The sequence below is a fragment of the Streptomyces sp. NPDC048196 genome, assembly GCF_040652715.1.
GTDB classification, from domain to species: domain Bacteria; phylum Actinomycetota; class Actinomycetes; order Streptomycetales; family Streptomycetaceae; genus Streptomyces; species Streptomyces siderophoricus.
Genome location: NZ_JBEZMM010000015.1, coordinates 1 through 113,181, shown reverse-complemented (window position 1 = coordinate 113,181; position 113,181 = coordinate 1). Strand labels below are relative to the sequence as shown.

101 protein-coding genes and 3 pseudogenes (1 of these 104 only partly in view) are annotated in these 113,181 nt (G+C 71.5%); 56 read left to right on the top strand and 48 right to left on the bottom strand.

Annotated elements, in window-relative coordinates:
• Both AB0E02_RS17865 and hutH read left to right on the top strand, forming a co-directional pair.
• On the top strand, window positions 1-203 hold the end of the coding sequence (locus AB0E02_RS17865; protein WP_362140367.1) for a diguanylate cyclase. The gene continues 904 nt to the left of window position 1, outside the view; 203 of the gene's 1,107 nt are visible here — the last part of the coding sequence; its start codon lies off the left edge, out of view; it ends in the stop codon at window positions 201-203.
• A gap of 110 nt (window positions 204-313) precedes the next feature.
• A complete protein-coding gene (gene hutH / locus AB0E02_RS17860; RefSeq protein ID WP_362140282.1) occupies window positions 314-1,858 on the top strand; it encodes a histidine ammonia-lyase in 1,545 nt (514 codons plus the stop codon).
• Between the two features lie 63 nt (window positions 1,859-1,921).
• Here the strand turns inward: hutH and AB0E02_RS17855 are convergent, their stop codons facing one another.
• On the bottom strand, window positions 1,922-2,272 hold the full coding sequence (locus AB0E02_RS17855) for a hypothetical protein (protein WP_362140278.1): 351 nt from the start codon (window positions 2,270-2,272) through the stop codon (window positions 1,922-1,924).
• A gap of 124 nt (window positions 2,273-2,396) precedes the next feature.
• Here AB0E02_RS17855 and AB0E02_RS17850 point away from each other — a divergent pair, with 124 nt between their 5' ends.
• From AB0E02_RS17850 to AB0E02_RS17840, 3 genes are all read left to right on the top strand, one after another.
• Window positions 2,397-2,735: a hypothetical protein gene (locus AB0E02_RS17850; protein WP_362140276.1), complete on the top strand. Its 339-nt coding sequence runs from the start codon at window positions 2,397-2,399 to the stop codon at window positions 2,733-2,735.
• A gap of 358 nt (window positions 2,736-3,093) precedes the next feature.
• Window positions 3,094-4,362, top strand: coding sequence for an Ig-like domain-containing protein (locus tag AB0E02_RS17845; protein ID WP_362140273.1), 1,269 nt, complete (start codon window positions 3,094-3,096; stop codon window positions 4,360-4,362).
• A gap of 140 nt (window positions 4,363-4,502) precedes the next feature.
• Window positions 4,503-5,843: a DUF2786 domain-containing protein gene (locus AB0E02_RS17840; protein ID WP_362140271.1), complete on the top strand. Its 1,341-nt coding sequence runs from the start codon at window positions 4,503-4,505 to the stop codon at window positions 5,841-5,843.
• 121 nt (window positions 5,844-5,964) lie between these two features.
• Here AB0E02_RS17840 and AB0E02_RS17835 read toward each other — a convergent pair whose 3' ends face one another.
• Window positions 5,965-6,873: a phosphorothioated DNA-binding restriction endonuclease gene (locus AB0E02_RS17835; protein WP_362140269.1), complete on the bottom strand. Its 909-nt coding sequence runs from the start codon at window positions 6,871-6,873 to the stop codon at window positions 5,965-5,967.
• A 77-nt stretch (window positions 6,874-6,950) separates the two neighbouring features.
• Entirely contained in the window at window positions 6,951-7,688 is a 738-nt protein-coding gene (locus AB0E02_RS17830; protein ID WP_362140364.1) for an SDR family oxidoreductase, read from the bottom strand.
• A 304-nt stretch (window positions 7,689-7,992) separates the two neighbouring features.
• On the opposite strand from AB0E02_RS17830, the gene AB0E02_RS17825 reads away from it, so the two are divergent.
• The 3 genes from AB0E02_RS17825 to AB0E02_RS17815 all read left to right on the top strand — a co-directional run bounded on the left by AB0E02_RS17825 (window position 7,993) and on the right by AB0E02_RS17815 (window position 11,436).
• Window positions 7,993-8,799 (top strand): helix-turn-helix transcriptional regulator, encoded by an 807-nt coding sequence (locus AB0E02_RS17825; protein WP_362140266.1) that lies wholly within the window; start codon window positions 7,993-7,995, stop codon window positions 8,797-8,799.
• Between the two features lie 1,135 nt (window positions 8,800-9,934).
• Window positions 9,935-10,732 (top strand): DUF4145 domain-containing protein, encoded by a 798-nt coding sequence (locus AB0E02_RS17820; RefSeq protein WP_362140263.1) that lies wholly within the window; start codon window positions 9,935-9,937, stop codon window positions 10,730-10,732.
• A 314-nt stretch (window positions 10,733-11,046) separates the two neighbouring features.
• Window positions 11,047-11,436, top strand: coding sequence for a hypothetical protein (locus AB0E02_RS17815; protein ID WP_362140261.1), 390 nt, complete (start codon window positions 11,047-11,049; stop codon window positions 11,434-11,436).
• A gap of 7 nt (window positions 11,437-11,443) precedes the next feature.
• Here AB0E02_RS17815 and AB0E02_RS17810 read toward each other — a convergent pair whose 3' ends face one another.
• Window positions 11,444-14,746 carry a type ISP restriction/modification enzyme gene (locus AB0E02_RS17810; RefSeq protein ID WP_362140258.1) on the bottom strand — a complete coding sequence of 1,101 codons (3,303 nt, stop codon included), beginning with the start codon at window positions 14,744-14,746 and terminating at the stop codon, window positions 11,444-11,446.
• 1,991 nt (window positions 14,747-16,737) lie between these two features.
• On the opposite strand from AB0E02_RS17810, the pseudogene AB0E02_RS17805 reads away from it, so the two are divergent.
• Together AB0E02_RS17805 and AB0E02_RS17800 are read left to right on the top strand one after the other, a co-directional pair.
• Window positions 16,738-17,477: pseudogene (locus tag AB0E02_RS17805) on the top strand (helix-turn-helix transcriptional regulator).
• Between the two features lie 3 nt (window positions 17,478-17,480).
• Window positions 17,481-17,951, top strand: coding sequence for an NUDIX domain-containing protein (locus tag AB0E02_RS17800; protein ID WP_362140361.1), 471 nt, complete (start codon window positions 17,481-17,483; stop codon window positions 17,949-17,951).
• Between the two features lie 9 nt (window positions 17,952-17,960).
• Here AB0E02_RS17800 and AB0E02_RS17795 read toward each other — a convergent pair.
• The 4 genes and pseudogenes from AB0E02_RS17795 to AB0E02_RS17780 form a co-directional block, all read right to left on the bottom strand.
• Window positions 17,961-18,056, bottom strand: a pseudogene (locus tag AB0E02_RS17795) (peptide-methionine (S)-S-oxide reductase); the annotation flags it as partial.
• Window positions 18,057-18,063: 7 nt separating this feature from the next.
• The gene (locus AB0E02_RS17790; RefSeq protein ID WP_362140256.1) at window positions 18,064-18,702 is read right to left on the bottom strand and encodes a hypothetical protein; all 639 of its coding nucleotides are present in this window, start codon (window positions 18,700-18,702) and stop codon (window positions 18,064-18,066) included.
• A 36-nt stretch (window positions 18,703-18,738) separates the two neighbouring features.
• Complete coding sequence (msrA, locus tag AB0E02_RS17785) at window positions 18,739-19,413, bottom strand: peptide-methionine (S)-S-oxide reductase MsrA (RefSeq protein WP_362140253.1); 675 nt, start codon at window positions 19,411-19,413, stop codon at window positions 18,739-18,741.
• 259 nt (window positions 19,414-19,672) lie between these two features.
• Complete coding sequence (locus tag AB0E02_RS17780) at window positions 19,673-20,803, bottom strand: hypothetical protein (RefSeq protein WP_362140250.1); 1,131 nt, start codon at window positions 20,801-20,803, stop codon at window positions 19,673-19,675.
• Window positions 20,804-20,995: 192 nt separating this feature from the next.
• Here AB0E02_RS17780 and AB0E02_RS17775 point away from each other — a divergent pair, with 192 nt between their 5' ends.
• Window positions 20,996-22,156: a cystathionine gamma-synthase gene (locus tag AB0E02_RS17775; protein ID WP_362140247.1), complete on the top strand. Its 1,161-nt coding sequence runs from the start codon at window positions 20,996-20,998 to the stop codon at window positions 22,154-22,156.
• 81 nt (window positions 22,157-22,237) lie between these two features.
• On the opposite strand, the gene AB0E02_RS17770 is transcribed toward AB0E02_RS17775, so the two are convergent.
• The 3 genes from AB0E02_RS17770 to AB0E02_RS17760 form a co-directional block, all read right to left on the bottom strand.
• Window positions 22,238-22,522, bottom strand: a complete 285-nt coding sequence (locus tag AB0E02_RS17770; RefSeq protein ID WP_362140244.1) for a hypothetical protein — start codon at window positions 22,520-22,522, stop codon at window positions 22,238-22,240.
• On the bottom strand, window positions 22,519-23,073 hold the full coding sequence (locus AB0E02_RS17765; protein WP_362140241.1) for a sigma factor-like helix-turn-helix DNA-binding protein: 555 nt from the start codon (window positions 23,071-23,073) through the stop codon (window positions 22,519-22,521). The genes AB0E02_RS17770 and AB0E02_RS17765 overlap by 4 nt, the downstream gene beginning before the upstream one ends.
• Window positions 23,074-23,225: 152 nt before the next feature.
• On the bottom strand, window positions 23,226-23,726 hold the full coding sequence (locus AB0E02_RS17760) for a MarR family transcriptional regulator (protein ID WP_030414706.1): 501 nt from the start codon (window positions 23,724-23,726) through the stop codon (window positions 23,226-23,228).
• A gap of 356 nt (window positions 23,727-24,082) precedes the next feature.
• Here AB0E02_RS17760 and ilvA point away from each other — a divergent pair, with 356 nt between their 5' ends.
• The 3 genes from ilvA (at window position 24,083) to AB0E02_RS17745 (ending at window position 27,433) form a co-directional block, all read left to right on the top strand.
• A complete protein-coding gene (ilvA, locus tag AB0E02_RS17755; protein WP_362140358.1) occupies window positions 24,083-25,246 on the top strand; it encodes a threonine ammonia-lyase in 1,164 nt (387 codons plus the stop codon).
• Window positions 25,247-25,472: 226 nt separating this feature from the next.
• Window positions 25,473-26,549 (top strand): ATP-binding cassette domain-containing protein, encoded by a 1,077-nt coding sequence (locus tag AB0E02_RS17750; protein WP_362140238.1) that lies wholly within the window; start codon window positions 25,473-25,475, stop codon window positions 26,547-26,549.
• Complete coding sequence (locus AB0E02_RS17745; RefSeq protein ID WP_362140235.1) at window positions 26,546-27,433, top strand: ABC transporter permease; 888 nt, start codon at window positions 26,546-26,548, stop codon at window positions 27,431-27,433. The genes AB0E02_RS17750 and AB0E02_RS17745 overlap by 4 nt, the downstream gene beginning before the upstream one ends.
• Before the next feature lie 185 nt (window positions 27,434-27,618).
• On the opposite strand, the gene greA is transcribed toward AB0E02_RS17745, so the two are convergent.
• Both greA and AB0E02_RS17735 read right to left on the bottom strand, forming a co-directional pair.
• Window positions 27,619-28,116, bottom strand: coding sequence for a transcription elongation factor GreA (greA, locus tag AB0E02_RS17740; RefSeq protein WP_030800956.1), 498 nt, complete (start codon window positions 28,114-28,116; stop codon window positions 27,619-27,621).
• Between the two features lie 366 nt (window positions 28,117-28,482).
• The gene (locus tag AB0E02_RS17735; RefSeq protein ID WP_362140231.1) at window positions 28,483-28,908 is read right to left on the bottom strand and encodes a DUF4307 domain-containing protein; all 426 of its coding nucleotides are present in this window, start codon (window positions 28,906-28,908) and stop codon (window positions 28,483-28,485) included.
• Window positions 28,909-29,045: 137 nt separating this feature from the next.
• Here AB0E02_RS17735 and mca point away from each other — a divergent pair, with 137 nt between their 5' ends.
• Window positions 29,046-29,918, top strand: a complete 873-nt coding sequence (gene mca / locus AB0E02_RS17730) for a mycothiol conjugate amidase Mca (RefSeq protein WP_362140228.1) — start codon at window positions 29,046-29,048, stop codon at window positions 29,916-29,918.
• A gap of 4 nt (window positions 29,919-29,922) precedes the next feature.
• Entirely contained in the window at window positions 29,923-30,174 is a 252-nt protein-coding gene (locus AB0E02_RS17725; protein ID WP_201801771.1) for a hypothetical protein, read from the top strand.
• A gap of 694 nt (window positions 30,175-30,868) precedes the next feature.
• Here AB0E02_RS17725 and AB0E02_RS17720 read toward each other — a convergent pair.
• Window positions 30,869-34,183: a tetratricopeptide repeat protein gene (locus AB0E02_RS17720; RefSeq protein WP_362140225.1), complete on the bottom strand. Its 3,315-nt coding sequence runs from the start codon at window positions 34,181-34,183 to the stop codon at window positions 30,869-30,871.
• A gap of 145 nt (window positions 34,184-34,328) precedes the next feature.
• Here AB0E02_RS17720 and AB0E02_RS17715 point away from each other — a divergent pair, with 145 nt between their 5' ends.
• The 4 genes from AB0E02_RS17715 (at window position 34,329) to AB0E02_RS17700 (ending at window position 39,487) form a co-directional block, all read left to right on the top strand.
• Window positions 34,329-36,374 (top strand): thioredoxin domain-containing protein, encoded by a 2,046-nt coding sequence (locus AB0E02_RS17715; RefSeq protein WP_362140223.1) that lies wholly within the window; start codon window positions 34,329-34,331, stop codon window positions 36,372-36,374.
• Window positions 36,375-36,509: 135 nt separating this feature from the next.
• The gene (locus AB0E02_RS17710; RefSeq protein WP_362140220.1) at window positions 36,510-37,517 is read left to right on the top strand and encodes an NADP-dependent oxidoreductase; all 1,008 of its coding nucleotides are present in this window, start codon (window positions 36,510-36,512) and stop codon (window positions 37,515-37,517) included.
• An 84-nt stretch (window positions 37,518-37,601) separates the two neighbouring features.
• Window positions 37,602-38,972: an amidase gene (locus AB0E02_RS17705; protein ID WP_362140218.1), complete on the top strand. Its 1,371-nt coding sequence runs from the start codon at window positions 37,602-37,604 to the stop codon at window positions 38,970-38,972.
• An 89-nt stretch (window positions 38,973-39,061) separates the two neighbouring features.
• Window positions 39,062-39,487, top strand: a complete 426-nt coding sequence (locus AB0E02_RS17700) for a MerR family transcriptional regulator (protein WP_362140215.1) — start codon at window positions 39,062-39,064, stop codon at window positions 39,485-39,487.
• Here the strand turns inward: AB0E02_RS17700 and AB0E02_RS17695 are convergent.
• On the bottom strand, window positions 39,477-40,145 hold the full coding sequence (locus AB0E02_RS17695; protein WP_362140212.1) for a TetR family transcriptional regulator: 669 nt from the start codon (window positions 40,143-40,145) through the stop codon (window positions 39,477-39,479). The two genes, AB0E02_RS17700 and AB0E02_RS17695, sit on opposite strands and share 11 nt — an antisense overlap.
• Before the next feature lie 222 nt (window positions 40,146-40,367).
• Window positions 40,368-41,084 carry a hemolysin III family protein gene (locus tag AB0E02_RS17690; RefSeq protein ID WP_362140209.1) on the bottom strand — a complete coding sequence of 239 codons (717 nt, stop codon included), beginning with the start codon at window positions 41,082-41,084 and terminating at the stop codon, window positions 40,368-40,370.
• A gap of 239 nt (window positions 41,085-41,323) precedes the next feature.
• Here AB0E02_RS17690 and AB0E02_RS17685 point away from each other — a divergent pair, with 239 nt between their 5' ends.
• Complete coding sequence (locus tag AB0E02_RS17685; RefSeq protein WP_362140206.1) at window positions 41,324-43,153, top strand: phosphoenolpyruvate carboxykinase (GTP); 1,830 nt, start codon at window positions 41,324-41,326, stop codon at window positions 43,151-43,153.
• A gap of 235 nt (window positions 43,154-43,388) precedes the next feature.
• On the opposite strand, the gene AB0E02_RS17680 is transcribed toward AB0E02_RS17685, so the two are convergent.
• From AB0E02_RS17680 to AB0E02_RS17670, 3 genes are all read right to left on the bottom strand, one after another.
• Window positions 43,389-43,850 carry a hypothetical protein gene (locus AB0E02_RS17680; protein WP_362140203.1) on the bottom strand — a complete coding sequence of 154 codons (462 nt, stop codon included), beginning with the start codon at window positions 43,848-43,850 and terminating at the stop codon, window positions 43,389-43,391.
• Between the two features lie 85 nt (window positions 43,851-43,935).
• Entirely contained in the window at window positions 43,936-45,147 is a 1,212-nt protein-coding gene (locus AB0E02_RS17675; protein ID WP_030414689.1) for a pyridoxal phosphate-dependent aminotransferase, read from the bottom strand.
• 56 nt (window positions 45,148-45,203) lie between these two features.
• Entirely contained in the window at window positions 45,204-45,359 is a 156-nt protein-coding gene (locus AB0E02_RS17670; protein ID WP_362140199.1) for a hypothetical protein, read from the bottom strand.
• A gap of 70 nt (window positions 45,360-45,429) precedes the next feature.
• On the opposite strand from AB0E02_RS17670, the gene AB0E02_RS17665 reads away from it, so the two are divergent.
• On the top strand, window positions 45,430-47,499 hold the full coding sequence (locus AB0E02_RS17665; protein WP_362140196.1) for a P-loop NTPase fold protein: 2,070 nt from the start codon (window positions 45,430-45,432) through the stop codon (window positions 47,497-47,499).
• On the opposite strand, the gene AB0E02_RS17660 is transcribed toward AB0E02_RS17665, so the two are convergent.
• Window positions 47,496-49,115: a D-aminoacylase gene (locus AB0E02_RS17660; protein ID WP_362140193.1), complete on the bottom strand. Its 1,620-nt coding sequence runs from the start codon at window positions 49,113-49,115 to the stop codon at window positions 47,496-47,498. The genes AB0E02_RS17665 and AB0E02_RS17660 overlap by 4 nt on opposite strands.
• Before the next feature lie 61 nt (window positions 49,116-49,176).
• A complete protein-coding gene (locus AB0E02_RS17655; protein ID WP_362140191.1) occupies window positions 49,177-50,466 on the bottom strand; it encodes an amino acid deaminase in 1,290 nt (429 codons plus the stop codon).
• 327 nt (window positions 50,467-50,793) lie between these two features.
• Here AB0E02_RS17655 and AB0E02_RS17650 point away from each other — a divergent pair, with 327 nt between their 5' ends.
• The 4 genes from AB0E02_RS17650 (at window position 50,794) to AB0E02_RS17635 (ending at window position 54,641) form a co-directional block, all read left to right on the top strand.
• On the top strand, window positions 50,794-51,870 hold the full coding sequence (locus tag AB0E02_RS17650) for a sugar kinase (RefSeq protein ID WP_362140355.1): 1,077 nt from the start codon (window positions 50,794-50,796) through the stop codon (window positions 51,868-51,870).
• Complete coding sequence (locus AB0E02_RS17645; protein WP_362140188.1) at window positions 51,867-52,625, top strand: IclR family transcriptional regulator; 759 nt, start codon at window positions 51,867-51,869, stop codon at window positions 52,623-52,625. Before AB0E02_RS17650 ends, AB0E02_RS17645 begins: the two co-directional genes overlap by 4 nt.
• Window positions 52,626-52,627: 2 nt before the next feature.
• A complete protein-coding gene (locus AB0E02_RS17640; RefSeq protein WP_362140186.1) occupies window positions 52,628-53,038 on the top strand; it encodes a RidA family protein in 411 nt (136 codons plus the stop codon).
• A 115-nt stretch (window positions 53,039-53,153) separates the two neighbouring features.
• Window positions 53,154-54,641 carry a gluconate:H+ symporter gene (locus AB0E02_RS17635; RefSeq protein WP_362140183.1) on the top strand — a complete coding sequence of 496 codons (1,488 nt, stop codon included), beginning with the start codon at window positions 53,154-53,156 and terminating at the stop codon, window positions 54,639-54,641.
• 73 nt (window positions 54,642-54,714) lie between these two features.
• Here AB0E02_RS17635 and AB0E02_RS17630 read toward each other — a convergent pair whose 3' ends face one another.
• Window positions 54,715-56,091: a M14 family metallopeptidase gene (locus AB0E02_RS17630; protein ID WP_362140180.1), complete on the bottom strand. Its 1,377-nt coding sequence runs from the start codon at window positions 56,089-56,091 to the stop codon at window positions 54,715-54,717.
• A gap of 244 nt (window positions 56,092-56,335) precedes the next feature.
• On the opposite strand from AB0E02_RS17630, the gene AB0E02_RS17625 reads away from it, so the two are divergent.
• On the top strand, window positions 56,336-57,211 hold the full coding sequence (locus AB0E02_RS17625) for a serine protease (RefSeq protein WP_362140177.1): 876 nt from the start codon (window positions 56,336-56,338) through the stop codon (window positions 57,209-57,211).
• 111 nt (window positions 57,212-57,322) lie between these two features.
• Here AB0E02_RS17625 and AB0E02_RS17620 read toward each other — a convergent pair whose 3' ends face one another.
• Together AB0E02_RS17620 and AB0E02_RS17615 are read right to left on the bottom strand one after the other, a co-directional pair.
• Window positions 57,323-58,381 (bottom strand): chitinase, encoded by a 1,059-nt coding sequence (locus AB0E02_RS17620; RefSeq protein ID WP_362140175.1) that lies wholly within the window; start codon window positions 58,379-58,381, stop codon window positions 57,323-57,325.
• A 201-nt stretch (window positions 58,382-58,582) separates the two neighbouring features.
• Entirely contained in the window at window positions 58,583-58,723 is a 141-nt protein-coding gene (locus tag AB0E02_RS17615; RefSeq protein WP_362140172.1) for a hypothetical protein, read from the bottom strand.
• Window positions 58,724-58,858: 135 nt separating this feature from the next.
• Here AB0E02_RS17615 and AB0E02_RS17610 point away from each other — a divergent pair, with 135 nt between their 5' ends.
• The 12 genes from AB0E02_RS17610 to AB0E02_RS17555 all read left to right on the top strand — a co-directional run bounded on the left by AB0E02_RS17610 (window position 58,859) and on the right by AB0E02_RS17555 (window position 69,604).
• Window positions 58,859-60,412, top strand: coding sequence for a hypothetical protein (locus AB0E02_RS17610; RefSeq protein ID WP_362140169.1), 1,554 nt, complete (start codon window positions 58,859-58,861; stop codon window positions 60,410-60,412).
• Between the two features lie 197 nt (window positions 60,413-60,609).
• Complete coding sequence (gene cpaB, locus AB0E02_RS17605; protein ID WP_310722664.1) at window positions 60,610-61,329, top strand: Flp pilus assembly protein CpaB; 720 nt, start codon at window positions 60,610-60,612, stop codon at window positions 61,327-61,329.
• Window positions 61,330-61,342: 13 nt separating this feature from the next.
• A complete protein-coding gene (locus AB0E02_RS17600) occupies window positions 61,343-62,782 on the top strand; it encodes an AAA family ATPase (RefSeq protein ID WP_362140166.1) in 1,440 nt (479 codons plus the stop codon).
• A gap of 3 nt (window positions 62,783-62,785) precedes the next feature.
• Entirely contained in the window at window positions 62,786-63,169 is a 384-nt protein-coding gene (locus AB0E02_RS17595) for a TadE/TadG family type IV pilus assembly protein (protein ID WP_362140164.1), read from the top strand.
• The gene (locus AB0E02_RS17590; RefSeq protein ID WP_362140161.1) at window positions 63,166-63,666 is read left to right on the top strand and encodes a TadE family protein; all 501 of its coding nucleotides are present in this window, start codon (window positions 63,166-63,168) and stop codon (window positions 63,664-63,666) included. Before AB0E02_RS17595 ends, AB0E02_RS17590 begins: the two co-directional genes overlap by 4 nt.
• On the top strand, window positions 63,663-65,003 hold the full coding sequence (locus AB0E02_RS17585; RefSeq protein ID WP_351540755.1) for a CpaF family protein: 1,341 nt from the start codon (window positions 63,663-63,665) through the stop codon (window positions 65,001-65,003). The genes AB0E02_RS17590 and AB0E02_RS17585 overlap by 4 nt, the downstream gene beginning before the upstream one ends.
• A complete protein-coding gene (locus AB0E02_RS17580) occupies window positions 65,000-65,989 on the top strand; it encodes a type II secretion system F family protein (RefSeq protein WP_362140157.1) in 990 nt (329 codons plus the stop codon). The genes AB0E02_RS17585 and AB0E02_RS17580 overlap by 4 nt, the downstream gene beginning before the upstream one ends.
• A 32-nt stretch (window positions 65,990-66,021) precedes the next feature.
• Window positions 66,022-66,915 carry a DUF5936 domain-containing protein gene (locus AB0E02_RS17575; protein WP_362140156.1) on the top strand — a complete coding sequence of 298 codons (894 nt, stop codon included), beginning with the start codon at window positions 66,022-66,024 and terminating at the stop codon, window positions 66,913-66,915.
• Window positions 66,916-67,361: 446 nt separating this feature from the next.
• Window positions 67,362-67,526 carry a hypothetical protein gene (locus tag AB0E02_RS17570; protein WP_006603411.1) on the top strand — a complete coding sequence of 55 codons (165 nt, stop codon included), beginning with the start codon at window positions 67,362-67,364 and terminating at the stop codon, window positions 67,524-67,526.
• Between the two features lie 20 nt (window positions 67,527-67,546).
• Window positions 67,547-68,275 (top strand): pilus assembly protein TadG-related protein, encoded by a 729-nt coding sequence (locus AB0E02_RS17565; protein WP_362140154.1) that lies wholly within the window; start codon window positions 67,547-67,549, stop codon window positions 68,273-68,275.
• A gap of 72 nt (window positions 68,276-68,347) precedes the next feature.
• The gene (locus tag AB0E02_RS17560) at window positions 68,348-68,935 is read left to right on the top strand and encodes a hypothetical protein (protein WP_362140151.1); all 588 of its coding nucleotides are present in this window, start codon (window positions 68,348-68,350) and stop codon (window positions 68,933-68,935) included.
• Between the two features lie 72 nt (window positions 68,936-69,007).
• Window positions 69,008-69,604: an OmpA family protein gene (locus AB0E02_RS17555; protein WP_362140149.1), complete on the top strand. Its 597-nt coding sequence runs from the start codon at window positions 69,008-69,010 to the stop codon at window positions 69,602-69,604.
• Here AB0E02_RS17555 and AB0E02_RS17550 read toward each other — a convergent pair.
• Complete coding sequence (locus AB0E02_RS17550) at window positions 69,579-70,139, bottom strand: RDD family protein (protein ID WP_362140146.1); 561 nt, start codon at window positions 70,137-70,139, stop codon at window positions 69,579-69,581. The two genes, AB0E02_RS17555 and AB0E02_RS17550, sit on opposite strands and share 26 nt — an antisense overlap.
• 101 nt (window positions 70,140-70,240) lie before the next feature.
• Between AB0E02_RS17550 and AB0E02_RS17545 the strand changes: the two genes are divergently transcribed.
• Entirely contained in the window at window positions 70,241-70,822 is a 582-nt protein-coding gene (locus tag AB0E02_RS17545; RefSeq protein ID WP_362140143.1) for a TetR/AcrR family transcriptional regulator, read from the top strand.
• A 55-nt stretch (window positions 70,823-70,877) separates the two neighbouring features.
• On the opposite strand, the gene AB0E02_RS17540 is transcribed toward AB0E02_RS17545, so the two are convergent.
• Window positions 70,878-72,125: an MFS transporter gene (locus tag AB0E02_RS17540; RefSeq protein WP_362140140.1), complete on the bottom strand. Its 1,248-nt coding sequence runs from the start codon at window positions 72,123-72,125 to the stop codon at window positions 70,878-70,880.
• Window positions 72,126-72,299: 174 nt separating this feature from the next.
• Here AB0E02_RS17540 and AB0E02_RS17535 point away from each other — a divergent pair, with 174 nt between their 5' ends.
• Complete coding sequence (locus AB0E02_RS17535) at window positions 72,300-72,671, top strand: helix-turn-helix domain-containing protein (RefSeq protein WP_362140137.1); 372 nt, start codon at window positions 72,300-72,302, stop codon at window positions 72,669-72,671.
• Between the two features lie 43 nt (window positions 72,672-72,714).
• On the opposite strand, the gene AB0E02_RS17530 is transcribed toward AB0E02_RS17535, so the two are convergent.
• Entirely contained in the window at window positions 72,715-73,089 is a 375-nt protein-coding gene (locus AB0E02_RS17530; protein ID WP_030800870.1) for a DUF192 domain-containing protein, read from the bottom strand.
• A 58-nt stretch (window positions 73,090-73,147) separates the two neighbouring features.
• On the opposite strand from AB0E02_RS17530, the gene AB0E02_RS17525 reads away from it, so the two are divergent.
• The gene (locus AB0E02_RS17525) at window positions 73,148-73,882 is read left to right on the top strand and encodes an A24 family peptidase (protein WP_362140134.1); all 735 of its coding nucleotides are present in this window, start codon (window positions 73,148-73,150) and stop codon (window positions 73,880-73,882) included.
• A 279-nt stretch (window positions 73,883-74,161) separates the two neighbouring features.
• On the opposite strand, the gene mgrA is transcribed toward AB0E02_RS17525, so the two are convergent.
• Complete coding sequence (gene mgrA, locus AB0E02_RS17520; RefSeq protein ID WP_362140131.1) at window positions 74,162-75,196, bottom strand: L-glyceraldehyde 3-phosphate reductase; 1,035 nt, start codon at window positions 75,194-75,196, stop codon at window positions 74,162-74,164.
• Window positions 75,197-75,336: 140 nt separating this feature from the next.
• On the opposite strand from mgrA, the gene AB0E02_RS17515 reads away from it, so the two are divergent.
• The 4 genes from AB0E02_RS17515 to AB0E02_RS17500 all read left to right on the top strand — a co-directional run bounded on the left by AB0E02_RS17515 (window position 75,337) and on the right by AB0E02_RS17500 (window position 80,744).
• The gene (locus AB0E02_RS17515) at window positions 75,337-76,116 is read left to right on the top strand and encodes an isoprenyl transferase (protein WP_030800863.1); all 780 of its coding nucleotides are present in this window, start codon (window positions 75,337-75,339) and stop codon (window positions 76,114-76,116) included.
• Between the two features lie 506 nt (window positions 76,117-76,622).
• A complete protein-coding gene (locus AB0E02_RS17510) occupies window positions 76,623-77,960 on the top strand; it encodes a PhoH family protein (protein ID WP_030412177.1) in 1,338 nt (445 codons plus the stop codon).
• Between the two features lie 452 nt (window positions 77,961-78,412).
• The gene (locus tag AB0E02_RS17505) at window positions 78,413-79,111 is read left to right on the top strand and encodes a transglycosylase SLT domain-containing protein (RefSeq protein WP_030412178.1); all 699 of its coding nucleotides are present in this window, start codon (window positions 78,413-78,415) and stop codon (window positions 79,109-79,111) included.
• 124 nt (window positions 79,112-79,235) lie between these two features.
• Window positions 79,236-80,744, top strand: a complete 1,509-nt coding sequence (locus tag AB0E02_RS17500) for an AI-2E family transporter (RefSeq protein WP_362140127.1) — start codon at window positions 79,236-79,238, stop codon at window positions 80,742-80,744.
• 83 nt (window positions 80,745-80,827) lie between these two features.
• Here the strand turns inward: AB0E02_RS17500 and AB0E02_RS17495 are convergent, their stop codons facing one another.
• Both AB0E02_RS17495 and AB0E02_RS17490 read right to left on the bottom strand, forming a co-directional pair.
• On the bottom strand, window positions 80,828-81,361 hold the full coding sequence (locus AB0E02_RS17495; protein ID WP_030412180.1) for an alkyl hydroperoxide reductase: 534 nt from the start codon (window positions 81,359-81,361) through the stop codon (window positions 80,828-80,830).
• Window positions 81,362-81,366: 5 nt separating this feature from the next.
• On the bottom strand, window positions 81,367-81,921 hold the full coding sequence (locus AB0E02_RS17490; RefSeq protein WP_362140125.1) for a peroxiredoxin: 555 nt from the start codon (window positions 81,919-81,921) through the stop codon (window positions 81,367-81,369).
• Window positions 81,922-82,052: 131 nt separating this feature from the next.
• Here AB0E02_RS17490 and AB0E02_RS17485 point away from each other — a divergent pair, with 131 nt between their 5' ends.
• Window positions 82,053-83,012, top strand: a complete 960-nt coding sequence (locus tag AB0E02_RS17485; protein WP_362140123.1) for a LysR substrate-binding domain-containing protein — start codon at window positions 82,053-82,055, stop codon at window positions 83,010-83,012.
• Between the two features lie 3 nt (window positions 83,013-83,015).
• Here the strand turns inward: AB0E02_RS17485 and AB0E02_RS17480 are convergent, their stop codons facing one another.
• From AB0E02_RS17480 to AB0E02_RS17450, 7 genes are all read right to left on the bottom strand, one after another.
• Window positions 83,016-83,642 carry a Uma2 family endonuclease gene (locus AB0E02_RS17480; RefSeq protein WP_362140121.1) on the bottom strand — a complete coding sequence of 209 codons (627 nt, stop codon included), beginning with the start codon at window positions 83,640-83,642 and terminating at the stop codon, window positions 83,016-83,018.
• A 96-nt stretch (window positions 83,643-83,738) separates the two neighbouring features.
• The gene (locus tag AB0E02_RS17475; protein ID WP_362140118.1) at window positions 83,739-84,344 is read right to left on the bottom strand and encodes a Uma2 family endonuclease; all 606 of its coding nucleotides are present in this window, start codon (window positions 84,342-84,344) and stop codon (window positions 83,739-83,741) included.
• Between the two features lie 119 nt (window positions 84,345-84,463).
• Window positions 84,464-86,884 carry an FtsX-like permease family protein gene (locus tag AB0E02_RS17470; protein ID WP_362140116.1) on the bottom strand — a complete coding sequence of 807 codons (2,421 nt, stop codon included), beginning with the start codon at window positions 86,882-86,884 and terminating at the stop codon, window positions 84,464-84,466.
• Entirely contained in the window at window positions 86,881-87,570 is a 690-nt protein-coding gene (locus AB0E02_RS17465) for an ABC transporter ATP-binding protein (RefSeq protein WP_362140114.1), read from the bottom strand. The genes AB0E02_RS17470 and AB0E02_RS17465 overlap by 4 nt, the downstream gene beginning before the upstream one ends.
• The gene (locus tag AB0E02_RS17460; RefSeq protein WP_362140111.1) at window positions 87,567-88,091 is read right to left on the bottom strand and encodes a PadR family transcriptional regulator; all 525 of its coding nucleotides are present in this window, start codon (window positions 88,089-88,091) and stop codon (window positions 87,567-87,569) included. Before AB0E02_RS17460 ends, AB0E02_RS17465 begins: the two co-directional genes overlap by 4 nt.
• Before the next feature lie 88 nt (window positions 88,092-88,179).
• On the bottom strand, window positions 88,180-88,449 hold the full coding sequence (locus tag AB0E02_RS17455; RefSeq protein WP_362140108.1) for a hypothetical protein: 270 nt from the start codon (window positions 88,447-88,449) through the stop codon (window positions 88,180-88,182).
• 73 nt (window positions 88,450-88,522) lie between these two features.
• Entirely contained in the window at window positions 88,523-89,425 is a 903-nt protein-coding gene (locus AB0E02_RS17450; protein ID WP_362140351.1) for an SPFH domain-containing protein, read from the bottom strand.
• A 396-nt stretch (window positions 89,426-89,821) separates the two neighbouring features.
• Between AB0E02_RS17450 and AB0E02_RS17445 the strand changes: the two genes are divergently transcribed.
• Window positions 89,822-92,116 carry a transglycosylase domain-containing protein gene (locus AB0E02_RS17445; RefSeq protein WP_362140105.1) on the top strand — a complete coding sequence of 765 codons (2,295 nt, stop codon included), beginning with the start codon at window positions 89,822-89,824 and terminating at the stop codon, window positions 92,114-92,116.
• An 80-nt stretch (window positions 92,117-92,196) separates the two neighbouring features.
• Here the strand turns inward: AB0E02_RS17445 and AB0E02_RS17440 are convergent, their stop codons facing one another.
• The 5 genes from AB0E02_RS17440 to AB0E02_RS17420 form a co-directional block, all read right to left on the bottom strand.
• On the bottom strand, window positions 92,197-94,635 hold the full coding sequence (locus AB0E02_RS17440) for a SpoIIE family protein phosphatase (RefSeq protein WP_362140102.1): 2,439 nt from the start codon (window positions 94,633-94,635) through the stop codon (window positions 92,197-92,199).
• Window positions 94,636-94,725: 90 nt separating this feature from the next.
• Window positions 94,726-95,409 (bottom strand): class I SAM-dependent methyltransferase, encoded by a 684-nt coding sequence (locus AB0E02_RS17435; RefSeq protein WP_362140099.1) that lies wholly within the window; start codon window positions 95,407-95,409, stop codon window positions 94,726-94,728.
• A 222-nt stretch (window positions 95,410-95,631) separates the two neighbouring features.
• Window positions 95,632-96,372: a DUF402 domain-containing protein gene (locus AB0E02_RS17430; protein WP_362140097.1), complete on the bottom strand. Its 741-nt coding sequence runs from the start codon at window positions 96,370-96,372 to the stop codon at window positions 95,632-95,634.
• A 123-nt stretch (window positions 96,373-96,495) separates the two neighbouring features.
• Window positions 96,496-97,908 (bottom strand): class II fumarate hydratase, encoded by a 1,413-nt coding sequence (locus AB0E02_RS17425; protein WP_362140094.1) that lies wholly within the window; start codon window positions 97,906-97,908, stop codon window positions 96,496-96,498.
• 117 nt (window positions 97,909-98,025) lie between these two features.
• Window positions 98,026-99,699 carry a fumarate hydratase gene (locus AB0E02_RS17420; protein ID WP_362140092.1) on the bottom strand — a complete coding sequence of 558 codons (1,674 nt, stop codon included), beginning with the start codon at window positions 99,697-99,699 and terminating at the stop codon, window positions 98,026-98,028.
• Window positions 99,700-99,977: 278 nt separating this feature from the next.
• Here AB0E02_RS17420 and AB0E02_RS17415 point away from each other — a divergent pair, with 278 nt between their 5' ends.
• Together AB0E02_RS17415 and AB0E02_RS17410 are read left to right on the top strand one after the other, a co-directional pair.
• Window positions 99,978-100,781: a DUF1707 domain-containing protein gene (locus AB0E02_RS17415; protein WP_362140348.1), complete on the top strand. Its 804-nt coding sequence runs from the start codon at window positions 99,978-99,980 to the stop codon at window positions 100,779-100,781.
• Between the two features lie 210 nt (window positions 100,782-100,991).
• Window positions 100,992-101,351 (top strand): WhiB family transcriptional regulator, encoded by a 360-nt coding sequence (locus AB0E02_RS17410; protein WP_030412196.1) that lies wholly within the window; start codon window positions 100,992-100,994, stop codon window positions 101,349-101,351.
• 86 nt (window positions 101,352-101,437) lie between these two features.
• Here AB0E02_RS17410 and glpX read toward each other — a convergent pair whose 3' ends face one another.
• A complete protein-coding gene (gene glpX, locus AB0E02_RS17405; RefSeq protein WP_030412197.1) occupies window positions 101,438-102,469 on the bottom strand; it encodes a class II fructose-bisphosphatase in 1,032 nt (343 codons plus the stop codon).
• Between the two features lie 236 nt (window positions 102,470-102,705).
• Here glpX and AB0E02_RS17400 point away from each other — a divergent pair, with 236 nt between their 5' ends.
• Window positions 102,706-103,236, top strand: a complete 531-nt coding sequence (locus AB0E02_RS17400) for a DUF4245 domain-containing protein (RefSeq protein WP_030412198.1) — start codon at window positions 102,706-102,708, stop codon at window positions 103,234-103,236.
• Window positions 103,237-103,354: 118 nt separating this feature from the next.
• Here AB0E02_RS17400 and AB0E02_RS17395 read toward each other — a convergent pair whose 3' ends face one another.
• The 4 genes from AB0E02_RS17395 to AB0E02_RS17380 form a co-directional block, all read right to left on the bottom strand.
• Window positions 103,355-103,948 (bottom strand): malonic semialdehyde reductase, encoded by a 594-nt coding sequence (locus tag AB0E02_RS17395; protein WP_362140088.1) that lies wholly within the window; start codon window positions 103,946-103,948, stop codon window positions 103,355-103,357.
• A 238-nt stretch (window positions 103,949-104,186) separates the two neighbouring features.
• Window positions 104,187-104,390, bottom strand: coding sequence for an exodeoxyribonuclease VII small subunit (locus AB0E02_RS17390; protein ID WP_030412200.1), 204 nt, complete (start codon window positions 104,388-104,390; stop codon window positions 104,187-104,189).
• A 181-nt stretch (window positions 104,391-104,571) separates the two neighbouring features.
• Window positions 104,572-105,807 (bottom strand): exodeoxyribonuclease VII large subunit, encoded by a 1,236-nt coding sequence (gene xseA / locus AB0E02_RS17385; protein WP_199816315.1) that lies wholly within the window; start codon window positions 105,805-105,807, stop codon window positions 104,572-104,574.
• Between the two features lie 47 nt (window positions 105,808-105,854).
• On the bottom strand, window positions 105,855-107,339 hold the full coding sequence (locus tag AB0E02_RS17380) for an APC family permease (protein ID WP_362140084.1): 1,485 nt from the start codon (window positions 107,337-107,339) through the stop codon (window positions 105,855-105,857).
• Window positions 107,340-107,440: 101 nt separating this feature from the next.
• Here AB0E02_RS17380 and AB0E02_RS17375 point away from each other — a divergent pair, with 101 nt between their 5' ends.
• Both AB0E02_RS17375 and ppgK read left to right on the top strand, forming a co-directional pair.
• A complete protein-coding gene (locus AB0E02_RS17375) occupies window positions 107,441-108,442 on the top strand; it encodes a 4-hydroxy-3-methylbut-2-enyl diphosphate reductase (protein ID WP_362140081.1) in 1,002 nt (333 codons plus the stop codon).
• Between the two features lie 99 nt (window positions 108,443-108,541).
• Entirely contained in the window at window positions 108,542-109,429 is an 888-nt protein-coding gene (ppgK, locus tag AB0E02_RS17370) for a polyphosphate--glucose phosphotransferase (protein WP_362140079.1), read from the top strand.
• Between the two features lie 13 nt (window positions 109,430-109,442).
• Here ppgK and AB0E02_RS17365 read toward each other — a convergent pair.
• Window positions 109,443-109,781: pseudogene (locus tag AB0E02_RS17365) on the bottom strand (DUF6542 domain-containing protein); the annotation flags it as partial.
• 621 nt (window positions 109,782-110,402) lie between these two features.
• Between AB0E02_RS17365 and ychF the strand changes: the two are divergent.
• The 3 genes from ychF (at window position 110,403) to AB0E02_RS17350 (ending at window position 113,148) form a co-directional block, all read left to right on the top strand.
• The gene (gene ychF / locus AB0E02_RS17360) at window positions 110,403-111,491 is read left to right on the top strand and encodes a redox-regulated ATPase YchF (RefSeq protein ID WP_261955904.1); all 1,089 of its coding nucleotides are present in this window, start codon (window positions 110,403-110,405) and stop codon (window positions 111,489-111,491) included.
• Between the two features lie 647 nt (window positions 111,492-112,138).
• Window positions 112,139-112,870: a WXG100 family type VII secretion target gene (locus AB0E02_RS17355; protein WP_362140076.1), complete on the top strand. Its 732-nt coding sequence runs from the start codon at window positions 112,139-112,141 to the stop codon at window positions 112,868-112,870.
• Window positions 112,867-113,148, top strand: a complete 282-nt coding sequence (locus AB0E02_RS17350; RefSeq protein ID WP_362140074.1) for a hypothetical protein — start codon at window positions 112,867-112,869, stop codon at window positions 113,146-113,148. Before AB0E02_RS17355 ends, AB0E02_RS17350 begins: the two co-directional genes overlap by 4 nt.
• Window positions 113,149-113,181 lie beyond the last annotated feature (33 nt).

The window sequence follows — 113,181 nt, the reverse complement described above, 5'->3', positions numbered from 1 at the left end:
CGACCGGCGACCCGATCGGCCCGGTGCGCAGCGCCCGCCGGCTCTTCCGGCTCGCGGACGCCGCGCAGTACAAGGCCAAGGCGGCGCGGTCGGGCGAGCCGGTGGTCGCCGGACGGCACGGCGGCAAGGACGACCCGGTGGTCCGGCTCGCGGACGCCCCGGACCGGCGGTCGGGCCCGGAGCGCCGGCGCTTCCGGAGATGAGCCACCGGTTCCGGCCGGGCGGCCGCGCGGCCGGCGCACGGAGATCCGTAAGGGGTGATCGCAAAACTTGGTGGTGACATTCGGCGATTCAGTCTCTAGGGTGCCTGAATATGGATATGCACACTGTGGTGCTGGGGACGTCCGGCACGACCGCACAGGACGTCATCGCGGTGGCCCGCGGCGCGGCCCAGATCGAGCTGTCCGAGGAGGCCCTCGCCGCCGTCACCGCCTCCCGCGCCTTCATCGACGAACTCGCCGCCAAGCCCGACCCGGTCTACGGCGTCTCCACCGGCTTCGGCGCCCTCGCCGTCCGCCACATCAGCCCCGAACTGCGCGTCCAGCTCCAGCGGAACATCGTCCGGTCGCACGCGGCCGGCATGGGCCCGCGGGTCGAGCGGGAGGTCGTCCGGGCGCTGATGTTCCTCCGCCTGAAGACCCTGGCCAGCGGCCACACCGGCGTCCGCCCCCTGGTCGTCGAGACCATGGCCGCGATACTCAACGCCGGCATCACCCCGGTCGTGCACGAATACGGTTCGCTCGGCTGCTCCGGCGACCTCGCCCCGCTCTCGCACTGCGCGCTGACGCTGATGGGCGAGGGCGACGCCGAGGGCCCGGACGGGGTGGTCCGGCCGGCCGGCGAACTGCTGGCCGCGCACGGCATCGAGCCCGTCGAACTCCGCGAGAAGGAGGGCCTGGCGCTGCTCAACGGCACCGACGGCATGCTCGGCATGCTCGTCATGGCCTGCGCCGACCTCGCCCGGCTGTTCACCTCCGCGGACATCACCGCCGCCCTCTCCCTGGAGGCGCTGCTCGGCACGGACAAGGTCCTCGCCCCCGAGCTGCACGCCATCCGCCCGCACCCCGGCCAGGCCGCCTCGGCCGCCAACATGCACAAGGTGCTGGCCGGCTCGGCCCTCACCGGCCACCACCAGGACGACGCCCCGCGGGTCCAGGACGCCTACTCCATCCGCTGCGCCCCGCAGGTCGCCGGCGCCGGCCGGGACACCCTCGCGCACGCCCGGCTGGTCGCCGACCGCGAGCTGGCCGCCGCGGTCGACAACCCCGTCGTGCTGCCCGACGGCCGGGTCGAGTCCAACGGCAACTTCCACGGCGCCCCGGTCGCCTACGTGCTGGACTTCCTCGCCATCGCCGCGGCCGACCTCGGCTCGATCGCCGAGCGCCGCACCGACCGCCTCCTGGACAAGAACCGCTCGCACGGCCTGCCCGCCTTCCTGGCCGGCGACCCGGGCGTCGACTCGGGCCTGATGATCGCCCAGTACACCCAGGCCGCGCTGGTCAGCGAGCTGAAGCGGCTGGCCGCCCCCGCCTCGGTGGACTCCATCCCGTCCTCGGCCATGCAGGAGGACCACGTCTCGATGGGCTGGTCGGCGGCGCGCAAGCTGCGCACCGCCGTCGACAACCTGACCCGGGTCGTCGCCGTCGAGCTGTTCGCCGCGACCCGCGCCGTCGAACTGCGCGAGGGCCTGACCCCGGCGCCCGCCACCCGCGCGGTGCTGGACGCGGTGCGTGCCGCGGGCATCCAGGGCCCCGGCGAGGACCGCTTCCTGGCGCCCGACCTGGAGGCCGCGTACGCCTTCGTCCGGGACGGGAAGCTGGTGGCGGCCGTGGAGGCGGTCACCGGAGAGCTGGCCTGACACGGCGCGGGGCGCCCGGCGCGGGTCATTCCCGCACCGGGCGCCCCGCGACGTTCATGGGGCTTAAATGACTCTGTCGTGACCGCGGCGCACGGAGTAGCTGACCAGGCCCGCCCCGAGGGCGAGACAGGCGGCGCCGCCGAACACGTACGGCGTGGTGTCCGGGCCGCCGGTGTCGGCGAGGGAGTGCGACGGGGTCGCCGGGGGTCCGGCCGCGCGGCCCGGCTGGGTGCCGCCGGCCGCCCCCGGGCCGGCCGGCGCGGACCGTGTCCGCTGGTCCCGGTCCGCCGCGGAATTCTTCGTTCCCTCGGGTCCCGAGGCGCCGACGATCGCATGCGCGGAGGGGACGAACCACAGGGCGAACAGCACCGATCCCGCGGCTGCGGCGGTCAGCAGTGGTCGGCGTGCGGTCACGGCGAACGATCCCCCTTGTGGGTTCGACCTTGTGGGTTCGACGACTTGGCCGTTGACCTCAGATGTTAATGACCGCCGCGGGTCGCGGGGAAGTCAGGAGCCGGTCATGCCTAACCTCCGTGCTATGAGCAATGGTGAGACATCACGTTTTGTGCGGCTTCATGTCGAACTGATCATGGAAGTCACGGACTCGGACCTGCTGACCGGCGCCGCCCTCACGCGTATCGACGGTGACCCGTCGCTGCCCGAGGAGGAGCGCCGGCAGTCGCAGGAGACCGTCCGGGAGGAGCCGGCCGAGGCGCTGGCCCAGCTGGTCGACCCGTTCGACCTCGTCGCCGCCGTACCGGGTGCCGAGCTCGCCCAGGCGTCCTGGAGCAGCGAGGAGCTGACCGATTACGACCCGGACGCCGAGTGGGAGGCCGCGGAGTGGGACCTGGCGGACGACTCGGAGGGAGCCGGCTGACCCTGGGCACCGCATCGAGTCCCCCCGACCCTGGCCCCGGCCCCCGTACGGTCCCCTCCGTACGGGGGCCGATGACGTGGGTGCACCGGCAGCCCGGGAGCCGGCAGCCCGGGAGCCGGCAGCCCGGGCGTCGGCGGCCCGGGAGGCCGGCCGGGGCCGCGCCGGCGAAGTGTTCCCCACATGTCTAAGAAGTTCTCTTAGTGGCCTACCCCACACTTTGCGGAGGAATGGAACGGGCGAAACGGAAAAGGCGTTCATATGGCGTCGGCCGGAATGCCTGCGTCCAGATATGCCTGCGTTCAGTTGGCGCCTCGCTCGGGGAAAACCTGCGAAACCGGTAGCAATGGAGATGCGTGTGATGACGGACAGCAAGCGCCGCAAGGGCCTCATAGCCAGTGCCGCGCTGCTCGGGGGCGTACTCACGCTGGCAGCGTGTGGCGGCAGCGATGCGGCTGAGGGAGGCAGTGGCGGTGCGGGCGGCACCCGTCACGAGAACGTCAAGCAGGTGGACGAGGCGGCCGCCAAGGACGCCTCCGACGCCAGGATCACCGTCTCGCCCAAGGACGGGGCGACCGACGCGGGCATCAACAGGGACGACGCCAAGGTCACCGTCAGTGGCGGCAAACTCACCGACGTCACCATGACCTCGGTCGACTCCCGGCGCACCGTCGACGGCACACTCTCCGCCGACGGCACCTCCTGGCAGCCGAACCAGCCGCTGCAGCGCTCCACCACGTACAAGGTCACCGCCCACGCGGTGGACTCCCAGGGCCGCAAGGCGGTGGAGAACACCCGCTTCACCACGGTCGCCCCGGCGCACAGCTTCATCGGGAACTTCACGCCGGAGGACGGCTCGACCGTCGGCGTCGGCATGCCGGTGTCGCTCAACTTCGACAAGCCGGTCAGGAACAAGGCCGCCGTGGAATCCGCGATCAAGGTCTCGTCGAGCAGCAACCAGCAGGTCGTCGGCCACTGGTTCAGCGACACCCGGCTGGACTTCCGCCCGCAGGAGTACTGGAAGGCCCACTCCAAGGTCACCATGACCCTCGGACTGGACGGCGTCCAGGCGTCCCCCGGCATCACCGGCATCCAGAACAAGACCGTCAGCTTCACCGTCGGCCACTCGCAGATCAGCACCGTGGACACCAAGCGCCACGAGATGACCGTGGTGCGCGACGGCCACCGGATCAAGACCATCCCGATCTCGGCCGGCAGCGACGACCACCCGACCTACAACGGCAAGATGGTCATCTCCGAGCGCTTCAAGCAGACCCGGATGGACGGCTCGACCGTCGGCTTCAAGAAGAAGGACGGCAAGGGCGAGTACGACATCCCCGACGTCCCGCACGCCCAGCGCCTGACCTCCTCCGGCACCTTCATCCACGGCAACTACTGGGGCAAGGGCATCTTCGGCACCGCCAACACCAGCCACGGCTGCATCGGCCTGGAGGACGTCAAGGGCGCCGACAACCCGAAGACGGACGGCGCCTGGTTCTTCACCCACTCCCAGACCGGCGACGTCGTCCGGGTGATCAACTCCCCGGACCGCACCGTCAAGCCGGACAACGGCCTGAACGGCTGGAACATGGACTGGTCCCAGTGGGTGGCGGGCAGCGCGGCGAAGTGACGGCGCGGTGAAGTGACTGCGCGGTGAGGTGACCCGCCACCACTGACCCGCCACCACGGACGCGCCGGTCCGAGCAGGCCGGGCTGTCGCCGCCGGCCGCCGGAGCACGGCCGGGCCCGGCCCGTCCGTAGAGTGAACGGATGAGCGAGCGCGGAAACAGAGGACGCGGCGGGCCCCGGCCCCCGGCGGCCGACGAACTGGTCGCCGAGGTGCTCGGCCGGGTCCGTTACGCGCCCGACGGCACCGCGGCCGAGGACGCCATCGAGGCGGGCGCCTCGGTCCTGGCCGCCGGCGAGTCCGGACCGCCGGCCGGACCGAGGTCTGGCTCGGCGTGCGGCCCGGATTCCGGGCCGGAGACCGTGAGCGCGGCGCTGGTCGCGGCCGCCGTCGCGGCCGTACGGCAGTGCTGGGCGGGCGGCTGGCACCCCGCCGACCTGGAACGCATCGTCCGCCGGGAGGCCGACGGCCCCACCCCCGTCGCGATCGTCGTGGACGCCATCGCCGCCGAGGCCGTCCGGCCGTCCGGGCCCCGCCCCGCCCGCGATCCCCGCTGGCAGGAGCAGCTGCGCCGGCTCGACGCCGATGTCTGGTGGGACGGCGACCGCGGCTACCTGGACGCCCTCGCCCGGCGCGGCCGCACCTCCCGCTTCGAGGCCGCCTACGCCGTCCTGGCGGCGCTGCGCCTGCTCGCCCGGCTGCCCCGCATCACCCCGCTCCCGCCGCCCCCGCCACCGACCGGGCCGGCTGCCGGCTCCCCGTCGGGCACCGCCCGCACCGCCGCCTCCCGGGCGCTCGGCCGGATCCGCGCCCTGCTCGCCAAGGCCGAGGCGACGCCCTACGCCGAGGAGGCCGAGGCGCTCTCCGCCAAGGCCCAGGAGCTGATGGCCCGGCACAGCATCGACGAGGCGCTGCTGGCCGGCGGCCACGGCCCCGCGGGCGGCCCGGCCGGCGGCCCGTCGGCGGTCCGCATCGGCATCGAGGGCCCGTACGAACAGGCCAAGGCGCTGCTCCTGGACGCGGTCGCGGCCGCCAACCGCTGCCAGGCCGTCTGGGCCGCCGAGGCCGGCTTCTCCACGGTCGTCGGCTTCCCGCCGGACCTGGAGGCGGCCGAACTCCTCTACACCTCACTGCTGTTGCAGGCCACCACGGCCATGAACCGCGCCGGCGACGACCACCACGCCCGCGGCCGCGCCCGCCGCACCCGGGACTTCCGCCAGACCTTCCTCGTCGCGTACGCGGACCGCATCCGCGACCGGCTCGCCGCGGCGACCGCGGCCGCCACGGCAGCCGCCACCGTCGAGTCCGCCACCCCCGCCCCGGACCTCCTCCCCGTCCTCGCCGCCCGCGAACTCGCCGTCGAGGAAACCACCGGCGCCCTCTTCCCGGACACCGCCCCGGTCCGCCTCCGCGGCATCCGCGACGAGGCCGGCTGGCACCAGGGCCGCGCGGCAGCGGACCGGGCCCGGCTGAGGGGGGAATGAGGGGAACGCAGGGGGAGTGGGAGGCGGGAGCGCAGGGGTACGGGGAGGTGGGAGCGCAGGGGCAGCGGGAGGAACGCAGGGGCAGTCAGTGGGGGGTGGGAGCGCAGGAGAGTGGGGGCCCTCACACACACTCCGCAACAACGCGCGGCCGACCCCGAAAAACCTGGTCCGTGTGCCACCCGATGTGCTCGCTCGCGACCCGCGCACTGCCACTCTGCGGACCGATCAGCGGCCGCCCCGTGAGGTCCAGCACCTGCCCCTTTGCGGTGTCGCTCCGCCCGACGAACTCCCGGGAGACCGTGATCCGCCGCCCGGAGTCCAGCCCCAGCACCCCCCGGTCGAACAGCTTGTGGTGCAGCGAGCACAGACACAGACAGTTCGCGAGGTCGTCCGGCCCCTGGAAGGCCCACCACCGCACATGGGCCGCCTCCAGCCCGACCGGCACCCGGCCGATCGCCCCGTCGAACCCGCAGAACGCGCAACGGTATTCGTAGGCGATCAGCACCTGCCTGCGCAGATCCTCCGCCCGCCGCCGTCTGGGCCCCGCACCGCCGCCGGGCAGCACCGCCCCACCGCCCGTCTCCGGATCGAGCCCCACGGCGGCGGCGATGTCCCCATGGATCGACGGCGGAAAATGAACGTCCAGCAGCACCTGCGCCAGCCGCCCGAGCAGGGCCGGATCCTCGGACAACGCGGACCGCAACCCGGGCACCAACTGCCCCCGCGCCCCACTCGCCCGCAACACCTGCACCCCGGTCCCCGGACTCCCCGCCCCGCTGTCCGTCCGGACCTCCCAGACCCCGTCACTCACCAGATGATGGAACGGATACGCCGGCGACGTCTGATGCGCCGGCCCGTAATCCGCCAGCAGATCCCGTAGATCCCGCTCCACATCCGAGTACCGCATGGCCCCATCGGGCTGCCGCCGGAACCGCCCCAGCGCGTACAACATCAACAACGGCTTGTGCGGCGCCCGAGCCCCGTTCCGCGACCACTGCCGCAGCTTCCCCACCCGCTCGATCCAGTCCATGACAGCCGACTGTAGGACGCGCCGCGGACCCTCCCTACGCGCCCACGTCCCGCAGCCCCTCCAGCACCCAGGGAGGGTCAGCCCTGCGCGGTGGGCCGCACCACGACCTCGTTCACGTCGACGTCCGCCGGCTGCTCGACGGCGAACGCGATGGCCCGGGCGATCGCGTCGGGCGGGATGGCGAGGCGGTCCCGCATGGCCGTGATCTCGGCCCGCACCCGGCTGTTGGTCGACGCCTCGGCGAAGTCGGTCGCGATGGGGCCGGGCGAGACGGTGGTCACCCGCAGCCCCTCGCCGGCTTCCTGGCGCAGCCCCTCGCAGATCGCCCGGACCGCGAACTTGGTACCGGCGTAGACCGCCATGGTCGGCACGACACGGAACGCGGCCGTGGAGGCGGTGGTGACGAAGTGACCCGTGCCCTGCGCCCGGAAGACCGGCAGCGCGGCGCCGATCCCGTGCAGCACCCCCTTCACATTCACATCGACCATGTGATCCCACTCCTCGACCCGCAGATCGTCGAGCGGCGAAATCGTGCCCACCCCCGCATTGCCGACAAGCACATCGAGCCGCCCGAACCGCTCAACTGCCAGCGCAACCAACCGCTTCAGATCCTCCCGCCGAGTCACATCGGTACGGACCTGCACGGCCGAGCCACCCGCCTCCTCGATCCGCCCCACCAGTTCCGCAAGACGCTCGGACCGACGCGCCCCCAACACGAGCCGCGCCCCCCGCTCGGCGAGCAGCAACGCCGTCGCCTCCCCGATGCCACTGCTGGCCCCCGTGATCGCCACGACTTTCCCCTCGATACCGGACATGGTCTCCTCCTCTGCCGCACGGGCCAGTTGCCCGATCACGTCAGTCTGAAAGGCGTTCACCCTGGTATCCAGACCGCACTTATTCTGGAACCAGCGGTGCCAGTGCCACCCGAGAGGCGAACGACGCCACGCGATGGCGAAATGCGCGACCCGAGAGGCGACCGTCACCGAGAGACGCCCATAACCGAGAGATATCGGTCACCGAGAGGCGCCCTTAACCGACAGGTATCGGTCACCGAGAGGTATCGGTCCCCGACAGACATCCCTCACCGAGAGGTGTCCGTAACCCGGAGGTGCCACACGCATGTCACAACAGCAGCCGGACCAACTGCGCCGCCAACTAGGCGAGTTCCTGCGCAGCCGCAGGGAGCGCCTCACCCCCGACGAGGTCGGCCTGCCCCGGACCGGCCGCCGCCGGACGCCGGGGCTCCGCCGTGAGGAACTCGCCCTGCTCGCCGGAATCAGCGCCACCTGGTACACGTACCTGGAGCAAGGCCGCAAGATCCGCGCCTCCGAGCAGGTGCTGAACGCCCTCGTCTCAGCACTACGGCTCGACCGTCACGAGCGCGATCACCTCTTCCAACTCGCCGGCCACGCCCCCCTACCCGAGGCCGAAGAACCCGAGCCGCTCCCCGCCGAGGCGGCAGCCGTCCCCCTCCTCCTCCAGCCCCACCCGGCGTACGTCATCGCCGGCAACTACGACGTACTCAGCCACAACCAGGCAGCCGCCCAGCTCTTCCCCCACCTCACCACCGAGGCGAACCGCCCGCCGAACCTGGTCCGCTGGGTCTTCCTCGAACCCGCGGCCCGCGAGGTCCTGGTCGACTGGGAACCCGAGGCCCGCGCCCTCCTCGCCCGCCTCCGCACCCTCTCCACCCGCCACCCGGACGACCCGCGCTACACCCACCTGATCGACGAACTCCACACCCACAGCCCCGAAGCCCGCACCTGGTGGCCCCACTACGAGCTACAACCCCGCCACAGCGGCCACAAACGCCTACACCACCCCACCCACGGACCGGTCAACTACCGCTACACCGCCTTCCACCTGGCAGAACAGCCGGAACACACCCTCGTGATCTATTTCCCCGAAACCCCAACGACCGTTTGACGGCGGGAACGTATGCCGCCCATGAGGTACGTCTGCGGCCGACGCCGACGGCTTCGCCACCGCGCGGTTTTGGTGACCGCCTTCGCACGCCAGTCAACTTCAAGCGCCACAATCTACTTGCTGTCTGTTGCCTCCGGAGCCGGACCGACTCCAACGGGGTAGCTGCCCCCCGGTCCCTGCGGCCTGTGCCGTCGGGTGGCCCACTGCGGAGCCGGCCTTGGCTTGATTGACGGCCTGATTGGAAGCATTGATCACCAGGGCGGGCAGGATGATGATTACCGCCGGACTTGATGCTTCATTGATCCGCGGAGGTGCTGGCCATTTCTTGGATTTGAAGCCCACTCGGTCGTGGTTCCTGTAAAACCGCCTGCGATCCCAAGGCGCCAACGTGAGCTGCATGACAAAATTCCCCCTACTCGGAGTCCGTATCCGGGCATAAGTTGAAGCTCCCTGGCACCGCTGGCCAACCACCTGGCGCGTCTTGGTCGACCACCGTCTATCGCTGCGCGGCGTTGGTCGGCGGCTTTGTGCTGATCTACTTCGTTCGCTGATCAATTGGTATGAATGCCTCGGTTTGCGCGTACAGTTGGTGAACCGGCGTCCGCGCGCCCCGGCCCCTCATCCGCCGGCCCTGACCGCGCCGACGTCGGGCGCATGCACTCGCCGCCAGGGGTCCGCATCTCCATCCTGTGTCACCGCTGTTGACGGATGCGACAGCCATTAGGATGCGGATGGCGTTGTTGCGGCAACTGTCGATTCGCCCTCTGACTGGAATCTCGCAGGTCACGGAACGGAAGGACCACAGAGGTCAAGCAAGCGCGAGCGCACAGGCCTACGGTTCTGCGGCCTCTGAAGCAGGAGCGACCGCCGTTGGGCAGGACCCGTCCCCAGTTCGTCCGGATAGGGCACTTGGCTTGCCCCCCGTCCCGGCGAATCTGTCAGACCATACGGTCCGGTCAGCATTCCGCAGAATGCGGAGGCCTTTGTCGCGGCTCCCAACTGAATGGAGCTAGCGGTGATTTGAACTTAAAGGCGGCGCAGAACCTGCGCCTCCACCCGCCCGCCAAGCGTACGGCCGTATGCGTGCACGAGGAAAAGATGGAAGAGGGATGGCGCCAACGGCGCCCAGCGGTGCATGCGGTTGGGGGGCGCCGTCGCCGACTGCGGGTCCGTTGTGGCCTGCGCGGGGAGCTCCCATCCCGTCCACCGTCGACCCAGGCAGAGCCGAGCAGACGCGGCCCATGGCGGCCAGGTCGTTCGTACAGTGGCGCGCTCCACCTGGACGCCATGGACCACGCCCGCTCCACGGTGTGTGGGTCGACGACGGACGGGATGGGAGCTGAGGTGGGTGGTGGTTGAGCAGGTTCTGCAAGAGCTCGTTGTATCGCGTTCGTCTAATGGCTGTGCGCCACAGCTTCAGTGTTCCGAGAAGCTGCGCGACGAGTGTGAAGAAGCTCGCCGTTGCTTCACCAGCAAGGCATTCACCGCTACGGCTGCCATGGTCCGACGGGTCCTCGAAGGTCTCTGCTTAGACCAAGCAGCGACCACGAAGCCACTGGTAAACGCGCTCAAGCAACTCGCGGCCGACGAGAAGCTTGATGGTCGCTTGTTTGAGTGGGCCCAGGAGCTGCGAGGGCTAAGTAACCACGTAGCACACCACACCGGCATACCGGTACAGAGGCAGGATGCACATGATCCTCTGCTGCTCACAGAAGCAATCTTGAACTGCGTATACGCCCTCCCCATGCAGTTCGAGGCGTTCCGGCGGCGCAGGGCAGGTGAACCGCCCGTGCTTCCGCCGCCCCTCGCAGGCATCTGGGTACAGCAAGCTCCGCCGGCTGCGGGGGTGTTCCCCAGCGATGGGCCGAGCATCTGCACCACAGGTGCACCAGACACCGCGGGGAACCACGGTGAATGCAGTCGGGCCCGATGAGACGGCTCTACAGCCATCCGCCGAGGTGAGCGCCCGAACGGACCCCAGATGAACACAGCTTCCCAAGCTGAGGGCCTCGGCCGTCGCCACGGGCCGGCCGGAGCCGCTTCTCTAGTCGACGACATACCCCGATAGCGTGGCTGAGGCCCGTGGGGGGGTGCAGCGAGGCACACACGCGCGTGGTCGGCCGACGCACCCGCCGTCGTGGCTGACTGTCGTCGGGTCCGGGAATAATGGTCTGATTCAGGTGGAAGTTGGGTCGAGCTCGGTCCCGATGCACGGGACTGGCCCCCTGTGCTGCTAGACATGCAACCGTGTACTCAGCTCTCTCCCCTTCGCAGCTTCAGCTTTTGCAACACCTCATGCTCGCCGAGGTTCCACACCCCGATACGGATCCCGTCTCGGTGGCGGTCCGAGACCTCGAAGAGGCATCGATCGCCGACGACGTGCGAACTCTCAGCTGGATGGGACTGTTGGAGGTCAGAGGGGAGCGCCTGGCCATCACGCCGCGCGGAAGGGCAGTGCACTTCGAAGCCGAGTGTGCCGTTCTCTCGACGCGCCTAGCAGAGGTGAGCGTCTTCGCCGATGACCTCCAGCGACGCGCACCCTCACTTAGTGCAGAACTGCACGCGCTCCGCCAGCTCACCAACGGGGCATGGAGCCTGACGGAGGCGCTGGCGTACGTGGAGCGTTGGGCGCACTGACCAGGCCCTACACTTCCTCGCCAGCCTCCGCTGGGAGCACGACTCGGCGGTGGGGTTTGCGGGCCTTGTCGGGGACCGGCAGGATACCGATCCTCTCAAGGTCAACTGTAGTAATCGTGGGAGCGGCGAGGACGCGATCCAGCAGGTCCTGCTGGGCGGGCGCGAGGTCAACAAGTCGGCGCAGCACGGAGAGCAGTTCCATGAGCTCCCGCGACCAGTCGGCTGGCCAAGACTCGACATGCAAGTCGTCCAAGGGGCTGGTCTTGCGGCTGTTCGGGTTGGCCTTTCGATAGCCGAACCATTTCTTAACGATCTGCATGCCGCCGACGTCGTAGTGCCACACTTCGGCGGGAACAGGACTGACATGCCCGCCGCCCAAGTGCAGGGTGCCGGTCATCTCGGCGTACCGGATTTCGGCGGGGACTTCCGCCCCTATGTGCTGGTCGTAACGAAGCCGGCGCGCATCCCCTAGCGGAAAAAGGACATCGCCGGCCGGTCGGCCATCTACCGGATCGGCATAGCGCTCCCCGTACGTCGAGGCCCACAAGAGACGCTTGCCCAGTTGCACCGCTTCGTGCCACAGGGCGGAATCGCGGGTGAGCGGCAGCCGCACGCCTGGGGTGAGGAGCTCCTCGGTGAACCGCTTAGTGAATCCGGCGTGCCCGGCGACAGCCGCCGCATATGCAGCCAGATCGTGCACCGTGACGTCGTCGATGCCAAGTTCGGCGGCGAGGTACGCGAGAAGGCGCGGATGCACGTTGGGAGTGCCGTCTGGATGGAGGATCGGCATGATCTTGCCACCGCGGCCGTTGAAATGGTGGGTATCGGGGAGCAGGGAGGTGGCGACGATCGCTGGCCCGGTTTCGATCTCGTGCGAGGACTGCTGGTTCAGGAAGAGCTGATCTGGCTGCATGGCTTCCCACAACGCCGGCCGGGCGAAGTCGATGACACGGCTATCGGAGACCAGCCACTGCCGGTCGAAGCTCCGCATGGCGATGCGTACCAGGTCAGGCGCCAGATTCGTTTCGACTGCGAGTTCATGGGTGTGCTCGGGCTGCCCGGGCAGAGGATTTCTACTGTTGTACAGCGAACGGTCCCGGGTCTCTTTGAGCAGCTCCGCCTTCTTGGCCAGATCGTTCTCGTGGATCAAACGCGCCCAGCGCTTCTCAAGCACCTGCCTGCTGGGGCCGTTGACCCAGGAGCGGTTGGCCGTGATGCCCAGACTCCCCCAGCGGAAGAGATCGTCGAGAGCGGGGTAATCCTCCCATCCCGTCTCAGTGGCCGGGCGGAAGGGGCGGATGGCATCCGAGTGCGTGTCCTGCCATCCGTCGTCGTCCAGCCGGATCTCCTTGAGCTGGCGGTACTTGACGCCTCGCTTGCCGTGGACGGCGCGGTAATGGACGCGGGCGGGCCGCTCGGGGTCGGTGTCTTTACTGCGGACGAAGATGCAGATGGCCAGAGGCTGGGCGACACCTGGGAAAATCCGGCTGGCCACATCTGGGCGGTGCCCTTCCGGAGACAGGTCGATAATCCAGCCCTCGTCACAGGTGCGCCGCAGGTAGTCCCGCATGCCACGCCCGCCAGGCCCAGTGGTGAACCCCGACGGCGTGATGAAGCAGACGACTCCCTGCTGATCCTGCGGATGGGCGTCAAAGACCTTCCAGGTCGCCCAGCGCCAGAAGTAGACGTAGAGATTCTTCAGCACGTGCTCATAGCGGCCGTTACCAGGCCACTTGAAGGCATCGATGGGAGCCACACCCTGCGCGGGTGTGCCCTTCTCGACCCAGCCGCCGCGCCCCTTGGCCTTGTCGTCGTAGGGCGGGTTGCCGATTGCAACGGTGACCGGCGTGCTGGCCTTCACCTGGTTCGCCCGTTTACGAGACTCCGAGATCACTCCGTACGTCGAGGCGAGGGTTTCCTCGGCCAGATACGGGTCGTCCAACGTATCGGTGACGAAAAGCTTCATCCCATCCGGCGGTGCGACCGCGTGATGCCGCTTAAGCAGATCCGAGGTCCGCAGCTCGGCGACAGCGAAGGGCCCCATCTGCAGCTCGAAACCGATCAGGCGCTTCGCCAGATCACCTATCGCATCCGGCGTTGCTCCGGGGCCGATGTTTTCCGCCGCCCAGGCGGCGACATGTTCAATGACCGCGTGAAGGTACGTGCCTGTTCCCATAGCTGGATCGACGATGCGCACGCTCTCGTCCGCATATCCGTCCGATCGGCCCAGGCGTGTACGCAGCACATCCTCGGTGAGACGCACCATTTCCTCGACCACTTCGCGTGGGGTGTAATACGAGCCGCTCTTCTGCCGTAGCTTCTCGTCGTACACCTCCAGGAACGACTCGTATAGGTGCAGATATGCATCCCGCCGGCCCTTACGAATCGCCGCCCAGTCAACTGCGTCAATCACCTGAATGAGCAGATCGAGGCTGACCTCGAAGCTCACCGTGATGTTGTCGGTGAGGAGCTGAAGAGCCTTGCCCATCAAGGCATGTCCGGCATCCAGCCGCCGCCCGACCTCATGCAGCCCCACCCCCTTCAAGGAGATGTCCTCGGTGCGCGCCAGCAATAGCGCGAAAGTCACTGCCTGGGCGTAGCCGTCGGCGAAGGTGGCGTCATCGGCCGTCGGAAAGAGCAGCCTGCGCCAGTCGTTCTTCAGCCCTGTGAAGCGCAACTCCTCAGGACGCGCGCCCTCCGCCGCATACCTGCCCTCGAACTCCAATTGCTCCAGGACCGCTGCGCGCAACAGGCGGCACAGCGGCGCTGTGCGCCGAACCAGAGCCGATGCATGGCGGATTGGCTCGGGAATCCAATGCAGGAAGGTCCTCAGGAGACTGTTGAACGCTGCAGGCTCACGAGCGGATAGCGACCGTCCTGCACTGGCCAAATCGCCCTCGAAGACGACTGGAGTGCCGATCTGCTCTCCGGTGCGAAAAAGTCGCCACTCCGTGCCGTTGGTGTAGAGCACGTTCGGCAGGTCACGCAGTCGCTCCCACTGCTTCTTGTTGCGCCCCGTGAACTTTTCCGGATCAACAGAGTGTCCGGGACGCTTGACTTCGATGTAACCGACGATGTCGCCGTGTACCTCGACTGCATAGTCGGGGCGCACACCCACATCACGCAGAGGAGTTTCGGAGTGCCACAGAACGCCGTCCAAGGCCTCGTGACTGCCCACAGCCTCCAGGAGCTTCTGCATCGGCGGGCGGATAGACGCCTCGGGGTCGCCCGGTCCGTTCACCATGTCCTTGCACGACGCGCCGAAGGTCGAGATGGCCTCCGAGAGCCAGCCGAACTGCTCCTGCGTCACTGCTGCACCCCCCACGCACTGCCGATCACGACTTGAGGGTATGTCAGGTAGGCAAGAAGATCCAGACGAAGTCTGAGCACAGCCTACGGAGTTGGGGGGCGAGCGTGGAGTATGGCTCGGGTCGACGCTCCGCGTAGGCGTAGAGGATTAGACGAGGTGGCGCCAGAACGTAACCGTTGCTCTTGGGTCCCAGCTCTCGTCGACGTCGCCCGCGCCTCATCCAAACTGGTGCTGTGCAGCTAGGGCAGGGGCTCAGCCTGCTGTCCACAGACTGCACAACGCTCCGCAAGCTTACGGGGCCGTGATCACTAACGCCAAAGCAACCACGGACGTCCGTCGTTGCCCACCAGGAGCCGTTCGGCAGTTCCTGCTCCATGCCACGCCCCCACCTGGATCCTGTGCAGCAGCCGGATACAGCGATCACAGCCAGCGGCGGGCCTACTCCGTAGTGTCCCTTTGAAACCCCCGACCGGGCGGGCTCACGGAGGGATCCTCGAACGACCACACTCGACCCGTTAGGAGCCGTGGACCACTCGTGGACGGATATACGGTACTCATGCGATTGCAGGGCGCTGAACAGGAAGGATGCTGCGAGGTACAAGGGCCCCCGGAGTCGTGTGCGTGTCGAGCACCTTAAATCCTTAGGGGATCGCTCCCGTGCCAGAAGCGTGCCAGATCACTCGGTTAACCGAGGTCAACGAGGTTGCTCAAGGGGCCGATCTCGGCCTGTGGGACAGAGCCGGCAGATGCCGGGCCAGCAGCGGATGTCCCAATCCTCCACCCCAGGCTCACAAAGAAGTGATCGTGACGCCCGACGGGCCCGCGGCGGCGCGCACAGCCCTTTCAGCACCAAAGCTCCGGCCCTTCGCGACCTGAGCGCTCCTTCTCGCGCTGCGTGAGCCAGAGCTAGAGCAGTCTCCACCTTTAGCGACAGCCGGACCACTCCTGAACCATCAGTTGTCGTTGCCGCCGTCGGCCTGATCTCGGTCTTGTCGATGCCTGCCTCATCCATGGCTCCCTTCAGCTCCGCCGCAGCGTCCACCACGCTGCGTTAGCCGGCCACGTAGTCCACGCCGCGTACCCACATCCAGCCGGCTGGTTCCAGAGCCTCGTCGTTGAAGTTCGGGTCCATCGGATCGCGTTGCACAGAACGTCACTCCCAGGAGCAGTAGTTGATTGCCTGGGGATGTCCACCCGCCGGTCAGCAGGCATGACAGCGACCCCAGTACCATCGGCACTGGGGTCCGCGAGGGCTCCGGACCGGACCACCCCGATGCTGTCCAGGCGAGGGGTGGTCCGGTCTCACATGTCTTGGATCGGCCGATTTCAGGAGTGCTGACGACAACGAGCGGCACGACTATCACCGCCCAGAAGGCCACGATCAGCACGCTGAACAGTCGCTGTCTCACAGGCACTCACCGTCCGTTGGCGTCATGCGCCAGAATCGGGTGACGGTCTCGCGGTACCCGCGGTGCGAGGGGTGCTGGCCGGTATGAGAGAAGGCCCAGTCGCGCGCTGTCTCGAATTCTTCCGAGGGCTCTGCTGCGGCGTCGCAGGACATGCACTCCAACTCGTGCACCACCTCGGGGGCCTCCGGAGCGGTCTCCGGCCCCATAGTCCATCTGAGATAGCGAAAGACTGACCTGGTCACAGCCCGCTCCTGCTGTGAGCGTTGAGCTCTGCCACCCGCGAGCTCAGGTCGTCACAGGAGCCGAGCAGGCGTAGATCCTCGGGCCGTGCGTCCCATTCGAGCCCGCCTTGGGGCGGCCGAAGTTGTACGTGCGGCCCCTCAAAATCCATAACTCGGCCGACCCGGCCGCTCCTGGTGTCCAGCGTCAAAGTGCCCACCGCAGGGGCTTTCTTGTCGCTCATGCAAGGAGGATCACGGCGATGCCCAGGACGTAGGAACCTCACCCAAAACCCATTTTGGGACGTCCCGGAGGAGGTAGAACGTCCCTGGCAACGTCCCAACTTCGAGGGAGAGACTGCGGATGCCGAACGAGAGGCTTCGAGCCGCCATGGCAGCCGGCGGGTGGACCCATGCCTCCCTCGCAGCGAGGGCTCAGGTGGACCCCAAGTCCGTAGAGCGGTGGGTCAACTTGGGTCGGACGCCTCGACGAGCGACGGCCCTGCTGGCGGCTGAGACGTTAGGAGAAGACGTGCACGTTGGCCAGCGCTCAGGCAAGCACGCTCTGCCCGCGCCGTAAGCTCCGAGCTGGTCGCTCTGTACAACCAGCGGGCCGATGTCCCCGTGTCCACGTTCACGGACATGCTGGCGGAAGCCCGCGAGAACATCGACGTACTCGTCTACGCGGCGGTCTTCCTGCACGAGGGGTTTCCTCGCTTGAACGATCTGCTCCGTGAGCGCGCCGCCGAAGGGTGCTCCGTACGTATCGCGTTGGGCGATGCGGAGAGCGAGAACGTGCGGCAGCGCGGCGAGGAGGAACGCTTCGGCCACGGCATCGAATCGCGATGCCGGCTCGCCCTCATGCACTATCGGCCGCTCCTTGGGGTACCCGGAATCGAGATCCGGACCCACGGATCCACGCTGTACAACTCCATCTACCGGGCGGACGACCAGCTCCTGGCCAATGCCCATGTCTGGGGCGTAAACGCCTATGCAGCCCCGGTATGGCACCTTCGCCGTAACGGGAATGGTGGAATCTTCGCCACCTACGCCCAGAGCTTTGACGCGGTCTGGAAAACGGCGAAGCCTGTACCCGAGGAGTGAACCCTGTCGCGTACCGAGTACTACGACGATCCCGACGCCCCTGAGCCCAACAGTCTCGTCGTTGCCGCTTCAGCTGTGGTAATCGACGACGAGGGCCGCATCCTCCTCCAGCGGCGGAGGGACAACGCCCTGTGGGCCCTGCCCGGCGGCGGCATGGAGATGACCGACTCCCTTCCCGGCACCGCCGTCCGCGAGGTCAAGGAGGAGACCGGGCTTGATGTGGAGATCACGGGACTGGTGGGGACGTACACCGATCCCCGTCACGTGATCGCCTACACGGACGGGGAGGTGCGGCGGCAGTTCAATGTTTGCTTTACGGCGCGTGTGGTCGGGGGGCAGCTTGCCATCTCGGACGAGTCCACGGAACTGCGGTTCATCCAACCCGACGAGATGAGCGATCTCCCGATGCACCACACGCAGCAGCTCCGTATTCGGCACTTCCTGGAGCATCGGGAACGCCCCTACCTGGGGTGACGTCCCCACTCAGTCCTCGGCCGGAGCCACTCCCACCGGGCAGCTCACGCCCGTCCCCCCGATCCCGCAGTACCCCGTCGGGTTCTTGTCCAAGTACTGCTGGTGGCAGTGCTCAATCGCCAAGAGGGGCCTTCGCGGCGTATGCGAGGAGGTGCGCGAAGTGCAGCCAAGGGAGCAGGAATGTGTTCAGCGGCGCGTAGCCCGGGCGAGTAAGGCTGTTGATGCCATGGATGGTGTCGGCCAATTCGTCTGATGCCGGGCCGTCGAGGTGGCCGAGGGCTCTGAGGTACGAAGAGGCGCAGGTGTCGAGCCGGGTGTGCAGGTTGGCGAGCGCTCGCACCTGGGCGTCGGGGGAGAGCGTCTCGTCGGGGTAGGGGAGGCGTTGGAACGCCGAGTGGCGGTTCGCGACGGCGGCGATCAGCCCCAGTCTGGAAGGCGCTGTTTCACTCGGCCAGTGAGGTCCCCGCAGGCCGGCCGTGTCGGAGGCCCGCGGGGTTCGTCGGCCGGCCGACTTCTCCGCATGACGGCGAGCAGCGAAGTGCGCCACGTTGTCGAGCTGGACTGCTCGGCTCTCTTCCAATGTCTCCAGCGCGCGCAGCAGGGCCGCAGGATCTCTGCGCAGGTCGGGAGCGGGGTACGCGGTCGCGGCCAGATATGCCCAGGTGGCGTTGAAGCCGAGCGGGCAGTAGTGCCTGACGGCACACCTCAGTGCGGTGTGCCGTCGGGGGAGTGGCAACTGCTCGTCGCGCACTCTGCGTGCGTAGGTTCCGAAGCCCATCCGGTGACGTCAGCCGTCGGCCTTCGCCACGCCGACCGGGCAAGAGACCCCCGTCCCCCCGATCCCGCAGTACCCGCCCGGGTTTTTGGCGTCCGAGAGGTACTGCTGGTGGTAAGCCTCCGCCGGGTAGAACGGGCGGGTGTTGTCGGCCGGGAGGATTTCGGTGGTGATGTTGGTGTAGCCGGAGTTGTGGAGGACGGTGCGGTAGGCGTCGCGGGAGGCTTCGGCGGCCTTTTGTTGGGCGGGGGAGTGGGTGTAGATGGCGGAGCGGTACTGGGTGCCGACGTCGTTGCCCTGGCGGAAGCCCTGGGTGGGGTCGTGGGACTCCCAGAAGAGCTTCAGGAGGGACGTGTAGGGGACCACTGCCGGGTCGTAGACGACGCGGACGGCCTCGGTGTGGCCGGTGTGGCCGCTGCAGACCTCTTCGTAGGTCGGGTTCGGGGTGTGGCCGCCCTGGTAGCCGACGAGGGTGGTCCAGACGCCCTCGGTCTGCCAGAACTTCCGCTCGGCGCCCCAGAAGCAGCCCAGGCCGAAGTCGGCGATCTCCAGGCCGTCCGGGTACGGGCCCAGGAGCGGGTTGCCGAGGACGGTGTGCCGCTCGGGGACGGCGAAGGCCGGTTCGGGGCGGCCTTCGAGCGCTTCCTCGGGGGTGGGGAGCTGGGTCTTGAAGCGGGAGAAGAGCATGGGACGGCTCCGGGGTGGGAGGGAACGGGCGGGCGGGCCTTTCTGGACAACGTCACTGCACAACGTCACTGCACAACGTCACTCAATGTCTCTGGACAACGTCGGCCGGCGCGAGCACATTCCTGGCGCCGATGCGTGGCCGTCGGGCCGTTCCTTGGGGCTTGCCCCGCTTACCCGGCTTACGGGCTTACCCGGCTGGGGCGTGCGGGGCTTACGCACTCGCGCGCTTACAGGCGTACGCGCCTACAGGCGTACGCGCTCACGGGCGGTCCTGAGGGAAGCCGGATGACGTGCCGCCCAGTTGTTCCCAGCCGGCGATGGCCAGGGCGCGGTAGGCGGCGTACTCGGCGGCGGGGCTGCGGCCGTACGACCAGGGGACGGCGCCTACGTGGCCGTCGACCAGGCGCAGCTGCTCCATGGCCTCGGCATAGCGTTCGGCGCGGACCAGGAACCAGACCAGCAGGTGCCGGACGTGCGGGGCCATGGGGTGGTCGGCCGGGGCCTCGCGGAGGGCGAAGTGGGCGCCCTCGATGGCGCGCTCGACGACCGCGCTCTGATACAGGCTGCGGACCATGTTGGCCTCGGGCAGGTGCTCGTAGACCGCGAAGAGCGGGAGGGCCGGGAGGAGGGAGCCGGTGGGGGCGCCGGCCGCGGCGCGTTCGGCGAACTCCTCGGCCTCCGTGCGGGAGCCGTGCCACTTCTGGGACCAGTAGGGGAGGGCGGCGAGGTGGGCGCCCATGTGGTGCGGGGCGCGCCGGGCGGCCTCGGACCACAGCTCCTCGTGGTCGGCGGGCCGCTCGTGCAGCCCTCGGGCCACGGCCAGCTCGACGATGTACGGGATCGGGCTGCCCGGTGCCAGCAGGCCCGCCTCCCGGCAGACCGTACGGGCCTCCTCCAGGATCATCCGGAAGTCCTGCGAGCCGGGGTCCCGCAGCGCCTGGACGACCAGGAACTGGGCGTGCGTCTCGGCGCCGCCGGGGTCCTTCGGCGCCTCCGAGCGCCAGGTGCGCAGCCAGATGCCGCCGGTCCGCTGCCCGCCCTGCTGCGCCGGCCCGTCCGCGGCCAGCTCGAACGCGGCCGCGCCGGCCAGCGTCTGCACCCGCTGCCAGCGGCGCTCCCAGTCGTCACCGGTGGACTTCAGCAGCTCGGCCGCCGGCCGCCAGTCGTGCGTACGCCGCACCGCGTCCAGCGCCTCCTCCAGCGCCCGGTCGGGTCCGGGCAGCCGTACGTCGAGCTCCTCCAGCGGGACGAAGCCGTAGCCCGCCATCGGGTCGGAGGCCACCGCGAGCCCCTGCCGGGTCTGCTGGACGGCGCGCCGGCGGCGCATCCAGGGCAGGAAGACGAGGCCGCCCAGCGCGAGCGCGGCGAGGAGAACCAGCAGAGCGTCCATGGGGTGTGTGTCCTGTGTCCTGTACTTGGTGGGTGCGTGGTGATGGCGGGATGGCTGGGGCGGCGGGTGGGGTCGGGCGGGGCTGAGGGGACGTGGCGGGAACCAGTGTGCGACCCCTCGTACGTATCCACTAACAAGCGAAGCAGAAAGTTCCGGGAACGCCGGCCGCGCGGCCGACTACCCTCGGCAGGCATGAGCGATCAGCGCGAACAGCGTCACCAGCATTTCGAAACCCTTGCCATCCACGCAGGTCAGGAACCGGACCCCACGACCGGCGCGGTGGTTCCGCCCATCTACCAGGTATCCACTTACAAGCAGGACGGTGTGGGCGGGCTGCGCGGCGGTTACGAGTACAGCCGCAGCGCCAACCCGACCCGTACCGCCCTGGAGGAAAACCTCGCCGCCCTCGACGGCGGCCGCCGCGGCCTCGCCTTCGCCTCCGGCCTCGCGGCCGAGGACACCCTGCTGCGCACCCTGCTGGTCCCCGGTGACCACATCGTCATCCCCAACGACGCCTATGGCGGAACGTTCCGTCTGATCTCCAAGGTCGTCGAGCGGTGGGGCGTGGAGTGGTCGGTGGCCGACACCTCCGACCCGCAGGCGGTGCGCGAGGCCCTGCGGCCCCGTACGAAGCTGATCTGGGTGGAGACGCCCAGCAACCCGCTCCTCGGGATCAGCGACATCGAGGCGCTGGCCACCGTGGCGCGGGACGCCGGGGTCCGGCTCGTCGTCGACAACACCTTCGCCAGCCCCTACCTGCAGCAGCCGCTCGCCCTCGGCGCGGACGTGGTGGTCTACTCCACGACCAAGTACATGGGCGGCCACTCGGACGTGGTCGGCGGTGCCCTGGTCGTCAACGACGACACCCTCGGTGAGGAACTCGCCTACCACCAGAACGCGATGGGCGCGGTCGCCGGCCCGTTCGACGCGTGGCTGGTGATGCGCGGCATCAAGACCCTCGCCGTACGGATGGACCGGCACAGCTCCAACGCCGACCGGATCGCGGAGCTGCTGACCTCGCACAAGAAGGTGACCCGGGTCTACTACCCGGGCCTCGCCGAGCACCCGGGGCACGAGGTCGCGGCCAAGCAGATGCGGTCGTTCGGCGGCATGGTGTCGTTCCAGGTCGCGGGCGGGGAGCAGGCCGCCATCGAGGTCTGCAACCGGTCGGAGCTGTTCACCCTCGGTGAGTCGCTGGGCGGCGTCGAGTCGCTGATCGAGCACCCGGGGCGGATGACGCACGCGTCGACGGCCGGCTCGCAGCTGGAGGTCCCCAACGACCTCGTACGCCTCTCGGTCGGCATCGAGTCCGGCGAGGACCTGCTGGCCGACCTGGCGCAGGCGCTGGGCTGACGCCCACCGCGTACTGCCTACCGCCCGCGGCCTGCTGCCGTGTGCCCGTCGCCCCCCGTGCCGGTGTGCCGGAGGGGCCCGTCACCACCCCTCGACGGGAGGGGTGGTGCGGGACGGCGGCGGGACCCAGGGCTGGGCCGCGGCCGTCCAGGTCAGCGCCGCCACGACGAGCAGCGCCAACAGCCAGCCGAGGCGGCGCCGCAGCCGGCGGTGCGCACGCAGCCGCCGGCCGCGGGCGAGGGCGCGGGCGGCCAGGTCCGGCGGTACCGGCGGCAGCGGCAGCCCGGCCAGCATCCGCCGGGCCTCGGCCTGCTTGAGGTCGGGGACGCCCGGGTCCGGCACGGCGGCCTCGGGGTAGAGGTTCATGGCGCTTCGCCGTCGCGGGCCCGGGTCGGCGCTTCGCCATCGCGGACCCGGGTTGGCGCTTCGCCGTCGCGGGCCCGGGTCGGCGCTTCGCCGTCACGGACCCGGCGCGCCGGCCGGTGGCTGCGGAACGCGGCGACGGCGTGCAGGTACAGCGCGCGCACCCGCTCGGCGGGCAGGCCGAGTTGGGCCGCAGCCTGTTCCTCGGCCACTCCCTCGTGGAGCCGCAGGACGAGGACCAGGCGCTCCTGTGGGGTCAGCCGGTCCAGCGGTCCGCCGCGCGGCCGGCGGTGCCGCCGGGCGGTGCGGGCGAAACGGTCGGCGAGCTCCCGGCGGGTGCGCTCGTACGGGTCCTCGCCGCGCAGCCGGTCCCAGTCGGCGTACGTCCGGGCCAGCGCCCGGATCAGCAAGTCCTCGGCGGCCGGGGCGGGGTGGGCGGCGGGCTCGCCGGTCAGGAGGGTGGCGGCGTGGAACAGCCGTCCCGCCGCGCCCGCCACGAACGACTCGAACTCCCGGGCGTGGCGGCGCTGCTGCGCCGGCCGCCGCTCTCGCACCGCGCCTCCCGGATGACGGACGCCCGACCCCCTGGGCTCCTATAGCACGGCAGCGCGGCCACCCGGTCAAGAGGCGCGACGACTTACCCGGGCCCGGGCCGCGGCCTCTCTCCGGCCGGGCAGCAGCGTGCCGCCGGCCGGGCCGGCCGGTGTCAGGAGGCCGGCCCCGTAGGCGTCAGGGACGCGGTGATGTCGGAGAGGGAGGCGTTGAAGCGGGTCAGCAGGGTCGTGAACGCCTCGCGCTCCTCGTCGCTCCACTTCTCCGTGACCAGTGCCATCAGCGCACGGCGCGAGGCCCGCACCTCGTCCAGCCGGGCGTGACCGCGCTCGGACAGTTCGAGCACCACGGCGCGGCCGTCCTCCGGGTGGGTGGCCCGGCTGACGAGCCCGGAGTCGACGAGCGGGGCGACCTGCCGGGTGACCGTGGAGGAGTCGATGCCCATGCCGGCAGCCAGGGCCTTGACGCCCATCGGGCCTTCCTGGTCGAGGCGGTTGAGCAGCAGGTAGGCGGCGCGGTCCATGGAATTGCGCGCCTGCCCGACGCCGCCGAGCCGGCTCTGTTCGGCGCGGCGGGCGAAGACGGCCACTTGGTGCTGCAGCGCGTCGAGGAGAGCGGGGTCGGTGTGGGTCGTCATGTCCGAAGAGGTGGGCATGGCCGGGAGCTCGCTTCGATGGAAGTGCGTATGGATGGGAGGACAGCGTACGCGGACCCGGCGCACGGCGTACCTGCGCCGTCCATTCCGATAACGCGCCGTCCCCCTCGTTCGTGCCCGTGGGCGGGCGGGCCCGCGCACGGGCGAACTGCGAGACTGGCGGTATGGCTGCTCATACGCCTCATCCGCCGCGTCCGCCGCACGAGCCCCGCCCGTCGGCCCGTCCCGACGATGCCCGTCGTGCCGACGGCCTGACCGACGCCGGCCTGACCGATGCCGAACTGCCCGATGCCGCCCCGGTCACGAGCCCGCCCACCACCGCGCTCACCATCGAGGACGTCCGGGAAGCACACAAGATGCTCTCGGGCGTCGCACGGGCCACTGCGATGGAGGGCAGCCGCTACCTGTCCGGGCTGGTCGGCGCGCCCGTCCACCTCAAGTGCGAGAACCTCCAGCGCACCGGGTCGTTCAAGATCCGCGGAGCCTACGTACGGATCGCCGGGCTCTCCGCGGAGGAGCGGGCGGCCGGCGTGGTGGCCGCGAGCGCCGGCAACCACGCCCAGGGGGTGGCCCTCGCGGCGTCCCTGCTCGGTGTGCGGTCCACGGTGTTCATGCCGGTCGGCGCCCCGTTGCCGAAGGTCGCGGCGACCCGCGAATACGGTGCCGAGGTGCGGCTGCACGGCCATGTGGTGGACGAGACGCTGGCCGCTGCCGAGGAGTACGCCCGGGAGACCGGCGCGGTCTTCATCCACCCCTTCGACCACCGCGACATCATCGCCGGTCAGGGCACGGTCGGGCTGGAGATCCTGGAACAGTGCCCGGAGGTGCGCACCATCGTCGTCGGCATCGGCGGCGGCGGGCTGGCCGCGGGGATCGCGCTGGCGGTCAAGGCGCTGCGGCCGGACGTGAAGATCGTCGGGGTGCAGGCGGCGGGCGCGGCCTGCTATCCGCCGTCGCTGGCGGCCGGGCACCCTGTGGCGGTCGAGGGGCTGTCGACGATGGCGGACGGCATCAAGGTCGGCCGGCCCGGCGACGTGCCCTTCGGGATCGTCGAGCGGCTGGTGGACGAGGTCCGTACGGTCTCCGAGGACGACCTCTCCAGCGCGCTGCTGCTCTGCCTGGAGCGGGCGAAGCTGGTGGTGGAGCCGGCCGGGGCGAGCCCGGTGGCGGCGCTGCTCGCGGATCCGGGGTCGTTCGAGGGGCCGGTGGTGGCGGTGCTGTCCGGCGGGAACGTCGATCCGCTGCTGATGCAGCGCATCCTGCGGTTCGGCATGGCCGCCGGGGGCCGGTACCTCTCGCTGCGGCTGCGGCTGACGGACCGGCCGGGGGCGCTGGAGACCCTGCTCGGGGTGCTGACGGTGGTCGACGCGAACATCCTCGACGTGGGGCACGTACGGACCGATCCGCGGCTCGGGCTGACCGAGGTCGAGGTGGAACTGCACCTGGAGACCAAGGGCCCGGAGCACTGCAGCGAGGTGCACACGGCGCTCGCGGAGGCGGGTTACGTCGTCCTGGAGTGAGGCGGGCCCGGGCCCCGGCGGGTGGTGCAGGGGTCGGGAACCGATCTGATTATTTGTATCGCGATGTATCGCGTTGGGGAGTAGCATCCCGGGTGCGGGGTGCCAGTGCGCCATGCGCGCCCTGGCGTCCCGTTGCGGACAAACGCCCTGAAGCGGGCGCTGGCCGCCGAACGTAACATTCGACATATTTCGACCTGGAACTCACCCAAGCCATGGGGGTACCCATATGCCAGGCGCCATTTACGCCGAAGGCCTGGTGAAGACCTTCGGCGACGTGAGGGCACTGGACGGCGTCGACCTGGACGTTCCCGAAGGAACCGTCCTCGGCATGCTCGGCCCTAACGGTGCCGGCAAGACCACCGCCGTACGTGTCCTGACGACCCTGCTCCGACCCGACCGCGGCAAGGCGGAGGTTGCCGGGATCGACGTGCTCGCCCATCCCGACAAGGTACGCCGGTCCATCGGCCTCTCGGGCCAATTCGCCGCTGTGGACGAGTACTTGACCGGTCGCGAGAACCTGACGATGGTCGGGCAGCTCTACCAGATGAGCGGCCGGGACGCCAAGCGCCGGGCCGCCGAGCTGCTGGAACGCTTCCACCTCGGCGACGCGGCGGACCGCACCGCCAAGACCTACTCCGGCGGGATGCGCCGACGGCTCGACCTCGCGGCCGCGCTGGTCGTCAGCCCACCGGTGATGTTCATGGACGAGCCGACCACGGGCCTGGACCCGCGCAACCGCCAGGCGCTGTGGGACGTCATCCAGGAGCTCGTCGCGGGCGGCACGACCCTGCTGCTCACCACCCAGTACCTGGAGGAGGCCGACCGCCTCGCGCACGACATCTGCGTCGTCGACCACGGCAAGGTCATCGCCCGCGGCACCTCCGACCAGCTCAAGGCGCGCACCGGCGGCGAGCGCGTCGAGGTCGTGGTGCACGCCCCCGAGCACCTCACCGTCGCCGACGAGGTGCTGCGCGGCTTCGCCAAGGGGGAGGGCACGATCGAGCCGCACATCCGCAAGCTGACGATCCCGGTCGCCGGCGGCGCCAAGCTGCTCGCCGAGGTGATCCGCGAACTGGACGTGCGCGGCGTGGAGATCGACGACATCGGCCTGCGCCGCCCGACGCTCGACGACGTCTTCATCGCGCTGACCGGGCACGCCGCCGAGTCCACGGACGGCGACGGCGACGGCGGTGGCCGTGGCGGCGGCGCGGGCGCCGGTGGCGGCGGTACGGAACGGAGCGGGACCACGGGCGGCAGTCGCCCGGCGAGCGCCGCCGGGCACCGTAAGGAGGGCGTGCGATGACCACGGCGAGTACGGCGAGCACCGCGACCGGAGGCGCCGGCGGTACGCCGCTCGGAGCCCCGCCGTCCCGCGGCGGCATCAGCCGGCTGGTGCGCGACTCCCTGGTCGTGGCCAAGCGGAACCTGATCCGGATGGTGCGGATCCCCGAGGTGGTGATCTTCGGGCTGATCCAGCCGATCATGTTCGTGGTGCTGTTCAGCTATGTGTTCGGCGGCTCCATCAGCATCCCGGGTGCGGGCATCTCCCCCTCCGGATACCGCGAGTTCCTGATGGCCGGGATCTTCGCGCAGACCGTCACGTTCGCCACGGCGGGCGCCGGCGCGGGCATCGCGGACGATATGCACAAGGGGCTCATCGACCGGTTCCGCTCGCTGCCGATGTCCCGGGGCGCGGTGCTCACCGGCCGGACCCTGGCCGACCTCGTCCAGAGCGCGCTGACGCTGGTGGTGCTGGCGGTCGTGGCGCTGCTGATCGGCTGGCGCACCCACGAGAACATCGCCAAGGTGCTGACGGGTTTCGCGCTGCTGCTCCTGCTCGGCTACGCCTTCTCATGGATCGGCGCGCTGATCGGCCTCTCGGTGCGGACGCCGGAGGCGGCCACGTCCGGCGGGCTCATCTGGCTCTTCCCGCTGACGTTCATCTCCAACGCCTTCGTGCCGTCGGAGAACATGCCGTCGTTCCTGCAGACCGTCGCGGACTGGAACCCGTTCAGTGCGACGGTCATGGCCTGCCGCGATCTGTTCGGGAACCTTCCGCCGCACTATCCGGTGCCGGACGCCTGGCCGATGCAGCACCCGGTGGTGGCCTCGGTGATCTGGTCGGTCCTGATCATCGCAGCGTTCCGGACGCTGGCGGTCCGCAAGTACCGCTCGGCGACGGCCTGAGCGGAGCGACGGGCCCGGGGAAGCCCCCCAACCCGGCAGGGCCCTGCCCCGCACACACGGCGAAGCGGCCCGCACACACGGCGAAGCGGCCCGGAGCGCAAGGCTCCGGGCCGCTTCGTTCATTCCGTCTGCGGGCGTCCCGCCGACGCGCCGGAACGGGGCCGGACCGGCCGGCTCGGTCCGGATCAGCCGGTGTACGGCTTGGCGTCGAGGATCTTCACGCTCGCCTTCTTGCCGTTGGGGAGCTCGTACTCCGCGTCGGCGCCGATCTTCTTGCCGTTCACGCCGGTGCCCAGCGGCGACTGCGGGGAGTAGGTCTCGATGTCCGAGCTCGCGTACTCGCGCGAGGCCAGGAGGAACGACAGCGTGTCGTCCGGGTCCCCGTCGAACGCGATGGTGACGACCATGCCGGGAGCGACGACGCCGTTGGCGGCGGGGGCCTCGCCGACCTTCGCGGTCTGCAGCAGCTGGGTGAGCTGCCGGACCCGAAGCTCCTGCTTGCCCTGCTCTTCCTTGGCCGCGTGGTACCCGGCGTTCTCCTTCAGGTCACCTTCCTCGCGGGCCGCCTGGATCTTCTCGGTGATCTCGGCGCGTGCGGGACCAGACAGGTACTCCAGCTCGGCCTTGAGCTGGTCATACGCCTCCTGGGTCAGCCAGGTGACGTTCTCGCTGGTCTGGGTCACAGGTGCTCCTCGTCGGTACTGGGGATAAATCAAACGCCCTACCAGGAAGGTTTGCGCCTTCACGGGTGGGCGAAACCACGAGCCTAACAATTCCGGCACAAAACGGGGAAGAGGAAATTCACAGTGACCGCACAGGAACGCATCATCGCTGATCAGAGGCGGTCACGACACGCCATGCCGGAGTACGGCGCGCGAGGCACCCAAGGGGCGGACGGTGGCGGAGGGTAGCTGCGGCGGTACGGGTGCACCCCGCGCGTGCCTCGGCCCGCCCCTGGACGGGAATGCCCCCTGGAGGTCCGACTTCCCTGGATCTACGGGTCCCCTGGAGCTACGACTCCACGAGGGCGACGATGAGGGTCTATGACTCTACGAGGACGAGGACGAGCCTGCGGACGCGGACGTGCAGCCGACCAGCACCGCATTGGTCGCGCGCTTCGTCGTCCGTAGCGTGACCTCGGTGTCCACCTGGCCTGTGCGCCGGTCGATGGTGACGTCCTTGCGGCCGACCTCGGAACCGTCCGCCGCCTGCGAGCGCAGCGTGCACACGCCCTTGTCGTCGGCGCCCTTGACGACCTCCAGATGAACCTTGACGGCGTGGTCGGACACCGCGCCCCAACTGATCACCCGGCCGCTGAGCTCCTGCCCGGAGATGTACGACACACCTGCCCAGCCGACCACGCCCAGCAGCCCGGCGCCGAGCACCGCACCGATGATCTTGAGCTTGCGGTCCGCGCGCTGATCCGCGGAGCGGCCGTAGCGTCCGTCGGGGAGCCCTTCGCGCACCGCGGCCATCGATCCATCCTCCTGGTACGGGGACCTGGACCCGGCTCGGGAACCCCCGGGGGGTCCCCGCCCCAGGGAATACAGCGCCCCCTCGCTTCGGTCACTATAGGAGGCATCTTCTCCGGCCCTTAACTGAGGATCGAGTCTTGACTGAGCAGCTGCGTTTGATGGCGGTGCACGCCCACCCCGACGACGAGTCGAGCAAGGGTGCGGCCACCATGGCCAAGTACGTGTCCGAGGGGGTGGACGTGCTGGTCGCCACCTGCACAGGCGGTGAGCGAGGCTCCATCCTCAACCCCAAGCTCCAGGGAGACCCGTACATCGAGGAGCACATCCACGAGGTGCGCAAGAAGGAGATGGACGAGGCCCGGGAGATCCTCGGCGTCAAGCAGGAGTGGCTGGGCTTCGTCGACTCCGGGCTGCCCGAGGGCGATCCCCTGCCGCCGCTTCCCGAGGGCTGCTTCGCCCTGCAGGACGTCGACGAGGCGGCCGGGCGGCTGGTCAAGCTGATCCGGGAGTTCAAGCCGCAGGTCATCACGACCTACGACGAGAACGGCGGCTACCCGCACCCGGACCACATCATGACGCACAAGATCACGATGGTGGCCTTCGAAGCGGCCGGCGACCCGGAGAAGTACCCGGAGGCCGGTGAGCCCTGGCAGCCGCAGAAGCTCTACTACAACCAGGGCTTCAACAAGCCGCGCACCATCGCGCTGCACGAGGCGCTGCTGGCCCGCGGCATGGAGTCGCCGTACGGGGAGTGGCTGGAGCGCTGGAAGCAGTTCGAGCGCCGCGAGCGCACGCTGACCACGTACATCCCGTGCGACGAGTTCTTCGAGATCCGCGACAAGGCGCTGATCGCGCACGCCACCCAGATCGACCCCGACGGCGGGTGGTTCCGGGTGCCGATGGACATCCAGCGCGAGGTCTGGCCGACGGAGGAGTACGAGCTCGCGAAGTCGCTCGTGGACACTTCCCTCCCCGAGGACGACCTCTTCGCGGGCATCCGCAACAATTGACCCCATGATGAGCGCGACCAGCACCCTCGCCCTGACGCACTTCGTCACCCTTGCCGACAGCTTCGACAAGGACAAGGTGACCCCCGGCGTCCTCGGCTTCATCGTCTTCGCGGTCATCGGCGGCGCCGTGTGGCTGCTGATGAAGTCCATGAACAAGCAGATGAAGAAGGTCAACTTCGAGGAGCAGCCGGAGGAGGGCGAGGCGGGCACCGCCGCCTCCGCCGCCCCGTCGGCCGCGAAGCCGAAGACCGGCTGAGGACGCCCGAGGACCGGGCGCGGTCGACGGCCGGTCTCCTGGCAGCGACCGGCTGACCGCCCCGGCGGCTCGCCGACCCAAGCGGCCGGCGAGCCGTTGCGTGCGGTGACGGGCTGCCGCGTGGGGCGAAGAGCTGCCGCGTGGGGCGTTGGCTGGTGTGCGGCGTCGGGCTTGTGCGTCCGGCGTCGGGCTGTTGCGTGTGGCGACGGGCTGGTGTGCGCGGCGTCGGGCTGGTGTGCGCGCCCGTCGGGAGTCGGTACGGGCCGGCCCCGGCTTTAGGCGCCGCGGGTGGGTGCTTGCGCGGCTCCTGAAGGCCGGGGCCGGGGCCGGACCTGCCGGGGCCGTGGTGGGCGTGCGCTCCCGGCGGCTCTCGGGGCCCGGGCCGGGGCCTCCCGGGAACGCCGGTGGGTGCGCGCTCCCGACGGCTTCCGTCAGTCCTCGACCCTTGACGGCCCCAGCCCACGACTGCCCCAGTCCCCGATCGCCCCAGTCCCCGATCGCCTTAGTCGCCGACCGCCTCAGTCTCCGATTGCCTCAGTCTCCGATTGCCTCAGTCTCCGACCGTCCCGGTCCTCGATCGCCTCAGTCGCTGACCACCCCAAGTCCCGACCGCCCCAGTCCTCGACCGCCTCAGTCTCCGACCGCTCCAGTTCGCGACCGCCTCAGTCTCCGACCGCTCCAGTTCGCGGCCGCCTCAGTCTCCGATCGCCGGGGTGGTCAGGACGCCCATGACCTCGCGGGCGTGGCGGTCCGGGACCATGCCGAGCCGCCAGGCCTGCCAGCCCGTTTCGGGCTCCACGCCGCGCTCCAGCAGCAGGGCGAACGCCTCCGCGCAGTCCTCCAGCTTCGCGTCGCGGGTCGGGTGCTTGTCCCGTATGAGCCCGGCCAGCTCTTCCTGCGCGACGGCCGTGCCCACCACCGAACCGCCCGCCGACGCGAACGGCAGCAGCGTGCAGCGCAGGAAGCGCGCCCAGTCCTCGCCGCGCCGGTCGCCGTAACCGGCGAAGGTCCCGGCCGCCTCGTCGGCCAGCTCCAGCGCCTGGGCCGCCCGCCCGTTGCCGGCGTCGATGATCACCAGCTCCAGGCAGGACCACGCCTCCCCGTGCGGCACCCCGATCCGCGCGAAGTCCTTGCGGGCGTCCTGCAGCAACTGCCGGGCGAAGCCGCTGTTGCGCAGCGAACCGGTCTGCTCGGCCCGCAGATCGCGGGTGACCCGCCCGGAGTGGTGCCGGGCGCAGGCCAGGCCGTAGCCGTCCTGCATCCGGGAGAACATCGTCCGCGAGCGCTCCAACTGCCGCAGCGCCGCGTCCCGCTCGCCGCGCTCCTCCAGCGCCTGGCCGAGGTAGTACATCGTCCATGCCTCACCACGGGCGTCCTCGTGCTGGTGGTGCAGTGGCAGCGCCTGCCGCAGCTGGTCGGCCGCCGGCCCCGGCTCGCCGGCCACCAGCCGGGCCCGGGCCAGCTGGGTCATCGCCCAGGCCGCGCCGCGTTCGTCCTGGGTGCGGCCGTACAGCTCCAGCGCCGCGTGCAGCGCCTGCTCGGCCCGCGGCACCTCGCCCGTGCGCAGATACACCTGGCCGAGCTGGAAGTGCGCCCACGCCTGGCCGTGCAGGCTCTCGCTCTCCTCGTGCAGCTCCAGGGACTCGCGCAGCATGGCGAGGGCCTCGGCGAGCTGCGCCCGGTCCCGTTCCACGGCCGCCAGGGCGTGCAGCGTCCAGGCCCGGTCGCCGTGCATGTCCGGGCCGGACTGCAGTTCCAGCGCCTCCCGGAGCTTGACCGCGGCCTCCTGGAGGTTGCCCTGCTGCTGGAGGGTGATGCCCAGATCGCGCAACGCCCGTGCGGCGCCCGCCGGATGCTGCGCCTCGAAGTAGAGATCGACCACCGACGACAGGGTCGTGCGCGCCTTGTCCAGCTCGCCGAGCTGGCGGGCCGCCACACCGGTGCGCCACTGCACCGAGCGGACCAGCAGCCCTTGGCCGACGGCCCGGGTGAGCTCGCTCAGCTCCCCGAGGCGGTAGAGGTCACCGCGCAGCAGGCAGTAGTCGGCCAGGGCGCCCAGCAGGTGCGAGACCGCGGCCTGGTCGACGTCCTGGTCGGCGTGGCGCAGCGCGGCCGTGATGAAGCTGGACTCGTCGTCCAGCCACTGCAGGGCCGCGTCCAGGGACGTGAAGCCGTGCGAACCGAAGCGGTCGGCGCGGGTCGAGGTACGGCCGTCGACCAGCCGGATGACCGAGTCGGCGAGCTCCGCATAGCCGCGGATCAGCCGCTCCTGGGCCGCGGCGCGCTCGCCGGGCTCCTCCTCGTCCACCAGCCGGGCGTGCGCGAAGGCGTGCACCAGGGTGTGCAGGCGGTACCGCTCGCCGCGGACGTGCTCGATGAGGCCGGCCCGGGCCAGGGCCGTCAGCTGCCGTTCGGCCTCGGCGTTCGGCACGCCGAGCAGTGCCGCGGCGGCCGCCGTCCCCAGGCTCGCCCGGCCCACCAGCGCCAGCCGGCGCAGCAGCCGCCGGGCCGGCTCGGGGCGGTCGGCGTAGCCCAGCGCCAGCGCCCGCTCCACCGGCGGGGCCGGAGGACCGGCCGCCAGGACCGTGGCCAGCTCGGCGGGGGTGCGCGAGCCGAGCGAGGAGCCCGCCACCCGCAGGGCCAGCGGCAGACCGCCGCACAGCCGGGAGATCTCGTCGAGCGCCCGGGCGTCGTACGGCTCCGCCGGGGCGTTCGCCGGCCGGGCCCGGGGATCCGGCGCGCCCGCCGTCCCCTCGCCGGCCGCCGCGGCGGCGCGCAGCAGCTCCTCGGTGCCCGCGGCGTCCAGCGGCCCCACCGGGAGGTGGTGCACCCACGCCTCCAGGTCCTCGGGCAGCTTCAACGGCTCCCGGGACGTCACCAGCACCAGGCTGTCGGACCGCTCCGGCACCAGGGTGCGCACCTGCTCCGGGTCCGCGGCGTCGTCCAGCAGGACCGTCACCGGCAGGCCCGTCAGATGCTGGTGGTACAGCTCGGTGAGCCGCTTGACGTGCTGCTCCTGGGAGGGGCGCTCGCGGAACAGCAGTTGCTCGCGCGGCGCGCCGAGACGGTTGAGCAGATGCAGCAGCGCGTCCCGGGTCGGCAGCGGCACCTCGCCCGGGGTGTCGCCGCGCAGATCCACCACACAGGCACCGCGGAACTGGTCGCGCAGCTGATGGGTGGCCCGCACCGCCAGCGCCGTGCGCCCCGATCCCGGCTCGCCGTGCAGCACCACCACGGTCGGCCGGGTCTCCGTGGACGCGCGGGCCGCGTGCACCCACTGCGCGATCCGGGCCAGCTCGGCCCGCCGGCCGGCGGAGGAGCCGTCCGGCTGCGGCAGTTGGGAGAACGAGTGCTCCAGTACGGACCGCTGCCGGGCCGCCGCGCTCCGGTCTGCGCCGCGCAGCTGCGGCCCCCGGGTGGTCTTCGCGGCCGCCGCTTTGTCCTTCGCACCGCCGTTCCGGGCTGCCGCGGTCAGCATCCGCTGCTGGTCCAGGAACGGCCGGATGCCCCGCACCTCCAGCGCCGTCAGCCACTGCAGCCGCAGCTGCTCCGCACCGCCGGGCTGCCCCCGCCGCCCCGCCTCGCGGTGCGCGGCCGGCCAGTGGCCCGCGGTCAGCTTCAGGACCGTCGCCGCCGCGCCCGCCACCAGCACCGCGGCCCCGGCCCCCAGCGCCGCGCCCCCGCCCGTGCCGTACGCCAGGTCCGTGCCGAACGCCGCCACCGCCGCGACGGCCGTCGCGACCGCGGGCGTGCCCAGCTCCTTCGGCGACAGCCGCCGCCCCAGCGACGGCCGGCCGGCGGCCGCCTCGTCCAGCGCCCGGACATAGGCGGCGTACTCCTCGGCGGCGCTGCCCGCCACCCCGTCCAGCGCCGCCCGCGCTCTGCCGAGCAGCGCCGCCCCGTCCAGCCGCCCGTCCGAGCGGCGCACCTCCTCCTCGACGGCCCTGGTCAACAGGGCCTCCGCGTCCGCGCGATGGTCCTCGCGCAGCGCAGCCAGTGAGACCGGCATGACGTCCCCCTCCGCAGTTACCGCAGTCTCCGGCGGCGATCTTCGCCGTACGCACAGTGTTCCGCCTCCGCGCGGATTCCGGCAGGCTTGTGGATAACTCCCTTCGCTCCCGCCCCGGCGGGCCCCGGTGGGAGAGGATGGACTCATGCCGAACCGCCTGGCCCATGAGACTTCCCCGTATCTGCTCCAGCACGCAGACAACCCCGTCGACTGGTGGCCGTGGTCCGCCGAGGCGTTCGACGAGGCCCGCCGACGCGGGGTGCCGGTGCTGCTCAGCGTCGGCTACAGCTCCTGCCACTGGTGTCACGTCATGGCCCACGAGAGCTTCGAGGACGAGGACACCGCCGCGCTGCTCAACGAGCACTTCGTCGCGGTCAAGGTCGACCGCGAGGAGCGGCCGGACGTGGACGCGGTGTACATGGAGGCCGTGCAGGCCGCCACCGGCCAGGGCGGCTGGCCGATGACCGTCTTCCTGACCCCCGACGCCGAGCCGTTCTACTTCGGTACGTACTTCCCGCCCCAGCCGCGACACGGCATGCCGTCGTTCGGTCAGATCCTCGAAGGGGTGCGCGCCGCCTGGGCCGACCGCCGGGACGAGGTCGGCGAGGTCGCCGGGCGGATCGTGGCCGACCTGGCCGGCCGTTCGCTGACCGAGTCGCTGCCCGCCGACCGGCGCCCGCCCCGGCCCGAGGAGCTGCACGCCGCCCTGATGGGCCTGACCCGCGACTTCGACGCGGTGCACGGCGGATTCGGCGGAGCCCCCAAGTTCCCGGCGTCCATGGTGCTGGAATTCCTGCTCCGCCACCACGCCCGCACCGGTTCGGCGGGGGCGCTGGAGATGGTGCAGGCGACCTGCGCGGCGATGGCCCGCGGCGGCATCTACGACCAGCTCGGCGGTGGTTTCGCGCGCTACGCGGTGGACGCCACCTGGACCGTGCCGCACTTCGAGAAGATGCTCTACGACAACGCCCTGCTGTGCCGGACCTACGCGCACCTGTGGCGGACCACCGGCTCGGACCTGGCCCGCCGGATCGCCGTGGAGACCGCCGACTTCCTGGTCCGCGAACTCCGCACCGAGCAGGGCGGCTTCGCCTCGGCCCTGGACGCCGACAGCGACGACGGCACCGGCCGGCATGTCGAGGGCGCCTACTACGTATGGACGCCGGAGCAGCTGCGCGCCGTACTGGGGGAGAAGGACGCGGATTTCGCCGCCACGTACTTCGGCGTCACCGAGGAGGGCACCTTCGAGGAGGGCGCCTCGGTACTCCAACTCCCCGACACGGACGGGCCGGTCGACGCCGAGCGGGTGGTGTCCGTCAAGCAGCGGCTGCTGGCGGCGCGTGACCAGCGGCCGCGCCCCGGCCGGGACGACAAGGTCGTCGCCGCCTGGAACGGCCTGGCCATCGCCGCACTCGCCGAGACCGGCGCCTACTTCGACCGCCCCGATCTCGTCCAGGCCGCCACCGACGCCGCCGACCTGCTGGTCCGCGTCCACATGGACTGGCACGCCCGGCTGCACCGCACCTCCCGTGACGGGGAGCCCGGAGCCAACTCCGGCGTCCTGGAGGACTACGCCGACGTCGCCGAGGGCTTCCTCGCCCTCGCCTCGGTCACCGGCGAAGGCGTCTGGGTGGACTTCGCGGGGCTCCTGCTGGACACCGTGCTGCTCCAGTTCACCACCGAGGACGGCGCCCTCTACGACACCGCCGCCGACGCCGAGTCGCTGATCCGCCGCCCCCAGGACCCCACCGACAACGCGTCGCCTTCCGGGTGGACCGCGGCGGCCGGTGCGCTCCTCTCCTACGGGGCGCTGACCGGCAGCGACCTCCACCGGAGCGCGGCGGAACGCGCCCTGGGCATCGTCACCGCGCTCGGCGGCCGGGCCCCGCGCTTCATCGGCTGGGGGCTCGCGGTCGCCGAGGCGGCGCTGGACGGGCCCCGGGAGATCGCGGTCGTCGGCCCGCAGGGGGACCCGGCCACCGCCGCCCTGCACCGCGCCGCGCTGCTCGGCCCGGCACCGGGCGCGGTCCTCGCGCTGGGCACCCCCGGGACCGAGGAGGCCGACGTGGTGCCGCTCCTCAAGGACCGCCCCCTGGTCGACGGCCGACCCGCCGCCTATGTGTGCCGCCACTTCACCTGTGAGCGGCCCACCACGGACCCGGAGGAGCTGGCGGAGCGCCTCCGGGGGTGACGCCATGAGCCGGGGCCGCCCAGGGGCGGCCCCGGACCCCGGTCGTTCGACTCCCGCGCCGGGACCACCGCCGCAAGTCCTAGGACCAATGACCGGTTTGACCTTGACGTGCGCGTCAAGTTTTAGCCTCGGGTCATGACGAACCGCACATACCGTGAAGTCCGCCTGGCCGCCCGCCCCACGGGGCCGGTCACCGACGACCTCTTCGAGATCGTGGAGGTGCCGGTCCCCGAACCCGGGCCGGGCCAGGTGCTGGTCCGCAACACCCATATGGGCCTCGGCGCCGTGATGCGCAGCCTGATGGACGAGCACAACGACGTGCCCATCCCCTCCTACGAGCTCGGGGCACCGCTGCACGGCCATGCGATCGGCGAGGTCGTGGCTGCCCCCGGTACCGGCCTCAACCCCGGTGACCTGGTGGAACACCAACTCGGCTGGCGTGAGTACGCGCTGCTCGACGCGGATGCGGCGACCCGCCTCGACCCGGATCTGATGCCCGACCCCGCCGCGTACCTCTCCCAGGGCTCCACCGCCCTGATGGGCATCGAGCGCGGCGCCGAAGTGCGCCCCGGCGACACCGTGTTCGTCACCGGCGCGGCCGGCGGCGTGGGCACCCTGGCCGGCCAGGTCGCCCGCCAGTTCGGCGCGACCCGGGTCATCGGCAGCACCGGGTCACAGCAGAAGGCCGACCGCCTGATCAAGGAACTGGGCTACGACGCGGTGGTCATCCGCGGCGCGGGCCCCATCGAGGAGCAGCTGCGCGAGGCGGCCCCGGACGGCATCGACGCGGTCTTCGACAACGTCGGCGGCGAGCAGCTGGAGGCCGCCCTCGCCCTCGCCAACCGCAACGCCCGGGTCGCCATCGTGGGCGCGCTGGCCAGCCAGCTCTCCCAGGACGGCACGACCGTCAAGGTTCAGGTCGACAGCCTCTCGCTGCTCATCCGGAGCATCACCCTGCGCGGCATCGCCCTCTACAACCATCTGGATCTGATCCCCCAGTGGAACCGGCGGTTCGCCGCGGGCCTCAGGGACGGCACCCTCACCTTCCCGCACGCCCGGCTGCAGGGCATCGAACAGGCACCGCGGGCGCTGCGCGAGCTCACGGAGGGGCGCCATCTGGGCGCGGTCGTCGTGGAGTTGTGAGGCAGGGCAGCGACTCGGGTGCGGGCCGTCGCCGCGGTCGTCGCCCAACCGGCCGTTGTCAGCTGCCGGTTGTAGCCTTCAGGCGTGACGACCTTGCTGGGGCACCGGCCCCTTGTCCAGGAGGCCGCGGCGCTGCGGTCCGGCGCGGACGACCCCGTCGACGCGGTGCGGCGCACCTGCGACCGCATCGACGCCGTCGATCCGCAGGTGCGGGCCTTCGTGCCCGAGGACGGGCGGCGTACGCGGCTCCTGGAGGCGGCGCGGGAGCTGGCGGCGGCCGGTCCGCCGGACCCCGCCGGGCGGCCCGCGCTCTACGGCGTACCGGTCGGCATCAAGGACATCGTGCGGGTGGACGGCCTGCCCACCCGCGCCGGATCGGCCCTGCCGCCCGAGGCGCTGGCCGGTGCGCAGGCCGTCGTGGTGGACCGGCTGCGCGCGGCCGGTGCCCTGGTGGCGGGCAAGACCGTCACCGCGGAGTTCGCCGTCACGGCCCCCGGCCCGACCCGTAACCCGCACCACCCCGCCCATACGCCGGGGGGTTCCAGCAGCGGCTCGGCGGCCGCGGTCGCGGCCGGCATGGTGCCGCTGGCCATCGGGACGCAGACCGTCGGCTCGATGATCCGGCCCGCCGCCTTCTGCGGCGTGGTCGGCTTCAAGCCCACCTACGGGCGGATACCGCTCGACGGCGTGATCCCCAACGCCCTCAGCTTCGACACCCTGGGGTGGTACGCCACGGACGTGGCAGGCGTCGCCCTCGCCGCCTCGGTGCTGCTCGACGGCTGGCGCGGTGGGCGTGGCGGCCCGGGACGTCCGGAGCCGGACCCGCGACCGGGCCGGGCCTCGCGCCCGGTGCTGGGCGTACCGGTGGGCCCCTATCTGGAGCGGGCCGGCGAGGAGGCGCGGCGCGCCTTCAAGGAGCAGCGCGGGCTGCTCGGCGCCGCCGGGTACGAGGTCCGCGAGGTCCCGGTGATGGCCGATTTCGACGCGGTCGTGGAGCAGTTGTTCACGATGAACCGCTACGAGGTCGCCCGGGCCCACGCCGACTGGTTCGCGCGCTTCGGCGACCGCTACCGCGAGCAGACCACGGCGGCCATCCGACAGGGCCAGGCGATCGGGGACGCGGCCTACGAAGCGGCCCGGACGCGGCGGGCCGCGTTCCGCGCGGAGCTCGCCGCGGCGTCGGCCGGGGCCGGCATCGACCTGTGGCTCGCCCCGGCGGCCACCGGCCCGGCCCCCGCCGACCTCACCACCACCGGTACGTCGATCATGTGCCTGCCCTGGAGCAACGCCGGTCTGCCGTCCCTCAGCCTGCCCGCCGGACGGGCCGCCGACGGGCTGCCGCTGGGACTCCAACTCATCGCCGCCGAAGGCGCGGACGAGGCCCTGCTGGACGCGGCCACCGGCATCGAACGCGTCCTGAACGGGGCGGACGGCGAGGGGGCGAGCGGGCACTGAACGGCGGGACGGGGGGCCACGAGGGGGCGGAGGGCCGGGGGAGCCCGCGGGACGGGAGGCAGCCGGCCGTCCCGCCACGAGAGACGCCGATGCGGATCGGGGACGCCGCGGCGGCCGCCGGGATGACACCGCGGGCGCTGCGCTACTACGAGCAGCAGGGCCTGGTGACGGCCCGGCGGACCCCCTCCGGGCACCGGGTCTACGACGCCGAGGACATCCGCCGGCTCCGGGCCGTCCGCGAACTGCGGGAAGCCGGGCTGACGGTGGGCGACGTACGAGCCTTCGCGCATCTGCTGCGCACCATGCCGCCCGAGGGCGTGCCCGCCCTGATCCCCAAGGACCCGCGCGCCGACCGGTGTGCGACGGCCGAAGCGGTGGCCCGGCGCCGGCTCGCCGACCTGGACGACCGCATCGAGCGGCTCTCCCAACTACGGGCGCGGCTCGCGGCACGCCTGGGCGAGCCGGTGGACGGCCCGGGCACCGCGCCGCCGGAGGCCCCCGCCGCTACGGCGTGAGCCCGCGCGCCAGCACGTCCATCGTCTGGTGGATCAGCCGCACCAGCTCCGCCGGACCGGGCGCCCGCTCCTCCCCGGGTGTTCGGCCTTCCCCCAGTGCCCCGGCCCCCGCCACCCAGGCCAGCATCGCCTCCTGGAGGGCGGCCAGGACGGCCGCGCTGATGACCCGTAGTTCGAGGTCGTCGGCCGGGCGGCCGGTGCGCTCGGCCAGTACGGCGCTGATCGTGGCGGTGTTCCGGGCGGTGTTCTCCGCCGTACGGCCGCGGATGGCGGGCACTTCGCGGACCAGCCGGATGCGCTGCACGAGGTCGGTGCGGTCCTCCGGGGACAGGCTGTGCAGCGCCTCGATGGTGACCTGGCGGACCGACTCGACGATCGGCTCGTCCGCCGGCCGGGACCGCAGCCCGGTGGCCAGCACGCTGTCGTACTCGTCGGTGAGCACGAGGTCTTCCTTGGTGGGGAAGTAGCGGAAGACCGTGCTCGGCGAGACGTCGGCGGCCTCGGCGATCCGGTCGACGGGGGTCGCGTCGTAGCCCTGCTCCGCGAAGAGCCGGTACGCGGCCCGCCGGATCGCCTGCCGGGTCTTGATCTTCTTCCGTTCCCGCAACCCGGGTTTCGGCGTTCCGGTGCGGGTGGCGGCGGTGCGTGCGGAGACCATGCACAGCATTCTCGGGCACCGGTCGTCCGCCGGGCCACGGTCGGGACCGGGCCCGCGCAGCGGCCGGGACACCGCCGTTGTCAGTGGCGTGTGTCACTCTGTGAAGCGAGGTGGTCCACGGAGCGTGAGCCGCGGGCCGGCCGAGCTCCGTGAACTGCGGGTGCCGCCTGGGGCGCCGGCGCCCCAGGCGTGCGTCTCGGGCGTGCGTCTCGGGCGTGCGTGTCAGGCGTGCGTGTACGCCACGAGTGAGATGCCGACGTAGTGGACGACGAAGGCGGCGAGCGTGAAGGAGTGGAAGACCTCGTGGAAGCCGAACCAACGGGGGGAGGGGTTGGGGCGCTTGATGCCGTAGATGACGCCGCCGGCGCTGTAGAGCAGACCGCCGACGACGACGAGCACGAGGACGGCGATCCCGCCGGTGCGCAGGAAATCGGGGAGGAAGAAGACGGCGGCCCAGCCCATGGCGATGTAGCAGGGGGTGTACAGCCAGCGGGGCGCGCCGACCCAGAAGACGCGGAAGATGATCCCGGCGAGCGCGGCCGCCCAGATCGCCCAGAGGAGCAGCTGCCCGCGTGATCCGGGCACGAGCAGCATGGTGAAGGGGGTGTAGGTGCCGGCGATGATCAGGAAGATGTTGGCGTGATCGAGGCGGCGCAGTACGCGGTCGGCGCGCGGGCCCCAATTGCCGCGGTGGTAAAGGGCGCTGACGCCGAACAGCAGGCAGGCGGTCAGGGTGTAGATGGCGCAGGCCAGGCGGCCGCGGGGGCTGTCGGCGAGCGCGGTGAGGAACACGCCGGAGAGCAGGGCGGCGGGGAACATCCCGGCGTGCAGCCAGCCACGGAGTTTGGGCTTGAGCGGTGCGGCCGCGGCGGCCACCGCCGCGATCGCGGGGGACGCGGTGGCGGGCCGGTTCTCGGCGGCGTCGGGCGCGGAAGTCATGGGCGCAATGCTAGCTACGCGACCGTAGGTTACCGGTTCGTCCACGAGTGGTGACGGTCACGAAGGCGCCCTCTGGACAGATCGGTATTCGGGTCGGATGATCAAATGAGTGCGGACGGCACCGGATGAGCGGTCACGAAGCATCCGGGTCGCGGCCCCCAAGGGGCAACAACCAAAAGAAGCGGATTTTCCCGGCACACCGGGCATATATCCGTCCACACCCTCATCTAGGAGCGATCGTGGCGCGCGACAACGCGGCTCCCACCGTCCCGACCCGTCACCAGGGCCTCATCGCCTGGGTCGACGAAATTGCAGCGATCACCCAGCCCGACCGGGTCGTCTGGTGTGACGGCTCGGAAGCGGAGTACGAGCGCCTGTGTGAGGAGCTCGTCGACAAGGGCACGTTCAAGAAGCTCGACCCGATCAAGCGCCCCAACTCGTACTACGCCGCCTCCGACCCCTCGGACGTGGCCCGCGTCGAGGACCGCACCTTCATCTGCTCCGAGGAGGAGGCGGACGCCGGCCCGACCAACCACTGGAAGGCCCCCGCCGAGATGCGGGAGATCTTCACCGGCTCGGGGGGTGCGGGCGGCATCTTCCGCGGCGCGATGAAGGGGCGGACGATGTACGTCGTTCCGTTCTGCATGGGCCCGCTGGGCTCGCCGCTGTCCGCCCTCGGCGTGGAGATCACCGACTCCGCGTACGTCGCGGTCTCCATGCGCACCATGACGCGCATGGGACAGCCGGTGCTCGACGAGCTCGGCGAGGACGGCTTCTTCGTCAAGGCGGTGCACACCCTCGGCGCCCCGCTGGCGGAGGGCGAGGCCGACGTTCCGTGGCCGTGCAACTCCACCAAGTACATCTCGCACTTCCCCGAGGACCGCGAGATCTGGTCCTACGGTTCCGGCTACGGCGGCAACGCCCTGCTCGGCAAGAAGTGCTACGCGCTGCGCATCGCGTCGGTGATGGCCCGCGACGAGGGCTGGCTGGCCGAGCACATGCTGATCCTCAAGCTGACCCCGCCGCAGGGCGAGTCGAAGTACGTGGCCGCCGCCTTCCCGTCCGCCTGCGGCAAGACCAACCTCGCCATGCTGGAGCCCACGATCTCCGGCTGGACGGTCGAGACCATCGGCGACGACATCGCCTGGATGCGCTTCGGCGAGGACGGCCGCCTCTACGCGATCAACCCCGAGGCCGGCTTCTTCGGCGTCGCGCCCGGCACCGGCGAGCACACCAACGCCAACGCCATGAAGACCCTGTGGGGCAACTCCGTCTTCACCAACGTGGCGCTCACGGACGACGGCGATGTGTGGTGGGAGGGGATGACGGAGGAGACCCCGGCCCACCTGACGGACTGGAAGGGCCGCGACTGGACCCCGGACTCCGCCGAGCCCGCCGCGCACCCCAACGCCCGCTTCACCACCCCCGCCTCGCAGTGCCCGATCATCGCGCCGGAGTGGGAGGACCCCAAGGGCGTGCCGATCTCGGCGATCCTCTTCGGCGGCCGGCGGGCCAGCGCGGTGCCGCTCGTGACCGAGTCCTTCGACTGGAACCACGGCGTCTTCCTCGGTGCCAACGTGGCTTCCGAGAAGACCGCCGCCGCCGAGGGCAAGGTCGGTGAGCTGCGCCGCGACCCGTTCGCGATGCTGCCGTTCTGCGGCTACAACATGGGCGACTACATGGGTCACTGGGTCGACGTCGCCAAGGACAAGGACCAGTCCAAGCTGCCGAAGATCTACTACGTCAACTGGTTCCGCAAGAATGACGAGGGCACGTTCGTCTGGCCGGGCTTCGGCGAGAACGCCCGCGTCCTGAAGTGGATCGTGGAGCGGCTGGAGGGCAAGGCCGAGGGCGTCGAGACCCCGATCGGCGTGCTGCCGGCCAAGGGCTCGCTGGACACGAACGGCCTGGACCTGTCCGAGTCCGACCTCGACTTCCTGCTCACCGTCGACAAGGACGTGTGGCGCGAGGAGGCGGCGCTGGTCCCCGAGCACCTCAACACCTTCGGTGACCACACGCCGAAGGAGCTGTGGGACGAATACCGCGCACTGGTGAAGCGGCTCGGCTGACCGTCGCCGACGCTCGCCGCTGCCGCCGGGCACCCGGCCGGGGCCCCGCACCGATGGTGCGGGGCCCCGGCTCGTTCGACCAGGCGGAGGCCGTCGCGGGGCGGCCGTGAAGCGGGGCGGGGCCGATGGGCCGGTGGAGTGAACCGGCCGCGCCGGCCGGGCCGGGGGCGGTGGGGATCATGATGTCGTCCCAGGCCCGCCCCGCGCCGCGGCACGCCGGCCGCCGCAAGCCGGCTCAGGTCGTGGCGAGGTCGCGTACCGGCTCCGCGTGGGCCTCCATGCGCTCGGCCGCCAGGGCGATCACCGCGGCGTCGCCCCGGGACGTGGCGACCGCCAGGGCGTTGCCGGCCAGGGTGCGGGCGCGCTGCTGGAGTGCCGTGGCACGGGACGGGCTGCCGGTGTCCGAGGGTTCGGCGCGCAGCGGGTAGTGGCCGCCGCTCAGCCGCGCGACCTGCTCGGCGATGCGCTCGGCGGCGTCGGCCAGCGCGGTGGCGTCCAGGGCCGGCCCGGCGCCGGGGTCGCCGGCCGGGCGGGCGTCGGGGCGCCGCGCCAGGGCGTGCAGTTCGTCGGTGACGGTGAGCAGCGCGGTCAGCTGTCCGGCGAGCCGGATGTCCAGCTCCTCCTCGCGGGAGCGGTGCGGGAACTCCGGGGCGGCGGCCATGGTGTGGACCGACTTGGTGCGGATCGGTTCGTACATGGGACGGCCTCCTGAAAAAAGTCCAGGAAGCCATCCTAGCTTAGACGCTGTCTAAAGTTGTGGGTCGTATAGAAGCCGGTCCGGCTCAGTACTGTCCGTAACCGTCGAGGAAGGTGCCGATCCGGGTCACCGCGTCCGCCAGGTCGTCCTTGCTGGGCAGGGTGACCAGCCGGAAGTGGTCCGGCTCGGGCCAGTTGAAGCCGGTGCCGTGCACGATCATGATCTTCTCGGCGCGCAGCAGGTCCAGCACCATCTGCCGGTCGTCCTTGATCTTGTACACCTTGGGGTCCAGCCGCGGGAAGGCGTACAGCGCGCCCTTCGGCTTCACACAGCTGACCCCGGGGATCTGCGTCAGCAGCTCGTACGCGGTGTCGCGCTGCTCCAGCAGTCGGCCGCCGGGCAGCACCAGATCGTTGATCGACTGCCGGCCGCCGAGCGCCGTGGCGACCGCGTGCTGGGCCGGCATGTTGGCGCACAGCCGCATGTTGGCGAGGATCGTCAGGCCCTCGATGTACGAGGAGGCGTGCGCCTTCGGGCCGCAGACCGCCAGCCAGCCGCTGCGGTAGCCGGCGACCCGGTACGCCTTGGAGAGGCCGTTGAAGGTCAGGGTCAGCAGGTCCGGGGCGAGCGCGGCGAACGGGGTGTGGGTGACCCCGTCGAAGAGGATCTTGTCGTAGATCTCGTCGGCGCAGACGATCAGGTTGTGCCGCCGGGCGATCTCCGCGATGCCCTGGAGCAGCGCGTCGTCGTACACGGCGCCCGTGGGGTTGTTGGGGTTGATGACGACGATGGCCTTGGTGCGGTCGGTGACCTTCCGCTCGATGTCGGCCAGGTCCGGCATCCAGTCGGCCTGCTCGTCGCAGCGGTAGTGCACGGCCGTGCCGCCGGACAGCGAGACCGACGCGGTCCACAGCGGGTAGTCCGGGGCCGGCACCAGTACCTCGTCGCCGTCGTCCAGCAGCGCCTGCATCGACATCTGGATCAGCTCGGAGACGCCGTTGCCCAGGTAGATGTCGTCGACGGAGAGCTCGATGCCCTTGGTCTGGTAGTGCTGCATCACCGCGCGGCGGGCGGACAGCAGGCCCTTCGCGTCGCCGTAGCCGTGCGCCGTTCCGACCGTGCGGAGGATGTCCTCCAGGATCTCGGGCGGGCACTCGAAGCCGAACGCCGCCGGGTTGCCGGTGTTCAGCTTGAGGATGCGGTGACCCGCCGCCTCCAGCCGCATGGCCTCCTCAAGCACCGGGCCACGGATTTCGTAGCAGACGTTGGCGAGCTTCGTTGACTGGATCACCTGCATGTCCGCCACCTTACGGGCGCGTTTCGCCGCCCGCCCGGTGTTTTTCCCCACGTTGATCAGCGCAGGGTGTGGGGTTCCTCACGCGTGGTGAGGGCCGGCGGCGCGGACGTCGCGCTGACCTGGCCGGCCGGCAGGGTCGGCCGGCCGGGTGGCTGCTGATTCCGTGGCGGGGTGCGCGGGCGCACGGCCGCCCCGGTACGCTCCGGGCGCATGCCCACCTCGGCTCCGTTACCTCCCGCCGCGCCCGTCCCCGCCGCGCCCGCGCCTGCCGTCCCCGCGCCGTTGCCGCACGGCCCGTTCGCACTGCTCAACGACGAGCCGGTGGCCGAGTCCGCCGCGGATCTGCTCGGCGCCGGACGCGCCGCCCGCCAGCTCGCCGGCCTGCTCGTCGCCTCCCGCGGGTCCACCCCCTTCACCCTCGCCGTCGACGCCGGCTGGGGCATGGGCAAGAGCAGCCTGATGCGGCTGGTCGACGCGGAGCTGGCGCACGCCCCCGACGTCCACACGGTCTGGTACAACGCCTGGACCTCGACCGGTGCCGACGCACTGGAAGGGCTGATCAAGTCCGTCCTGATGCGCTTCGACCGGCGGGTGCTGCGCCGCGGCCTGGCACGGGTCAACGAGCGGCGCGCCCTGCTGCGGGCGGCCCGGGCGCTGACCACGGTCGTCGCCGGGCCGCTCGGGGTGGCCGGTCTCGTCGACGAGCTGTGGAAGAGCCTCTCGGTCGACTCCCAGGCGCGCAACGAGATGCGCGGGGCGATCGGCGAGCTGGTGCAGGAGTGGTCGGACAACACCGAGAACCGGCCACGCCGGCTCCTGGTGGTCTTCATCGACGACCTCGACCGCTGCTCGGAGGAGACGGTGCTCGCGGTCTGCGAGGCGGTGAAGGTCTATCTGGACGTGCCCGGACTGGCGTTCATGATCGGCTGCGACCGGTCGGCGCTGGGGCCCAACGGGCTGCTGCGCGATCTGTCGCCGGCCGGCTCGGCGTTCATGGAGAAGATCTTCCAGACCAGCTACCGGATTCCGGCCCCCGACAACCACGGTGTCAAGGACTACATCCGGTGGTGCGCCCGGACCGCGGGCATCGAGCCGCTGCTCGACGACGCCCTGGTGGATCTGCTGGTCCAGCGCTCGGACCGCAATCCGCGCCGCATCAAACGCCTGGTCAACGGATTCGTCCTGGAAGCGACCCTGAACCCGGTCTGGCGTGACTTCGGCCCCGGCGCGGTGATCAGGACGCTGCTGCTGCAGTACTTCTATCCCGACTTCTACCGGATGATGACCGGCCCGTCGGGCACGGTGGACGGCGATGTGGTGGCCGAGTTCCGTACCTACCGCGAGGTGCGGCGGACGCTGCTGGCCGCGGCCACGGCCCCGGTCCCGGACCAGGAACTCCGGACGGTGCGGAGCTTCCTGGCCTCGTACGACCTGCCGGCGCCGGACCCGATCGGCGGGTCGGGTGAGCCGGTGCTGACCGCGCTGGAGCGTCAACTCCCCACGGAATTCCCGGCCTTGGTGATCAACCCGGCGTTCACCTCGCTGGTCGACGAGCTGACCGCCCGCCCGGACGCGGACCGGCTCCTGCAACGGCTGCGCGAGGGCCCGCAGGGGGCGGGCGGCGAGCCGACCCGGATGTCCCGGGAGTGGGCGCCCATGTGGCAGAGCCTGCCGGACGTCCAGGCGGACGGCTACGCCACCGGATTCGGCCCGCCGCTGGCCTGGCCGGGCGAGGACCCGTACGCGGGGGTGGGCGGTTACGGGCAGCAGCAGCCGGCCTACGGGGTGCCGCCGCAGCCGGCACCGGCGGCCCGGCAGCAGCCTCCGTCGCCGTACGGGCAGTCCGGGTACCCGGTGCCGGGGCAGCAGGGCGGCTACGACTACCCGCCGCCGATGCAGGAGCCCGCGTATCCGCCGCAGATGCAGCAGGGCGGGTATCCGCAGCAGGGCCGCGGGTACCAGGCACCGCCGTTCCACGTCCTGTGGGTCGATGACCAGCCGGAGCGCAAGGCCGTGGTGGGCACGGTGCTGGAGGGGCTCGGGGCGCAGATGACGCATGTGGAGAACAGCGTCGACGCCGTACGGGCGCTCCGCGCCCACACCCGCACCCCCGACCTGCTGATCTCCGACATCAGCCGGGGGCGGGACCACACCGCGGGCTTCGCCATGGTGGAACGCCTCAAGGAGGAGGGGCACTACAGCGGGCCGGTGATCTTCTTCACCATCCGCCGGTCCCCGGAACGCGAGGAACGTGCCGCGGCTCTCGGCGCCTCGCTCACCAACAACGCGCAGGAGCTGACCGACCTCGCGCTGGCCGCCCTCCGGGAGCGGCCCCTGCCCGAGGCGCCCTAAGGGGTGCGCCGCACCGCCCGCCCCGCCAGGACGTCCGTCCGGCGGCCGTCCTCGATGACGAAGCGGCCGTCGATCAGGACGTGCGGGATGCCGACGGGCAGCGTGCGCGGGGCGTCGAACGTGGAGCCCGCCGCGACCGTGTCCGGGTCGAAGAGGACCAGGTCGGCGCGGTGGCCCTCGCGGACCAGCCCGCGGTCGGGCAGCCGCAGCCGGGCCGCCGGACGGCCCGTCAGATGGGCCACGCACTCCTCCAGGGACAGCACGCCCAGTTCGCGGGCGTAGTGGCCGAGGTAGTGCGGGAAGGTGCCGTACGCGCGCGGGTGCGGCTTGTCGCCCTGGAGGATGCCGTCGCTGCCGCCGGTGTGCACCGGGTGCTGCATGATCGCGCGGACGTTCTCCTCGTGGCCGACGTGCTGGAGGATCGTCGGGCCGAGGCGGTCGTCGAGGAGGAGACCGCGGGCCGTGGCCCAGGGGGTCTCACCGCGTGCGGCGGCGGCCTGCGCGATCGTCTTGCCGACGCAGGGGGCGAGGGCGGGGTCGGCGACGCCGGAGATCTCGATGGTGTCCCAGTCGATCGGTACGCCGTGGCAGCCGTCGGAGCCGAGCTCCTCGATGTGGTGGCGGATGCGTTCGGCGGTCCCGTCGTCCCGGAGCCGGGCGAGGGTGGCCTCCGGGCCGCCCTCATTGGCCCAACTGGGAAGCATCGCCACGAGAGTGGTGGAGCCTGGGGTGTACGGGTAGGTGTCGAGGCTGATGTCCGCGCCCGCGGCGATCGCGTCGTCGAGGAGGGCGAGGAGGTCGGCGGCCCGGCCCTGGTTCACCCCGAAGTTCATGGTGGCGTGGGCGAGGTGCAGGGCGCAGCCGGCGGTGCGCGTGAGGTCGACCATCTCCTGGTACGCGGCCAGGGCGCCCGCCCCGTAACTGCGGTGGTGGGGACAGTAGTAGCCGTCGTACGCGGCCACGACCCGGCACAGTTCGGTGAGTTCGGCGTCCTTGGCGTACATGCCGGGGGTGTAGGTGAGGCCGGACGACATGCCGACGGCGCCCTGTTCCAGGCCCGAAGCGACCAGGCGCTTCATGTGGTCGAGCTCGGCCGGGGTCGGGTCCCGGTCGTCCCAGCCGACCGCGTACATCCGGACCGTGCCCTGCGGGACGAGGTAGGCGGCGTTGACCGCGATGCCCTGTCCGTCGAAGCCGTGGTCCAGGCGGTCGAGGTACCCGCCGACCGTCCGCCAGTCGAAGTCGAGCGAGGTGTCCCCGGGGCCGCCGCCGTTCCAGCCGGTGATGGCCTGGCGGACCTGGGCGAGGGTGCGGTCGTCGGCCGGCGCGTACGACAGGCCGTCCTGGCCGAGGACTTCGAGGGTGACGCCCTGGGCGGTCTTGGCCTCGTGCGCCGGGTCGCGCAGCAGCGCCAGGTCGCTGTGGGCGTGCATGTCGATGAAGCCGGGGGAGAGGGCGAGGCCGCCGGCGTCCAGGGTGCGGCGGGCGGTGGGGCGCTGGCCGGCGCCCTCGCGCACGACGGCGGCGATCCGGCCGCCGTCGAGCGCGACGTCCGCCCGGTAGGAGGCGCCGCCGGTGCCGTCGAGGACGCGTACGTCGCGGATGACCAGGTCCATGGCGGGTCCCCTCTTAGGGCGGGCGGAAGGGGAAAAGCAGAGCTCGGGCGGGCGCGGGCGATCAGAAGAAGGTGCGGACGAAGTCGACGACCGTGCCGTCCCGTTCGACGAGCGGGATCAGCTGCCACTTGTCGAACGACGTGCACGGGTGGGACAGCCCCAGCCCGACCCAGTCGCCGACCTCGACGTCGCCGGCGCGTTCCGTCGCCAGCCAGGCGTGCTGGTCGGACAGCCCGGTGACGGTGATCCCGGCCGCCGGCCGCTCGGTGCCGTCCCGGCCGGACCGCACGACCTGGGCCCGCGGCAGGTCCAGGTCATGGGCCGCATCGCGCTTGCCCGCGTTGAGGAACGCCTGACCGGGCGTGGGGCGGGAGACGACCTGCGCCCACAGCCGGAAGGCGGGCTGCAGATCGCCCTCCTCCGGGACGCGGTTGAAGGGGGTCAGCCGGCGGTAGTGGCCGTCGTCGTGCGAGACGTACGCGCCCGAGCGCAGCAGCTTGAGGACCGGCGCCGACAGCGCGGGGATCTCCTCGAAGACCTCGGCGACCGCGTCGAACCAGGCGCTGCCGCCGGTGCTGACGATGATCCGGTCCAGGTCGGCGAACCGGCCGGCCTTGTCGAACTCCACGGCCAGGGCGACCAGCCGGCGCAGCCAGGCGCGCACCCGCTCGCCGTCGGCGTCCGGCACCTCGCCCTCGTACCCGGCGACGCCCACCAGCCGGAGGGTGTCCACGCCCGCGATGGCGTCGGCGAGTTCGAGGCACTCGGCCTCGGTGCGGACGCCGGTGCGCGCGCCCTCGCCCGCGCCCAGTTCGATGACCACATCGACCGGGCGGGTGGCGCCGGCCTCCCGCAGCGCGGTGTCCATCAGCGCGATGCCGGGCAGCGAGTCGACGTAGCAGACGAAGCGGAAGTCGGGGTCGGCGGCCAGCTCACCGGCCAGCCAGCGCAGCGCGGCGGCGTCCACCAGCTCGTTGGCCAGGAAGATCCGCTGGATGCCGTACGTGCGGTAGACCCGGGCCTGGTGCGGGACGGCCGCGGTGATGCCCCAGGCGCCGTGCTCCAGTTGGCGGGCGAAGAGCTGGGGGGCCATACAGGTCTTGCCGTGCGGGGCGAAGGCCAGGCCGTGCCGGGTGGAATAAGTCTCCAGGGCGGCCAGGTTGTGCTCGACGGCCTCCGCGGAGAGGGCCAGGACGGGGGTGGTGAACCCGCCGTCGAAGAGGTTGCGGCGCTCGGCGGCCAGCTCGCCGACGGTCAGCCCTTCGGCGTCCGGGGGAAGCCCCTTGAAGCGGTGATCGACGCGTTCGTCGGCGAGTTCCGCAAGTCCCTGCGCGAGCCGCTCCCCCGTCATGGGGCCTCCTCAAAGATCATGTTGCATGCTCTGCAACGACCATTGCGCATATCGCTGACTGCTGTCTAACATCCGGCCCATCGCCCGGTCAATGGTGGGAAACACGGCGGGAAACCGCAGGAAACCGCAGGCAACTGCAGGGAACTGCACGGGATTGGCGGCCTCGCCGGGGAGACCTCCGGGGCCGGCGGGCCGCGCACGGCCCGCCCGGACAAGCCCAGCGAAGGAGTGCACACGACCGTGACCACGACCCCGGACGGCAGCGACACTCACGGCCCGGGCGGCACCCCCGCCCCGGCCGCCGACGTCGTCTGCCTCGGCGAGTCCATGGTCACCTTCCTGCCCGGCCGGCCCGGACGGCTCGCCGACGTCCCCTCCTTCGACCGCGCCATCGGCGGTGCGGAGTCCAACGTCGCCTGCATGCTCGCCGCCGCCGGCCACCGCACCAAGTGGATCAGCCGGGTCGGCGCCGACGGCTTCGGCGACCACCTCGTGGCGACCATCGCCGGATACGGCGTCGACACCTCCGCGGTGCGCCGCGACCGCGACCGCCCCACCGGCATCTACTTCCGCACCGCCGGCGACCGCGCCACCGACGCCCACGAGGTCGCCTACTACCGCGCAGGCTCGGCGGCCTCCGCCATGTCCGTGACCACCCTGGACACCGGCGCCCTCCAGGACGGCCGCATCCTGCACCTCTCCGGCATCACCGCGGCCCTGTCCACCGACTGCCTCGACCTGCTGCGCGCCCTGACCGCGCGCCGGCCCGGCCGCCGCCCCCTCGTCTCGTTCGACGTCAACCACCGGCCCGGCCTGTGGCGCGGCTCCCCCCAGCTCCCGGCTCCGCCCCCACTCTCCACTTCGTTCGAGCGGGGGCGCCCCCATGAGCAGGGAGGTACCCCCATCGGCCCGCGGGTCCTGCTCGACCTCGCGCGCGGCGCCGACCTGGTGTTCGTCGGCGAGGACGAGGCCCGGGACGCCTGGGGCCTCAACGGCAGCCGGGCGATCCGCGCGGCCCTGCCCGAGCCGGAGGTCCTGGTGGTCAAGCAGGGCGCGGGAGGGGCCGTCGTCTTCCACGACGGGGGCCCGGGCGGTGCCACCGCCACCACGGTCCGCGCGCTCGACGTCGAGGTCGTGGCCGCCGTCGGCGCCGGTGACGCGTTCGCCGCCGGATTCCTCTCCGCCACCCTCCGCGGCCTGCCGCTGCGCGCCCGCGCCCGGTACGGCCACCTCTTCGCCGCCGCTGCCCTCACCGACCCCGGCGACCTCGCGGCCCCGCCCGGCCGGGCCCTCGCCGACGGGCTGGCCGCGCTCGACGACACCGCCTGGGGGAAACTGCACCTCGGCCCCGGCTGGACCGTCGCAGCCGACCGCAGGGCCGCCGAGGAGGTACCGAGCCCATGAGCCAGACCGTCGACCGCGCGCTCAGCATCCTGCCGCTGCTCGCCGAAGGACCCGCCGACCTCGGCCAGGTCGCCGACCGGCTCGGCGTGCACAAGTCCACCGCCCTCCGGCTGCTGCGCACCCTCCACGAACACGGCCTGGTCCACCGGCAGGCCGACCAGCGCTACCGCCTCGGTGCCCGCCTCTTCGCGCTCGCCCAGGAGGCCGCCGAGAACCTCGACGTACGCGAGATCGCCCACCCGCACCTCGTCGAACTCAACGAGAAGTGCGGCCACACGGTCCACCTCGCCGTCCACGAGGAGAACGAGGTCCTCTACATCGACAAGGTCGAGAGCCGCTACCCGGTCCGGATGTACTCCCGGATCGGCAAGCCGGTCGCGATCACCGTCGCCGCGGTCGCCAAACTGCTCCTCGCCGACCTTCCGGAAGCCGAGCGCCGCACCCTCGCCGCGACGCTCGACTACCCCCGCTACACGGCCCGTTCGACCCCCGACGCCACGGCCTTCCTCGCCGAACTGGCCAAGGTCCGCGAACAGGGCTGGGCCACCGACCTCGGTGGCCACGAGGAGTCCATCAACTGCGTCGCGGCTCCGGTCCGCGGCGCGGACGGACGCGTCGTCGCCGCCATGTCGGTCTCCGCACCGAACGTCGTCGTCTCCGCCGAGGAACTCCTCACCCTGCTCCCCCTGGTGCGCCGCACCGCCGACGCCATCAGCCGGGAGTACTCCGGCAGTCCACCGACCAAGGAAGCATGAGCATGAGCGAGAAGACCGCCCTCACCCCGGCCACCCACACCACCCCGCCCGCGAAGTTCTCCCACGGCGTGAAGAAGGGCAACATCCTCCAGGTCGCGGGCCAGGTCGGCTTCCTCCCCGCGGTCCCGGGCCAGGCCCCCACCCCGGCCGGCCCGACCCTGCGCGAGCAGACCCTGCAGACCTTCGCCAACGTCAAGGCGATCCTCGAAGAGGGCGGCGCCACCTGGGACGACGTGATGATGATGCGCGTCTACCTCACGGACACCGGCCACTTCGCCGAGATGAACGAGATCTACAACCAGTACTTCGAGGAGCAGGGCCTGACACAGGCCCCGGCGGCCCGCACGACCGTCTACGTCGGTCTGCCCAAGGGCCTGCTCATCGAGATCGACGCCCTCGCCGTCCTGAGCTGAGTCCCCACACACACACCAGCAAGCCGTACGTCGTCACGGCACGACACACCAGCGCGGTGTGCCGTGCCGGTGATCCCTCCTGCCCTGAAAGTCTCATGCACTTACGAGGTCAACGATGTCCCCGTTCGCCCCGCTCGCGGCCGCCCCCGCACCGCCCCCCGCCCCACCCCACACCGGCGGCATCCTCCCGCTCCTCGGCGGCACCGCCGGACTGCTGACCGTCGCCGCGCTCGGCATCGTGCTGCTGCTCTTCCTGATCATCAAGGTCCGGCTCCAGCCGTTCGTGGCCCTCCTGGCGGTCTCGATAGCCGTCGGCCTCGGCGCCGGTCTCTCCGTCACCGAACTCTTCGGCACCGTCCAGAAGTCCGACGCCGTCTCGCTCATCGAGTCCGGCATGGGCGGCACCCTCGGCCACGTCGCGATCATCATCGGCCTCGGCACCATGCTCGGGGCGGTGCTCGAAGTCTCCGGCGGCGCCGAGGTGTTGGCCGCCCGCCTGCTCCACCTCTTCGGCGAACGGCGGGCGCCGCTCGCCATGGGCCTGACCGGCCTGATCTTCGGCATCCCGGTCTTCTTCGACGTCGGCATCTTCGTCCTCGCACCGATCGTCTACGCGGCCGCCAAGCGGGGTGGCAGGTCGATCGTCCTCTACTGCATGCCGCTGCTCGCCGGCCTGTCCATGACCCACGCCTTCCTGCCCCCGCACCCGGGCCCGGTGGCGGCGGCGGGCCTGCTCCATGTCGACCTCGGCTGGGTCATCCTCATGGGCATCGTCTGCGGCATCCCCGCCGTGCTCGCCGCCTGGGGCTGGGCCGCCTGGATCGGCAGGCGGATCTTCGTGCCCGTACCGCAGGACATGGCCGAGGCCGCACAGGAGGCGAAGGCCGCACTCGCCGAGGAACAGCGGAAGGCCGGCGTCACGCCGACGGAGAAGCCGGTCCCGCTCGGCACCGTCCTCGCCATCATCGGCACCCCGCTCGTCCTGATCCTGCTGGCCACCTTCTCCTCGATCGCGCTCGGGCGCTCCACTGCCCGCTCGGTCATCGAGTTCTTCGGCCACCCCTTCGTCGCCCTGACCCTCGCGCTGCTGCTCGCGTACTACCTGCTCGGCATCCGCCGCGGCTGGTCCCGCAAGTCCCTGGAGACGGTGTCCACCGCCTCCCTGAAGCCGGTCGGCAACATCCTGCTGGTCGTCGGCGCGGGCGGGATCTTCGGCGCGGTCCTCAAGGGCAGCGGCATCGCCCAGGCCCTCTCCGACACCTTCAAGGGCATCGGCCTGCCGGTGATCGTCCTGGCGTACCTGATCTCCCTCGTCCTGCGCGTGGCCCAGGGCTCGGCGACCGTCGCCATCGTCACCACCGCCGGCATCGTCTGGCCGCTGATCGAGGCGGGCCACCACTCGCAGCCCTTCGCCGCACTCGTCATCATGGCCATCTCGGCCGGCTCGATCTTCGCCTCGCATGTGAACGACGGCGGTTTCTGGATGGTCAGCAAGTACTTCGGCATCACCGAACGCGACACGCTGAAGACCTGGACGGTGCTGGAATCCGTCCTGTCGGTCGCGGGGTTCGCGGTGGCGGCGCTGGTGAGCCTGCTGGTGTGAAGGGCACGGGCCGCCGCCTCCCGGCATCCCCGCAGCGCCGCGGCGGCCCGTGCCTTCACTCGCGTGTTCCGGCTCACCTGCCCTTGCAGTACTGCCCTTCCTTGCCGATCACGCGGTAGACGCAGTCCGAGGTCTCCAGGAACTGGAGCACCGCCTCACGATTGCGTGCGGTCTCCTTCGCGATCACCGAGTCCTTCGGATAGAAACCGCCGTGGCCCGAGGACGGATACATCTCGAAGGTGTACGCGAAGACCTTCTGGTCCCCCCACAGCCAGTCGTCGATGGCACCGTCGGTGATGTAGAGCTCGCTGGACTGCTCCGGCGTGTAGCCGTTGGTGGCGGCCATCTTCTTGCCGAGCGTGGCGAAGGTGTCGTGCTCGTCCTGGGTCATGCCGGGACCGGTGGGGTCGTTGGTGAACCCGAAGGGCCACAGGACGAGTTCGCTGTACGTGTGGAAGTCGATGGCGGCCTTGATCTGCTGCGCACCGCCGACCACGCGGCTGCGCACGAACTTCGAGACGACCTGCACCTCGGGGGCGGAGGCGGGGGAGGCCCCGCGGTAGGTCTCGTCGCCCGGGTCGTCCGAGGAGCCGTCGCAGCAACCCCACTTGAAGTCCCAGTTGCGGTTGAGGTCGGTGCCGACCTCGCTGCTCCCGGCGTTGGGCTGCCGATTCTTCCGCCAGCTGCGGAACGACCCGGAAGCGATGTCGTACTCGCCCCCGTCCGGGTTCAGGTCCGGCACGATCCAGATCTCGCGGGAGTCCAGGATCTTGGTGACCCGCGGATCCGAACCGTACTTCGAGGTCAGCTCGTTCAGCAGATAGAGGGCCATCTCGACGGTGAGGTGTTCCCGGGCGTGCTGGTGGGCCGTGAAGAGGACCTCGGGTTCGTTCTCGTCCTTGGTGACGTTCTTGCTGAGCTTGAGGGCGAGGATGTCGCGGCCCTCGTGGGACTTGCCGATGACCTGCCTCGACAGGATCGCCGGGTATTTGGCGACGAGCGTGTCGATCTCCTTCGTGGCCTCGGCGTAGGTGTGGTAGCCGGTGTAGCCGGGCGGGAAGTCCTTGACGCGGGTACCCGGAGCGGCCGGCGTGGCCGGGTCGGCCGCCGGAAGGTCGGGCAACTGCCTTACCCGGTAGCCGAGTTGCCGTAGCGCGCCGGCCTGGGCCCGGTCGGCGGTGATGACGACGGACCGGGCGTGCACCTCGTCGATGCTGACACCGGTCGCCGCGAGCGCGGTACGGGCCGCGGGCGTGGCCGGCCCGGTCACCTCGTACTGATGGGGCTGCCGTTCGGGGTCCGTCCGGTCCGCGCCACCCGTCGCCGTGGCACCGGCGGCGGCCCCGGCCGGAGAGTCCAGGGCCTGTGCGGCGGTGATCGGGGCGGCGAGCGCGAGGGAGAGCAGCGCGGCGAGGACGGTCGACCGTCCGCCGCGTATCCGTGGTCGCATGCGGTCTCCTGTGGGGTGTGAGTCGAAGCGACGCCGCCAGTGTTTGGGGTTGGCATGGGCGGGTCAAGGCGCGGGACGGCCAGATGTGGCGAGGGTGAGAGGGCTCTGGGCGGCTGCCGTGGCCGTCAACTTCCCATCGATTTCGGTGGATTGGTTGCCCCCGTGGGGTGTGGCGCTGACAATGCGCACGACAAAACCGAGGGTTCGTGCGGGCTCTCGGTGACAGAGCTGAGAGGACCCCCACATGAACAGACCTCTCGTCGGCACCCTGGCCACGGCCGTGCTGGGAGCCGCAGCCCTGGTGGGCACCGTCCCGACGGCGCAGGCAGCGCCCGAGCGGGCGGCGTCGCACCACGGGCAGTACCGGACCAAGGCGGTCAACTTCGCCGGCACCGTGGCGCTGAGCAACTGCTCCGGCTCGGTGGTGCGGATGCCCACCTCGCAGGCGAACGACCCGGCCCTGGTGATGTCCAACGGCCACTGTCTGGAAAGCGGTATGCCGGGCGCGGGCGAGGTGATCGTCGACCAGCGGTCCAGCCGCAGCTTCACCCTGCTCGACAGGTCGGCGCGCGGCGTGGGCACCATCAGGGCCACCAAGGTCGCCTACGCGACGATGACCGACACCGACGTCACGATCTACCAGACCGGCTCCACGTACGCCCAGATCGAGCAGAAGTACGGGATCAAGCCGCTGGAACTGGCCACCGAGCACCCGGCCAAGGGTGCCGGGATCAGTGTGGTCTCCGGCTACTGGAAGAAGATCTACACCTGCAGCATCGACGGGTTCGTGCCCACCCTCAAGGAGGGCGAGTGGACCTGGAAGGACTCGGTCCGTTACACCCCCGAGTGCAAGACCATAGGTGGCACGTCCGGTTCGCCCGTGGTCGACACCACGACGGGCAAGGTCGCGGCGATCAACAACACGGGCAATGAGGACGGCGAGAAGTGCACCGTCAACAACCCGTGCGAGGTCGACGAGAACGGCAACGTCACGGTGCACCAGGGCACCAACTACGCCGAGGAGACCTACGGGATCCCCAAGTGCTTCGGCGCCGGGAACAAGCTGGACCTGAGCGCGGCGGGCTGTGCGCTGCCGAAGCCTGCGGGCGTGCGGAAGTGATCTGCCGCAGGCGCTGACGGAACGGAGCGGAGCCAGGCCGACGGAACGGAGCGGAGCCAGGTCCCGGGCACGGTGTGCGCGGGACCTGGCAGCTCTTTCGGGCGGCCCTCCCTACGGGAGGCCGTGGACGTGGGCGCCCACCTGGTGGGCGAACTCGTTGCCGTTGGCGGCGTCCCAGTTGGTGGACCAGGCCATCGCGCCGCGCAGCCCCGGGTACTGCTTCGACGGCTTGAACGAGCCGCAACCGGTGCCCTTGGTCAGGCAGTCGAGTGCGTCGTTGACGACGGACGGGGCGACATGGCCGCTGCCGGCCGCACGGTCGGACGCCGGGACGCCGATGCCGACCTGCGACGGGTCCAGGCCGTTCTCGAGCTGGATGCAGGCGAGCGAGGTCAGGAAGTCCACCGAGCCCTGGGCGTAGACCTTGCCGTCACAGCCGTTCATGGCGCCGCTGTTGTAGTACTGCATGTTGACGGCGGTCAGGAAGTCCTTGATGCCGAGCGCCGTCTTGAAGTACTCGTTCTGCGGTGACTGCATGTCGACGGTTTGCGGGGCCATGGTCACCACGACGTCGCCGTGCGCGGCGTGCACGGCCTTCAGGGCCTGGGTCAGGTACGTCGCGTTGAGGCCGTTCTCCAGGTCGATGTCGACACCGTCGAAGCCGTACTCGTCCATGAGCGTGCCGACCGAGTCGGCGAAGTTCTTGGCGGAGGCGTCGTCGTTGACCGAGATCGCCCCCTTTTCGCCGCCGACCGAGATGATCACCGACTTGCCGGCCGCCTGCTTGGCCTTGATGTCCGCCTTGAAGTCGTCGACGGAGCCGTAGCCGACGGCCGGGTCGAGGTGGAAGGTGACGGCCCCGGGCCGGTCGGTGGCGTCGGCGAACGACACCGCGATGATGTCGTAGGCGTCGTCGACGTCCTTGAGTTTCTGCACCGTGGCGCCGTTGTCGAAGTTCTGCCAGTAGCCGGTGAGGGCGTGGGCGGGGACGGCGGCGGGGTGCGCCGCGGAGCGGGCGGCCGGGGCGGCGGTCGCGGCCGGGTGCCCCTCCGTGGCCCGGGCGGTGCCGGCGGCGACGAGGCCGGCCGAGCTCAGCACCGCGGCGGCCAGCCCGGCGAGCAGCCTCCTTGTGACCTTGCGTCCGTCCGGACCCGACCGGACGCCGAACAAGCCTGACCATGGGCCAACAGAGCCTGGCCGGGGGCCGGGAGAGCCCGACCGGGCGCGAACCGCAGCTGATCGTGCGCGAACCACGACTGCCTCCGTGTGGGGGAGTGGGGGAAGTGGGGAAGGTGAGACGGGTGGTACGGATGCGCTTTCAGGGGCCTCTGGTGTGCGTGTCGTACAACGTGGTCCAGACCAATGTGCTTGTCAAGGGCCGTACATACAGCGGGAGTTACCGTCCTCGCCGTTCGGGACGGTATGCGGGGTTTGCCGCCGGCCGGTGGTCCTCGTGAAGGTCATCGCGCGGGTCATGGCGGCGGTGGTCCCGCCGGCCGTCGCGATGGTCATGACGAGTAGCCCAGAACGTGTTCTCCGGGACGTATCTCTGTGGATAAAGTGCTGAGCGTATGGCGCCGATGGCGCAGAGCTGTGCCGATCCGCGGTCCCGGGACCCCCGGCGGCCGGAGGGAGTGGGGGAGCGACGTGCCGACCGCGATTGCAGTCACCAGCCCTGACCTCACGCTGCCCTCCCCCCTGCTCTCAACTTCGTTCGAGCAGGGTGGGGGTGCCCCCGGCGGTAGCTGGGGGAGTGCCCCCATCGACCGGCGGACACCCGCCGCCGTCGTCCTGCCCGCCCCGCACCTGATGCCCCTGGACGACGCGCTGACGGAGACCAGCGCGGTGCTGGAACACCACGGCCATCTGGTCGTGCTGTACTCCTCCGCCTGCCCGCCCGAGCACATCCGGCGGCTGCACACCCTCCGCGCCGTCCTGGAGAGCGACCGGATCGCCATCGTTCCGGTGTCCCTGCCGCCGCTGGGCGTCGCCCTGCTGGCCCGTCAGCTGCGGCAGTTGTCGCTGTACGACTTCAGCCCCGGCGTACTGGCCAGCGCGGCCCGGTTGCTGAGCCATTACCTCCATGCCGGTGCCCTGCTGGGCAGCGTCACCGGGCTGGACCACATCGAGGTCGATCTGCGCGCCCATGTGAAGTCCTGGTTGCCCGGCGCCCACTTCGCCGTCCTGGCCCACCCCGCACCGCAGTTGGTGCACCTGGACCGGCACGCCACCGAGGCCGGGCTGCGGCCGCCCGGGTTCGCCACCGAACTCACCGTCGCCCGCGGCCAGCTCACCACGGACTGGGTCACCGGCGCCCTCGCCCCGGCCTGGCAGGTGCAGGGCGCGTACGAGGTGCGGCTGCCCGCCGAGTCCGCGCGCTGGTGGGGCACCCAGAAGCTGATCGAATTCGCCGCGGGCATCCCCGACCCGGCGGTCCTCCGCCAACTGGTCGCGTCGGTACGGCGCGAGGAGTGCGGCTGGTGCGGGCTGGAGGTGCTGGGCGACCGGTGCGCGTTCTGCACGGCCCCGCTGGCCAGGGACCGTTCGGCGCGAGGCGGCGGCCCGGCCGGGCGCGGCCCCGCGGCCATAGCCGGGCCGGGAGCGGGGACTGGAGCGGAGACGGCCGCCGGGACGGCGAACGCCCCGCACCCGGCGGCGGACCGGCTCTCGGCCCAGGGCCCCGGCCCGCAGGCGCTCCCGGCCCCCGACCCGGCCGGCGAGGCGCCCGCGCCCCCGGGACCCGCGACGGAGGCGCCCGCCCCGCCGGCCCCCGCCCCCGACCCTTCCTGTGGCCCGTCCACCCCGTCCGCCCCGTCGTCCGCCGTCCCGGCACCGCAGCCCGGTCCGCCGCCGTCCGCGCCGTGGGGCGAGCGGGGGTTGGCGCCGGTGGCGCCGTCGGGCGTGCCCGGCGGGCCGGAGGTGACGGACGGATACGGCGGTGCGCCCGCCGGCCGGCGCGTACCGGGGCAGGTGGACGTCCGCGGTCCGGAGCTCCCGAACGGCGTCCCCGGGGCGGGAGTTCCGGGGAACCCTTACGGGTCCGGCCGCCCCGTCCCGGGCAACCCGTACGCGACCGACGCCCCCCGCACCGCCCCCGGCCGCCGGTGCCTCCCCGGCCACCCCGATTTCGCCGGTGAACCGGACGCGCCGAACGTTCCCGGAACCCCCGGTGCCCCACGGACGGTGGCCCGCGCCCGCTGACCCCGACCGATCCGGCCCCCTGATCCGCCCCTCCGAACCGCCCTCCGAATGGCCCGCAGAGCCGACTGACCCACCGACCCGCCGAACCACCCGCGCCGACCCGACCGCCCCCCCGTTCCGCTCCCGCCCCGCCCCGCCCCGCCCCGTCCCCGTCCCGTTCCCGCCCCCACCCCCGTCCCGATCGAGGTCCCTCCCCCATGAACTCACGCCAGCGCCGCGGAGTGATCCTGCTGCTCCTGTCGGTTCTCTGTGCGGTCGGCGCGTTCGTCGGCGTGCTGTCGGTGATCAGGAACGTCGAGTCCAAGGTCGGTCCGGAGAAGACCGCGTACCGGCTGAAGACGGACGTCGCGGCCTATAAAGCGCTGGATCCGGGGCAGTTCGAGAAGGTGAAGATGCCGCAGCGCTGGCTGCCGCCCACCGCCGTGACCGATCTGGACCAGGTCAGCGGCAAGATCGCGGTGACCCCGCTGAAGAAGGGGTCGCTGCTCCAGGACGACATGATCGTCGAGCGGCCGGCGCTGAAGGCCGGGCAGCAGGAGATCGCCATCATGATCGATGCCGCGACCGGTGTGGCCGGCAAGATCAACCCCGGGGCCCGGGTGAACATCTACGCCACCTTCGAGGGCAAGCGCCCCGAGGACAAGCCGGTCTCCAAGGTGATCGTGTCCGGCGCCCAGGTCATCGACGTCGGCAAGCTGACGCCCCTGGAGGCCAAGGACCCCGGCGACACGAACGCGGCCAACCGGCAGGCCGGTGAGGCCGTGCCGATCACCTTCGCGCTCAACACCCAGGACGCCCAGCGGGTCGCGTACGCCGAGTCGTTCGCCTCCCACGTACGGCTGGCGCTGCTCGCGCCCGGCAGCGAGGCCACCATCCCGCCGAGCCAGCGCACGTACACCCTCGACGGCGACAAGTGACCCGGAGGCCCAGGTGACCATCCGCATCCTCCCGGCGATCGGCGACCCGGACGCCGCCCGCGCGGTGACCTCGCTGCTCAACCAGCTGCCGGACGCCGAACCGGCGCCCGCGGTCGCCGACGGCACCGCACTGCTCGACGCCCTGGCCGGAGCCGCGGCGCAGCCCGCCGTGGACACCGGCCCGGGCCCCGCCGTCGAGGCGCTGCCCGAGGTCGTCCTGGTCCACGAGCGGATCGGGCCGACACCGGCGCTGGAGCTGATCCGTGAGATCGCGCTCCGCTTCCCCGCCGTCGGCGTCGTACTGATCACCACCGACGCCGGGCCCGCGCTGTTCTCCGCGGCGATGGACGCCGGCGCCCGGGGCGTCGTCGGACTGCCGCTCGGCTACGACGAGTTGGCCGCCCGGGTGCAGGCCGCCGCCCAGTGGGCCGCCGGCGTACGGGTGCACCTGGGGGGAAACCCGGAGGCCCGGCCCGGACCGGCCGGCCGGCTGGTGACCGTGACCGGCGCCAAGGGCGGGGTCGGCACCACCGTCGCCGCCGTCCAGCTGGCGCTGGCCGCCCGGGCCGCGGGCCGCAGCGTCGCGCTGGTGGACCTCGACCTGCAGTCCGGGGACGTGGCCTCCTACCTGGACGTCCAGTTCCGCCGCTCGGTCGTAGACCTGGCCGGCATCCAGGACCTGTCCGTACGGGTCCTCCAGGACGCGGTGCACGACCACCACACCGGCCTGGCGCTGCTGCTGGCGCCGGAGGAGGGCGAGCGCGGCGAGGAGGTCGACGACCGGGCCGCCCGGCAGATCCTCGGCGCGCTGCGCTCCCGCTACGAGGTCGTGGTGGTCGACTGCGGCTCCCAGATGCAGTCGGCGAACGCCGCGGCCGTCGAACTCGCCGACGTCGCCCTGCTGGTGACCACCCCGGACGTGGTGGCCGTACGGGCCGCCAAGCGGCAGGTGCGGCTGTGGGACCGGCTGCAGATCCGCAAGGCCGAGGACACCACCACGGTCGTCAACCGGCTCACCCGCAGCACCGAGATCCAGCCGCCGGTGGTCGCCAAGGCCACCGGCACCCGGACGGCCCGGGCGCACGTCCCGGCGGCGTACAAGGAGCTCCAGCCGTGTGTGGACGCCGGCCGGATGCAGGACCTGGACGCCCGGTCGACGGTCAAGCAGGCGCTCTGGGCGCTCGCCGGGGAGCTGGGGCTGGTCGAGTCACCGGCCGCGCGGCAGGGCCGGGGCAGCCACCGGGCGCGTCCGTCGCTGACGGGGCGCAAGCGCAAGGCGCTCACGACGGGGGCGGCTTCCGGTTCCGGGACGGGTCCGGGTACGGCCTCCGGGGCCGCGTCGGGGTCGGTACCGGGGTCGGGCGCCGGACGGTTCGGGGTCCGGCGGGGCCAGGCGACGGCGGCCGGCGGGCCCGGGCCGTTCGACCCGGCCGGCCCGTACGAGGAGGGCTGAGCGGTGCGGCGCCCGCTGGGCGGCGACGACCGCGGACAGGTCTCCGTGGAGTTCCTGGGACTGCTGCCGCTGATCCTGCTGGTCCTGGTGCTGCTCTGGCAGTTCGTGCTGGTCGGGTACAGCTACTCGCTCGCCGCGCACGCCGCCGACCGGGGCGCGCGGGCGGCCACCGCCACCCGGGACGGCGGCGCGGGCGCCTGCCGTACCGCCGCCGAGGACCAGCTGCCGCCCGCCTGGCAGGCGGGTTCCTCGGCCTCCTGCACCACCGAGGCCGGCCTGTGGAAGGCCACCGTCCGGATCAGCGTCCCGGTGCTCTTCCCCGGCGTGGCCAGCTTCCCGGGGCACATCACCGGCTCGGCCGGCGCCGCGAAGGAGGACACCCGATGAGGACGGTGCGCCGCCGCGGGTCCGTTTCCCGTCGTCGTGCCGCCGGGGCCCCAGGAGGGTTCCGCGGTCCCGCCCCAAGGCTCCGCCACGGCCGCGACCGGGGCCAGGCCTCCATCGAGTTCCTCGGCTTCCTGCCGATCCTGCTGGTCGTCGCGCTGGCCGTGGTGCAGCTCGGCCTGGCGGCCTACGCCGTCCAGCAGGCCGGCACCGGCGCGCGCGCCGCGGCCCGTACCGCCTCGATGGACCGGGCCGACCGGGAGACCGATCCGCGGTCCGCCGGCCGGGCCGCGATGAGCGGCTGGGTCGCGAAGGGCGCGACGATCTCCGTCAGCGAGGGCGGCGACGCGGTCAGCGCGACCGCACGCGTCACCATCCCCTCGATCATCCCCGGCGTCGACGACTTCGGCTCCGCCAGCCGCAGCGCCACCATGCCCCGCCCCGCCGACCCGCAGGGCGCGGCAGCAGCGAGCACGTACGAAGGAGCACCCCCGCGATGAGTCTGAAAGCCCGGATCGTCGCGCCCGAGCCGGCCGGTGAGCCGCGCCACGACAGCCACCTGGTCGCCACCTACCGCGCCAAGCTGCTGGAGGAGATCGACCTCGCCGAGATGTCCTCGCTGGCCGCGGCCGAGCGCCGGTCCCGGCTGGAGCGCGTCCTCGGCCACATCATCAGCCGCGAGGGCCCGGTGCTCTCCACCGCCGAACGGGCCCAGCTGATCCGCCGGGTGGTCGACGAGGCGCTGGGCCTGGGCGTGCTGGAACCGCTGCTGGAGGACGCCTCGGTCACCGAGATCATGGTCAACGGGCCGGACCAGGTCTATGTCGAACGCGCCGGCCGGGTCGAGCTCGTCCCGGTCCGCTTCGCCTCGCACGAGCAGCTGATGCAGACCATCGAGCGGATCGTCTCCACCGTCAACCGCCGCGTCGACGAGTCCAATCCGATGGTCGACGCCCGCCTCCCCTCCGGTGAGCGCGTCAATGTCATCATCCCGCCGCTCGCCCTGAACGGCGCCACCCTCACCATCCGCCGCTTCCCGCGCGCCTACACCCTGGCCGAACTCATCGGCCGGGGCACGCTCGACGAGCAGATGCTGATGCTGTTGGCCGGGCTGGTGCGCGCCAAGTTCAACGTGGTGGTCTCCGGTGCCACCGGCGCGGGCAAGACCACCCTGCTCAACGCCCTCTCCGGCCTCATCCCGGAGGGCGAGCGGATCATCACCGTCGAGGACGCCGCCGAACTCCAGCTCCAGCAGACCCACGTCATCCGGCTGGAGGCCCGGCCGCCCAACGTGGAGGGCAAGGGCCGGATCACCATCCGCGACCTCGTACGCAACTCCCTGCGCATGCGCCCCGACCGCATCATCGTCGGCGAGGTGCGCGGCGGCGAGACCCTCGACATGCTCCAGGCGATGTCCACCGGCCACGACGGCTCGCTCGCCACCGTGCACGCCAACAGCGCCGAGGACGCCCTGATGCGGCTGCAGACGCTGGCCTCCATGTCGGACGTGAAGATTCCTTTCGAGGCGCTGCGGGACCAGATCAACAGCGCCGTCGACTGCATCGTCCAGCTCACCCGGCACGCCGACGGCTCCCGCCGGATCAGCGAGATCGCCATCCTCGACTCGCGCGGCCACGAGGACTACCGGATCGCGACGGTCTGCCGGTTCGACGCCGAACCGATGGGCGCCGACCGGATCGTGCACGGCCGCTTCCGCTACTTCCCGTTGCCCCGAAGGGTGGCCGAGCGCCTCTTCATGGCGAGCGAACCCACCCCGCCCGCCTTCGGGGTGGCGGCCACCGACGACCAACTCGCCACCCGGAAGGCCACCTCATGACCGGCTGGGCACTGACCACCGCCGCCGGGGGGCCCACCACGGCCTCCACGACCCCCCTCGTCCAGCTCACCATCGGGGCCACCCTGCTGTGCGCGGTGCTCGCCGTCGTAGGCGTCCGCAGCTACGCGGCCGGGCGGGCCCAGCGCCAGGCCGTCGTCGACCGCCTCGCCGACGAGCACGGGCTGCCGGCGACCGGGAAACGCCGGCGCTTCCCGTCCGTGGACCGCGCCCTGCGCGGCACCCGCTTCGGCCGCCGCCTGGAACTCCGGCTGGCCGCCACCGGCCTGGACGTCACCCCCGGCGAGTTCTTCGTCGGCATGCTCGTCGCGGTCGTCGCCCTCTGGCTTCTCGCGCATGCCGTCCTGGCGCCCTTCTTCGGGCCGATCGCCGCGCTGGTCGCCGTCTGGGCGGCCTTCGCGTTCCTCAACTGGCAGCGCCAGAAACGCATCGAGAAGTTCATCAACCAGCTCCCCGAACTCTCCCGGATCCTGGCCAACGCCACCCAGGCCGGGCTGGCGCTGCGCACGGCCCTGGGGATGGCGGCCGAGGAACTGGAGGCCCCGGCCGGCGAGGAACTGGCCAAGGTGGCGGCCAAGCTCGCCGTCGGCCACTCCATCGACGAGGCCCTCGGCGAACTCGCCGAACGCCTGCCCTCCCGCGAACTGGTCGTCCTCGTCACCACCCTCGTCCTCTCGAACCGCGCCGGCGGCACCGTCGTCGGCTCGCTGCGCAACCTCACCACGACGCTGGAGGAGCGCAAGGAGACCCGTCGCGAGGTCCGCACCCAGCTCTCCCAGGTCACCGTCACCGCCTACGTCGTCCCGCTCCTCGGCGTCGGCACCCTGCTGCTGATGAACCGCATCGCTCCCGGCGCCATCGACCGCATGACGTCCTCGTTCCTCGGCCAGCTCGCGGTCGTGGTCGCCTTCGTCCTCTACGGGCTGGGCTTCTTCTTCATCCGCCGGCTGTCCAAGATCGACGTCTGAGGGACCGGGAGGGAAGCGGGATGGAAAACGGAATGGGAATCGGAATTCTGCTGGCCGCGGCCTTCGCCCTTTCGGTCGTCGGCATCGCTTGCGGGGTCGCCCTGTACCGCCGCGAGGCCCGGCTGCCGCCCGACCTGGCGCTGTCCCTGGAGGTCGGTGCGACCCGGACGACGGCCGTGGGTTCGGCCGTGGACCGCCTCGGCATGCGCTACGCCCCGCTCGTGCTGCGCCTGATGGGCGAGAAGCGCACCGCCCGCATCCGTCGCCGGATCGACCTGGCGGGCAACCCCGGCGGCCTCACCGTCGACCGCTACGCCGCTCGCCGTGCCGTCTACGGCGCCCTCGGCTTCATCGGCGCGCTGGTGATGTTCCTGCACGGTCAGCCGGTTCTCGGCGTCCTGATGGTGCTCTTCGGCCTCTTCTGGAACGAGGTCGGCATCTGGGCCGCGATCCGCCAGCGCAAGGACACGATCGAGCGGACCCTGCCGGACTTCCTGGACGTGCTCGCGGTCGTCGTCAGCGCCGGGCTGAGTTTCCGCCAGGCACTCGACCGGGTCGCGGACAAATACGAAGGCCCGTGGGCCGATGAACTCCGGATCACCCTGCGGCAGATGGACATGGGCGTCAGCCGCCGCGCCGCCTTCGACGAACTGCGCAAACGCAACGACTCCGAACAGGTCGCCCAGTTCGTCACGGCCCTCCAGCAGGGCGAGGAACTCGGCTCGCCCATCGTCGACACCCTGATCCAGATCGCCAACGACATGCGCCGGACCGACGCCCAGAACGCCCGTCGGCGGGCCGCCCGGGCCGTCCCCAAGGCCACCATGGTCGTCACCACGTTCATGGTGCCGGCGACGATGATCCTGCTCATCGCGGGTTTCTTCCTCGGCTCGGGCACCAATTTCGGCTCGCTGATGGGGGATTGAGACGGCGCCCGCGCGGCGCCGTAGCGGCGGACGGCCCGGGCGTGCGGCGGTCGGCCGAACGCCGTGCCGGACCCGGCCGGATGCGTGCGGTGCGCGGCCCGCATTCCCGTCAACGCCTTCGCAACAGCAACGAGTTGTGTCACAGTGGGTGGACCGGCGGTCACCGCCGCGCTCGGGCGCGGGGAGGCCGGCCGGTCCGCATGGGCATCGGCGCGGGACGCGGTCCGGAGGGGGAGCGGGGGTGGACGAGGTGCATGAGCGTGGCCGAAAGGCGCCGTTGTATCTTCCGCCCGTGTCCCCGAAAGAGGATTGGGTACGGAATCCCTGTCCGGGGAACACCGTTCCGGCGTACTTTTCTGGTGTCATGAGCGCGGCCGACCGCGCCGACACCACGGGGGCAGACCAGCCGGACCAGAGCGGTGCGGCCGCCCATGGAGGGGAAGACGATGGCGAAGCGGTTTTTGGGGAACGACCGGGGACAGACCTCGATCGAGTACCTCGGCATCATCGCGGTGGTCGTGGCGATCGTCCTGGTCCTGTCGACCACGGACTTCGGCAGCCAGATCGCCAATGCCATCGCCAACAAGATCTCCGACGTCGTCGGCATTTAGGGACCCGGGCCGCCACCGCCATGACGGTCGCCGAACCGCGCCGCGGCGCGCGTGACGCCGGGCAGGCCTTCCCGCTCTACCTCGTGGCGGTCGCGGGCCTGCTCTTCCTCGCGCTCGCCTTCTTCGCCGTGGGGCAGGCGGCGGCCACCCGCAACGGTGCCCAGACCGCCGCCGACGCCGCCGCGCTCGCCGCCGGGCAGAAGTACCGCGACCTGCTGACCAAGCGCGTGCTCGACGGCGTCCGCGACGGCAGTTACGAGACCGACAAGGCCGCCTGGGAGGACCTGCTGAACGGGCGCGGGGTTCTTTCCCCGGCGGCCTGCGCGAGCGCGGACTGGTTCGCCGGGCGCAACGACGCCGAGGTCTCCCGCTGCGTCCCGGACTCCTGGCCGACCTCGTTCGCGGTCACCGTCAAGACCCTGAACACCGTGGGGTCCTCGGTCGTCCCCGGCACCGCGGGCAAGCACGCACGGGCCGAGGCGACCTCGGTGGTCGGTCCGCGCTGCGCCCCCGCACCCGACGGCGGCGACGCCGGCGGCAAGGACGGCGCGGACGACGGCCGTGGCAAAGACGGCAAGGGCGGCAAGGACGACGGAGGGGGCAAGGGCGGCAAGGGCGGCGGCAAGGACGACCCCGGGCCCGCCCCCGTCACGATCACCTGCGACGGCAAGGAATGGATCCTCGACGCCGGCGACCCGACGCACCTCCCCGACGCCTCCGACCTCTTCTCCGTACGGCTGGCCCACTGACCGTCCCAGAGCACCACATCGACCACCCCACCGACCCGCACCGGGCACCCGACGATCGAAGGAATCGCATCCATGAGCATTCGGCGCACCACGAAGGCCGCCAGGGGAGCGGTCGCCATGGCGAGCGCTGTCGGCCTGGCTCTCGTCGTGTCCGGCTGCGGTGGCGGCGGCGGGGACGGCGGTGCGCGGACGGACGACAAGAAGCCGCCGGCCCGTAGCAGCACGCCCAAGGACGGCGGCCCGGGCACCCCGGCGGCCGACTCCAGCAAGGTGATCGGCGAGATGAAGGGCCCGGACGGCGTCGTGGTCACCCTGAATTCCGTGGTCCGCGACTCCGGCGGCTTCGTCACCGTCAACGGTACGGTCAGCAACCACGGCAGCCGCGCCTTCAACGCCATCGACTGGCGCTCCAACGAGACCGAGCTGCGGTCGCGTTCGTCCATCTCGGGCGCCACCCTGGTCGACAAGGCGGGCAAGAAGCGCTATCTGGTGCTGCGGGACACCAACGGCGAATGCCTGTGCACGACGGGCCTGAGCGGGCTGATGCCGGGGGCCAGCCGCCCGATATTCGCGCAGTTCCCGGCGCCACCGGCCAAGGTGACCGAGGTCGACTTCCAGTTGCCGACCATGCCGCCGGCGACCGTCCAGATCACGGACTGAGCGGGCCGCCCGATGACCCTGAACCCCACGCCGCGTTCTCCCCGTTCTCCCCGTTCTCCCCGTTCGCGCCGGATGCCCCGCGGCGCCGTCCCGGCCGCCGTCGCGCTGCTGCTGGCCGCCGCGCTGTCCGCGCCCCCCGCCCACGCCGATCCGCCGGGGGTGACCGAGGACTCCGGCCCACCCGTGCGCATCGACCCCCACGACCCCGATCTGCGGATGGTGCAGGGGGCCAAGCTGGCGCCGGCGAAGGTGCTGAACATCAAGTCGATCGTGGAGACCGACGACGGCTCGGAGCGGCGGCAGGACACCAACGACAACGTGACGTTCGCGCTGCAGGCCGAGGTGCTGTTCGGCAAGGACAGCGCCGAGCTGACCGGGGACGCGGTGTCCCGGATCGGCACCATCGCCGACGAGGTCAGGAAGCAGCACGCCACCACCCTGCGGGTCTTCGGTTTCACCGACAACCTCGGCTCGGCGAGCCACGGCCTGGTGCTGTCCAAGAAGCGGGCCACCGCCGTCCAGGAGGAACTGGCCAAGGACCTCGGCTCGCAGGTCGGCTTCCAGATCCGCGGCTACGGCGAGCAGTACCCGATCGCGGACAACACCACCGAGGAAGGCCGCAGGAAGAACCGCAGGGTCGAGGTCAGCTTCCCGCGGGCGGATTCGTAGCCGGGGGCGGGAAGGGCGCCGCGGGCGGGTAGCCGCCCGGCGGAGGCCAGTTGCCCGGGGGCGGGTAGGGCGGCGGGAAGGACGGGGCGGGCATCCGGGTGCGCAGGACCAGGGTGCCCACGGCCTTGTCGTGCAGGCACTGCCGGTAGGGCCGGTCCCAGAGGCAGAACAGCGCGTCGAGCTGGCTGAGCACCGGCACCGCCCACATCCCCAGGTGCGCGAGATGCCGCGCCAGGGCCGTCCCGTAGGACAGCCGGCGGCCGTCGGCCACCCGGACGACGGTCAGACCGCAGATCAGCTTGCCCACCGTGCCCCCGCACCCGGCCGTCAGCAGCGGCGAGTAGAGGAACACCATCGCCACGGCCGCCAGGAGGGTCAGGTAGAAGGGCGAGTTGTCCGCCGGGCGGCCCAGGGCGACGACCAGGCCGATGGCCGCCGAGAGGACGGACAGCGCGACGGCGGCGATCACCACGTCGATGACGACGGCGAGCAGCCGCCGGCCCGGGTTGGCGAGGACGGGAGGGCATGCGTTCACCCGCGCATGTGATCACTCGGGGGCGGCGGACGGCAAGCCGTCCGCGGGGGCCGGCCGGACAATATTGGATCGAGCGATTCAAATCGTGCTAGCTTGATGTCATGGCGCGACCCAGGCAGTTCGACGAGGACCGGGCGCTCGACGCGGCGATGGAAGCGTTCTGGATCACCGGCTACGAGGCGACGTCCACCCAGGACCTCTGTGACGCCACCGGGCTGGGACGCAGCAGCATCTACAACACCTTCAAGAGCAAGCACGACCTGTTCGAACGGGCCCTGGCCCGTTACATGGAGCGCAAGAACGCCGAGATGTACGCGTTGCTGGAGAGCGAGCTGCCGGCCCGGCAGAAGATCCGCGCGCTGCTCCAGTGGACGATCGACGACGAGTGCGCGGCCGGTGCGGACGGCCGCGGCTGTCTGGTCGTCAACACCTGCGTCGAGGTGTCGGCCCACGACCCGTCGGTCGCCGCCACGCTGGAACGGGACTACGGCGCACGGCTGGCGGCGCTCCGGGCGGTGATCGAGTCGGGGCAGCGGGCCGGCGACCTCACCTCGCGGACGGACGCCGGGACGCTCGCCCACCTCCTCATCGCCACGATCGGTGGGCTGCGGGTCTCGGCCCGGGCCGGGGTCGGTCGTGCGGCGCTGGAGGGCGTGGCGGACGCGGTGATGAGCGGGTTCTGAGCAGCCGGCCGGACGTCGGGGCGGTACGGGCCGGGAGTCCGCACCGCCCCGCTCGCTACCGCGCCTGACCGCCCCGTAGCGCGACCAGCACCACACCTCCCGCGGCCAGCGCGGCGACGGCGAGACCGAAGATGGTGGCGGCCGCCGGGAGGCCGATGGCGTCGCTGAGGTAGCCGTCGGCGACCGGGAGGGCGCCCGCCAGGAAGTAACCGCCCGCGTTCAGCGCGGCGTTGGCCTCCGCGCGGCGGCCGGCCGGGACCTCGCGGCTCAGCAGCGTCAGCCCGCCCAGCTGGCCCGCGCCCTGGCCCGCCCCGGCCAGCAGCACCGCGACGACGAGCGGTGCCAGGGTGCCGGTGTGGATCGCGGTGACCAGGGCGAGCGTGCCGGTGACGGTGGCCGCGCCGGAAGCGAGCAGGACCGTACGGACCGCGCGGCGGCGCAGCGCGAACTGCACGCCGGTGGCGGACAGGAACATCGCCAGCGCCAGCCCGCCCGCCAGCGCGCGGTTGGTCGTACCGAGCAGTCCGGCGAGCAGCGACGGGCCGAGCGACAGCACGAAGGCGGTGGCGCTGATGCCCGGCGCGAACGCGGCCAGCCCCAGGGCGAGATGGCGGCGGTTGGCGTGCGGCACGGCGGGCAGCCGCACCCAGCCGCCCGGCGCCGCGCCGGCCGTCCCGTCCCGCCGCGGCAGCGGCATCCGGACCACCGCCGCCAGCGCCGTGGCCAGCAGGACGCCCTCGACGACGAAGACCGTGACGGTCGGCGCGGGCGCGGTCTGTGACAGCACCCCGGCCAGTACGGGGCCGATCCCCGCGCCCAGCACCATGGCGGTGGAGGCCAGCAGCGGGCCGATCCGGCGGCCCGCGGCCAGATCGGTGACCGCGGCCATCCCGGCCGAGACGGCGGCGCCGGTGGCCACGCCGGTCAGCAGCCGGGCGACGGCGAGCGCGGCCACCGAGGGTGCGGTGGCGTAGACGAGGCAGGCGACGAGGGCCAGCAGCAGCGCCGGGACCAGCACCGGTTTGCGTCCGAGCCGGTCCGAGGCGACGCCCGCCACCAGCAGCGCACCCAGCAGGCCGACCACGTACGCGGCGTAGATCAGCGTCAACGTGCCGGAACTGAAGCCGAGTTGGCGCTGCCAGACCGCGTACAGCGGCATCGCCGCGTTCGAGAGCACGAAGATCGCGACCACCGGCCAGGCGGCGAACCAGACCTCCCGCACGGGCGGTACGGCGGTGGTCGCGGCCGGTGCCGGGCTCGCGGTGGGTGTGGCCTCGGGCCGCGCGGTGCGTGTTCCGGGCATGGGTGTCCCCTCCTCGTCATGCTGTACGAGTCGAGTCGTACAGTCAGTACGAAGAGATTCGTACAGCCATACCGCAGTACGATGCAAGTCGTACTGCGAAGTGGGCCGCGCAGGAGGCGGCGAAACGGCCGCCCGCCCCTGCCGCCCGACCGCCCCGAACCGGAGGAGCGCCGAATGTCGTCCACCCCACGTGCCCGGGCCGAGTGGGCACAGCGACCGGTGCCGGCCGGCGCGCCCGAACCGCTGCCCGAGCCGGTGCGGGACGCGCTGCGGCTGGAGGTCGTCATGGGCGCGCTGAGCGATCCGCTGCGGATGCACATCGTGCGCACGCTGCTGCTGGAGTCCGAGGAGTTCGACCACACCTGCGGCTGGTTCGGCCTGGACCGGCCCAAGTCCTCGCTCACCCACCACTTCCGCACGCTGCGGGAGGCCGGTCTGATCCGCCAGCGCCAGTACGGGCTGGAGCGGCGCAGCCACGTCCGGGTGGACGACCTTCAGGCGCGCTTCCCCGGACTGCTGGCACTGGTGGCCGACTGGCAGCGGTGACGGCGCCCGGCGGAACGGGGCTCAGCGCCCGGCGGAACGGGGCTCAGCGCCCGGCGGCCTCCGGCGCGGGCGTCGGCTCGACCCGCAGCCGCATCCCCGGGCGCAGGCCCCAGTCCGTCATCGCACCGGCCGCCGCCTCCAGGACGTGCCGGGCGCGCAGCCGCGGGCGGCCCAGGCGGCCCGGCGGCATGGTGCGCACCGCCAGCACGCGGAAGTCCCGGCCCAGATAGGCCACATCGATGGCGAACCGCATCCGGAAGGTGTGCACCCCGCTCGCCGGGGTCAGCAGCAGGGCACCCTCGATGCCGTCGCGGCCCAGCAGACCGCGGGCCCGGGCCCGGTACGAGGCCGCGATCTCCACCGGCACCGCACGCTCCGCGCCGTACAGCACCCCCGGTCCGTTCCTCCAACGCGCCATGCCCCGCGTTCTATCAGCTCCCGGCGTGCCCCGGGAGACGCCCCCATAGGGTCGGACCGTGTCAGTGATGCTGATGGTGCTCGCCGCCGCCTACGGGGCCGCGGCCGGGCTGCTCATACCGCGGCCCGCCCACCGGATGGCCGTCGGCCCCGACGAGGAGTGGCGCGCGCAGTGCCCGGGGGGACACCCGATCACCGGCGCGGCGCGCGGCTGGCTGGGACCGGGGCGCTGCCCGGCCTGCGGGGCGTACGGGCCCGCCTGGGCGCCGACGGCCGCGGTCACCGCGCTGGTCTGCGCGGCCCTGGCGGCGGCCACCGGGCCGCGGCCGGAACTCGCCGCCTGGCTGCTGGCGGCGCCGGCCGCGGTGCTGCTGGTGATCGTCGACTGGCGGGTGCGGCGGCTGCCGGACGTGCTGACGCTGCCGCTGGCCGCCGTCCTCGCGGCGGCACTGGGCCTCGCCGGCCGGTTCACCGGCGACCCCGGCGCCTGGTGGCGGGCCCTCCTGGCCGGTCTCGTGCTCGCCGCCTGCTACCTGGTCCTGCACCTCGTCAACCCGGCGGGCCTCGGACTGGGTGACGTCAAGCTGGCGCTCGGACTGGGGGTCGCCCTTGGGTGGTACGGCTGGCGCACCCTGGTCACCGGCGGCGCGGCCGGGATCCTGCTCGGCGGGCTCTACGCCGCCGGGCTGCTGATCGTCAGGCGCGGCGCCCGGAAAACCGCCGTACCCCTGGGGCCCTTCCTGATCGCCGGGGCCTTCTGCGGCCTGTTGCCGGCCGCACTGGCGGCCCGCTGACCCCGATGGGCCGGGGCGCCGCCGGGCCCGTACGCCCGCGCTGGCGCAGGGGCGCACGGCCCGCCTCCCGCCCCCGTCGCCGCGCCGGAGCCACGCCGCCGCGCGCGCCGGTGCACACAGCACCCCTTCCGCGGGGTTATGGTGGAAACCCCCCCTCGGGCCGGTCCGTATCCCCCCCACGGACCGGCCCGCTTTTCTTTGCGGCCCGCGGGAGGGGCGCGGACCCCCTTCGGAGATGGCCGGAAAGCAGTGCTTCCGGGCGGCGGTCCGCCGGCCGGGTCAGCCCCGGCGGGCCCAGATGTTGACCCCGTCCGTGGTCGTCGCGAACCGATCGATCTCGGCGAGCTCGGCGTCCGTGAGGGCCGGGGCGTCGAGGGCCGCGACATTGGCCTCCAGCTGGGTGACGCTGCTGGCGCCGATCAGCGCCGAGGTCATCCGCTCGTCGCGCAGCACCCATCGCAGGGCCAGCTGGGCCAGCGACTGCCCGCGCCGGCCGGCGATCTCGTTGAGGCCGCGCAGCCGGCCCACGACATCCTCGGAGAGCAGGTTCGGGTCCAGGGACTTGCCCTGGGAGGCGCGCGAGCCCTCGGGAACGCCGTTCAGGTACTTGTCGGTGAGCAGACCCTGGGCCAGCGGCGCGAAGGAGATGCAGCCCATGCCCTCGTCCTCCAGGGTGTCCAGCAGCAGGTCGTCCTCGGTCCAGCGGTTGATCATCGAGTACGACGGCTGGTGGATCAGCGGCCGAACGCCCATTTCGCGCAGTATGCGGGCGGCGTCCCGGGTCTGCTCGGCGTTGTAGGAGGAGATGCCGACGTAGAGCGCCTTGCCCTGCTGGACGGCGGAGGCCAGCGCGCCCATCGTCTCTTCCAGCGGGGTGTCCGGATCGAAGCGGTGCGAGTAGAAGATATCGACGTAATCGACACCCATCCGCTTCAGTGACGCATCCAACGACGAGAGGAGATATTTCCGCGAACCCCATTCGCCGTAGGGGCCCGGATGCATCAGATATCCGGCCTTCGTGGAGAGAATCATCTCGTCGCGGTAGCCGCGGAAGTCCTGGGCGAAGATCTTTCCGAAGTTCAGCTCGGCGGAGCCGGGCGGCGGGCCGTAGTTGTTGGCCAGATCGAAGTGGGTGACACCCAGGTCGAAGGCGCGTCGCAGGATGGCCCGCTGGGAGCTCAGGGTGCGGTCGTCCCCGAAGTTGTGCCAGAGTCCAAGGGAGATAGCGGGGAGTTTGAGTCCGCTGCGGCCCGTTCGCCGGTACTTCATCGAGTCGTAGCGGGAATCCGCGGCGCGGTAGTCGGTGCCAGTCATGCTCATCTCCCTATCACGTACCTGTGACCTACCTGATGGGGCTGTCTCGACAGCCGAGAAGTAAAGTTGCCCACTTGAGGCGACGGGGCGACCGCCATTGGCACGGAGGGGCTGGACCACACATGCTGCGATCTTCCGGGATGCGCATCCCGTATCCGCCTGCACTGCGGAATCTGGTTTACCGGCTTTACGCGCGGCGGGTGGAGGGTCGCCTGGATCACACCCAGGTGCCCAAGCACATCGGCGTCATCCTCGACGGCAACCGGCGCTGGGCGCGGGCCGACGGGCGGACGACCGAGCAGGGTCACCAGGCGGGCGCGGCCAAGATCGGCGAGCTGCTCGGCTGGTGCGCGGAGACCGATGTGGAGGTCGTCACGCTCTGGCTGCTGTCGACGGACAACCTCGACCGGCCCGAGGGCGAGCTGAAGCCGCTGCTCGGCATCATCGAGAACACCGTGCGGGACCTGGCCGCCGACGGCCGCTGGCGGGTGCACCACGTCGGCAACCGCGACCTGCTGCCCGAGGCCACCCAGACGGTCCTCAAGGAGGCCGAGGCGGCCACCCTCGACAACAAGGGCATCCTGGTCAACGTCGCGGTCGGCTACGGCGGCCGGCAGGAGATCGCGGACGCGGTGCGCTCGCTGCTGCTGGAGCACGCCGAGCGCGGCACCTCCTTCGAGGAACTGGCCGAGATCGTCGACATCGACCGGATCGCGGAGCACCTCTACACCCGCGGCCAGCCCGACCCGGACCTGGTGATCCGGACCAGCGGCGAGCAGCGGCTGTCGGGCTTCATGCTGTGGCAGAGCGCCCATTCGGAGTACTACTTCTGCGAGGTCTTCTGGCCGGCGTTCCGGAAGGTCGACTTCCTGCGCGCGCTGCGCGACTACGCGGCCCGGCACCGCCGCTACGGCTTCTAGCAGGCCGTACCCTCCTCGCCGCGAAGCCCCCGCCGGCCCCGAACGGGCCCCGGCGGGGGCTTTTCTGACGGCGTCTTCGCCCGGGAACCACCCGCTCGGCCCCTCGTGCGCCGCCCGCGCCGGCCGCCCCGGCGAAGCGATCACACGTAACCCAAGGTTCATCGACCGTGCGTCATATGCCGTGGCATGGCGAGGGGGGTTCGAGGGAATATCCCATCCAGGTCGGCGTCCGGAACAAGCCATCGGGCGCCGCATCTCAGCGGACGGCATGGGGCCGTCCGCCCGGGAGGCCCTTTGCACATCACGGAGATCCGTGCGTACCGCACGGGCGACGCGAGGGGCCGGCGCTCGGCCCGTGCATCGTGGCCTGAGCCCGGTCCGGTCATGAGATGGCCGGGGGTCCCGAGGGCGCTGCCCAGCAGCCGCTGGGAGCACCACGCCTCCGGGAGCACACCGCCCCGCGACGCCGTCGCACCCCAACCTCATCCGAGGGGGTTCGTCCACCCGTGGTGAACAGCAAGCAGCGCCGTGACAACGACCGGCGCACTTATGTCCTCGACACCAGTGTGTTGCTGGCGGATCCAGGCGCCATGACCCGCTTCGACGAGCACGAGGTCGTGCTGCCGGTCGTGGTGGTCACGGAACTGGAGGCCAAGCGGCACCATCCCGAGCTCGGCTACTTCGCCCGGCAGGCGCTGCGCCGGCTGGACGAGTACCGGGTGCAGCACGGGCGGCTGGACTCGCCCATCCCCATCGGGGAGCTCGGCGGGACGCTCCGGGTCGAACTGAACCACTCCGACACCGGCATCCTGCCCCCGGGCTTCCTCAACGGGCACAGCCGGCTGGGTGACAACGACTCGCGGATCCTCGCCGTCGCGCGCAACCTCCAGGCCGAGGGGTTCGACGTCACGGTCGTCTCCAAGGACCTGCCGATGCGCATCAAGGCGTCCTCGGTGGGCCTGCTGGCCGAGGAGTACCGCGCCGAACTCGCCATCACCGAATCCGGGTGGACCGGGATGGCCGAGGTGGCCGTCCCCGCCGACCAGGTCGACGACCTGTTCTCCGCCGAGACCGTGTACGTACCGGAGGCGGCCGGGCTGCCGGTGCACACCGGCCTGGTGCTGCAGTCCGAGCGCGGCAAGGCGCTCGGCCGGGTCACCGCGGACGGCACGGTCCGGCTGGTCCGGGGCGACCGGGAGGCGTTCGGCATCCACGGGCGCAGCGCCGAACAGCGGATCGCGCTGGACCTGCTGCTCGACCCGGACGTCGGCATCGTGTCGATGGGCGGGCGGGCCGGCACGGGCAAGTCGGCGCTGGCGCTGTGCGCGGGCCTGGAGGCGGTGCTGGAGCGCCGGCAGCACCGCAAGGTGATGGTGTTCCGCCCGCTGTACGCGGTCGGCGGGCAGGAACTGGGCTATCTGCCGGGCAGCGAGGCGGAGAAGATGAGCCCCTGGGCGCAGGCCGTCTTCGACACGCTGTCCGCGGTGACCACCAAGGACGTCATCGAAGAGGTGGTGGGCCGCGGCATGTTGGAGGTGCTGCCGCTGACCCACATCCGCGGGCGGTCGCTGCACGACGCGTTCGTCATCGTGGACGAGGCCCAGTCCCTGGAGCGCAATGTCCTTTTGACGGTTCTGTCCCGTATCGGGGCCAACTCCCGGGTCGTCCTCACCCATGACGTCGCCCAGCGGGACAACCTCCGGGTCGGGCGCTACGACGGAGTGGTCGCGGTCGTCGAGAAGCTGAAAGGGCATCCGCTTTTCGCCCATGTCACCCTGAACCGCTCGGAACGGTCGCCGATTGCGGCACTGGTGACCGAAATGCTGGAGGACGTCAGGATCTGACCCGGCAGACCTGGACAACCGCTCGGATCGGGCCAGTTGTCCGGATCTGACCTGCTGTAAGGCGGCGCCGCCCGGCAAAGCGAAGGAGCTTAGCCGGGCGGCGTTCTGCTGCGCGCCGATATCCGAAAATACCCGGGGGTAAACGAGGTGTGAGCTTTCACACCCGGCCGGGAATTGATTCCCGGTGTGTCGTTCGGGCAGAGTCTGGGTCCTGTCAGGCCCCGCATACGGCATCCGCACCCCCAGCGGTGCAGAACAACCGAACTTCATAGTGAGTCGCCGTATGCCGCCCGAGCACCACGCGGACCCCGAGGGGGACGTACCGGGCCAGTGCCTCCCGTGACCAGCCGGTCCCGCCCGCTCAACAGGGCCCGGAACAAGGGGAGACCAGCGCCAGGGGCACGATTGCGTCCGCGAGGTCACCTAAGCGGGCGATGCTGGAAGGAAAACGTGTGAGCCGGATCTCGGTCCGGGGATTCGCCGTGGCATCCGCCACCGCGGTCACCACCGTCGGCGCCGTCGTCGGCGTCGCTGCAGGGCAGCCCGCCACGGTCAACGCCGAGGCGACCGCTGCCGATGCGACGACCATTGCCGACATCCCCGCGGGCGCCCAGGCCCAGGTGCAGACGGCTTCCCTGACGCAGCAGGCGGACGAGGCGTCCACCCAGGCGGACGCGAGCGCCCTCAAGTCTGCACAGGAGGCCGCGCGCAAGGCTGCCGCGGAGACCGCGCAGAGCAAGAAGGACGCCGCGGACCAGCAGGCCAAGAAGGAAGCCGACGCGCGCAAGAAGAAGGAGCTGGCCGCGTCCCGCTCCTCCGAGCGCACCGACCTCGGCGACCTGGTCGGCAAGAGCTCGTACACCATCGCCGAGACGCAGGCCATCGCGCGTCAGATGATGGCGGGCGACCAGTTCCAGTGCTTCAGCAACATCGTGAGCCACGAGTCCGGCTGGAACTACAAGGCCACCAACGCCGGCTCGGGTGCCTACGGCCTCGTCCAGGCGCTGCCCGGCTCGAAGATGGCCTCCGCGGGCTCCGACTGGCAGACGAACCCGGCGACCCAGATCAAGTGGGGCCTGAACTACATGAACGACCGCTACGGCAGCCCCTGCGGCGCCTGGTCGTTCTGGCAGGCGAACAGCTGGTACTAGGCCCACCGGCCGCACACCGCGCCTCTCGAAACCCCCGAACGCACCGCGTCGGGGGTTTCGTGCGTCGCGCACGGGTAACGTCGTGCCCGTCAACGTGGCGCACGGGAGGGGAAGAGGAAGGCAGATGTCCAGATTGCCTCAGTGGGTCGGTGGCCTCGGCGCCGGTCTGACGCGGCTCTCGCAGCGGCTGGAGGAACAGCGCCGCCGCGCCGAGGCCGCCGCCGCAGCAGCCGAGGACGCGGACGAGCTGGGGCGTGCCGAGCGCTCGGCGTCGTCGACGCTCGACGGACCGGTGGCCGACGCACCGGTGGCCGCGCTCGCCGTGCCCCGCACGCAGTTGCCGCAGGCCGGGGACGGCGTACCGCATCCGGGCACGGGCGCGGAGGACGCGGCGCGGTCGGCCCCTTCGCGGGCACCGGACTCGGTGCCCGCGCCGCCCTCGTACGCGCCGGCCGTGGCGGCCCGGCCCGATCCGGTCGACGCCGTGCCCTGGGGCGTACGGGTCGCCGCCGAGGCGGGCTGGCGGCTGCTGGTGCTGGCCGCCACGCTGTGGGTGCTGGCGCAAGTGATCACCAGCATCCAGCTGGTCGTGCTGTCCTTCATCGCGGCGATGCTGATCACCGCGCTGCTCCAGCCGACGGTCGGCTGGCTGCGCCGGCGCGGGCTGCCGCGCGGGCCGGCCACCACGCTGACCTTCATCGGCGGCTTCGTGATCATGGGCCTGGTCGGCTGGTTCGTGGTGTGGCAGGTCCAGGACAACATCGACTCGGTGTCCAGCCGCATCCAGGAGGGCATCAGCGAGCTCAAGGGCTGGCTGCTGAAGAGCCCGTTCCATGTGACCGAGAGTCAGATCAACAGCATCGCCAAGAACCTCCAGGACGCGATCGGTGCCAACACCGAGGCGATCACCTCGGTCGGCCTGGAGGGCGTCACCGTCGTCCTGGAGGTCTTGACCGGCATCCTGCTGGCCATGTTCACCACGCTGTTCCTGCTCTACGACGGGCGGCGGATCTGGGAGTGGGTGCTCAAGCTCGTTCCGGGCGCGGCGCGGGAGGGCGTGGCGGGCGCCGGACCGCGGGCCTGGCGCACCCTGACCGCCTATGTGCGCGGCACGGTGATCGTGGCGCTCATCGACGCCATCTTCATCGGCATCGGGCTGTACTTCCTCAACGTGCCGCTGGCCGTCCCGCTCGCCGTCTTCATCTTCCTGTTCGCCTTCATCCCGCTGGTCGGCGCGGTGGTCTCGGGCGCGCTGGCGTGCGTGGTCGCGCTGGTCACCCAGGGCGTGTTCACGGCGCTGATGGTGCTGGCGGTGGTGCTGGCCGTGCAGCAGATCGAGGGCCATGTGCTGCAGCCGTTCATCCTGGGCCGGGCGGTCCGGGTGCACCCGCTCGCGGTGATCCTCTCGGTCGCGGCCGGCGGACTGATCGCCGGGATCGGCGGTGCGGTCGTCGCGGTGCCGCTGGTGGCGGTCACCAACACGGTCGTCGGGTATCTGCGCTCGTACTCCCGGGAACAGGCGGTGCGCATGTCGGTGGCCCCGCGCGGCGCCACCGCCCTCGGAGTGGCGCCGACCCCGCCGCCGGTCCGGCGGGCCCGGAGCGACGACGACGGCGACGGCGAACGCGAGTAGCACCCGGACAACGACGCAGAACCCCGCGGACGACGCAACGTCCGCGGGGTTCTGCGTGTTTCGGGCGCCGTACGGCTACCGGGTCACTCGGCGAGTGCGGCCTCGGCGTCCAGGGTGGCGCCGACGGCCTGCAGAACGGAAGCGATCTTGACCGCCTCCTGGATCGTCTCGCGCTCCACACCGGCCTTGCGCAGCACCTGCTCGTGCGAGTCCAGGCACATTCCGCAGCCGTTGATGGCCGAGACGGCCAGCGACCACAGCTCGAAGTCGACCTTGTCGACGCCCGGGTTGCCGATGACGTTCATCCGCAGGCCGGCGCGCAGGTTGCCGTACTCCGGGTCCGACAGCAGGTGCCGGGTCCGGTAGAAGACGTTGTTCATCGCCATGATGGCGGCGGCCGACTTGGCGGCGGTGTACGCCTCGGCGGAGAGGTTCGCCTTCGCCTCGGGCTCCAGCTCGCGCAGCACCTTCGGCGACCGGGAGGCGATCGCGCAGGCCAGCACCGTGCCCCACAGCTGCTGCTGCGGCAGGTCGCTGTTGCCGATCACCGAACCGAGGTTCAGCTTGAGGTCCTTGGCGTAGTCCGGGACCGCGGACTTCAGGTCATCGAGGGCCATGGGTCTCACTCACCAGCCAGCAGCGCGACCGCGTCCAGGGTGTCCTCGCCCTTGCTCCAGTTGCACGGGCACAGCTCGTCCGTCTGGAGGGCGTCGAGGACCCGCAGGACCTCCTTGGGGTTACGGCCGACGGAGCCGGCGGTCACCATCGTGAACTGGATCTCGTTGTTCTGGTCGACGATGAAGACGGCGCGCTGCGCGAAGCCGTCCTCGCCCTCGATGCCGAGGTCGCGCATGAGCTCGTGCTTCGAGTCGGCGAGCATCGGGAAGGGCAGGTCGGTCAGGTCCGGGTGGTCCTTGCGCCAGGCGTGGTGCACGAACTCGGAGTCGCCGGAGAAGCCGAGGACCTGCGCGTCACGGTCGGCGAACTCCTCGTTCAGCTTGCCGAACGCGGCGATCTCGGTCGGGCACACGAAGGTGAAGTCCTTGGGCCACGCGAAGACGATCTTCCACTTGCCCTCGTAGGTCTTGTGGTTGATCTGCTCGAACTCCTTGCCCTTCTCCAGCGAGACACAGGCAGTCAGGTCGAACTCGGGGAACTTGTCACCGACAGTGAGCACGCGCTCTCCTTGTTGCGTAGAAAGTCCCTTTTGGGGCTTTCCTTGAGGCTTGGACGGAACTCACAGTGCCACAGGACGCATTGATCAGGGAAATAGCTAGACTGGTTGATGTTGATCGGAGGTGGTTATCAGTGGCTTCACCAGCCAGCCAGGGCGGCCGGCCCCGCCAGCCCAGCCTGGCCCAGCTGCGGGCGTTCGCGGCGGTGGCCGAGCATCTGCATTTCCGTGAGGCGGCGGCCGAGATCGGCATGAGCCAGCCCGCGTTGTCCGGCGCGGTCTCCGCGCTGGAGGAGGCCCTCGGGGTGCAGCTGCTGGAGCGTACGACGCGCAAGGTGCTGCTGTCGCCCGCGGGGGAGCGGCTGGCGGCCCGGGCCCGTACGGTCCTGGAGGCCGTCGGCGACCTGATGGAGGAGGCCGAGGCGGCCCGCGCGCCCTTCACCGGAGTCCTCCGCCTCGGCGTCATCCCGACCGTGGCGCCGTACCTCCTCCCGGCCGTGCTCCGCCTGGTCCACGACACCTACCCCGACCTGGACCTCCAGGTCCACGAGGAACAGACCGCGTCGCTGCTCGACGGCCTGGCGCACGGGCGCCTCGACCTGCTCCTGCTCGCCGTCCCGCTCGGCGTCCCCCAGATCACCGAACTCCCGCTCTTCGACGAGGACTTCGTGCTCGTCGCGCCCAAGGACCACTGGCTCGGCGGCCGCGGCGACATCCCCCGCCAGGCGCTCCAGGAACTCGACCTGCTGCTGCTCGACGAGGGCCACTGCCTGCGCGACCAGGCCCTGGACATCTGCCGGGAGGCGGGCCGCGACGAGAACACCCCGGTCACCACCAGCGCGGCGGGCCTGTCCACCCTCGTCCAGCTCGTGGCCGGCGGCCTGGGCGTGACCCTCCTGCCGCGCACCGCCCTCCGCGTCGAGACCGGCCGCAACGACCAGCTCACCACCGGCTATTTCGCCGACCCGGCCCCGTCCCGCCGGATCGCCCTGGCCATGCGCACGGGCGCGGCCCGGCAGGACGAATTCGAGCAGTTCGCCGAGGCCCTGCGGGCGGCACTACGGGGGCTGCCGGTGCGGATGGTCAAGGGGTGAGGGTCAGGGGCGGGGGGCCCGCGGTCGGGCGTCGTCCAGGACCTGCCCGACGTCCAGAGTGACTTCGGCGCCGATCGACTCCGGCAGGGTGACCTTCTCGCCGGCCACATGGATGCGGTGCACGGCATAGTCGTCCACCATCGGCTCGGTGAGGACGTGCAGGCGTTCGTGCCTGCGGTCGACGATCACGTATACCGGCACCTTCGCCGCCCCGTAGGCGGTCACCTTCGTGCGCAGGTCGTTGGTGTAATTCGTGGACGTGACCTCCAGCACCATCCGGAAGACCGCCGGGTCGCAGCACCCGTACTCGATGACGTGATCCTCGAAGTCGGCGTCCACCACGGAGAGGTCAGGAACGGCGAAGTCCTCCGGTCCGTCCGGCAACCACAGGCCGAGACCCTCCAGCACCTCTGTCCGGCCGCCGTCCAGCCCGGCCGCGACGAAGGGTCGCCGGAGACGGGAGAGCCCCTTTGCGTGGGCAGGGTCAGGGGGTGGGGTCACGGTGAGGACGCCTCCGAGGATCTCGACGCGGTGGCCAGGGAGCTGCTTCATGAGCTGGTCGGCCTGTTCGAGGAGCGTCAGAGGCTCACGGCCGTGCGCGTAAGGACCCTCGACAGCTGCTGCGGACATGCATGCCTCCCGTTGGCTGGTGCCGAGGCCATCATCGTAGGCAGGAGTGCCTGCGCACGTCTCGTACGACAGCGTCCACCCGTTCGAGGGGGATGTTCAGCCGTGACGGGCTCCGTCGAGCAACGCTGCCACGTCGAGTTGCACCGTTGCTCCGACGGAGGCCGGGAGGGTCACCCGTTCGCCGGGGTGATGGATCCGGTGGCTTCGGTACGTACCGTGGCGCGGGTCGGTCAGGACGTGGAGGCAGTCGTCGCGACGGTTGAGGATGACGTAGACCGGGATCTCGGCGCTGGCATAGGCCGCGACCTTGGTGTCCAGCTCGTTGCCGTAGTTGTTCGAGGTGACTTCCAGGGCCAGGCGGAAGATGGCGGGGTCGTAGCAGTTGTACTCGACGAGGTGTCCGTCGAAGTCGTCGGTGAGGGCGAGATCGGGGATGGCGAAGTCGTAGGGGCCGGTCGGCAGCCAGACGGCGAGCTTCTGGAGGACGCGCCTGTTCCCGGCGTGCAGGCCCGCCTCCATGAAGAGAAGCGTCAGGTCGGTCAGTACACACCCATGGGCCCCGTCCGGCAGCGGGGTCACCCGGATCTCCCCGCCGATGACCTCGAAGCGGACGCCGGGGAGGCGGTCCATGAGCCGGTCGACCTCGTCGAGGAGGGTGGTCGCACGAGGTGCACGGGTCGCACGGGGCGTATGGGTCGGCATTTCTCGGCTCCTGACGGGCGTTGAGGGGTGTCGTTGAGCGGTGTCAGGGCATCGTTGTCGCGTCCGGTCCGCGCCCGCTCGCCGTGCGGGGCGGTTCACCCGTTCGAGGACACCGCACGTCACTCCGTCCGCAGGCCCTCCGGTCGCATCATGCGCCACAGGGGCGGCAGGCTCAGGGCGGTGACGAAGAGGATGACGGCGGCGCCGGTGGCGGTCATGGCGAGGACGACCGGCCAGTCGACGGTGACGGCGCTGTCGATCATGGTGAGGAGCAGGGCGCCGAGGGAGAGTCCGCAGGCCAGAGCGAGGGCGAGGCCGAGGAGGACGGGGAGGGCGGTCTGCCAGAGGAGCGACCGGCCGAGGGTGGCGCGGCGGATGCCGTGGGCGTCGAGGGTGGAGAGCAGGCGGCGGCGCTCGTGGAGCTGCTCGACGGTGGTGATGATCAGGCCCGCGCCGATCAGCAGCAGGGTGACCACGGCGCCCGCGAACAGGGCGTTGCGGACGCTGGAGTACTGGCCGTCGTGCGGATTGTCGACCGCGGACGACTCCAGCACGGTCGGGTCGAACCGGGACGCGGTGGTGCGGATGTGTTCCACCGCGTCGGGGAGGGAGCGGTCGAAGCCGACGCGGAGCTCCATGCTGGGGGCGTTCAGCCGGCTCGGGTCGAGCGCGGACGGGGTGACCAGCAGGTCGTAGGAGAACAGGTCGGGGCCGTGGCCGGGGGCGAGCAGCCGGGCGGTGCGGGCGGACCGGGGGATCGTCCAGGGCTGCGGGTCGAACCGGTCGCCCCGCACCATCGGCGGGTTGAGGTCGAGCCGGGCCCCGGGCACCAGGGCCGGTTCGCGGTCCGGGGTGTTGGCGGTGAGGAAGACCTCGCCGTCCCGGCAGGAGGGCAGCTGGGCGAGCCGGCGCAGTTCGGCGCAGCTGCCGATGGCCAGGGTGGAGGGATGCGTGGGGGTAGCGGGAGCAGCGGGGGCGCGGTCGGTGGGGAGCGGGCCGGCGAGGCCGTCGATGGTGCCGCGGGCGGCCGTCACGCCGGGGGTGGCGCGCAGCGCGGTGAGCGCCCGCTGGGTCGTGGGCCAGTCCTTCGCGTTGCCCCACAGGCCGATCCGCGGCAGCTTGCCGGACTCCGCGTAGGCCGCGGCGTACCCGGCCTGCATCCCGGTCATCAGCATGTGGACGGCGATCGCGCCGGCCACCGCGACGGTGATCCCGCTGACCGCGCGGGTGGCCGAACCGCTGCTCAACTGCAGGCGACGGACGGCCAGTTGCCAGGAGACGGGGCCGCCGTGCAGCCGGCCGACCACCGCGTCCACCAGCCAGGGCAGCAGCGCGGTGACCCCGAGCAGCAGCAGCATCGCACCGGCCGCGAGGCGGACGGTGTGGAGCGGGTCGTCGGTCCACGGCCCCTCCCAGGACAGCGGGACCAGCAGCAGCGCACCGACGGCGGGCAGCGCCGGCCGCCACCACAGCCGGCGGCGGACCGGCCGGCGGTGGTGGACGACGCCGAGCGGATCGACGGTGACGGAGCGCTGCGCGAGGAGGGTGACCAGGACCGCCGCGGCCGGGACGAGCAGCGTGATCAGGGCGGCGGCGAGCGGGCCGGGGGCGATGTCGGCGGGGAAGACGTTGATGTCCCACAGCGTGAGGTACGGGGCGAGCCCGCGGGCGGCCAGGAACAGCGCGGCGCCGCCGGCCACCCCGAGCAGCGAGCCGAACAGCGCCTCCCCGGAGGCGATCCGGCGGGTCGTCGGGACGTCGGTGCCGACCAGCCGCAGCGCCGCCAGCCGCTCCTCGCGGCGCTCGTTGCCGAACCGCACCGACGTGCCGATGAAGACCATCACCGGCGTCATCAGCGACACACACGTCATGATCACCAGCAGCACGGCCGGGGCGCTCATCGGCCGCGGGTCCCAGCTCTTGCCGAAGTGGTCGATGCGGTAGCCGTCCGGCGCGGCCAGGGTGGCGCTCCGCGCGACGTACGTGAGCTCCTTCGGGCCGAGCAGCCCCGCGTCGCCGATGGTGCCGGCGATCTCGTACGGCAGGCGGTCGCGCAGCAGGGCACCACCGGGGGAGTCGAGCAGGTCCTTGAGGGCGGGGGACACCAGCATCCGGCCGGGGCCGGGGAGGCGGTCGATGCCGGGCGGGACCGGCGGGTGCGTGCCGTCGGGACGGACCAGCCGGCCGCGGACCTCGGCGCCGTGGAAGGTGGTGTCGGCGGAGGCGTAGCGCAGGGTGGTGTCGGAGGGCCGGGGCTCGTGCTGCTGGCCGAGGTTCTCGCGGGCCTTCTCCCGGCCGTGCCAGGCGTCCATCAGGTGCGGGACGGACACGCCGAGCAGCAGGACGGCCACGCCGAGGGCGACCCCGGCGGCGGTCAGCGCGGTGCGGATCCAGCCCTCGCGGCCGCCGCCGGCCGCGAACCGCATGCCCATCGCGAGGTCGCGGGCCCAGACACCGGGGCCGGAGCGGGCGGCGCCGAGCGGGCCGCGGCCGTCGCCGCCCGCGCCGCAGGTGCCGGTGCGGGAGCGCAGCGGGCTCATATCAGGCCCGCCAGCATGTCCTTCACCTTGCCGTCGCGCACGACGACCTCCCGGTCGGAGTACGCGGCCACCCGGGCCTCGTGGGTGACCAGGACGACGGCGGCCCGGGTCTCCCGCGCGGCATCGGTCAGCAGGGTCAGCACGCGCTCGCCGTTGAGCGAGTCCAGCGCGCCGGTGGGTTCGTCGGCGAAGATCACCCGGGGCCGGGTGGCGAGGGCACGGGCGACCGCGACCCGCTGGCCCTGGCCGCCGGAGATCTCGCCGGGCCGCTGGCCGGCCACCGCCTCGACCTCCAGGCGCTCCAGCCACTCGTGGGCGCGGCGTTCGGCCTCCTTGCGCCGGGTGCCGTTCAGCCGCAGCGGCAGCGCGACGTTCTCCAGGCAGGTCAACTCCGGTACCAGTCGGCCGAATTGGAAGACGAAGCCGAAGTCGGTGCGGCGCAGGGCGCTGCGCTGGGCGTCGGTCAGGCCGGTGAGGGTGTGTGGGCCGTAGAGGACCGTGCCGGAGTCGGGGGTGATGATCCCGGCGAGGCAGTGCAGCAGGGTCGACTTGCCGGAGCCGGAGGGGCCCATCACGGCGACGACCTCACCGGGGTGGATCGAGAAGTCCGCGCCGACCAGGGCCGGGGTGCGGCCGTAGGTCTTGTGCAGCCCCTCGGCGGCGAGCAGGGACCCCTCCGGCGTCATGCCCGGACCGCTTCCGCCAGCTTCTCCAGCCGGGCGGCGGTCAGCTCCAGCCAGCGCAGATCGGCCTCCAGGTGGAACAGCGCGTGGTCGCAGATCAGCTGGTCGGCGAGGTCGCCGGTGCGCTTGCGCTCGGTCAGTCCGCGCATCAGCCGCAGGTGTTCGGCGCGTTGGGCGTCGAGGAGTTCGGCGGCGTTGCGGTCGGTCAGCATGGCCAGCACCACCTTGGTGTAGAGCGTCGACTGCAGGTACGGCTCGGGCTTCTCCGGGCGGGCCAGCCACTGCGCGACATCGGTGACGCCGGCATCGGTGATCGCGTACCGCTTGCGCTCCGGACCGGCGCCGGGCTCCACCGCGTCCACCTCGACCAGGCCGTTCTTCAGCAGCCGGGACATCGTGGAGTAGACCTGCCCGTAGTGCAGCGGGCGGTCCTGGCCGAAGTGCTCGTCGAAGGCCCGCTTGAGGTCGTAGCCGTGGCGGGGGCCGGACTCCAAAAGGCCCAGAAGCGTATGACCGATTGACATGCCGACCACCCTACTGGCGGTGTAACGGCGGTGTATACGTCAGGTGTATAGGGGGAGGAGGCGGCGCCGACCGTCGTGGCGTGCGGCGCTACGGCTGGCCGTCCGGCTTCTTCGGCGGGCGGCCCCGGCGCGGGATCGCCCCCGCGCCCCGGGGCAGCCGCCCCGCCTCGGAGAGCGCCTTGCGGAGCAGGAACTCGATCTGCGCGTTGGCGCTGCGCAGTTCGTCGTCCGCCCAGCGGGCCAGCGCGTCATGGATCAACGGGTCCAGCCGCAGCAGCACCTGCTTGCGCTGCTGCGGCCGTCGCGCGGGGGTCCGTCCGCCTTCGGCGCCGGACTCCTCCGGAGTCCCGGTGCTCATGCTGAAACCTCGCTACGCTCGGCCTCGCATTCGCGAGGCACGCACCCCCTAATGGTTCGCTCGCTGCGCTCCCTCACTGGTACAGCGAGCCCGTGTTCAGTACCGGCTGGGCGGCCCGGTCGCCGCACAGCACCACCATCAGATTGCTGACCATGGCAGCCTTCCGTTCCTCGTCCAGCTCGACGATGCCCTGCTCGCTGATCCTCGCCAGTGCCTGCTCCACCATGCCGACCGCACCCTCGACGATCTGCTGGCGGGCCGCGACCATCGCGCCGGCCTGCTGGCGCTGGAGCATCGCCGAGGCGATCTCGGGAGCGTAGGCGAGGTGGCTGAAGCGGGACTCGATGATCCGCACGCCGGCCGCCTGGACCCGCGCGGTCAGCTCCAGGGCCAGCTTCTCGGTGATCTCCTCGGCGTTGCCGCGCAGCGACAGGGCGTCCTCGTCGTGCGCGTCATAGGGGTACTCGATCGCGATGTGCCGGACCGCCGCCTCGGTCTGGGTGGCGACGAACTCCAGGAAGTCGTCGACCTCGAACAGCGCCTGGGCGGTGTCCTCCACCTGCCAGACCACGATCGAGGCCAGCTCGATCGGGTTGCCGTAGGCGTCGTTGACCTTCAGCACCGCGGTCTCGTGGTTGCGCACCCGGGTGGAGATGCTGCGGGCGGTGGTCAGCGGGTTGACCCAGCGCAGGCCGTCGGTGCGGATGGTGCCGACGTACCGCCCGAAGAGCTGGATGACCCGGGCCTCGCCGGGGGCCACCATCTTCACGCCGGTCATGCAGAAGAGGGAGCCGAGCAGGATCGCGGCCCCGGCCAGGATCAGGGGTATGCCGGCCGCCTTGTTGCCGCCGTCGGCCAGGATGCCGCCGACGGCGATCCCGGCGACGCCCAGCGCCACGCCGAGCACGGTCAGCAGCAGGGCCAGCCCGCCCGCGATGCTGTGCGCCCTGACCTCGCGGATCTGCGGGCGGGGCATCTCGGGGGCGGTCACGGCGAGGTCGTCGCCGGCGGTGGGGCCTGAGGTGGCGCCGCTGAGGTGGTCGGCCGTTGGCTTCTCGGACATGGATATCCCCGTTTCTCCCGATGCGGCGCGTGATGTCCGCCGCATTCGATGATGTCGCTGATCTAGCAAAGTGATAGCAGATTAATGGACGGGCGGTCAGGTCGTCCAGTCCCCGCGCCGAGCCCGATTTACGGCAAGTGCGCAGGTGAGAGCCGGGTGACGCAGAACACCCACCTCCTGGTTCCGTCGGGCCGGGTGCTGTTTGTCACGTCGGGAAAAGCCTTGATCGATGAGTATTTGTTGACAGATGCGGTGTTAGCTTCAACAGCTGAGTTAGCTGGGGGCGGAACGACTGGAGTTGTCGAAGCGATGGGCCGAGCGGAAGCGAGACGGGCGCAGCAGGAGAGCGCCCGCCGGGCCAAGACGAAGCAGAAGAAGTCCGGCATACGCCGCCTCTTCACCTGGAAGAAGATCCTCGGGACCTTCCTCGGGGTGTGCCTGCTGGGCATGGCCGCCTTCATCGGGCTGTACCTCTACGTGGACATCCCCGCCAAGGGCAACGAGGACTCAGGCAAGCAGGCCAACGTCTTCAAGTACGCCGACGGCAAGGTCTTCGCCCGCGGCGGCAAGCTCAACCGCGAGGCGATCAGCCTCAGTCAGATCAACGTGAAGGTGCAGCACGCCTTCGTCGCCGCGGAGAACAAGAGCTTCTACCACGACTCCGGCGTCGACCTGTGGGGCACCGCCCGCGGCATCCTCAACACGCTGATGGGGCACGGCAAGCAGGGCGGCTCGACGATCACCCAGCAGTACGTCAAGAACTACTACCTGAGCGACGAGCAGACGGTCAGCCGCAAGCTGCAGGAGATAGTCATCTCGCTCAAGGTGGACGACAAGATGTCCAAGAGCCAGATCCTTGAGGGCTACCTCAACACCAGCTACTACGGCCGCGGCGCCTACGGCATCCAGGCCGCCGCCCAGGCGTACTACCGCAAGGACGCCGAGAAGCTGACCGTCACGGAGGGCGCCTACCTCGCCTCGCTGCTCCAGGCGCCGAGCCAGTACGACTGGCAGAACGCCACCTCCACCGGCCGGAAGCTGGTCAAGCAGCGCTGGGCGTACACGCTCAACAACATGACCGAGATGCACTGGCTCTCGCCCGACGAGCGCGCCCGGCAGAAATTCGAGAAGCCCCAGCCGCCCAAGCCGATGCCCGGTGTGACCGGCCAGAAGGCCTACATCCTCGAAGCGGCCAAGCAGGAGCTCTTCGCGCAGGGCGTCGACCCGAAGCGGTTCGACGCCGGCGGCTGGACCGTCACCCTCGGCATCGACCCCAAGAAGCAGAAGGCGCTGGAGAAGTCGGTCCAGCGCAAGCTCACCGGCGACCTCAACCCCGGCAAGCGCAAGGTCGACGGCGACGCCCAGCTCGGCGCCGCCTCCGTGGACCCCAGGACCGGACATGTCGTCGCGATGTACGGCGGTGCCGGCTACCCGAAGCACTACCGCAACAACGCGACCCGCTCCGACTACCAGGCGGCCTCCACCTTCAAGCCGCTGATCCTCGCCTCGGCGATGCAGAACCACGCGGTCACCCAGGACGGCGTGCAGATCACCCCGAACACGATCTACGACGGCAGCAACCGCCGTCCGGTCGTCGGCGGCACCATCCCCTTCGCGCCGCCCAACGAGGACGAGCACGACTACGACAAGATCACCGTCCAGACGGCCACCAACAACTCCGTCAACGCGGTCTTCGCACAGATGGGCGCGGACGTCGGCCTGGACGACGTGAAGAAGACCGCGGTCAGCCTCGGCATGGACGGCTCCAAGATGGACGTCAAGCCGGCCATGACCCTGGGCACCATGGGCGCCAGCCCGCTCCAGATGGCCGGGGCCTACGCCACGCTCGACAACCACGGCGTCAAGGTCACCCCCACGATGGTCACCAAGGCCGTGCACAGCGTCGGCGGCGTGGAGAACGAGCTGAAGCTCAAGGACCCGATCGGCCAGCGGGTCCTCGACCGCAGGACCGCCGACACCGTGACCTCCGTCCTCACCGGCGTGGTCAACGACGGCACCGCCTCGGAGGCCGTCAAGAACACCGCCTACCAGGCGGCCGGCAAGACCGGTACCTCCGACGACGACAAGTCGGCCTGGTTCGTGGGCTACACGCCCAAGCTGGTCACCGCGGTCGGCATGTTCGGCGAGTCGCCCAACGGCGGCGCCCAGGTGACCCTCAAGGGCACCGGCGGCGGCGGCCGGGTCAACGGCGGCGGCTACCCGGCCAAGGTGTGGGCGGACTACACACAGGCCGCGCTCGACGGCAACACCGGCGGCGACTTCGACCTGGAGACGGACATGGGCGCCGCGGTCCCGCCGACCACCAGCCCGTCGCCGACCGCCACCCCGTCGACGACCCCGTCGCCGACCGGCAGCCCGAGCAGCACCCCCAGCGGCACCCCGTCGTCCCCGTCCGGCCGCCCGTCGCACACCCCGAGCGGCCGCCCGAGCAGCCCGACCACCCCGAGCGACACGGCCTCACCGCCGGACGGCGGTGTGGACGGCGGCGACACCACCGGCACCACCAGCGGCGTCGACGGCGGCACCGGCGGCAACGGCAACGGCGGCACCAAGGGCGCCAACAGCATGCCGGGCTTCAACTGACGCCGGAAGCCGTCCACCACGACAACAGCGCGGCCCCCGCCGAACCGGCGGGGGCCGCGCTGTTGCCGTACGGGACCGGGTCAGCGGCGCGGCGTCCCCGGCGGCATGCTCAGCTCGAACCAGACCACCTTGCCCATGCTCAACCGGGTCGCACCCCAGCGCCGGGCCATCCGGTTGACGAGGTAGAGCCCCCGCCCGCCCTCGTCCGACGGCCGGGCCTGCCGCAGCCGCGGCAGCTGCGGTACGTCGTCCCCGACCTCGCAGCGCAGCACGTCGGTGCGCAGCAGCCGCAGCGTGATCGGCCGCTCCGCGTACCGCACCGCGTTCGTCACCACCTCACTGACCAGCAGCTCCAGCTGATCGGTGAGGTCGTCCAGGCCCCAGCGCGCCAGCGCCCGGCGGGCCAGCCGGCGGGCCTGCCCGGCTGTCTGCGCCTTCGGGTCCAGGTACCAGTACGCGACGTCGCTCGGCGCGATCCCGTCGAACCGGGCCGCCAGCAGCGCGATGTCGTCGTCCCGGTCGCCCGGCCCGAGCATGTCCAGCACCTCGTCGCACAGCGGCTCCAGCGGCGGCGGGTTCGGGCCCGTCAGCCGGGCCGTCTCCGCCAGCCGCTCCCGCAGCTGCTCGATCCCGGTCCACACGTCCCGGATCCGCGACTCCACCAGACCGTCGGTGTACAGCACGAGCGTGGCCCCCGCCGGGGCGTCCAGCTCCACCGCCTCGAAGTCCACCCCGCCGACGCCGATCGGCGCGCCCGGCGGCACCCGCAGCACCTCCGCGCGCCCGCCGCGGTGCAGCATCAGCGGCGGCGGATGGCCCGCGTTGGCGATCGTGATCCGGTGCGCGACCGGGTCGTACACCGCGTACAGGCAGGTCGCCATCCGGTCCGAACCCAGCCGCTGGGCCTGCTCGTCGAGGTGGTGCAGCACCTCCTGCGGCGGCAGGTCGAGACCGGCCAGGGTCTGCGCGGTGGTGCGCAGCTGGCCCATGATCGCCGCCGAGGTCATCGAATGCCCCATGACGTCACCGACCACCAGCGCCACCCGGCTGCCCGGCAGCGGGATCGCGTCGTACCAGTCACCGCCCACCCGGGCCGTCTCGGCGGCCGGCAGATAACGGCTGGCCAGCCGCACCCCGGTCGGCTGCGGCAGCGAGTCCGGCAGCATCGTGCGCTGCAGCGCATCCGCGATGTACGCCTCCCGGCCGTACAGCACCGCCTTGTCCACGCCCAGCGCGGTGTGCGTCGCCAGCTGCGCCGCCACCAGCAGGTCGTCCGGCTCGAACGCCGGCCGGTCGGGCCGGCGCAGGAACACCGCCGCACCGATCACCCGCCGCCGCCCGCGCAGCGGCGCCAGGATCACCCGGTGCCCGCCCGGCAGCCGCGGATCGGGCCCCAGCAGCTCGGGCAGCGCGGTCCGCGCCGCCTGCGCCTCGCCGAACAACGGCCGTACGCCCCGCAGCACCTCCGCCAGCGGACCGCCGGGCCGCACCTCGGCCAGCTCCGCGGCGCTGCCGCCCATCGCCGGACCCAGATCGGGCTGCGCCGGCAGTACGGGCAGCCGCCCGCCGTTGGTGTCCGGCTCCTCCGGGATCCGGTCGGTGCGCCGCAGCCGCAGCACCACCGGTCCGGTGGGCCGCTCGTCGCCCACCGGCAGCGGATCGCGCAGATACACCAGGATCGCGTCGGCGAAGGTCGGCACCGTCGCCCGGCACAGCCCCAGCACGATCTCGTCGAGGTCGATGCCGCGGGCGATCCGCCGGGTCGCCGCACCGATGAACCGCAGCCGGTCACCGCCCGCCTGCCGGGCCGCCGCGACCTCACCGCTCTCGCCCGGATGCGCCGAACGCGCCGGGCCGGCCGGCGGCAGCGGAGCGGGCGGCGGGCCCGACGGCGGCCCGGCCGGCGCCGGCACCTGTGCCCCGGTCGCCTCCCCGGCCGTCGCCCGGGACCGTCCGGCGCCGCCGTCCCGCGGCCGCCCGATGCCCTCGCCGCCCGGCCGCGGACGCTCGCCGCGGTGCGGCTCCTCGGCCGGATCCGGTGTGCCCGCGCGGCCCACCGCGCCCTGCGCCACCCGCCGCCGCGCCGGGGCCGCCTCGCGTTCCCCGTCCGGTGCGCCGCCCGGCCGCCCGCTCGCCGGCATGGCCACCTCCCCGTAAGAGTCGGCGCCCCAGGGGTCGCCGCCGTAAGTGTCCGCGCCGCCAAAGGCGTTCGCGCCGCTGTACCTGCCCGCGCCACGGTACGCGCCCGCGCCGCCGAAGGTGTCCCCGTACGCCTCCCCGTACGGAATCGCCGCGTCGTCCCGGGCCGCGCCGTGGTCCACGGGCGACTCGCCGTCGGCCCGGCCGGCCGGCGGCCCCGCCGGGACGAAGCCGGCCGCGGCGGGCTGCTGCAGGGCGCCGCGCGGGTCCGGGACGGCGCCCAGCGGCGGTGTCCGGCCCGGCCCCCGCGCAGGGGACGCCGAGGGCGCGGCGGTCGGGGCCGACCGCCGCGATTCGTGGGAGGTGGGATGCTCCGTCACGCGTGGGATTCCATCCGTCCGGGGCTGCGCGTCCGACGCGCCGCGTTCCGGGCGCGCAGCCCGTACGGGACGCGCCCGACGCGCTGCGTTTCAGGCGCGTCGCAGGTGCAGAAAGAGCTGGATCTCGGGTGGTACGTCCGTGCTCGCCGGGGCGTAGGCGTAGGCGTCCTCCCCGACGACGTCGAAACCCGCGTCGTGCACGACCCGGCGCAGGTCGTCCCGCAGGTAACCCGATACCCGGATCGTGTTGCCCAGGAACGGGATCGGGAAGTCGTCCACGTCCGCCTCGACCATCGACAGGGCCATCAGGCCCCCGGGTCGTAGCAGATCATGCAGCAGGCCCAGTGCGTAAGGGATTTCCGCGCGGGGCAGCATCAACAGCGAGAAATAAGCGGCGACACCGTCGAAGGAACCGGGGCCGCCGAGCCGGCCGCCCCGCAGATCGGCGATGTCCAGGCGGTGGAACTCGGCGCCCGGGACGTTGTCCCGGGCCAGCTTGACCATGGAGGGGGAGAGATCGATACCGACCACGCGGTGCCCGGCCCCGGAGAGCTGACGGGCGGTCGGCAGGCCCGTACCGGACCCGACGTCCAGGACGCGGGCGCCCGCGGGCAGTGCACCGGCCAGCCAGGCACCCGAGGACACCTGACCCTCCTTGTGCGGAAAGGCGTCGTTGTAGCGGTCGCCGATCGCGTCGAAGGCGTCGGCCTGCCCGGCCCGGTCCAGCGCTAACCGGCTCAGGCCCTCGTACTCGTCGTAGCTCTTCGCGCTCACGACCTCGCCCCTCCTGCGACCGCGGTCAAGTTCGTTTTCCAGTTCTGGAGTTGCGCCTGTGCAGTCTTGCGGAGGACGATCCTACGTTTGAAGACCCGGGGCGCAGCAAGGGGGCTCGGACCGGCTCCTCGCCCCGCGGGAAACAGCTTTGCCCAAAGGCGCACCTTTCCACGGTCCGCCTCCTTCACTCCCACTCGGTGTACCCCGTTTCACTTCGCTCCCTCACGACCGCAAACACTCCGGTGGGCGGTCCCAGTCCTCCGGGAGCCGGGGAACCTGCCAGGCCGGGTCGGGCCGCCAGTCCTCCCAGCCGGCCGAGTACGGTTCGCGCCAGGCCGAGATCTGTGCGATCGCGGCCCGTCCGGCGGACCGGACCTCCGCGGCCCGCGCTTTCGTCATCAGCCCGTCCCGCTGCGCCTGTGCGAATTCGTCCTCGTCCCGCCACTCCCAGTGCCGGTCCGGATAGACACAGATGTCGAGGAAGTGGTCCTCGGAGTCAATTCCCCCTGACCAACGACGGCGCGGCTGCTCCAGGTTGACGTACCAGTTCTTGAACTGCCAGCCCTGCTCCCAGAAGAGCCAGACCGACCAGGGGTCGCCGGGCCGCGCGAGCTTCAGCACGCCGGTGCCGAACCAGTGGTCGCGGGTGGTCCGGCGCGGTTTGGTGTAGCGGGTGGCGAGCGGCTCGCGGTGCACCGGCGTGCCGTCGGCCAGCACCGGCTTGATGCACGCGGTCCCCGGCGCCATCCACACCGCCAGCAGCTCTTCGGTGTCCTGGACGACGGTCATCGGCCGGCAGATGTGGAAGCGCCCCGGGTCGGCGTTGTCGCGGTAGCGCCACAGGACGTGGTCGCCCGGCGCCCAGTGGCCCGCCGCACCGTCCGCCGCCGCCTGCCGCACCCCGGACGTCCCGTGCCCGCCGGCCGTCCCGCCTTCCGTCGTGTCCACCATGTCCGCTGTCATGGGCAGATTTTAGAGGTGCCGTATGACGCCCGCCGTGACATGAGACGCAGCGGGCGTTACGGGCGCGGTAACGTACCTTGCTTGCGGTGTTACGGGCCGGGCCCGCTCACGGGTGGGTCACGGTCACGGCCGGGTCATACGCAGCACGTCCAGCGCCTCGTCCAGCTGCTCCTCGGTGAGCAGCCCGCGCTCCACATACCCCTCGTCCAGGACCACCTGACGGATCGTCCTCCGCTCGGCGAGCGATTTCTTCGCCACCTTGGCCGCCTCTTCATAACCGAGGTACTTGTTCAGCGGGGTGACGACGGACGGCGACGATTCGGCGTATTCGCGGGCCCGTTCCGCATTGGCGGTGATGCCGTCGACCGTACGGTCCGCCAGCAGCCGCGCCACATTGCCGAGCAGCCGGATCGATTCGAGGACGTTCCGCGCGATCACCGGGAGCATCACATTGAGCTCGAAATTACCGGCCGCACCGGCCGCGGCCACCGTCGCGTCATTACCGGTGACCTGTGCGGCGACCATCAGCACCGCCTCCGGAATCACCGGATTGACCTTCCCCGGCATGATCGACGAACCGGGCTGGAGGTCCGGCAGATTGATCTCGGCGAGCCCGGTGCGCGGCCCCGACGCCATCCACCGCAGGTCATTGGCGATCTTCGTCAGCCCGACGGCGATCGTCCGCAGCTGCCCGCTGGTCTCGACGATCCCGTCCCGCGCGCCCTGCGCCTCGAAATGATTGCGCGCCTCGGTCAGCGGCAGTCCGGTGGCCCGGGCCACTTCCGCGATCACCGCGGCGGAGAATCCGGGCGGCGTATTGATACCCGTCCCGACGGCCGTACCGCCCAACGGCAGTTCCGCCAGCCGCGGCACCGCACTGCGCAGCCGCTCCACGCCGTACCGCACCTGGGCGGCATATCCGCCGAATTCCTGGCCCAGGGTCACCGGCGTGGCGTCCATCAAATGCGTCCGCCCCGACTTCACGACGTCCGCGAATTCCTCCGCCTTCCGCTCGAACGCCGCCGCGAGATGCTCCAGCGCCGGAATCAGATCGTTCAGCACCGCCGATGTGGCCGCGATGTGGATCGACGAGGGAAACACGTCATTGGACGACTGGCTCGCATTGACGTGGTCGTTGGGATGGACGTCCCGCCCCAGCCGCTCGCTCGCGAGCGTGGCGACGACCTCGTTGGTGTTCATGTTCGACGACGTCCCGGAGCCCGTCTGGAACACATCGACCGGGAAGTGCGCGTCCCACTCACCCCCGGCGACCGCCGCGGCCGCCTCCTGCACGGCCTCGGCGACGTCCTTGTCCAGCACCCCCAGCTCGGCGTTCACCTTGGCGGCCGCGCCCTTGATCCGCGCCAGCGCCTCGATGTGCGCCCGCTCCAGCCGCTGCCCGGAAACGGGGAAGTTCTCCACCGCCCGCTGCGTCTGCGCCCGCCACTTGGCCTCCGCGGGCACCCGGACCTCGCCCATCGAGTCGTGCTCCACGCGAAACCCGCCGCCGTCACCCACTGCACTCGTGTCACTCATACCTATGACAGTGCCCTGCGGAGGGGATCTGTTCCCGCCCCGACGCACTCCGCCCCGCCGGCAGTTCGCGCGGCGGGCGGAGGTGGTGTGCGGCGACCCGGGAGAGGGCCGGGCGGGTCAGGCGCCCTGGCGCACCGGGATGCTCGTGAACGTCGGGGCCGGGGCCGGGTCCTGGAAGAAGTCGTTGCCCTTGTCGTCGACGACGATGAAGGCAGGGAAGTCCTCGACCTCGATCTTCCAGACCGCCTCCATGCCGAGCTCCTCGTACTCCAGGACCTCGACCTTCTTGATGCAGTCCTGGGCCAGACGGGCGGCCGGACCGCCGATGGAGCCGAGGTAGAAGCCGCCGTGCGCGGCGCAGGCGTCGGTGACCTGCTGCGAGCGGTTGCCCTTGGCGAGCATGATCTTCGAGCCGCCGGCGGCCTGGAACTGCTCGACGTAGGCGTCCATCCGGCCCGCGGTCGTCGGGCCGAACGAGCCGGAGGCGTAGCCCTCGGGGGTCTTGGCCGGGCCCGCGTAGTAGACCGGGTGGTTCTTGAGGTACTCCGGCATCTCCTCGCCGGCGTCCAGGCGCTCCTTGATCTTGGCGTGCGCGATGTCGCGGGCGACGACCAGCGTGCCGGTCAGGGACAGCCGGGTCTTCACCGGGTGCCTGGTCAGCTCGGCGAGGACCTCGTCCATGGGGCGGTCGAGGTCGATGGCGACCGCGTCGAGGTCGGGGCCGGCGCCCTCGGTCAGTTCCTCGTCCGTCGTCTCCGGCAGGAAGCGGGCCGGGTCGGTCTCCAGCTGCTCCAGGAAGACGCCCTCAGCGGTGATCTTGGCGACGGCCTGGCGGTCCGCGGAGCAGGACACCGCGATGGCGACCGGGCAGGAGGCGCCGTGCCGGGGGAGGCGGACCACGCGGACGTCGTGGCAGAAGTACTTGCCGCCGAACTGCGCGCCGATGCCGATCTTCTGCGTCAGCTCGAAGACCTTCTCCTCCAGCTCCTTGTCCCGGAAGCCGTGGCCCGTGGGCGAGCCCTCGGCGGGCAGCTCGTCCAGGTAGTGCGCGGAGGCGTACTTGGCGGTCTTGAGGGCGTACTCGGCCGACGTACCGCCGACGACGATCGCGAGGTGGTACGGCGGGCAGGCGGCCGTACCGAGCGAGCGGATCTTCTGCTCCAGGAACTTCATCATGGAGCCCTCGTTGAGGACCGCCTTGGTCTCCTGGTAGAGGAAGGACTTGTTGGCGCTGCCGCCGCCCTTGGCCATGAAGAGGAACTTGTAGGCGCCGCCGTCGGTCGCGTACAGCTCGATCTGCGCCGGGAGGTTGGAGCCGGTGTTCTTCTCCTCCCACATGGTCAGCGGGGCCATCTGCGAGTAGCGCAGGTTCAGCTGCGTGTACGCGTCGAAGATGCCGCGGGAGAGCGCTTCCTCGTCGCCGCCCTCGGTGAGCACGTTCTGGCCGCGCTTGCCCATCACGATCGCGGTGCCGGTGTCCTGGCACATCGGCAGCACGCCGGCGGCCGCGATGTTGGCGTTCTTCAGCAGGTCGAGGGCGACGAACTTGTCGTTGGCCGAGGCCTCGGGGTCGTCGATGATCTTCCGGAGCTGACCGAGGTGCGCGGGGCGCAGGTAGTGCTGGATGTCATGGATCGCCGCTTCGGCCAGCTTGCGCAGCGCCTCCGGCTCGACCTTGAGGAACGTCCGGCCGTCGGCCTCGAAGGTGCTGACACCTTCCGAGGTGACGAGGCGGTAGGGGGTGGTGTCCTCGCCGGTGGGGAGCAGGTCGGTGTAGGCGAATTCCGGCATGGTGGCGGTTCATCCTTACTCGGAGGGGTCTGGCTGGCTTCTACGGCAGCGCCCCAACAGCGTAGAACCCTGGCGCGCGGACGGGGCTGTGAGGTAAGGCTCAGTCGGCGGCGGGCTCCGCTTCGGTGGCGGTACGGGCCGGTGCGGGCTCCGGTTCGGGCGAATGTGCGGTCCGACGCGGCAATCCCTAGTCGCGATCTATCGCGTTTCGGTACGCTGGGGCGGTGGATGCAGACAACGGGGGACGAGTGGGCCCCGAGACCCCGCAAACGGTGGACCTGACCAAGGCCGCGACCAGGCCCGCGGGCGCGCCCGTGGCCGAGGCGGACATCCGGGCGTCCGACGCGGACCGCGACCGGATCGCCGCGATACTCCGGGAGGCGCTCGCGGAGGGCCGCCTCGATCCCGAGGAGCACGCCGAGCGGATCGACACGGTCTACCGCGCCAAGACCCTGGGCGAGCTGGAGCCGGTCGTCCGCGACCTGCCGGCGGCCGGCGGCCGTCCGCAGCCGGGACCGGCCACGTCGGCGACCGCCTCCGACACCGGTGCGCCGCTCCCGGACCAGAACCTCGTCGCGATCTTCAGCGCCGCCTCCCGCAAGGGGCGTTGGCACGTCCCGGCGCGGATCAACGCCGTCGCGATCTTCGGTTCCGTGGAGATCGACCTGACCGAGGCGGTCTTCCCGCAGCAGCAGGTCCAGATCACCGTCACCTCCCTCTTCGGGAGCGTGGAGATCCGGGTCCCGGAGAACGTCACGCTGCGCAGCAGCGGCTCGGGGATCCTGGGGGCCTTCGAGATCGACACCCATGAGGCGGAGGACGGCGACGCCCCGCAGATCCAGGTCAACGGCTTCGCCGTCCTCGGCAGCGTGGAGGCCCGGCCCAAGCGCGGCGCGCTGATCAGCGACCTGCGGGACCGGATGCGGGACAGCCACCGCGAGCTGCGCGACCGGGCGTGGGAGGACCACCGCGACCTGCGCCGGCAGCTCCGCGACGAGCACCGCGAGCGGCACCAACTGCTGCGCCTGGAGCGGCAGGAGCGCCGGGACCGCTTCCGCAAGAGGTACGACCGCGGCCGCTGACGTACGGACGTCCCGGGGGGCGCGGTACGACTTTTCGCCTTGTCGCGTGATCTCCTTTCCGCACGATCGCCACGGTGTGCATAAGCGTGCGCACAGCGGGTAGGGCTGGTGCATCGTCTCTCGTACGGCTGCGGGGTGCGGAAAAAGGCCGTGCGCAGCGAGACGGGCAAGGGTGATTTCTCGCGCCGAAGCCGTCGTCAGGAGTAGACCGTGCTGCTACCGCATCAGCCCCTGCAGGATGCCGCTGTCCTTCCGTCCCCGCGAGTACCTGCGCGCGACGAGGCCGGTCCCTGGCATTCCGAGGCGGTGTGCCGCCGGGACGAAGCCGGGCTGTTCTTCGCCCCGTCGAAGGAGCCGACCGCCGCGCGGCTGGCCAGGGAAGAAGCCGCGAAGCGGGTCTGTGCCCGCTGCCCGGTGATGGTCGAGTGCCGGGAGCACGCGCTCCTCCAGCCGGAGCCGTACGGCGTCTGGGGCGGGCTCACCGCGGCCGAGCGCAGGGTCGTGCTGACCCGGCGCCGGCGCCGGGAGTCCGAGCTGCAGCGTGCGGCCCATATGCCCGCGGCCGGCTGACCGACCGCGCGTATGGGCCACTTCGCCCCCGCCGGAGCCTCTCCGGCGGGGGCGAAGTGCGTCCGGGGTCGTCCCGGTGGAGGCGGTCAGCTCGGGCGCTCGAAGTCCACCGAGCTGTAGGCGCGCAGCTTCGACAGCCGGTGCTGGGAGTCGATCTGCCGGATCGTGCCGGACTTGGACCGCATCACCAGGGACTGGGTGTAGGCGGTCTCGGCGCGGTAGCGCACGCCGCGCAGCAGCTCGCCGTCGGTGATGCCGGTGGCGACGAAGAAGACGTTGTCGCCGCGGACCAGGTCGTCGATCTCCAGCACCTTGTCCAGGTCGTGCCCGGCGTCCAGCGCGCGCTGCCGCTCCTCGTCGTCCTTGGGCCACAGCTTGGCCTGCAGGGTGCCGCCCAGACACTTCATGGCGCAGGCCGTGATGATGCCCTCGGGCGTACCGCCGATGCCCAGCAGCAGGTCGACGCCGGTGCCCTCACGCGCCGCCATGATCGCGCCCGCGACGTCGCCGTCGGCGATGAACTTGATCCGGGCGCCCGCCTCCCGGACCTCCTTGACCAGGCCCTCGTGGCGCGGCCGGTCCAGGATGACCACGGTGACGTCCTCGACCGCGGACTTCTTCGCCTTGGCGATCCGCTTGATGTTCACCGCCACCGGGGCGGTGATGTCGACGAAGTCCGCCGCCTCCGGGCCGGTGGCGAGCTTGTCCATGTAGAAGACCGCCGACGGGTCGAACATCGACCCGCGCTCGGCGACCGCCATCACGGACACCGCGTTGGCCATGCCCTTGGCGGTCAGCGTCGTACCGTCCACCGGGTCCACGGCCACGTCGCACTCCGGGCCGGTGCCGTCCCCGACGCGTTCGCCGTTGTACAGCATCGGGGCGTGGTCCTTCTCGCCCTCTCCGATGACGACGACCCCGTTCATGGACACGGTGTGGATCAGGGCGCGCATGGCCTTGACCGCCGCGCCGTCCGCGCCGTTCTTGTCACCTCGCCCCACCCAGCGGCCCGACGCCATGGCACCGGCCTCGGTGACCCGGACGAGTTCCAGGGCGAGGTTGCGGTCCGGGGCCTCGGGGCTGACCTCGAGTTGGGACGGGAGATGATGCTCGGTCATCGAGCGCACCTTTCTGTACGGCGACGGCCGTGGAGGAGTGAGGGTGGCTGTGCGGGGGCGCGGGGGTCTCCCCCAGAGGTTCACAGTATCCGCACGTCACCAAAATGAGCAGAGGGCCCTTCGCATGAGCGGCCGACCGGGGGATGCGCGACACGGTGTTCGCGCAGGTGACGGGCGTCACCGGGGGGCCTGTCGGGGCCGGCGCGGGGATGGGGGACCATAGGGGCGTGGCAGGTATGCGAGGCAGGCAAACGGTGCGGGACATGGTCCTGTCGCTGGCAGTGATCGGCGTCCTGGTCGGGGCGATCTACATCTTCATCCCGCACGACGAGAGCGCGGACGCGGCGAAGAACGCGGTGAAGACGGTCGACTACCGCGTCGAGCTGATCACCGCCCGGCGGGCGGCGCCCTATCCGGTCGCCGCGCCCCAGGGGCTCCCCAAGACCTGGCGTGCCACCTCCGTCTCCTACAAGGTGAGCGACGACGGCAAGGGCGGTGCCTGGCACCTGGGCATGCTCGACCCGGAGGAGCAGTACGCGGCGGTCGAGCAGAGTGACGCGCCGGCGCGGAAGTTCATCCAGGAGGTCACCCTCGGCGCCACCAGGACCGAGGGCAAGCAGGCCGTCGGCAGCAAGAAGTGGGACCGCTACGAGGGCGACAGGTACAAGGCGCTGGTCCGCGAGGAGAAGGGCGTGACCACGGTCGTCACCGGCACCGCGCCGTACGGGCGGCTGGCGGACCTGGCGGCCGCCCTGGTGGCGAAGTAGCGCTGACGCAGGCGAAGCATGCAGGGGCCGCCGCACCCGGACTGGGTGCGGCGGCCCCTGTGTGGTTTCCGACGGCCGTCGGACGGTGCTGACCGCTGTCGGAGGGTGGTGACGGAGGTCAGACGGTGGTGACGGCGTCGTCGAAGGTCAGGCGCGGCGCGCGCGGGAAGAAGGCGTCCGGGCCCGGCTTGCCGAGGTTGATGACGAGGAAGGACTTCTGCTTGCCGTCGCCGAAGAACTCCTTGTCGATGCCGGTGAAGTCGAAGCCGGTCATCGGGCCGGCGGCCAGGCCGGCGGCGCGGACGCCGACGATGAAGTAGCCGGCCTGCAGGGTGGCGTTCTGGGTGCCGGCGACCTCGCGGACGGCGGCCTCGGCGAAGAAGGTGTCCTTGATGCCGGGGGCGTGCGGGAAGAGCTCCGGCAGCTTCTCGTGGAAGTCCAGGTCGACGGAGAGGATCGCGGTCAGCGGCGCGGTCAGGGTCTTCGGGCCGTTGGCACCCATGGCGTGGTTGACCAGGCGCTGCCGGGCCTCGGGCGAACGGACCAGGGTTATCCGCAGCGGCGACTGGTTGAAGGCGGTCGGGCCGAACTTCACCAGGTCGTAGATCGCCTGGACCTGCTCGTCCGTCACCGGCTCGTCCGTGAACGTGTTGGCGGTCTGGGCCTCGCGGAACAGCAGGTCCTGGGCGGCGGCGTCAAGGGCGAGAGACATGAAAAGCACCTCGGTGGTCAGCTCGGTGGTCAAACGGGTCTGCGGTAGCCGCCGCGGAAACGGCGAGTACCACGATGCGGATACCGCAGTCCACATACTGCACGGTTCTCCGTGCTCTCCACTCTAAAGCAGGTAGATTAATGTTCAACTAAATCGAGGGTGTTGTGTGCCGGTTCACATGAGGGGGTGTAAAAGGAACGCCTGATCCGCGCGCGGCACGCGGCCCGGAACGCCGCGCCTACCGCTCCTCGGCCAGCGCCGCGTCCAGCCGGGCCCGGGCGCCGTCCAGCCAGCGGCGGCACACCTTCGCCAGCGCCTCGCCGCGCTCCCACAGCGCCAGCGACTCCTCCAGCGTCGTACCGCCCGCCTCCAGGCTGCGGACGACCTCGATCAGCTCGTCCCGCGCCTGCTCGTAGCCGAGCGTGGAATCCACCGGGGGCACCGCGTCCGCGGGTGCTCCCGGCTGCGGTCCGGCGGCGTCCGGACCCGGCTCAGCGGCGGGCTCCGCGCTCTTCGCGGCCCGCGCGCCGGTGTCCGCGCCGGCCCCCGGGCCCTGCTCCGTCTCCGCCACGCCGTCCGTCTCCCGCTCCGTCTTCGCCTGCGCCTTCGCCATGTCTCCCACCCTATTCGGGGTCACTGACAGCGCCCTGGACGCCGCCGACCCGGACCCGGAACTCGCCCGCCGACACCCGGGCCCGCAGCTCCTCCCCGGCATCGACCTCCCCGGGGGAGCGCACCGCCGCCCCGTCCGCCTTCTGGAGCACCGCATAGCCGCGCTCCAGCGTCGCCCTGGGCGAGAGCGCGACCACCCGGGCGAGGGTGTGCGTCAGCTCCGAGTCGGCCCGGTCCAGCAGATGCCCCAGCGTCCGCCGGCCGCGCTCCACCAGGGCCGTGACCTGCTCCTCGCGCTCCTCCACCATCCGCTGCGGCCGCTCCATGCACGGTCGCTGCAGCGCCGCCGCCAGCCCCCGCTGCTCCCGCTGCAGGAAGCCCTCGACCGCGCGCAGCGCCCGCTCCCGCAGCTGCTGCACCCGGGCCAGCTCCTCGCCCACGTCCGGCACCACCTTCTTCGCCGCGTCCGTAGGAGTCGAGGCGCGCAGATCGGCCACCAGATCCAGCAAGGGCGTGTCCGGCTCATGGCCGATCGCCGAGACGACCGGCGTCACCGCCGCGCTCACCGCCCGGACCAGTTGCTCGTCGGAGAACGGCAGCAGGTCCTCCACGCTGCCGCCGCCACGGGCCACGATGATCACGTCCACCTCGGGCAGCGCGTCCAGCTCCTGCACCGCCGCGATCACCTGCGGCACCGCATGCACGCCCTGCACCGGTACGTTGCGCACCTCGAAGCGGACGGCCGGCCAGCGGTGCCGGGCGTTCTCCAGCACGTCCCGCTCCGCGGCGCTGGCCCGCCCGCAGACCAGCCCGATCAACTGCGGCAGGAACGGCAGCGGCCGCTTGCGGTCCGCCGCGAACAGCCCCTCCGCCGCCAGCGACTTCTTCAACTGCTCCAGCCGCGCGAGCAGCTCACCGACGCCGACCGGGCGGATCTCCGCGGCCCGCAGCGACAGTTGACCGCGCGGGGCGTACCACTCCGGTTTGGCGTGCACCACCACCCGGGCGCCCTCGCTGATCACGTCCGCGACCTTGTCGAAGACCTGGCGGTAGCAGGTCACGCGGAGCGAGATGTCGTGGGACGGATCGCGCAGCGTCAGGAAGACCACGCCCGCGCCGGGGCGGCGGGAGAGCTGGGTGATCTGCCCCTCGACCCAGACCGCGCCGAGCCGGTCGATCCAGCCGCCGATGAGCCGGGACACCTCGCCGACCGGGATCGGCGTTTCGGGGGACGTGGAGACAGCCATACGAGCGAGCGTAGCGGCGGCCACCGACAGTGCCGGCCGCCTCGCCCTCAGCCCGCCGCCCCGCCCCCCTCGGTCCCCGCCCCACCGGCCCGCGACCGCCGCCCGTACTGCACCGCCAGCCACACCAGCCCCACCGCCAGCCAGCATCCGCCCACGGCCTGCGCCGTCGGCGACGCCGCCACGAGCACCGCGACCACCACCGCGAGCCCCAGCAGCGGCACCACCACGTGCCGCAGCACGCCCGGCACCCCGGCCCGCTCCCGCGCCCGGAAGCGGAACCAGCCGATCACCGAGGCGTGCAGCAGCCCGAACGCGGTCAGCGCCCCCACGTTCACGATCGACGACAGCTGCTCCAGCCCGTCGTCCCGGCGCGCCGCCCACACCGCCGCCACCAGCGTCACCCCCGCCGCGCCCAGCAGCGCCCGGCGCGGCACTCCGCGACGGGCGTCCACCTCGGCCATCGCCCCCGGCAGCCGCCGGTCCCGGGCCATCGCGAACAGCAGCCGCCCGGCCGCCGCCTGCCCCGCCAGCGCCGCGAACGCCGCCCCGACCGCCTTGCCGGCCGCCACCAGCTGCCCCAGCCACGGCCCGACGGCCGCCTCTGCCGTCACGTAGAAGGCGCTGCCCTGCTCACCCGGTCTGGCCGCCAGCCCGGCCGCGGACACCGGGGCCAGCAGCGCCGCGAGATACGTCTGCACGGCGAACAGCACCCCCGCCACCGCCAGACAGGTCAGCACCGCCCGCGCGACCCGCCGTGGGCCGCCCACCCGTCGCCCACCACCCTTCCCGGGACGCTCCCCCCGACTCCGTCCGGGGGCACCCCCCTCGCGCGGCGCATCTTCGGCCTCCTCCGCGAACGACGCGATCGCGTCGAAACCCAGGAACGACAGGACCGCCACCGACACCGCCGCGAGCACCGCGACCGGGGAGAAGGCCCCCGCACCGGTGAACGGCTCGCTCCAGCCGCGCCGCGCCCCCGCCGTGACCAGCACATACCCGGCCGCGCCGACGAAGACGACCAGCACCGCGAGCTCCAGGGCCAGCACCACGAAGCCGACCACCGCCGCGGTCCGTACGCCCCACAGGTTCAGCAGCGTCGTCACCACCACGGCCAGCGCCGTCCACACCCACTGGTGCACCGACGGCACCAGGGCGTGCAGCGCGATCCCGGAGAACAGATACGCCACCGCCGGGATCAGCAGATAGTCCAGCATCGCCATCCACCCGGCGACGAACCCGGCACCGTCGCCCAGCCCCACCCGGGCGTAGGTGTAGACCGACCCGGCCCGCGGCGCGACCCGCACCATCTGGGCGTACGAGTACGCCGTGAACGCCATCGCGACCGTCGCCACCACGTAGACCACGGTGATCGCGCCGTGCGACGTGGCCAGCAGGGTGCCGAAGATCCCGACCGGCGCCATCGGGGCGATGAACAGCAGCCCGTAGACGACCAGGTCCCGGAACGTCAGCGTCCGCCGCAGCGCCGCCGGCCGCGCCCCCTCCGCAGCGCCGCCCCGCCGCCCCGACTCCATCCCGGCCTCCCTCGGTACTTCCGGCCTCGGTGGTTCCGGCCTCCCAGTCTGGGCCAACGGCCGATCTTCGGCCCCGGGGCACGGCCCTTACGATGGACGGCATGACTGCACTTCCCGGCCCCCCCGCCGGCCGCAAGGTCCTGCTCGCCGCCCCCCGTGGCTACTGCGCGGGCGTGGACCGCGCCGTGATCGCCGTCGAGAAAGCCCTGGAGCAGTACGGCGCGCCCGTCTACGTACGCCACGAGATCGTGCACAACAAGTACGTCGTGCAGACCCTGGAGAAGAAGGGCGCGATCTTCGTCGAGCGCACGGAGGAGGTCCCGCCGGGCAACATCGTGATGTTCTCGGCGCACGGTGTCGCCCCCGTCGTCCACGAGGAGGCCAAGCGCGGCCGCCTCGCCACCATCGACGCGACCTGCCCCCTGGTGACCAAGGTCCACAAGGAAGCCGTCCGCTACGCCAAGGAGGACTACGACATCCTCCTGATCGGCCACGAGGGGCACGAGGAGGTCATCGGCACCTCCGGTGAGGCCCCCGACCACATCCAGCTCGTCGACGGCCCCGAGGACGTCGACAAGGTCGAGGTCCGCGACCCGTCGAAGATCGTCTGGCTGTCGCAGACCACCCTCTCCGTGGACGAGACCATGGAGACCGTCGACGCCCTGAAGACCAAGTTCCCGGGCCTGGTCTCCCCGCCCAGCGACGACATCTGCTACGCCACCCAGAACCGGCAGCTCGCCGTGAAGCAGATGGGCGCCGAGGCGGACCTGGTCATCGTGGTCGGCTCCCGCAACTCCTCCAACTCCAAGCGGCTCGTCGAGGTCGCCAAGCTCGCCGGCGCCCGCGAGGCCTACCTCGTGGACTTCGCCGCCGAGATCGACGAGGCCTGGCTGGAGGGCGTGACCACGGTCGGCGTCACCTCCGGCGCCTCCGTCCCGGAGGTCCTGGTCGAGCAGGTCCTGGAGTGGCTCGCCGAGCGCGGCTACGGCGACGTCGAGCTCGTCAAGGCGGCCGAGGAGTCCATCACCTTCTCGCTGCCCAAGGAACTCCGCCGCGATCTGCGCGCCGAGGCCAAGGCCGCGACCGAGGACACCGACGCCTGACGCCCCGCCCCGACGACGAACGCGGCCCCGGCGGACGAAAGCGCCGCCGGATCCGCGTTCCCTGGGCGGCCGGGCCCGTCCGCGCCTAGCCTTTTCCCCATGAGGGTCTTCGGTGTGGACATCGGCGGATCGGGCATCAAGGGCGCCCCGGTGGATCTCGAACGCGGCGACCTCGCCGACGAGCGCCACAAGGTGCTGACCCCGCATCCGGCCACCCCGGACGCCGTCGCGGACGGCGTCCGCGAGGTGGTCGCGCACTTCGGATGGACCGGCCCGGTCGGCGCGACCTTCCCCGGAGTGGTCACCGGCGGAATCACCCGCACCGCCGCCAACGTCGACAAACGATGGATCGGCACCGACGCCGCCGCCCTGCTCACCGACCGGCTCGGCGGCGAGGCCGGCGGCTGCCCGGTCATCCTCCTCAACGACGCGGACGCGGCCGGCCTGGCCGAGATGCGTTTCGGCGCCGGCCGCGGCCGGACCGGCACCGTCATCGTCCTCACCCTCGGCACCGGCATCGGCAGCGCCGTCTTCACCGACGGCCGGCTCCTGGCGAACACCGAGCTCGGCCACCTCGAACTGAACGGCCACGACGCCGAGAAACGCGCCTCCACCAAGGTCAAGGAGGACGAGGACCTCAGCTGGCAGCGCTGGGCGCGCCGGGTCCAGAAGTACCTGGCCCATGTGGAGATGCTGTTCTCGCCCGAGCTGTTCGTGATCGGCGGCGGGGTGAGCCGCAAGGCCGAGAAGTTCCTGCCGCTGATCGAGGGCATCAGGGCCGAGATCGTGCCGGCTCAGCTTCAGAACAACGCGGGGATCGTGGGGGCGGCGATGGCCGCGTACGCCGCTCTGGCTGGCGCGCCACCTGCCGCGGCCGTGGCCCCGGCCGGGTCCGGCCGGCCTTCCGCGCCGCCGCCCGGTCCGCCGGCCCGGGCTCCCCGCTCCGCGGTCGCGTCACCGGTCGGCTGGCCCGACGCCGCGCGATGACCGCCGCCCGCCGGACGACCGCGATCAGCGCGCAGACCAGCGTGCCCGCGTAGAGCCAGCCCGCGTTCAGCGCCAATACGGTGAAGACGCCCATCAGCAGCCCGCCGAAACCGTCCCCGCCGCGGTGGATCGGCACCGCCCCGAGCGTGAACGCGATCGGCAGCGTCACCGGCGCGCAGATCAGGTCGTACGGCCGCACCCACACCGCCGCGCCGACGCCCACCAGCAGGAAGAACACGCCGTACGGGGTCTGGGCGCCGCCGAGCAGCAGCCGGTCCAGGCAGGCGAAGGCGAACAGCGCGAGGGTCGCCAGCAGCCAGCAGCCCAGGCCGGTGAGCTTGGCCGCGGGCATCCGGCGCCGCAGGCCGTCCGGCGCCGCGGGCAGCGGACGCTGCGGACGCGCCCGGTAGACGGCCGAGGATTCCGGGCCCACCGGGGGCGGCACGGCCGCCCGCTCACCAACGGGTGGCGCCACGGCCGCCGCGGTGGGCCCCCGGGCGGCCCACGCCTGCGCCGGACCGCGCGCCGCGGCCCGTACGGGCGCGGGCGCGGCGATCGGGACGGACGCGAAGCCGGAGGCCCGCATCGCGGAGAGGAAGTCGTCGTCGGGGTCGGGGGCCACGGCCTCCGCCGGGCGTGGGAGCCGGGCGTCCTGGTCCGCGGCCGGGCGTCCGGACCACGGCGGGCCGTGCTGGGGGGTGCGCGCTTCGTGTTGCTCCACTCGCCAACGGTAGGCCGCTAAGTGGTATTAACCGGTTACGGGACACGCCCTTTGGTCGAGCTTGGGGCTGCGTTCGACACGAGCGGGTGCGGGCCGGGCCGGGAGGCGACCGGAGGACGGGACGCGGCGGCGGGACAGCGGCCCGGGCTGGGGCGGCCGGGCGCCGCCGCCCGCCCCGTAGACTGGTGGATCGGCCCCTCACGAGGCCGTTGCCCACCCCACCGCTCTCCCTTCGGAAGTCGAGTCGCCACCGTGTCGCTCACGATCGGAATCGTCGGTCTGCCGAATGTCGGCAAGTCGACCCTGTTCAACGCCCTGACCAAGAACGACGTGCTGGCGGCCAACTACCCGTTCGCCACCATCGAGCCGAACGTCGGCGTCGTCGGCGTCCCCGACCCCCGCCTGGCCAAGCTCGCGGAGATCTTCGCCTCCCAGAAGGTCCTCCCGGCCACCGTCGACTTCGTCGACATCGCCGGCATCGTCCGCGGCGCCTCCGAGGGCGAGGGCCTGGGCAACAAGTTCCTCGCGAACATCCGCGAGTCCGACGCGATCTGCCAGGTCATCCGCGCCTTCAAGGACGAGAACGTCGTCCACGTCGACGGCAAGGTCTCGCCCAAGGACGACATCGAGACGATCAACACCGAGCTGATCCTCGCCGACCTCCAGACCATTGAGAAGGTCCTGCCGCGCCTGGTGAAGGAGTCGCGGATCAAGAAGGACGTGGCCCCCAAGGTCAAGGCCGTCGAAGAGGCCAAGGCCATCCTGGAGAAGGGCGACACCCTCTTCGCCCACGGGATCGTCCAGGGCAGCGAGCGCAACGAGCTCCTGCACGACCTCCACCTCCTCACCACCAAGCCGTTCCTCTACGTCTTCAACGTCGACGAGGACGAGCTGACCGACGAGGACTTCAAGAACGAGCAGCGCGAACTGGTCGCCCCCGCCGAGGCGATCTTCCTCAACGCCAAGCTGGAGGCCGACCTCGCCGAACTGGACGAGGACGAGGCCCTCGAACTCCTCCAGTCCGTCGGCCAGGAGGAGCCCGGCCTCGCCACCCTCGCCCACGTCGGCTTCCGCACCCTCGGCCTGCAGACCTACCTGACGGCCGGCCCCAAGGAAACCCGCGCCTGGACCATCAAGCAGGGCGCCACCGCCCCCGAGGCCGCGGGCGTCATCCACACCGACTTCCAAAAGGGCTTCATCAAGGCCGAGGTCATCTCCTTCGCCGACCTGGTGGAGACCGGCTCGGTAGCCGACGCCCGCTCCGCGGGCAAGGCCCGCATGGAGGGCAAGGAGTATGTGATGCAGGACGGGGATGTGGTGGAGTTCCGGTTCAACGTGTGAGTTTTCCCAACGGGAGCCCTTCGGTCTGTGTTCGCGCAGGTCGGAGGGCTTCTTCTGTTCGGAGGTGGGGGAGTTTCAACGGAACGTTGTGTGGGGTGGCCGGGCGTGCGCTGATTGCGTTTGTGCAGGTCAGCGTCGCGGCCACCGGTAGTTGAATCCGGGCGGGGTTTTCCCGGTGCTGGATCGGTGCTGGATGATCTGACGCCTCACCGGGCCTTGGGCCGGTGAGGCAAAGGCAGGTGCGCTGTGCACCGCCGGGTCTTCGTCACCCCAGGGCGCGCGGTGCTGTGGCTCGCCTTCGCCCCTGAGTCGCATGCCTGCCCACCGAGGCGTACGCCCGCCTCGCCATGCCCGCCGCCAAGGTGCGCGCCCCTGCACTGACGGCTCGCTCAGCCGGTCGTCGAGCTCCATGACCGCCCCCCACCCGGTCACCGACCGCCCTTGCTGACCGGCCCCGTCGCCGAGGTCGCCGCCTGCAACTGAACCTGGCCCGCTCGGCGGAACTGATCAACAGGCAATGATTACTTGCCAATTCACGCCAACAGACGCACTGATGACCCTGCCTAGAATGCTTCTTTGCCCGTCCCTTGCTCCCCTTTGAGCGCTGTCTGATGAGCTGCTGTGAGGCATCAAATCGGGGGTGCAGTATGGCGATCGAGCTGCCGGATCAGGTGGTGTCGTTCCTCCAGTTCATCGGGGTGAACTGGCCGAACATCGATGAGGACAAGGTCCGCGAGTTCGCTTCTCACGTGCGGGATTTCGCGCAGAAGGTGGATGACACCCACAAGGACTCCACGTCCACGGTCAAGCAGTTGCAGGACGTGTACCAGGGCGCGTCGTACGAGGCGCTGCTGGCCAAGTGGGGCCAGATGTCCGACGGCCACATGACGGAACTGGTCAACGCCTGCCATGTGGTGGCCGACGCACTGGATATCGCGGCGGACACGATCGTGGCGATGAAGCTGGAGGCGATCGCCGAACTCACCGTGCTGGCCATCACGTTCATCGCCGACCAGGCCGCCGCGGTCGCCACGCTCGGGATCGCGGAGGCGGCCGAGGCGCTGGTCGTGGAAGCGGCCGAGAAGCTGATGGACTATCTGGTGCAGCAGTTGGAGCAGTACGTCATCGGCCAGGTCATCGAGGCTGCCATCGATCCGCTGGTCGAGACGGTCGGCAAGGCGGTGGGCGGCCTGGTGTTCCAGGCTGCCGAGTCCGCACTGGGTGTCTCCGCCGGCGGCGGGGGGCGTGGTGGGGAGGGTTTCTCCATCCATCCGGAGGCGCTGCACGCCCGTGCGGAGAAGCTGCACGAGCATGCGCGGACAGTGGCGTCGCACGCCGCCGAATTCGGGACGAAGGCTGCGGGGGCGAGCTTCGAATGAGCAATCCGATCGTCAAGGCGCTGGAGCACGCGGCGGAGAAGCTGGGCAAGACCCTCGGCAAGGACGCGGGCAAGGCGGTCGAGGACCTGTACCACGGGGCGGGCACCCGGCTGAAGAAGGTCGCCACCAACCACGCTGAGAACGACGCCAAGCACGCCGCGGAGCTCGACAAGCTCCTCAAGGGTGGCAAGGAGGGCATGCCGCACGCGCCCCGCGCTAGGGGGTGTCTTCAAATGATCTCGGGTGGTGGACCATGGTCGGGTGATACGTCGCCATGAACTATCCGATGCTGAGTGGGAGTTCGTCCGACC

Bases quoted from the DNA above. Each gene is read 5' to 3' on its own strand.
- AB0E02_RS17745 (WP_362140235.1), top strand. From the start codon at position 26,546: ATGACCACGGCGAGTACGGCGAGCACCGCGACCGGAGGCGCCGGCGGT.
- AB0E02_RS17720 (WP_362140225.1), bottom strand. From the start codon at position 34,183: ATGCCGGTCTCACTGGCTGCGCTGCGCGAGGACCATCGCGCGGACGCG.
- AB0E02_RS17540 (WP_362140140.1), bottom strand. From the start codon at position 72,125: ATGCCCGGAACACGCACCGCGCGGCCCGAGGCCACACCCACCGCGAGC.
- AB0E02_RS17845 (WP_362140273.1), top strand. From the start codon at position 3,094: ATGACGGACAGCAAGCGCCGCAAGGGCCTCATAGCCAGTGCCGCGCTG.
- AB0E02_RS17430 (WP_362140097.1), bottom strand. From the start codon at position 96,372: ATGACAGCGGACATGGTGGACACGACGGAAGGCGGGACGGCCGGCGGG.
- AB0E02_RS17535 (WP_362140137.1), top strand. From the start codon at position 72,300: ATGTCGTCCACCCCACGTGCCCGGGCCGAGTGGGCACAGCGACCGGTG.
- AB0E02_RS17555 (WP_362140149.1), top strand. From the start codon at position 69,008: ATGCCCCGCGGCGCCGTCCCGGCCGCCGTCGCGCTGCTGCTGGCCGCC.
- AB0E02_RS17400 (WP_030412198.1), top strand. From the start codon at position 102,706: ATGCGAGGCAGGCAAACGGTGCGGGACATGGTCCTGTCGCTGGCAGTG.
- AB0E02_RS17460 (WP_362140111.1), bottom strand. From the start codon at position 88,091: ATGTCAATCGGTCATACGCTTCTGGGCCTTTTGGAGTCCGGCCCCCGC.
- AB0E02_RS17425 (WP_362140094.1), bottom strand. From the start codon at position 97,908: ATGAGTGACACGAGTGCAGTGGGTGACGGCGGCGGGTTTCGCGTGGAG.
- AB0E02_RS17690 (WP_362140209.1), bottom strand. From the start codon at position 41,084: ATGACTTCCGCGCCCGACGCCGCCGAGAACCGGCCCGCCACCGCGTCC.
- AB0E02_RS17725 (WP_201801771.1), top strand. From the start codon at position 29,923: ATGATGAGCGCGACCAGCACCCTCGCCCTGACGCACTTCGTCACCCTT.
- AB0E02_RS17750 (WP_362140238.1), top strand. From the start codon at position 25,473: ATGCCAGGCGCCATTTACGCCGAAGGCCTGGTGAAGACCTTCGGCGAC.
- AB0E02_RS17480 (WP_362140121.1), bottom strand. From the start codon at position 83,642: ATGTCCGCAGCAGCTGTCGAGGGTCCTTACGCGCACGGCCGTGAGCCT.
- hutH (WP_362140282.1), top strand. From the start codon at position 314: ATGGATATGCACACTGTGGTGCTGGGGACGTCCGGCACGACCGCACAG.
- AB0E02_RS17650 (WP_362140355.1), top strand. From the start codon at position 50,794: ATGGTCACCTTCCTGCCCGGCCGGCCCGGACGGCTCGCCGACGTCCCC.
- AB0E02_RS17590 (WP_362140161.1), top strand. From the start codon at position 63,166: ATGAGGACGGTGCGCCGCCGCGGGTCCGTTTCCCGTCGTCGTGCCGCC.
- AB0E02_RS17580 (WP_362140157.1), top strand. From the start codon at position 65,000: ATGACCGGCTGGGCACTGACCACCGCCGCCGGGGGGCCCACCACGGCC.
- AB0E02_RS17640 (WP_362140186.1), top strand. From the start codon at position 52,628: ATGAGCGAGAAGACCGCCCTCACCCCGGCCACCCACACCACCCCGCCC.
- AB0E02_RS17830 (WP_362140364.1), bottom strand. From the start codon at position 7,688: ATGTCCGGTATCGAGGGGAAAGTCGTGGCGATCACGGGGGCCAGCAGT.
- cpaB (WP_310722664.1), top strand. From the start codon at position 60,610: ATGAACTCACGCCAGCGCCGCGGAGTGATCCTGCTGCTCCTGTCGGTT.
- AB0E02_RS17635 (WP_362140183.1), top strand. From the start codon at position 53,154: ATGTCCCCGTTCGCCCCGCTCGCGGCCGCCCCCGCACCGCCCCCCGCC.
- AB0E02_RS17375 (WP_362140081.1), top strand. From the start codon at position 107,441: ATGACTGCACTTCCCGGCCCCCCCGCCGGCCGCAAGGTCCTGCTCGCC.
- AB0E02_RS17615 (WP_362140172.1), bottom strand. From the start codon at position 58,723: ATGACCATCGCGACGGCCGGCGGGACCACCGCCGCCATGACCCGCGCG.
- AB0E02_RS17500 (WP_362140127.1), top strand. From the start codon at position 79,236: ATGTCCAGATTGCCTCAGTGGGTCGGTGGCCTCGGCGCCGGTCTGACG.
- AB0E02_RS17585 (WP_351540755.1), top strand. From the start codon at position 63,663: ATGAGTCTGAAAGCCCGGATCGTCGCGCCCGAGCCGGCCGGTGAGCCG.
- AB0E02_RS17850 (WP_362140276.1), top strand. From the start codon at position 2,397: ATGAGCAATGGTGAGACATCACGTTTTGTGCGGCTTCATGTCGAACTG.
- AB0E02_RS17495 (WP_030412180.1), bottom strand. From the start codon at position 81,361: ATGGCCCTCGATGACCTGAAGTCCGCGGTCCCGGACTACGCCAAGGAC.
- AB0E02_RS17710 (WP_362140220.1), top strand. From the start codon at position 36,510: ATGACGAACCGCACATACCGTGAAGTCCGCCTGGCCGCCCGCCCCACG.
- AB0E02_RS17380 (WP_362140084.1), bottom strand. From the start codon at position 107,339: ATGGAGTCGGGGCGGCGGGGCGGCGCTGCGGAGGGGGCGCGGCCGGCG.
- AB0E02_RS17350 (WP_362140074.1), top strand. From the start codon at position 112,867: ATGAGCAATCCGATCGTCAAGGCGCTGGAGCACGCGGCGGAGAAGCTG.
- AB0E02_RS17465 (WP_362140114.1), bottom strand. From the start codon at position 87,570: ATGACGCCGGAGGGGTCCCTGCTCGCCGCCGAGGGGCTGCACAAGACC.
- AB0E02_RS17575 (WP_362140156.1), top strand. From the start codon at position 66,022: ATGGGAATCGGAATTCTGCTGGCCGCGGCCTTCGCCCTTTCGGTCGTC.
- AB0E02_RS17835 (WP_362140269.1), bottom strand. From the start codon at position 6,873: ATGGACTGGATCGAGCGGGTGGGGAAGCTGCGGCAGTGGTCGCGGAAC.
- AB0E02_RS17450 (WP_362140351.1), bottom strand. From the start codon at position 89,425: ATGCCCCGCCCGCAGATCCGCGAGGTCAGGGCGCACAGCATCGCGGGC.
- AB0E02_RS17825 (WP_362140266.1), top strand. From the start codon at position 7,993: ATGTCACAACAGCAGCCGGACCAACTGCGCCGCCAACTAGGCGAGTTC.
- msrA (WP_362140253.1), bottom strand. From the start codon at position 19,413: ATGCTCTTCTCCCGCTTCAAGACCCAGCTCCCCACCCCCGAGGAAGCG.
- AB0E02_RS17680 (WP_362140203.1), bottom strand. From the start codon at position 43,850: ATGTACGAACCGATCCGCACCAAGTCGGTCCACACCATGGCCGCCGCC.
- AB0E02_RS17475 (WP_362140118.1), bottom strand. From the start codon at position 84,344: ATGCCGACCCATACGCCCCGTGCGACCCGTGCACCTCGTGCGACCACC.
- glpX (WP_030412197.1), bottom strand. From the start codon at position 102,469: ATGACCGAGCATCATCTCCCGTCCCAACTCGAGGTCAGCCCCGAGGCC.
- AB0E02_RS17530 (WP_030800870.1), bottom strand. From the start codon at position 73,089: ATGGCGCGTTGGAGGAACGGACCGGGGGTGCTGTACGGCGCGGAGCGT.
- AB0E02_RS17515 (WP_030800863.1), top strand. From the start codon at position 75,337: ATGCGCATCCCGTATCCGCCTGCACTGCGGAATCTGGTTTACCGGCTT.
- AB0E02_RS17695 (WP_362140212.1), bottom strand. From the start codon at position 40,145: ATGGTCTCCGCACGCACCGCCGCCACCCGCACCGGAACGCCGAAACCC.
- AB0E02_RS17545 (WP_362140143.1), top strand. From the start codon at position 70,241: ATGGCGCGACCCAGGCAGTTCGACGAGGACCGGGCGCTCGACGCGGCG.
- AB0E02_RS17420 (WP_362140092.1), bottom strand. From the start codon at position 99,699: ATGCCGGAATTCGCCTACACCGACCTGCTCCCCACCGGCGAGGACACC.
- AB0E02_RS17625 (WP_362140177.1), top strand. From the start codon at position 56,336: ATGAACAGACCTCTCGTCGGCACCCTGGCCACGGCCGTGCTGGGAGCC.
- AB0E02_RS17735 (WP_362140231.1), bottom strand. From the start codon at position 28,908: ATGGCCGCGGTGCGCGAAGGGCTCCCCGACGGACGCTACGGCCGCTCC.
- AB0E02_RS17560 (WP_362140151.1), top strand. From the start codon at position 68,348: ATGAGCATTCGGCGCACCACGAAGGCCGCCAGGGGAGCGGTCGCCATG.
- AB0E02_RS17355 (WP_362140076.1), top strand. From the start codon at position 112,139: ATGGCGATCGAGCTGCCGGATCAGGTGGTGTCGTTCCTCCAGTTCATC.
- AB0E02_RS17675 (WP_030414689.1), bottom strand. From the start codon at position 45,147: ATGCAGGTGATCCAGTCAACGAAGCTCGCCAACGTCTGCTACGAAATC.
- AB0E02_RS17780 (WP_362140250.1), bottom strand. From the start codon at position 20,803: ATGGACGCTCTGCTGGTTCTCCTCGCCGCGCTCGCGCTGGGCGGCCTC.
- AB0E02_RS17670 (WP_362140199.1), bottom strand. From the start codon at position 45,359: ATGCGCCCGGAGCGTACCGGGGCGGCCGTGCGCCCGCGCACCCCGCCA.
- AB0E02_RS17760 (WP_030414706.1), bottom strand. From the start codon at position 23,726: ATGCCCACCTCTTCGGACATGACGACCCACACCGACCCCGCTCTCCTC.
- AB0E02_RS17445 (WP_362140105.1), top strand. From the start codon at position 89,822: ATGGGCCGAGCGGAAGCGAGACGGGCGCAGCAGGAGAGCGCCCGCCGG.
- AB0E02_RS17840 (WP_362140271.1), top strand. From the start codon at position 4,503: ATGAGCGAGCGCGGAAACAGAGGACGCGGCGGGCCCCGGCCCCCGGCG.
- AB0E02_RS17395 (WP_362140088.1), bottom strand. From the start codon at position 103,948: ATGTCTCTCGCCCTTGACGCCGCCGCCCAGGACCTGCTGTTCCGCGAG.
- AB0E02_RS17655 (WP_362140191.1), bottom strand. From the start codon at position 50,466: ATGACGGGGGAGCGGCTCGCGCAGGGACTTGCGGAACTCGCCGACGAA.
- AB0E02_RS17715 (WP_362140223.1), top strand. From the start codon at position 34,329: ATGCCGAACCGCCTGGCCCATGAGACTTCCCCGTATCTGCTCCAGCAC.
- ppgK (WP_362140079.1), top strand. From the start codon at position 108,542: ATGAGGGTCTTCGGTGTGGACATCGGCGGATCGGGCATCAAGGGCGCC.
- AB0E02_RS17645 (WP_362140188.1), top strand. From the start codon at position 51,867: ATGAGCCAGACCGTCGACCGCGCGCTCAGCATCCTGCCGCTGCTCGCC.
- AB0E02_RS17660 (WP_362140193.1), bottom strand. From the start codon at position 49,115: ATGGACCTGGTCATCCGCGACGTACGCGTCCTCGACGGCACCGGCGGC.
- mgrA (WP_362140131.1), bottom strand. From the start codon at position 75,196: ATGACTGGCACCGACTACCGCGCCGCGGATTCCCGCTACGACTCGATG.
- AB0E02_RS17565 (WP_362140154.1), top strand. From the start codon at position 67,547: ATGACGGTCGCCGAACCGCGCCGCGGCGCGCGTGACGCCGGGCAGGCC.
- AB0E02_RS17700 (WP_362140215.1), top strand. From the start codon at position 39,062: ATGCGGATCGGGGACGCCGCGGCGGCCGCCGGGATGACACCGCGGGCG.
- AB0E02_RS17455 (WP_362140108.1), bottom strand. From the start codon at position 88,449: ATGAGCACCGGGACTCCGGAGGAGTCCGGCGCCGAAGGCGGACGGACC.
- ilvA (WP_362140358.1), top strand. From the start codon at position 24,083: ATGCTCTCGGGCGTCGCACGGGCCACTGCGATGGAGGGCAGCCGCTAC.
- AB0E02_RS17820 (WP_362140263.1), top strand. From the start codon at position 9,935: ATGCGGTTGGGGGGCGCCGTCGCCGACTGCGGGTCCGTTGTGGCCTGC.
- xseA (WP_199816315.1), bottom strand. From the start codon at position 105,807: ATGGCTGTCTCCACGTCCCCCGAAACGCCGATCCCGGTCGGCGAGGTG.
- AB0E02_RS17770 (WP_362140244.1), bottom strand. From the start codon at position 22,522: ATGAACCTCTACCCCGAGGCCGCCGTGCCGGACCCGGGCGTCCCCGAC.
- AB0E02_RS17470 (WP_362140116.1), bottom strand. From the start codon at position 86,884: ATGAGCCCGCTGCGCTCCCGCACCGGCACCTGCGGCGCGGGCGGCGAC.
- AB0E02_RS17630 (WP_362140180.1), bottom strand. From the start codon at position 56,091: ATGCGACCACGGATACGCGGCGGACGGTCGACCGTCCTCGCCGCGCTG.
- AB0E02_RS17570 (WP_006603411.1), top strand. From the start codon at position 67,362: ATGGCGAAGCGGTTTTTGGGGAACGACCGGGGACAGACCTCGATCGAG.
- AB0E02_RS17775 (WP_362140247.1), top strand. From the start codon at position 20,996: ATGAGCGATCAGCGCGAACAGCGTCACCAGCATTTCGAAACCCTTGCC.